Genomic DNA, 112,708 nt, shown 5'->3' with positions numbered 1-112,708 from the left:
TCCTGGGTCGACATGAACGATGCCCGCGCCAGCCGCGCGCCGTTTGCCGTCACCCCGCCCCTGGCGCGGGTATTTGCCAAGGAACAACAACTGCTGCGAATCCTGTACGAAGGCACCGGCATGCCCACGGACCGCGAGTCGGTGGTGTGGCTCAACGTGCAGGAAATCCCCAAGGCCAGCGAAGCCGAGAACACTTTGCAGTTGGCTATACGCCAACGCATCAAGATTTTTTACCGCCCTGCAGGCCTCACCGGCAGTGCGCTGCAAGCCCCTGCGCAGCTTGAATGGACGCTGGTCAAACACGGCAGCCAAACCCTGTTGCAGGTGAAAAACCCGACGCTGTACCACGTGTCCATGGCCGACATCAAAGTGCAGGCGGTATTTGCCAGCGACTCCACCATGATTGCGCCAGGCGAACAAAAACAGTTTGCGCTCAGTGCTCCAGTTGCCAGCGGGCCGGTGCAGTTGTCGTTTTCCAGCATCAATGACTACGGCGCGCAGAATCACTACAGCGCGCCGCTGTCCAGCGGCACTGCGCTACCGGCGCATGCGACTGAATCGCGCCTCAACCCCTAAGCACTTTCGCTAACCCACAGGCTCACTTCGCGTGCGTGTTTGCGTGCCCGGCTGTCCGTCAATCAGGGATGTCATAGGTCTTCGCATGTCCTTTCTTTCCAGCAACAGGCCCGCACGTGGCGTACTGAAGTTGAAGACGCTGTCGCTGGCGATCGCTGCCAGCTTGCCCAGCCTGGCCATGGCCGATGACGCTGCGGAAACCTTCAACACCACCTTCCTGCAAGGCTCGCAGTCACCAGTGGACCTGCAGCAATTGCTCTCGGCCAACAGCGTGCTGCCGGGCAACTACCGCGTCGACCTGTACAGCAACGAAGTGCTGGTGGGCCGACGCGACATCGACTTCAAGCGCAACCCCAAGAACGACCGCGTCGAAGCCTGCCTGACCCTCGACCTGCTCAAGCAACTGGGTATCGACCTGCACCGTTTGCAGGCCGAGGGCAAGCTCGACCCGCAGCAGCCGCAGGAATGCTACGCCCTTGCCGACATGATCGAAGACGCCAGCGTGCGCTACGACAGCAGCCGTCTGCGCCTGCTCGCGAGTATTCCGCAGGTAGCGATGCAGCGCGGCCTGCGCGGGTATGTCGACCCACAGTTGTGGGACGACGGTGTGCCCGCCGCCTTCATCAATTACCAGCTCAACAGCAGCCGCACCGCTGGCGACTACAAGACCCGCATCGCCAGTAACCTGGGCCTGCGCAACGGCATCAATCTGGGGGCCTGGCGCCTGCGCAACGAGTCGAACCTGAGCGGCGGCACCGATCGCTCGAATACCTTCACCAGCAACCGCACGTACTTGCAGCATGACGTCACCGCGATCAAGGGCCAATTCAGCGCCGGTGAAATTTTCTCCGACACCGACTTGTTCGACAGCGTGCGCTATCGCGGGGTCAAGCTGGCTTCCGACGACGGCATGCGCGCCGACAGCGAGCGCGGCTACGCGCCGGTGATCCGCGGCGTGGCGCAGACCAACGCGACGGTTGAGATCCGCCAGAACGACTACATCCTCTACACCGCCAACGTCGCGCCGGGGCCGTTCGAGATCAACGATATCTACCCCAGCGGCTCCAACGGTGACCTGCAAATCACCGTGATCGAAGCCGACGGCACGCGCCGGGTGACGATGCAGGCGTTCTCCAGCCTGCCGATCATGGTGCGCGAAGGCCAGGTCAAATACAGCGTCTCGGCGGGCACGTTCAAAAGCAATGCCGATGGCCTGGCAAGCCCGCGTTTTTTTAGCGGTACGCTGGCTTACGGCTTGACCAGCAACCTCAGCGGGATTGTCGGTGTGCAAGCCAGTGAGGACTACAGCGCGCTGTCGATCGGCGCCGGCCGGAACACCTCGTTCGGTGCGTTCTCCCTGGATACCACCCATTCGTCCAGCAAGGCCCAGGGGCGAACCTCCCAGGGCAGCAGCGTACGCGCCTTGTACGCCAAGACCTTTGCCGGCACCGATACCAACTTCACCCTGGCCGCCTATCGCTACTCCACCGAGGGCTATCGCACCCTCACCGACCATGTGGAAGACAGCAGCGAAGACCTGCGCGTACGCACCGGCCACTCGAAAACCCGCACCGACCTGACCATCAACCAGAGCATCGGACGCAACAGCGAATTCGGCAGCCTGTATGTGAACGCCAGCGACCAACGCTACTGGAATCGCGGCGGCTCCCAGAGCTTTTCCGCGGGCTACACCGGCAACTGGGGCGACCTGAGCTACAACCTTGGCGTGACCCGCACCAAGCAGATCGTCACCTGGGGCGAGCCGAGCAGCGACACGCAGGTGAACCTGTCGGTGTCTTTCCCGCTGGGCAGCCAGGCCCGCGCGCCACGAGCGTTTGTCACCACCAGCCACCAACGTGGCGACACCACCACCCAAGCGGGCATCAACGGCTACGTGGCCGACACCAGCGACACCTTCTATTCGGTGCAGGCGGGCCACAGTGACACCAGCGGCGACTCAGGCTCGGTGAACATCAACAGCCGCACCGCCGTGGCAGACGTCAGCCTCGGTTACAGCCAGGGCCAGGGCTACAACTCACAAAACTTCAACCTTGCCGGTTCTGTGGTGGCCCATGCTGGCGGCGTCAACCTGGGGCAAACCGTCAGCGAGACCTTCGCCCTGGCCGAGGTGCCTGGCGTCGCTGGAGCCAAGATCAGCAGCTACAGCGGGGTGGAAACCGGTTACAACGGCTATGCGGTGGTGCCCACTGCGCAACCCTACCGGGTCAACTGGATCAGCCTGGACACCCGCGACCTGGGTGGCGACGTGGAAATCACCAACGCCACCCAGCAACTGGTGCCGCGCCGTGGCGCCATCGTGGTGGCGCATTACAGTGGTACTACCGGACGGCGGGTGTTGTTTGAGTTGTTTGATGCACAGCATCAACCGCTGTCGTTTGGTGCCTCACTGGAAGACGCCAATGGCAAGCAGTTGGCGATTGCCGACCCCAATGGTAATGCCCTGGCGCTGGTGGAAGAGGATCAGGGCACGCTGATCATCAAGTGGGGGGAACAGCGTTGTCGGGCCACCTATGCGTTGCCACCGCCGAACAAGGCGCTGAACTATGAGCGCCAGTCACTGGTGTGCACGCCTTGATTGTGCGGGTGATTGCGCTACTGTGCCGACCACGCACCCATCCTCTGCGAGATTTGCCCATGCGTAACCTGTTCCTTGCCAGTGCCTGCCTGCTGACCACCGCCCTGGCAGGCTGCCAGCAAACACCCCCGGCCAACGACCAACTCGACGCCGTGCTCTGGACCCAGACGTCCATCGAGCACGAGATGATCTACCGCCAGCTCTTCGCCAACGCCACCCGCCAACTCGATGTAGCGCTGGCCGACCCCAACTGGGACGCACTGCCTTTACCTGCGCGCAAGCTGACCGGTTTGCCGCCGGCGGTGATTGTGGATATCGACGAGACGCTGTTGGACAACGTGCCGCTCAACGCTCGCGACATCATCAACAATCAGGTCTATTCCTACGATCGCTGGAATACCTGGGTCGAGCAGGCCAAGGCCGAGGCACTGCCGGGTTCCGTGGCGTTCCTGCAAGCGGCCAGGCAAAAAGGCATCAAGGTGTATTACCTCACCAACCGCGAGCACAGCCAGGTCGCGGCCACCGCCAAAAACCTGCGTTTGCGCGGCTTTCCGATAGAGAGCGACGCACAGGTCCTGGCGGCCAGCACGCCTACCGGCCACTGTGAAAGCGCTGGCTATGGCAAGAACTGCCGTCGCCAGTGGGTCGCCAGCCAAGCCCGCGTGTTGTTGATGGCCGGTGACTCGCTGGGAGATTTCGTGCAGGCCGAACACAACACCCTGGCTGCGCAGCGCAAGGCCGTCGAACCCTATATGAACTGGCTGGGGCAGCGCTGGTTCCTGCTGCCCAACCCGAGCTACGGCAATTGGTACAGCGCGCCGTATGGGGATGATGAAACCTTACCGTTTGTCCAGAAGCGCAAGCTCAAGCAGCAGGCTTTGTTGTTGCAGCAATAAAGAGTAGCCATGTGGAAGGGGGCTTGCTCCCGATAGCAGTGGTTCAGTCAACACATGCAGTGACTGACAATCCGCTATCGGGAGCAAGCCCCCTCCCACATTGGATCTGCGTATCAGGAGCGATCAACACTTCAGCCCTGAGGCTTGGTGTGCCAACCCGAGGGCCGTTCATCCCACTCATTTGCACCGCTGCCCTCTTGTCATCACACTCGTCATCCACCCGTCGACTCAGGAATCGCAGATGCCTCACTCCTTGCTCAAGCCTGCCTTGCCCGGCGTTGCGCTGCGGCGATGGCGTTTGCTGCACCGCATCAAGCAAAGTCATGCAGCGCAGTTGTTCAACGTCACGCAATCGACTATTTCGCGCTGGGAAAGTGGCGTACAAGCGATGGATCCGGCTGCGCACCAACAGCTTGAGCAGTTGTTGGCAGCCCGACTTGATGCAGCCGCCGATCAGGCATTGGCCCGGCTGGTCAGCGAGAGTTCGCAAGCGATGCACTTGGTGTGCGACCTGACGCACCGCCTGCTCGCGTGCTCGCCTTCCCGCGCACGCCAGTTCAGCAGCCCGCTCGCCGAGCTTATGGGCCAGTCGTTGTGGCGCTTCGCAACGCCGCAAATCCAGCTGATCGAAGCCAGCCTGGAGCATACCGGCTGGCGTGAAACCCAGGCACCACCGGCCCTTGAATTCACCACTGGAAGCAACGACTCCAATCTCGTGCCCATACGCCCAAGCCTGTGTCGCTGGACACGCATGACCCTGAGCGATGGCAGCGCAGCACGCCTGGTCGAGACACTCTGAAAGCCCACCGCGCATATTATATGCGTGGACGATCTGCGCTCGCGCACCTAGGCTTACCTGCACAACCGACCTTGCGAGGCAGCATCATGGACATGGAAAAAATCAAAGGCCGTCTCGATTTTCTGCGCGAAGCGGAAAAACTCAAGGATGTGCTCAGAAGCGCCCACACGGCTTCGGGCCGCACTGAAAGCACGGCCGAACACAGTTGGCGCCTGTGTCTGATGGCGATGGTGTTCGCCGATCAATTGCCCGGCCTGGACCTGCTGAAAATCCTCAAAATGTGCGTTATCCATGATTTGGGCGAAGCCATCCACGGCGATATCCCGGCGGTCAGCCAGGCGGCCTTTCCCAACAAGGGTGAACAGGAGCGACTCGACCTGCTGCTGTTGGCGCAGTCCCTGGACAGCCCCCTGAAAGCCGAGATCCTGACGTTATGGGATGACTACGAGAACGCACGCTCGCCGGAAGCAAAAGCCGTCAAGGCCATGGACAAACTGGAGACCCTGCTGCAGCACACCCAAGGGCTGAACCCGCCCGATTTCGATTACGCCTTCAACCTGGCCTACGGCAAAAAACACACAGATGCAGCCCCTTTGTTCGAAGCGCTGCGGGCATTGATCGATCGGGCGACAGAGCAAAGGCTCCACGCCGCAGAGTGACGGGCGGCATCACACCGCCCGGGCAGCAATCGCCTCCACTTCCACCAACGCCCCCGGCAACGGCAGCGCCACCACTTGCAACGCGGTCCGCGCCGGTTTGTTCGGCTGCTCGGGCGAACCGAAGAACTGCGTATACCCCCGCTGCAACCCGGCAAAATCCAGCTTGCCGTCGGTTTCTTCCGCGCCGACCAGAAATACCCGCAACTGCACGATATCGCCCAGGTCCAGATCCTGCTGCTGGAGGATTTTGCGCAGCTTGTTAAACACTGAAACAGTCTGTACTTCGGTGTCGCCATAAGCCCCAGGCACATTTGGGTCGGCGAGGTCGGGCAGCGTGCCGCTGACGAATATCAGACTGGCCGAGGCCGGCACGGTGACGGTTTGCGAGATGGGAAAATCGCCCACGCTGGTGCGTTGAATGCTGTCGCTCATGGTATTGCTCCTCAAGAGGCGGCCACAGCCGCGATCTGTCGTTGTTGGGTGATGTGCTCGGCCAGTTGCGCCACCACATGGCGCGCGGAGTTGGCCGCCGACTCCTGCCAGATGCCCACGCCACTTTGCACCAGGCCGTCGCCGGCGAAGTACACCCGGCCATGGGGCCGTTCCAGCAAGGCGTGGGCCTGGGCGGGGAAGTGTTCGCGTTGCAGCCACGGGCCTTCGCTGTAGGGGATCTGTTCCCAGGACACCGCCAGTGGATGACGCAAATGTTTGGAATAACCTGGATGCAACAGCTCTACGGCCTGCCGGGAGGCGGCGTACTGCTGTTCGAGTGGCTGCGCGCCGAACACGTCGGCGCCCTCCCCAGTCACGTAACCCGCCACCAGCACGCCTTCGCGGGTGTTGAGGTCGTTGCTGGGGTACCACAGCAAGCGCGCCGGGTGCTCGACCCATGACAGGCCGCCATAGGTGCGGTAATCGGTTTCCCAGAAACGTGGGGATTGCCACGCCACCTTGGTCGCCTGATCGCTGCGAGTGCTGAGCAAGGCGGCCTTGACCGGGTCGCTGAAGTCACTGTCGAGCCTGGCCAAAAGGGGCAGCGGCAAGGTTGAGACCAGGTAATCGGCGCGCACCACCTGTTCGCGGCCGCTGTGCTGGTCGTGATAGGTCACCGCCACGCCGTCCTCCAACTGACGGATCTGTCGCACCTGGGCGCCCAGTTGCACCTGCTCATGCACGCGTCGGTAGAGGGCGTCGGTGATGCGGTCCATGCCGCCCACCGGCTGGAACATGGTGGCTGAAAATTCCGGGAATTCGGTGTGCAACAAAGCGCCCCAGAGTTCCGGGTGCAGCAAGCGCTCCAACCCCAGCGGCTTGTGGCGGGCGGGCAAGGCGCCAGGGTGGGCGGCGGATTCAAGGTGCCCGGAACGCAGGGTGCCCTCGAAGGCCAGCTCCTGGGACAGGTCGCCGTACACCTGCAAAAAACCCAGCAGGCGCGTGCGCTCTTCACCACTCAACACATCGTCAAGGGCGTCACGTTGCACCGCCCTGGCCAGCAACCCGGACAGGTGCCCACGGGTATCGTTGAGCGCCTGGCCGACGCTGAACGCCGGCTGGCTCAGGTCCGGCCGCACCTGGGCGCCATGGCTGCTGTTGACCAGCACTTCCAACGGCACGCCCAGCTCACTGCAATAGTCGAGGATCGTGCGGTGCTGGCTGGGAATGCGCGCCGGGCCGGCATTGAAATACTGGCCCGGATCAAACCCCACGGTTTGCAAGCGACCATCCTTGTAGTCCACGCGGTCGCCGTTGCGCAGGGTCCAGGTGCGACCACCCACGCGCTCACGGGCTTCCAGCACCTGCACGCTGAAGCCAGCGCGGCTCAGCTCCAGGGCCGTGACCAATCCTGCAATCCCGGCGCCCAGCACCAGCACGCGGGTGCCCTGCCCCAGGCCATCCTTGAGTTTCAGCGGTTGCGGTCGGCGGTGTGACGATGGGCCCAGCCCCAACACCGCCAGTGCATCCTTGACCGCCTTCTCACCGCCCACTGCGGCAATGCTCGACAGCGCTTCACGTCGTGTCAGTCCCATGTCGATGCTCCTAGTCCGGCAGGCCCGGTGGATTGATCAGCGACTTGTCGACGCGTTCGACATCCAGGCCCCAACGTTGCAGCACCTGCTCGTATTGCCCTCCGGCAATCGCGCCTTCCAAGGCAGTGTGGATCGGCTGGACCAGGCCGTTGTCCTTGCGCGTGGTCACGGCGATATCGGCCTGCAACGGCCACCCACCGTTGACAGTGCCGACGCGCTTGATGCCGCCGGTGATCGCCGCCGAATAGGCGTACACCGAGTTCGGCCCGAACAGCGCATCGCTGCGCCCTGACTGCACCGCCAGTTGCGCGGCGGCCTGGTCGTCGAAGTATTGCAACAGCGCAGGCTTGAGGCCGGCTTTTTCATTGGCCTCGTTCCAGGCCAGCAGGACCTTTTCCTGGTTGGTGCCGGAGCCGACGATGATCTTCAGCCCGGCAATGTCCGCCGCTTGCTGGATCGCGTTGATCTTGCTGGTGCTCTTGACGTAAAAGCCGAGCACGTCCTGGCGGTAGGTGGCGAAGTCAAAACGCTTCTTGCGTGCCTCGGTGACGGTGACGTTGCTGATCACCGCATCGTATTTGCCCGAACTGACACCCAGGGGCCAGTCTTCCCAGCTGGTCTGCACCACGTTGAGTTGCAGGCCGAGGCTGTCGGCGACCAATTGCGCGGTGTCGGCTTCGCTGCCGATGGTGGTCTTGTCGTCACTGGCAAGCAGCGCCAGAGGTGGCCCTGCTACGCCGGACACCGCCACAGTGAACTTGCCCGGCTGGGCGAACTTGAAGCCCGGCGGGATCTGCGCGATGGCCGCTTCATTGCGCGGCACATGGATGCGCGGGCGGTCGGGGCTGAGATCGACCTGTTGCACAGCGAAGGCGTATTGCGCGGTGCTGACGGCAAGCGCCAGCAAGGTCACGCGGGTGGTGTTGATGAACATGGGCACTCACTCCTTGAACTAAAGCACCTTGCCGAGAAAGGCCTGGGTGCGGGGATGGTGGGGTTGGCGCAGGATCTGTTCGGGCGGGCCTTCTTCGATCAGTTGACCGTCGCAAAGAAACACCACGTGGTCGGCCACTTCACGGGCAAAGCCGATCTCGTGGGTGACGATTACGAGGGTCACGCCCAGTCGGGTCAGGCCCTTGATCACGTCCAGCACCTCGCCTACCAGCTCAGGGTCGAGGGCCGAGGTGGGCTCGTCGAACAGCAGAACCTTCGGGTCCAGGGCCAGGGCCCGGGCGATGGCGACGCGTTGTTGCTGACCACCGGAGAGCTGGCGCGGATAGGCGTCGGCCTTGTCCGCCAGGCCGACCTTGGCCAGCAACTCGGCAGCCTTGAAGTGCGCTTGGGCCTTGCTCCAGCGCTTGTGGGCCAACGGCGCTTCGGCGATGTTTTCCCACGCGGTGAGGTGCGGGAACAGGTTGAAGTTCTGGAATACAAAACCGACGTCGATGCGACGCTTGAGGATCTCGCGCTCCTTGAGTTCGAACAGCAGGTCGCCCTTGCGTCGATAGCCGACATATTCACCGTCGATGGTGATATGCCCGCTGTCGATTTTCTCTAGGTGGTTGATGGTGCGCAGCAGGGTGGACTTGCCCGAGCCGGACGGCCCGAGGATCACCGTGACCTTGCCGGGGTCGATGGTCAGGTCGATGTTATCGAGCACCTGCTGGTTGCCAAAGCGCTTGCCCACGCCCTGGATCTGGATGCGCCCGGCGCGTGCTTCAGCCATGGGACTTCTCCTTGAGCCACAGGCGCAGGCGCTGCAACGGCGTCGGCGGCAGCACCCGCGCGGTGCCGCGGGCAAAGTGACGCTCGACGTAGTACTGGGCGCTGGTGAGCACGGTGGTGATGATCAGGTACCAGACCGTGGCGACGATCAGCAGCGGAATTACCGCCTGGGTACGGTTGTAGATGACTTGCACGGTGTAGAACAGCTCGGGCAAGGCCAGCACGTAGACGATGGAGGTGCCCTTGACCAGGCCGATGATTTCATTGAACCCTGATGGCAAAATCGAGCGCAGCGCTTGGGGCAGGATGATGCGGAAGATGCGCCGCGAGGCCGGCAACCCCAGGGCCGCCGCCGCTTCATGCTGGCCGGCCTCCACACCGATCAGGCCACCGCGGATGATCTCTGCCGCGTAGGCGGCCTGCATCAGGCTCAAGCCCAAAACCGCCACGGTGAATTGACTGAGCACATCCACCGTCGACCACTCGGCGAACACCAGATCGGTGAACGGCACACCGAGCACGATGTGGTCGTACAGGTAGGCAAAGTTGTAGAGGATGATCAGCACCAGCAGCGCCGGCATCGAGCGGAAAAACCAGATATAGCCCCAGGCCAATGCGGCCAGCAACGGCGAACCCGACAGCCGCGCCAACGCTAGCGCCGTGCCAAGGATGATGCTGAACACAGTGCTCAGCAGCGTCAGCAACAGCGTCTGCCCCAAGCCGCGCAGCACCGAGGGCGAGAAGAACCACTGGCCAAACACCCCCCACTCCCAGCGCGGGTTGGTGGCCAGGGAATGCACGATGGCCAGCAGCACCAGCGCGGCGAAGATCGACCCGGCCCAGCGCCAGGGATGCCGGGCGGGCACCACTTGCAGAGCCTTTATCGGCGTCGAGATACGGCGCTGACGCAGCGGTTGTACGCTGACCTCATCAAGCAGGTCGTAGGGTTTGGCGACAATGGGCATGTGCTATTCCTCGCAGGCCTTAGAAGGCGTAAGTCAGCCGGGTGTAGTAGTACCCACCGGTAAAACCGTAGGGCGAATAAGTGCCGTAGCTGGCAACCATGGTGCTGCTCGGCACCCCTTGTTTCTTGGGGTATTGGTCGAACAGGTTCTTGGCGCCGATGGCGATGTTCAGGTCTTTGGTGAGGTTGTAGCCAAGGTCGAGGTCGGTGATCCATTTGGCGCTGTAGACCCGGTCCAGGTCGCGGTTGGCCGATGAGTTGACCTCCTTGTAGGAACCGTAGCGAGTCAGGGCCAGGCTGAGATTGAAGCGTTCGATGCTCCAGTCGCCACCAAGGATCAGCTTGGTATTGGGCTGCACGCCGGTGATCAGGTTGCGGGCCTCGCGATCCATCAGGTCATAAGGCCGGCCAAGGATGCTGGTGGACGCCTTGTAGTTCTGGATTCTGGTCTGGTTCCAGTTGAACGCAGCGGTCCACTTCAGCGCGCCGAACGCGCCCAGGTCCTGGTTGTAGCTGCTGACCAGGTCCAGGCCCTTGGTGCGGGTGTCGGCGCCATTGATAAAGTACTGGCCGCCGGAGGTGGAGTTGATGCCGTTGTTCTGCAGTACCTGGGTGACTTCAGGACCCAGCAAGGTGCCGGTCAGGGTGATGCGGTCTCGTAGATTGATCACGTAGGCATCGGCGGTGAAGCTCAGGCGGTCGGTGGGTGTAAGGGTGAAACCGAGGCTGAAATTGGTGGAGCGTTCGGGCTTCAACTCTTCGGCGCCCAGCGCCTTGGCCGCCGCCGACCCCACCGGCAGCACGCCGTAATTGATCGACTGGTACACGCCGTCCACCACGCCATAGGTGGTGGAGCGCGCACTGAACAAACTGTTGGCCAGGGACGGCGCCCGAAAGCCATTGCTCACCGTGGCACGCACCGCGAACTGCGGCGTGAAGTCGTAGCGGGTGGTCAGCTTGCCGCTGCGGGTGGCACCCACGCCTTCGTTGTAATGCTCATAGCGCAAAGCGGTGCCGACGTACCAATCCGGCAAGGGGTTGAAGCCCACGTCCACATAACTGGCCAGGCTATTGCGAGAAGCGCTGCTTTCTTCCTGCGGGGAAATACCGTTGGTGACCTGAGCCCCTGACGACGCGCAGTTACCCGGCGCCACGCAGTAGCCGCCGTTGGCATAAGACCCGTAGTCACCGGCCTGTACCTCGTAGGTATCGCGCCGATGCTCGAAGCCATAAGACAGGTCCAAGGGTTTTTGCAGGCCGATATCAAAGCCGCGTTTGAAGTCCAGGTTGGTGGTCAACTCGGTGGAAATCCAGGTGCCGGACGTGAAGCTGTTCGGCGTGGCTTCGCCCAGGGACGGGTTCTGGTTGTGGGTGGTGCCCTGCTCCGCTTCATTGCGCCCGTAAGTGGTGGACAGGTCCCAGTCCCACTCACCCAGGGTGCCCTTGCCGCCGAAGGCCGCCTGGAAATCGTCCTCGTCGATGTACCAGGTCGGGGTGTACCCGGCCGGGTAGCCGTTGGGCCCGGTAGTGATGGTGTTGGTGATGGTCGGCAAGCGGAAGTTCTGGCCCTGCTCTGCTTTGCGTCGCGAGTAGGTGGTGAAGGAGTACAGGCTGAGGCTGTCATCGATCGGCAGCTCGGCGTTGTAGCCCAGGGTCAGCAGGTTGGTCTTGGGCGTGCCGTAGCCGCCATAGGTGGACTTGCCTGCCAGGCCATACGCCTGCTCGTAGGTGTAGCCATTGGCGCTGGCCTTGTTGTCATCGTTCTGGCTACGCGCATCCAGAGCCAACTGCACGATGCCGCCGTTACCGATTTCGAAGCCCTTGTTGAGGCTTTGCTGCACCGTCTGTTTCTTACCGTCGTAGCCAAGGCCGGCATTGGTCACCGAAGTGCCGCTGGTGTCGGCCTTGAGGATCACGTTGATCACCCCGGCGATGGCGTCGGAACCGTATTGAGCTGCGGCGCCATCGCGCAGGACTTCCACATGGTCGATGGCACTGATGGGGATCAGGTCCAGATCCGCCGGCGCCGCGCCAGTGTTGATGCCGTTGATATTCAAGGTGGCGCTGGTGTGGCGGCGCTTGCCGTTGACCAGCACCAGTACTTCGGCGGCGCTCAGGCCCCGCAGGTTCGGCGCCCGGGCAATGCCGCTGGCGTCCCAGCCGGTTTTTTCCGGCAAGGTCAGCGACGGGATCACTGCGCTCAACGCCTCCATCAACCCGGGCTTGCCGGTGCTTTGCAGTTGCTTGGCGCTGACCACATCAATCGGCACCGGGCTGCTGGTGACCGTGCGCTGCTCGGCGCCACGGTTGCCGGTGACCACGACGGTAGACAGGGTGCTGTCGTCCTGGGCTTGCGTCGCTGCAGCCAGCAAGGACAACGTCAGGGCGGCGGTGGGTTGTAGAACGTGCTTCATATCCATTCCCGGCTTTTTCCAAATCGCGAAATCGAGCAGGCACGCGCCTGACGCGGCGTGACCGGTGTTCAAAAGGCGTTTCGGCTTGGGCTAGGTGTGGGGCAAGCGAGGGGTTTGAAGTGGCAACATACGTTGAGCTCCCGTCCAACGACTCTGCTGCGGGGGATAGTCACCCGGTCAGGCGCGCAGAATCTGAATCACGCTGGGTACCATCCGAGGTCAGGGGTAGGCTGTTGAGCTCAAACATAACGGAATGAATTTCAAAAATATAATGCTGTTTTGGCATAAGCTAATATTCTCTACTTTCATTATTATTTAATATTTTTATTCATAACGGTAATGTTTAACCCATCAGCAGAAGAGAGATTCTGGGCTAGGGAGGTTGCCCTCGATAGCATAGGTATCTACACAACTTTGCAGCCGCCAACCGTAACCACGATGCGAAGCGAGCCGCTCGTGATCTTGATCTGCTTTTGATCCTAGGCGCCCCGTTAAACCACGCTGGCCGGAATTCGACAGGGATTTGGGGGGTAAACCGGCAGGGATGCCGGTTTAGCCGCCCCGCGCCATGGATGGCGCGTGGCGGCGGCCCCCCAAATCACTGTCGGATTACGGGCACACCGAGCCTAAGCGAGGTGCCGAGTGGTGGGGCAAGAGCCCTTTTGGTTACTTTTGGGGCTCTTTTCCAAAAGTGACCCGCTGTAAAAGCGGAACCAATATCAGCCGTTACCACAGGAATGGATATGTACTCGGTATAACTGTGTTGGCTGTCAGGCCGTCATCGCAGGCAAGCCAGCTCCCACATTTGGATCGCGTCGCATCATTTAGGTAGTCGCTGGCAGTCAAGCCGCCATCGGGAGCAAGCCCCCTCCCACATTGGTACTCGGAGCAGCCAGGATTATTGAGCCGGCCGCAACAGTTGCATCTGCTGGCGATAATCATCAGTCACCTGCCGTGCCTGGCTGCTGCTGGTAATGACTCTTGGCGTAATGAGCACTATCAACTCTGTACGGTCCTTGGACTTGCCAGTATTGCCAAACAACCACCGCAACCCCGGTATCTTCCCCAGATAAGGCACGGCACTGACACTCTCGGCGTTGTCCTGTTTGATCAACCCACCAAGCAATACCGTCTGCCCACTCTGCACCGCCACCTGAGTCGACACCGAGCGTGTGGAAATGCGCGGGTTCACCGGCGTCTCACTGCTGCCCGCCGGGTTCTGGGCATCACTGACCTGCTGCTGGATATCCATGTACACCAGCCCGCCCGGATTGATGCGCGGCACCACATCCAGGATCACCCCGGTCTGTACATATTCGACACTGCTCAAGGTGGTGTCGGCGTCACCGGTGTTGACGGTGGTCTGGCTGATGGGAATGTTATCGCCCACCTGAATCTGAGCCGGCTGATTGTTCATCACCACCAGCGACGGCGCCGACAGCACCTGGGTGCGGCCGTTGGTTTCCAGGGCGTGCAAAGCCACTTGCAGGTTGGAGCTGACAAAGGAGTAGAACAACGAATCCGCCGCCCCCAGCCCCGCCCCGCCACCGCCCAGGGCGCCTTGGCTGCCGGAGGCGTTGGCCACCGTGGTGCTGGTGGAATTGCCCGCCAGGCGGCCCAGATACCACTGCACACCCAGGTCCAGTTCACCGGTGAGTTTGACCTCCAGGATGCGGGTCTCGATCTGCACTTGCAGCGGTGGGTTGTCCAGGCGCTTGATCGCCGCTTCGATCTCTTTCCATTGCGCCGGACGGGTGCGCACCAGCAGCTGGTTGCTGCTCTTTTGCGCGGTGATGCGGGTGCCGGCTTCGAGGTCGCTGGTGGGGGGCGCCTGGGTATTTTCGGCAGGTTCGGATTCGGGTTCGTCGGGTGCAGGCGCTGGGACATTGGCCTGCAGCCCAGCGCTGGTTGACGAGGACAACGTGGTGGTACGCAACCCCGGCGCGACCTTGGCCGGTGCGTCGTCCTTGATCGCGCCATTGCCGTAGATCTGCCGCAAATATTTGGCCAGGTCGGCGGCCTTCATATTGCGCACGTCGTACACATACATCTGCGGCTCGTTGCCGCCGCCCTCGTCGATTGTGCGAATCCAGTCACCCACCTCGCTGAGGTACTCGGGCTGAGACGAAATCGCCACCACCGAGTTGGTGCGCTCGACCGGCAAAAATCGCAACATACCCGCCAGGGGCGTGCCGCTGTCGGCGCCGAACATGGCTTGCAGCTCAGGCATCAGTTCGGCCACCGAGGCGCGTTGCAGGCCGAAGACCGCCACGGACATTCCCTTGAGCCAGTCCACATCGAAAGTGTCGATGGTGTCCTGGTAGTTGGCCAGCTCTTCCGGGGTGCCGGCCAGGCTCAGGACGTTGCGCGCCGGGTCGACCAGCAGAAACGCATTCTCTCGGGCGAAGGGCTTGAGCAGTTTCTGCATCTCGGTGGCGGAGATGTAGCGCAGCGGGAAGAGTCGCGCCGAGAGCCCGCTGGAGGGCTGCGTCACGCGCATCTGCGGCACCAGCTTGCCCGCCACCGCCTGGCTGGCCGGCAGGATCACGTAGCGGCTGCCCTGCTTGATCATGGCGTTGTCGGTCCAGGACAGCAGGGTTTCGAGGATCGACAGGGCCTGCTGCTTGTCCACCGGTTTTGACGTGGAGAAGCTGACATTGCCCTTCACGCCCTCGGCGATGCTGTAGTTCTCGTGCAGCAAGTCGCCCATTACGCTGTTGATCACCGCTTCGATGGGCTGGCCCTGAAAGTTGAAGACGATGTCGCCGCCCTCCTCCTGGGCTTTTACCGGCGCAGTGGGTTTACGCACAAACGTCTGATTGCCACGAATCAGCTGGCGCTGCGGCGGCGACTTCGCCTCGGGCAGAGCGCTTTGCATCGCAGGCGCTGCATTCGGCGGGCGTTGCGAACCGGTGCCTTGCAGCGCCTCGTTCAGCAGCTGGTCGTCCGGATCAAGGCGGTCGGATAAGGATCCACAACCGCCCAAGGAGACGGCAGTGGCCAGGCAAAACAGCGAAGTGCGCATATCGATCAAGGGAGGGGCTCGCGGGGATGGGAAATCAGGGGTAACCGCTTGCCGTAGAGGCTCAGGGTCTGGGTGCGCCCGTTGAGGGCGAAACGGGCGTATTGCGGGGTCAGGTGTTCCAGGCGCCAGCCGTTGGGCAGCGTCTGGCCCAGGCGCACCGTCAGGGGTGGGCCGCCGGCTTGCTTGAGCATGGCCATTTGCAGGTTGCCGGTGATCATGATGCCGCTGAGGGTCAGGTTGGCCAGGCTCGCCACCTGGGTCTTGCCGACCACGCTGTCCGGACGTCGATCGGGGCTGAACAGCGGCGTCTGCCAGGTGCTCGCGAGCTCTTGCAACGCCGGCGCCGGTGCGGCCTGCACAGTGACGGAGGGCTGAGCAGGTGCAGGCGCCTGCGGCAACCATCGCGGTTGATCACCGATGCTGCTGAGGATCACCGCCATCAGCACGCCCAATAGCCCGGCCAAGCCGAGCAAGCCCCACTCCAGGGGGCGCAGTGCACCGATCATGGCGCCACCTGCGCCGGTTGCAGGTAGCCACGCACCAGCAGTTGCACCGCCAGCTTGCCCGCCCCGCCAGTGGCCGGTGCCTGTTTGCTGCGGCGAATGCGCAACTCATCGACAAACAGAAACGGCGGCTGGTATTCCAGCGCGTGCAGGATCGCGGTCAGCGGTTCGATGGCGCAGTTGAGCGTGAGGCTGACCTTGACCTGCCGATAGGGCTCGCTGCTGTCCTGTTCGGTGGTGATGGGTTTGCGCTGGGTGAGGTTGCAGCCGCCGCCAAGGTTGGCGTGGCTGTTGATCAGGTCGGCCAGACGCTGCATCAGGTCGGCGGCGACCACATCGGGGTCATCGCCTGGCAACAGGCTGGCGCTGCTGGCCGGGTCTTGCCGCGCCAGCTCAAGCTGCTCGCGCAATGCATCGCCCTGGTGCAACACGGCGGCGTAGCGTTGCTGCTGTTCACGCAACTGCTGGGCTTGCTCGCCCATGGTGCGCAACGGGCCGGCGAACCAGCTGTCGATCAGCAACCAATAGGCCGCACCGAGTACCACGGCCAGGAGCAACAAGGCCCCGCCACGACGTTCACGGGGTGTGAGGGGTCGGCGCATCGGCGGCCTCCGGGCGTAAGTGGGCGCGCAAGGCAAACTGGTCCTTGCCGGTGCGCGCATCGGGTTGAATCACCCCTTCGAACTGGGCGTTGTCCAACCGCCAGCAGCCTTTGATGCGGGTGATCAGGCCACTGGCCTTGGCGCTTTGCCCGGAGAAGGTCACCTCAGCGTCCTTGACGTCCAATTGGTCGAGCCAAGTGTCGGCGGGCAGGCAAGTGGTCAAGTCATTGAGCAGCGCAGCCAGCGGCGGTTGCGCCAGTTTTCGCTGGGTGAGGTACTGCGCTGCGCCGCGGGTATTGAGCAGTTGCTGGCGCAGGGCGTGCACCTGGGCGACCTGGGCTTTTTGCTGCTGCACGGTGGCGTGCATGGCGTCGAGTACACGCTGGCGGTCGTTGAGCCACAGCAACATGGCGGCGATCAGCAAGGCACCACACAGCCATGGCAGGCTGCGCTGCAAATCCTTGCCCCTTCGGCGTTGGCGCGAGCGTAACGGTGCCGGCAGCAGGTCAATGCCCAGGCCCGCCACATCGACGCGATGGGGATGCAGACCGAGGGCAGCGCAGTCGCTGAGAATCCGGTCCAGACGCTCGCGCAGGATCGCCACCAGCGTGACCTCAAGGTGGGTGGGTGTGCGCTGCTCCTGACGCGCCACGAAGTACAACTGCTCGGCGTCGAACGGGGTGTAGCGGTCCAGTTCATAGCCGACCACCGCCGTGAGGTTGCGCGCGGCCGCCAGGGGCAATTGCAGGCGTTGCTGCAGCACCACCTCAGGGTCGAGCATCAGCACCTGGCAGGCGTTGCCGGGGATAACCGGCGCCGTCAGCGGCCAGTGATGGACCTGTTCAGGCGGCTCTTGCGGGGCCAGCCAGCTCGGCACACAGCCGCGCAGCTCGGTGAGCCACAGGTGCCAGCCTTGTTGCAACAGGCTGCCGCGCCACTGGCGGGCGATAGGTTCAAGTCGATTCATTCTTGCCACCGCACCACCCGATAGGGTTGTGCACGGTCCTCCGCGGGGCTCAATAAGACGGTGAGTTGCAGGCGTGCCTGATAGCCGCCGGGGCGCTCGGCACGGCTGTCGATTTCCAGCACCTGGCCGGGGTCGGCGCCCTCGGCGTTTTGGCGTGGCAGGTTCAATGCCTTGCGCATCAAGGGGCTGGCAAATGCCGGATCGGGTCGATCCAGGTCGCTCCACAAAGTAATTTCCGGCACTAATTGGCTGTACAGCGCCTGGATCATACCGGGCAGTTGCCGCACTTCTTCCAGCACCCGAAACGGCGCCAGGCCCTGATGGCGCCGAGCCTCAAGCGCCTGGACCAACTGATGGGCCTGGGCCGGGGTAGCGTCGCAAGCCAGGGCCAGGTGCAGCAAGTCATCGGGGTCGGCGTTGACCAGGTACAGCTTGCCGCGCTCACTGCGCAGGCGGACCTGTAGGCGGGCGTCGTCGAAGGTCAGCGCGATGGCACGCCCGTCCGCCACCCAGTGCCGATCAGCCATGACCTGGGCAATACCGGCTTCGGCGGCCAACAGCGTCTGGGTGTGCTGGCGGTACCACAGCGCCTGGCGACTTTGCAGTTGCACCCAGGCAGCCAAACCGCCGAGCAATAGGCTGAGTAAAGCCAGCACCCACAGCACCAGCAGCAACGCCGCTCCGCGTTGGCGCTTCATTGTTCACTGCTCGCGCTGCCGAGGTTCAGGCGCAGGGCAATCACTTGCGTCAGCCACGGCACCGGCCCGTTGACGCTGGCGTCGATGCGTACTGCGACGGGCAAGCGCCGGGGCCAGGGCCACGCGTTCAACCAGCCGGTGGGCTGGCCCAAGGGCGATACGCCGCGATAACTCAATTGCAGCGCCTCGACGTTATGCAGCAGCACTTGCGGTTCAGCGCGCTGGGCGTTGGCAGCGGATTGCAACTGCGAAAACGCCACCTGAAAATCCTGTTCTACCCGTTGCAAGGTAAAGCGCTGGATGCCCCCGCCGAGCACGCCGGGCAAGGTCGCCACAAACTGCAAGCGCTCTGCCGTACCGATAAAAAAACCGTCGGCCTGGCTGTCGTCTTCAATGATATTCAAGGGCAACGCCTCGCTGATCGCGGTGCGTAGAAACTGTTGGGCGGTGCGCATTTCATCCAGGCTCACGGTGTAACTTTGGGCCTTGGCCACCGCCCGATTGGCGCCCAGCAACGCAGCGCCCACCAGCAATAACAATATCGAAAGCAGGCTGAGCACCACCAGGATCTCCAGCAAGGTGAAGCCCTGCTCGCGGCGCTTCACAGGCGGGCCTTCAAGGTGCTGAAGCGGGCCTGATGCGCGCCTTCGCGCAGGTTCAGGTCGAGACGAAAGAGATGGGGCTGTTGCCGGGTACTGGTCAAGTGCCAATGGATGCCATCAAGTTCGCCTTGCAAGGTGCCCTCGCTCAGCGGGCCGGCCGCTTCCTGGTCCAGCAGCGTGAGCGCGGCCTGGGTTAGCCGGTCGCTGTGGGCAACCTGGGCCAACGAGCGCGCACTCTGGCCGAAGGCAACCAGCAACACACTGCTGCACACCGCCATCAACGTCAGGGCCGCGAGCATTTCCAGCAGGGTAAAACCGGCCTGATGCTTCATGGCAGCGCCCTGGACTGCACGCTGCCGGTGAGCCAGCCAACGTCGATACGCCAACGCCGGGCGCCGCTGGCCAGCAGCAGGTTGCCGCCGGTGGAACTGCCATCGGGGTAGAACACCACGGCGGCGCCCGCCTGCTCGGCACTGTGCAGCGTCACCTGCAACGGTGCCTGCCACTGTTGCGCAGCACGCCCTGGAGCCCGGAACGTCAGGCGTTGCAGGTCGAATTCGGTGCGCGCCGCCCGGCCGCTGACGATCGCCCCCGCCCGCGTGGCGCGCAGTGCCTCGACCATCTGCCCCACCACCCGCCGCTCCTGAGCCACTTGCAGCCCCTGGCGCACACCCAGCCCCAACAACCCGGCGGCGATGCCGATCAATACAATGACCACCAGCATCTCCAGCAAGGTAAAGCCGCGCTGGGCCATGGGCGGGTTACTCCCAGTTACCCAAATCGGCACTGTAGCCCTCGCCGCCCGGTTGACCGTCCTGGCCGTAGAAGATCAGGTCGAAGGCGCCGTGCTGCCCGGGGAAGCGATAACCGAACCCGTGGCCGAACGGGTCCTTCAACTCCGAAGGCTTGGCATAGGGGCCCGCCCAGCTGGAGGCATTGGCGGGCTTGTCGAGCAGCTGTTGCAGGGTGTTGGGCGGCGCCCCCACATCCAGGGCGTAGCTGTCGATCTTCATGCTCAAGCTCGCCAACTGCGCCTTGCCTGCGCCGTATTTGCCCTTGTCCACATTGCCGCCGACCTGGCGCACGACAATGGTTGCGACGATGCCCAGCAGCACGATCACCGCGAGCATTTCCAGCAGGGTGAAGCCGTTTTGGCGGTGCCGGGTTCTCATTGATTCCACTCCATGAAGGTTCATATATGGCTGGTGAGGCTCATCAGCGGCAGCATGATCGCGAGCATGATTGCCGCCACCAGCACCGCCATGATCACGGTCAGCGAGGGCACCAGCGCAGCGAGCAGGCGGTCGATCGCACGCTTGGCCTCGACGTCGAAGATGTCGGCGACCTTGAGCAACATGCCGGGCAGTTCACCGGCGTGTTCGCCCACCTCGATCATTTGCAGGGCCAACTGCGGCAACAGCGGTTGACTGCCAAACGCCTCGGCCAGGGTGCCGCCGCCTTTGACCTGTTGCGCCGCCCGCGCCACTTGCACCTGCAATGCACGGTTGCTGCAGACCTGCCGGGCGATAACCAATGCGGGCAGCAACGCCACGCCATTGCTGAGCAAGGTGCCGAGGGTGCGGGTCAGGCGTGCGGCTTGCACCCGCTGCAGCAGCGGGCCGACCACACGGATGCCCAGCAGGTGACGGTCGTAGCGTTCGCGGCGGCTGGGGTCGCGCAGGCGCGTCACCAGGAGCCCGGCACTGATCGCCACCCCGGCCAACAGCACCAGGCCATAGGCCGACAAAAACTCGCCAAGCCCCAGGATCACTTGGGTGATCAACGGAATCGGCACGCCCAGATCCTGAAAAATCGGCACGAATTGCGGCACCACATAGGCCAGCAACAGCGCCAGGGAACCCAGTACGCCCACCACCAGGAACGCCGGGTAGATCAGCGCGTTGATCACCTCGCCACGCAGTCGCTGGCTGCGCTCCAGGTAGTCGCTGAGCTGGCGCAGGGTGTCTTCCAGCGCACCACCGGCTTCGCCCGCGCGCACCATGCTCAGGTACAGCGCAGAAAACGTATCGCCCTCTTCCTCAAGCGCAGCCGACAGCGGCTTGCCGGCCTTGACCTGGTCACGGATGCGCTCGATCAAGGCCCGCACCTGGGGTTGGCCGGGTTGCTTGAGCAGCAGGTTCAACGAGCGTTCAAGGGGCTGACCGGCGCCGAGCAGCGTCGCCAGTTGCTGGGTGAAACTCACCAGCGCTGCCCCCTTCAACGGCCCGCGTACACGACGTAACGAGACACTGCCCGTCGTTTCAATATGCAGCAGCAACCAGCCACGCTTGTGCAAGATGGCGACGGCGGCGGCCTGGTCGGCAGCTTGCAGCGTGCCTCTCTGGGCGGCGCCCTGGCTGTCCAGGGCACGGAACTTGAACAGGCTCACGCATCCTCTCCACGGGTGACGCGCAGCACTTCTTCCAGGGACGTGACGCCCGCCAGTGCCTGACGCAGGCCATCTTCATACAAGGTGCGCAAACCGCCGCGACGGGCGGCTTGCTCAAGGGTGGCGGCGTCGGCGTGGGCCATCAGCAGGCCACGCAACTCATCGTTCATCACCAGCAATTCGGTGAGGGCGCTGCGGCCGTGGTAGTCGCCGTGATACAGCAGAATCGGGCGCTGCTCGGTGAGGCGATCCAGGCCGTGTTCCTTGATCAACGCCGGCGGCGCCTGGAACGCGACCCGTGTGGCCGGGTCCAGGCGCCGCACCAGGCGTTGGGCGAGAATGCCGCTGACGGTGGAGGCGATCAGGTAGCTTTCCACGCCCATGTCCAGCAAGCGTGTGATGCTGGCGGCGGCGCTGTTGGTGTGCAGGGTTGAGAGCACCAGATGGCCGGTGAGTGAAGATTGGACGGCGATGCGGCACGTTTCCAGGTCGCGGATTTCACCGATCATGATCACGTCCGGGTCCTGGCGCACGATGGCGCGCAACGCTCCGGCAAAGTCCAGGCCGATGGCGGGCTTGACCTGGATCTGGTTGATGCCTTCAAGCTGGTACTCCACCGGGTCTTCCACGGTGATGATCTTGCGTTCGGCGGTGTTGAGCCGCGCCAAGGCGGTGTACAGCGTGGTGGTTTTACCCGAGCCTGTGGGCCCGGTGACCAGCAGGATGCCGTGGGGCCGCTCAAGCAAATCAAGGAAGGCTGCCAGGCGCTGGCCATCAAAACCCAGGCTTGGAAAGTCGAACTGCACGGTTTGCCGGTCCAACAGGCGCATCACCACCGACTCGCCGAAGCTGGTGGGCACCGTGGACACGCGCAAATCCAACGCCTTGCCCTGGATGCGCAGCATGATGCGCCCATCCTGGGGCAGGCGCCGCTCGGCGATGTCCAGGCGCGCCATGATCTTGACCCGCGAGATCACCGCCGCCGACGAACTGGCGGGCGGCGCTTCGGCGTCGTGCAGCACGCCATCGATGCGGTAGCGCACCTTGAGCTGGTTTTCGAAGGGTTCGATATGGATATCCGACGCCCGTTGTTCCACGGCGCGTTGCAGGATCAGGTTGACCAGGCGAATCACCGGCGCTTCGGAAGCCATGTCCTTGAGATGCTCGATATCTTCGAGGGCACCACCCTGCTCATCGAGGTTTTCGATCAGCGTGCCCATGGCCGAACGGCCCTGGCCGTAGTACCGCTCGATCAGGCCCTCTACGTCGGTATGTGCACCGATGGCCAGCCAGACAGGAACTTGGCAGGCATACGCCAGGGCTTGGAACGGGTACAGCTGCGTCGGGTTGGCGGCCAGCACGCGCAGGCCGCCCTCGTCCCAACCCATGGGCACCAGGTGGTAGTGACGCAGGAAACGCTCGGTCACGGCAGGTAATGGGTCGAGCAACGGCGGCGCAGCGTCGGCCGCCAGCAATGGTGCAACCAGCAGATCGGCCCAGGCGCGGGCCAGTTCGATTTCGGACACCAGGCCCAGGCGCGTGAGTAAACCCAGCAGGTCGCGAGGGTCATCGGATAAGCGCCGGGCGCGTTCCAGATCCAGCGTTTTAAGCCCGGCGTGCTGCATCAGCCACGCACACACCTGGTCGGTGTGCGGGATGTGCATCTTGCAAGCATCGATGAGGGCTGAAGACATCATTGAGGAATATCTAACGTTGCGAAAAGTATGGCTATTTGGAACTACCGAACAATGCCATTAGTTCGCCACAGCCGATGCAGGAGTTAGCCGGGGGTATCGACTGGAAGTTATAGCTCTAGTTCCGGCTGGCGGAAAATTAAATATAAAACATTGCCAAATGCACTGATTTAGAGCGTTAGCAGCCAATAGCCACTAGTTACACTTAGCCATACCCCGTAATGACTAGGTACTTTCCCTTTCAATTAACTGACAGTGCAAAAGATTCAAGCGTGCAACTTCACCCTCGATCGGTAATACACCCAGACTTTGCAGAACGCGGGTGGCGGCTAATACACCAATCTGCAGGGCCGGTGGCTGGATCGTGCTGAGGCTGGGCAGCAACATCTGTGCGAAGGGGTAATCACCAAAGCCCAAGACGGCACAGTCCTGCGGGATGTTCAGCCCCGCTCGTTGACCGGCGAGCAAACCACCGGCAGCCAGGTTGTCGTTGGCAAAGAAAATCGCGTCGGGCCTGGTCACCGCCCCCATCAGCGCCTCCATGGCCTGCTTGCCCGCCTCGAAAGGCGCACGGTCGGCGTCGGGGACGAAGACCCACGGCTGCACACCCAGCTCGCTGAGGGTCGCAGTAAAACCATCACGGCGCTCCGGCACGTAGTCCCAGGTTTCCACCACCGGGATGTCCACCTCGGCGATCATCTTTTCGATGCCTGGGCTATGGAAGCGACTGGTCAGCACCAGCGCGGCCGCCAGTAACTGCTGAGCAAACTGGCCCAGCGCGAACAGCTGACACTGGCGCAACTGGGCCGACGCATTGCCGGCGGACGCGGTCATTACAGCTTGATCGGCACGCCTACGCAGATCGCCGATGAGCTGCAGCGCTGGTTCGAAGAAGGCGCGGCGGATGGCTTCAATATTCTGGTGCCACACCTGCCGGGCGGGCTGGAGGATTTCGCCCGCCTGGTCGTTCCCGAGTTACAGCGGCGTGGCTTGTTTCGGCGCGAATACACCGGCACCACACTGCGTGAAAACCTTGGTTTGGCGCGCCCGGCCAACCATTTCAAGGAGACCCGAGCATGAAAATCCCCACCCTGCTGCTGGCCCTGCTGCTGACCCAGACAGCCTGGGCGGCCGATCTATTAACCTTGCGCATCGACTACCAGAAAGGCTCCATCGCCCAATCGCCCTGCAACAACGCCACACCAGTACTGCGCGCCGGATTAACCGATGTATTGCTCACGGGAATACTGATCAGGTGTGGGAAATTTCCTTAGCGCGTAACTAATGAGCAGGTGTGATTCACGATGAAGATGGTTCACGCGGGAAGGCATTTATTCCCGGCATGAAAGAGCCCAACCTATTCAGGTTGGGCTTGATCAGAAATAGAGTGGGACGCAGGGATTCGAACACTCGACGCCTGGCCCCCATACAGGCGGACGTTGTGAAAGCCATAATCAGCAACAACAGTGGCGCATCAAGACAAAGCCGGCCTCTTGCTGCTCAGCGTGGCCCCCCTCTGGATACCCTCACCGTAGCGCGCCCGCCTTGGCGATCAACTCACGCAATCGGGAATCCTTAGGCTCAAACACGTCGAGGAGCCCGATCGCCTTAAGAGCGGGCAGAGATTGAATAATTTCTCGCTCAGCCAGCAGTTGATCATCCATGCTCGCGCCTGGATTACTCCAAACTCGTACGTTTGCCAAAAAGGCACCCACCGTCCCTTTACGTACGGTCACTCCCTCAAATGTTGCTTCGTTTGTGTCGTCGGCAAGAACGTCTTCGGCACGCATATCCGTCTCCGCAGTTGGGTTGCTTTAACTTCTCGGCCTTTCGGAAAAGGGCATCACGCCGACAATAACGTAATTATCTTGCGCTGACATTTAAATGAAAACCCGGCGCTTGGCCGGGTCCGTTGATGCTCAGTTGTCAGGATGCTCACTGGCTACTGAATCGGCAGCGTCCACGTCCGACATATCTTCCTCGAGGGGTGCCTCGTCGTCCGGTGGCAGCGGGATATGATCCTCATCGCGCTTTGGATCATGACCGGCCTCATTGTCCGTTCCACGCGTTACTGCCTGCTGTGAAATATTGCCTGGGGCGTTCTCGTTGATTTCCATGCTGTCTCTCCGCTCTAAAGCGCGACAAATACGCACTTAAACATTGGAGCAGGCGTGTAACAGGGAGTGCCGAACTTTGGACGAACGGAAAATCCCGAGACGGTGTTGGGCGTAAGGACGCCAGCACCAGCAGCCATAACGGCGACTGAGGATCCCGCCAAGGGCTCACGCAGTAGCCCTGTATGTCATCCGCCTTGGCCTGATTGAGTAGTTTCAGCCAATCAATGACTTCCTTGTCGAGGCCCCTTATGGCACTTCCTCACACCGCCTGCATCTTCCTGTATTTCCTGTTGCTCAGCACTGTCTGGCCGAGCCATGCCAGAGATCTGGCCGAGGGCCTTACCGAGCAGTCACCGTCTGTGGCCCTTGAAAATAAAAACCACCGTTATCCGCAATGGACCGGCATCGGTTCACTGGAAAACGCCTTAGGCCAGACCTGCAATGCCGTTCTGCTCGACACGCGCAATCGCCAAGGTAAGGCCATCGGGCCGGCTTATGTGCTGACCGCCGGGCATTGTGTGTTCTACAGCTACGGTACAGCGCGCGTCCACCAGGCGCTCACCGCCGACGTGACCTTCAACTACTTTCATGACACACCCGAACGGCGTATCACCTACGCCGTCAAGACGGCGCATTGGAGCAGCATGGCGGGCACTGACCTGGCCGTGCTCGAACTGGATACGTCACTGGCGGTGCTGGTGGCCAAGGCGATCATGCCACTCAAGCTGGCCTCCCAGCGTCAGACATCGGATCGAGAGGTGATCAACGTGGGAGCGCCGACCGGCTTTCTGAAAAAGGGCCTACGCATGAGCGCCTGCGTGGAATCGACCCTCAACAGTTTTGCCGAACATCCCGGCGTGTTCCCCAGCGCCTTGCGCAACCGCTGCAACGGTCTGCGCCCAGGCAGCTCCGGCAGTCCGATGCTGGACCGGAACACCAATGAAATCACCAGCATCATCAGCAAGGTCGCGTCTGCCATTCAGAAAGACATTCTCAATAGCTGCCAGAACAACTCGGCGTGCGAAGCCGCCAAATTCAACTACAGCTACCCCGTCAACGACTTGTACTACTGCTTTGTAGACGGTGTTTTCCGTAACGACACCCCCACCTGTCAGCTCAAGGCGGTTGAAATCACGCTGGATGAGCCGTGGAACCTGAAGCCCTATGTGCATTTAAAACGTGACGCCACCGACCAAATTACCCGTCCGACTTGGAACCTGAGGTTCTCGATCCGGGAACCGTTCTACCGATTCAAAGCCGTGAATCACATCAGCGATTGCGCACGCACACACGGCTACCAAGTCGCTGCCGCTTCTGACGAGGCCTACATCAACCAGCCCATCGGTCCAGTGCTGGGGCCGCATGTGTTATGCATACTCGGGGTGCAAACGGCCGAACAGCCGCTGACCGAAGCGCTGCTGCGCAATGCGTTCACCCATTCGGTATTCCTGACCAACCCGGCACCGGCACCGCAGCTCAAGCACCGCTATCACATCGCCTGGGAAAACCAGCAGGACGGTTTTAGCCAGCATTATTACTACAGCGTGAACTCGGCGATCAGCACCATCTGTGGCGATATTGACGACGATCGCTACACCTTGGCCATGGACGGCATACTCCTTGATATAACAGAGCTGCCGGTCACGTTATGCAGTTATGCACGCAACAACGCCGGGCAACCGTCGGCCATTCGCACAGACATGATCACAGGCGCAACGGTTCGCTCGCAGCGTCAGGCCAGGTGAGGCAGCGAGCTGTTTTAAGCAAATGTTGATGAGTCAAGTCAGCGCAATCGAGGGCAATGCCCGAAAGGCACGACTTGAGCGGGATCACTGGGGCTCTCCCCCGCCGAACCGCAGCGGGGGCGACCCGATTACCATTGACCAGAGAGCAAACAGGTTGCTGCCTCAATCATGCTGAAGTGGTACCACGGCTGAGAATCCTGGCAACTGGTGGCGAAAGACGCATGCGCACTTGAGGTCGCTAACAGGCAGGCTGCAGCCGTCATATAGACGTATTTTTTTATAGTCATCTTCACTCCCCTTCCCATCGTTAATACATTGGCTTGCGCTTCAAACTCTACTGCCGGGTTCGTGCAAGGATCAATTAGGGCAGGTGTGCTAGTGGCGTATCGACATGCGCGCGACAACGCCTATCGACGTCACGCCAGTTATTTCAGGGGAGTGTCGTAGCGATTGCATGTTCGCTGTACCCCACCGGCAGATCACAGAGGTGAAACAGGCTCTCGGGCCCATAACAGCCCACGGCGCGGTAGGGGGTAGGGGGTATTTTTCAGACATGAAAAAGCCCAATCTTTTCAGATTGGGCCAAGTCATTGAACAATATGGTCGGGACGGAGTGATTCGAACACTCGACCCCTAGCACCCCATGCTAGTGCGCTACCGGACTGCGCTACGCCCCGACTAGGCGTGTTACTGGGTTCGCTTCTTAACGAAGCGAACCGGAATATACCGCAAGCTTTTGAAATGTGGAAGTATTTTTAAAGCTTGAATCATTTCTTCAGCACCACCAGCACATCTTCCAGTTCGGAGATCATCTGGCGGATCAGTTGCTTGTATTGGGTGGTGTCGTCTTTGGCTTCATCACCGGACATACGCTGGCGTGCGCCGCTGATAGTGAACCCCTGGTCGTACAGCAATGCACGGATCTGTCGGATCATCAGCACGTCCTGGCGCTGATAATACCGACGGTTCCCGGTGCGTTTGACGGGGTTGAGTTGAGGAAACTCCTGCTCCCAATAGCGCAGCACGTGCGGTTTTACCGCACACAGCTCGCTGACTTCACCAATGGTGAAGTAGCGTTTGCCTGGGATGACGGGTAGTTCGTCGTTATGACTTGGTTCCAGCATAAGCCTCAACTCGGGCCTTCAACTTCTGCCCTGGACGAAAGGTGACCACACGGCGAGCCGTGATCGGGATTTCTTCTCCCGTTTTTGGATTGCGGCCAGGCCGCTGGCGTTTGTCCCGCAGGTCAAAATTGCCGAAACCGGACAATTTGACCTGTTCGTTGTCTTCCAGAGCGTGGCGGATCTCTTCAAAAAACAGCTCGACCAATTCCTTGGCCTCGCGCTTGTTCAGACCCAACTCTTCGTACAGACGTTCCGCCATCTCAGCTTTCGTCAAAGCCCCCATACGTCACTTCCTTAACGTGGCGTTCAACCTTTGTTCGAGCGAGGTGAGGATATTTTGTGTCGTGGTATTCACCTCATCGTCATTAAGAGTGCGCGATGGATGCTGCCAGGTCAAGCCGACTGCGAGGCTTTTTCTATGCGGATCAATGCCTTTACCCTGATAGACGTCAAATAGCCTGAGGTCTGTCAGCCATTCCCCTGCATTTTCACGGATTACATCCAGAACGGCAGTGGCGGCGACATCACGGTCGGCGATCAGCGCCAGGTCGCGACGCACTTCAGGAAAGCGCGACAACTCGCTGAATTTAGGCATCTTGCCCGACGCCACTTCAGCCAAGACTAGCTCAAACACGAAGACTGGACGGTCCAGCCCCAACGTTTTCGACAGTTCCGGGTGAATGGCGCCCACAAAACCTACCAGGCGACCTTCGCGCTCGATACGCGCAGTCTGGCCCGGATGCAAGGCTGGGTGGCTGCCTGACACAAAGGTGAAGGCATCCAGCGCACCGGCAAAGCCCAGCACCGCTTCCACGTCAGCCTTGACGTCGAAGAAGTCTACGACGTCGCGGCCCTGCGCCCAGCCTTCCGGCAGGCGGCTACCGCAGACCACGCCAGCCAGCATCGGCTCTTGCTTGAGGCCATCGAGCTGACCCACGAAACGCAGGCCGCTTTCGAACAGGCGCACGCGGTCTTGCTGGCGGTTCAGGTTGTGGGAAAGCGCCTTCACCAGGCCCGGCCACAACGACGAACGCATGGCGGCCATGTCGTTGGAGATCGGGTTGGCCAACAACAGCGGCTCAACACCCGGGTTGAACAGCTCAAATTGTTTTGGATCGATGAAGCTATACGTCACGGCTTCCTGGTAACCACGAGCAACCAGCAGGCGGCGCAGCTCAGGCAGGTGCGCGCGCGCTTCGGCTTTGGGTTGCGGCGCGAGGCGCGCTTGCGGGTAGCGAACCGGCAGGCGGTTGTAGCCATACAGACGTGCCAGCTCTTCGATCAGGTCAACTTCCAGGCTGATGTCGAAGCGATGGCTAGGTACTGCAACCTGCCACTGCCCTTCCCCATTCGAGGAAATACCCAAGCCGAGGGCGGACAGCAGTTGCTCGATTTCAGCCGGCTCAATGACCAGCCCGAGCATTTGCTCAACGCTTTTGGCACGCAGGGTGATCGGCGCAATCGACGGCAGGTGCTGCTCGCTGACGGTTTCGGTGATCGGACCCGCTTCGCCACCGGTGATTTCCAGCAGCAGGCCGGTGGCGCGCTCCATGGCTTCACGGGCGAGATTCCAGTCCACGCCACGCTCATAGCGGTGCGAAGCATCGGTGTGCAGGCCATAGGAGCGGGCCTTGCCTGCGATGGCGATCTGGTCAAAGAACGCGCTTTCAAGGAAGACGTCACGCGTCGTCGCGGATACACCGCTGTGCTCGCCACCCATCACGCCGGCAATTGCCAGGGCGCGAGAGTGGTCGGCGATAACCAGGGTGTCGGCACGCAGGCTGACTTCCTGACCGTCGAGCAGCACCAGCTTTTCGCCTTCCTCGGCCATGCGCACGCGGATGCCACCGTTGATTTCGGCGAGATCGAAGGCGTGCAGCGGCTGACCCAGCTCCAACATCACATAGTTGGTGATGTCGACGGCGGCGTCGATGCTGCGCACGTCGGCGCGACGCAGGCGCTCGACCATCCACAGCGGGGTCGGCTTGGACAGGTCGACGTTACGGACCACACGCCCCAGGTAACGTGGGCAGGCGTTCGGCGCGAGCACTTCGATGGAGCGAACTTCGTCATGCACCGGCGGCACAACAGCAACCGCCGGACGGGTGACAGGAGCGTTGTACAGCGCGCCCACTTCACGGGCCAGACCGGCCAGGGACAGGCAGTCGCCGCGGTTCGGGGTCAGGTCGACCTCGATGCTGGCGTCTTCCAGTTCCAGGTAAACCCGGATGTCCTGACCCACAGGCGCGTCGGCCGGCAGCTCCATCAGGCCATCATTGCCCTCGCCTACCTGCAACTCAGCCTGAGAGCACAACATGCCGTTGGACTCGACACCACGCAGCTTGGCCTTCTTGATCTTGAAGTCGCCGGGCAGTTGGGCACCGATCATGGCAAACGGGATCTTCAGGCCCGGGCGCACATTAGGCGCTCCGCACACGACCTGAAAGGTTTCCGAACCGTTGCTGACCTGGCACACACGCAATTTATCGGCATCAGGGTGTTGCTCGGTGCTCAGCACTTCGCCCACTACCACGCCACTGAAAACACCGGCGGCCGGCGTAACGCTATCGACCTCAAGACCGGCCATCGACAGACGCGCAACCAGCGCGTCGCGATCTACCTGCGGGCTTACCCAGCCACGCAGCCATTGTTCACTGAATTTCATCCTGCTCTCCTAAAGATTCGTTACGACTAGCGAAATTGCGCGAGGAACCGCAAGTCGTTGTCGAAGAACAGACGCAAGTCGTTCACGCCGTAACGCAGCATGGCCAGACGCTCAACGCCCATGCCGAAGGCAAAGCCCGAGAACTCTTCCGGATCGATCCCGGACATGCGCAGCACGTTAGGGTGGACCATGCCGCAACCCATGACTTCCAGCCAACCGGTCTGCTTGCAGACGCGGCAACCTTTACCGCTACACATCACGCATTCCATGTCGACTTCAGCGGACGGCTCGGTGAACGGGAAGAACGATGGACGGAAACGCACCGCCAGCTCTTTCTCGAAGAACACCCGCAGGAATTCTTCGATGGTGCCCTTGAGGTCGGCGAAGTTGATATCGCGATCCACCAGCAGGCCTTCGACCTGGTGGAACATCGGCGAGTGGGTGATATCCGAGTCGCTACGGTACACACGGCCTGGGCAGACAATGCGGATCGGCGGCTTGTTCGCTTCCATGGTGCGGACCTGTACCGGCGAGGTATGGGTGCGCAACAGCATGTTCGCGTTGAAATAGAAGGTGTCGTGCATCGACCGGGCCGGATGATGGCCTGGGATGTTGAGCGCCTCGAAGTTGTGATAATCGTCTTCTACCTCAGGGCCTTCGGCAATGCCGTAGCCGATATGGGTGAAGAACTGCTCGATACGTTCCAGAGTCCGGGTAATCGGATGCAGGCCGCCCGAGGCCTGACCACGGCCAGGCAAGGTCACGTCAATGGACTCGGCGGCGAGCTTGGCCGCTAGATCGGCCTCCTCGAGCGACGCCTTGCGCGCATTGAGCACCTCTGTGACACGTTCCTTGGCAACGTTGATCAACGCACCGACTTGCGGACGTTCTTCAGCCGGCAAATTTCCCAGGGTCTTCATCACCTGAGTCAATTCACCTTTCTTGCCAAGGTAGTGAACCCGGATTTGCTCCAGGGCATTTACATCTTCAGCGCTTTGCACGGCCTCAAGGGCTTGGGCAACGAGCGCGTCCAGGTTTTCCATGTACAGACTCCAGATACAAAATAGGGGAAGAGCTTGAAGGCTCTTCCCCTATTTATGACGTTTACCACCTTGGGCTACAGGAGTAACCCAGGATGACTGTCGGGGGTACTTAAGCCAAGGAGGCTTTAGCTTTCTCGACAATCGCAGCAAACACCGCTTTTTCGTTCACGGCCAGTTCAGCCAGAACCTTACGGTCGATTTCGATGGACGCTTTCTTCAGGCCAGCGATGAAACGGCTGTAGGACAGACCGTTAACACGTGCACCAGCGTTGATACGAGCGATCCACAGAGCGCGGAACTGACGTTTTTTCTGACGACGGTCACGGTAGGCGTACTGGCCTGCCTTGATTACCGCTTGCTTGGCAACACGGAATACGCGTGAACGCGCGCCGTAGTAGCCTTTAGCAAGTTTCAGAATTTTTTTGTGACGTTTACGGGCAATGACGCCACGCTTTACACGAGCCATGAGTTACTTCCTCTAGTCTTGATCCAAAAATTAACGAAGGCGCAGCATGCGCTCGACTTTTGCCACGTCAGACGGATGCAGCAAGCTGCTACCGCGCAGTTGACGCTTACGCTTGGTCGACATTTTGGTCAGGATGTGGCTCTTGAAAGCGTGCTTGTGCTTGATACCGTTAGCAGTTTTCAGAAACCGCTTAGCAGCACCACTTTTAGTCTTCATCTTTGGCATGTTCGGATACTCCGCATTCAGTTGATAAACATAATCAGAAGGCCTGCCGTGCCCTGTTGATTACTTCTTCTTTTTCGGGGCGATGACCATGATCAGTTGGCGTCCTTCCATCTTAGGATGCTGTTCGACCGAACCGTACTCGAGCAGGTCAGCTTCAACCCGCTTGAGGAGTTCCATCCCCAGCTCCTGGTGGGCCATCTCACGGCCGCGGAATCGCAAGGATACCTTGGCCCTGTCCCCATCACTCAGGAAACGTACCAGGTTGCGCAGTTTTACCTGGTAATCCCCTTCCTCCGTCCCTGGACGAAACTTGATTTCTTTAACCTGGATCTGCTTCTGGTTTTTCTTGGCTGCGGCAATCTGCTTCTTCTTCTCGAAGATCGATTTGCCGTAGTCCATCAGCTTGCAGACAGGTGGTACAGCATCGGCGGAAATTTCCACCAAATCGAGCTTGGCTTCTTCAGCCTTAAGAAGCGCGTCTTCAATTGACACAATCCCAAGCTGCTCACCCTCAGCCCCAATTAACCGAACCTCGCGTGCCGAGATATTCTCGTTGATCGGGGCTTTCGGTGCAGCTCGTTTATCTTGTCTCATTTCACGCTTAATAATAATTACTCCGAATCTGGGCGACCACGCCGGGAAACCGCTTGCGCGAGGAACTCAGCGAACTGGGCGACGGGCATCGAGCCCAGGTCAGCACCTTCACGAGTACGCACAGCGACAGTCTGCATCTCGACTTCCCGATCTCCGATAACCAAAAGATAGGGAACCTTGAGCAAAGTATGCTCGCGGATTTTAAAGCCGATCTTTTCATTTCTCAAGTCGGACTTGGCACGAAATCCGCTTTCGTTGAGAGTTTTTTCAACTTCGGCGGCAAAATCTGCCTGTTTATCAGTGATATTCATGATCACTGCCTGGGTCGGAGCCAGCCACGCAGGGAACGCGCCCTCGTAGTGCTCGATCAGGATACCGACGAACCGCTCGAACGAACCGAGGATCGCCCGGTGCAACATAACCGGGTGCTTACGGCTGTTATCTTCGGAGACGTATTCGGCTCCCAGACGGATCGGCAGGTTAAAATCGAGCTGCAGGGTACCACACTGCCAGACACGGCCAAGGCAATCTTTGAGCGAGAACTCGATCTTCGGACCGTAGAACGCGCCCTCCCCCGGCTGCAGGTCGTACGCAAGGCCCGCACTGTCGAGTGCTGCGGCCAGTGCCGCTTCGGCGCGATCCCACAGCTCGTCGGAACCAACGCGTTTTTCCGGACGAGTGGACAGCTTCATTTCAACTTCGGTAAACCCGAAATCGCGATAAACGTCCATGGTCAGCTTGATGAACGCGGCGGATTCAGCCTGCATCTGCTCTTCGGTGCAGAAGATGTGGGCGTCGTCCTGAGTAAAACCGCGCACACGCATGATGCCGTGCAGTGCACCGGATGGCTCGTTGCGGTGGCAGGCACCGAACTCGGCCAGGCGCATCGGCAACTCGCGGTAGCTCTTCAGGCCTTGATTGAACACCTGCACGTGGCATGGGCAGTTCATCGGCTTGATGGCGTAGTCGCGGTTTTCCGACTGGGTGGTGAACATGTTGTCGGCGTAGTTGGCCCAGTGCCCGGATTTCTCCCACAGGCTGCGATCAACGACCTGCGGGGTCTTGATCTCCAGGTAACCGTTGTCGCGCTGAACCTTGCGCATGTACTGCTCAAGCACCTGGTACAGGGTCCAGCCATTCGGGTGCCAGAACACCATGCCCGGCGCTTCTTCCTGAAGGTGGAACAGGTTCAGGCGCTTGCCGATCTTGCGGTGGTCGCGCTTTTCAGCTTCTTCAATGCGCTGGATGTAGGCGGCCAGCTGTTTCTTGTCAGCCCAGGCCGTGCCGTAGATCCGTTGCAGCTGTTCGTTCTTGGCATCACCGCGCCAGTAGGCACCGGACAGCTTTGTCAGCTTGAACGACTTGAGGAAACGCGTGTTCGGCACGTGTGGGCCACGGCACATGTCGACGTATTCTTCGTGGTAGTACAGGCCCATGGCCTGCTCGTCCGGCATGTCTTCCACCAGGCGCAGCTTGTAATCTTCACCACGCGCGGTAAACACGTCGATCACTTCGGCACGCGGGGTGACTTTCTTGATGACGTCGTAATCTTTTTCAATCAGCGCGTGCATGCGCTGCTCGATGGCCGCCAAGTCGTCCGGTGTAAAAGGACGTTCATAGGCGATGTCGTAATAGAAGCCTTCTTCGATTACCGGGCCGATCACCATCTTGGCGGTTGGGTACAGCTGCTTGACCGCATGGCCAATCAGGTGCGCGCAAGAGTGGCGAATGATCTCCAGCCCCTCTTGATCCTTGGGCGTGATGATTTGCAGGCTGGCATCGCAAGTGATCAGGTCACTGGCGTCGACCAGTTTGCCGTCGACCTTGCCGGCCACGGTGGCCTTGGCCAAGCCTGCACCAATGGATGCGGCGACTTCGGCTACGGAAACCGAATGATCGAATGAACGTTGACTGCCGTCGGGTAGAGTAATAGTTGGCATGGCGCCTCCTCTCCTAGTGGTGACCCCTACCAAAGGTCACGTGGGTTGGGATGAGCCAGTACAAGATCCAACACCAGGCCGTTCAGTGATGAACGCCTGCCTTACAGCGGCAGGAGCCTTTCGGCCAACCGATAATCGAACCAGAGTGACTGGATTGAGCTAAAAAGAAACATGGCAAGGCGGTAATTGACGCGCCTGAAACTAGCCAAGCCCACGATGCTAGCACAGATGAACGGTCATCGCGCCGACGAAGCTTTGTGTATAGCGCAATTCAAGGCTTTATAGCTGCAAAGTGAACTTGAGCTGTACGTCGGGCCTCCAACCCACTGAGAATCGCCGTTCGTCCTCGACCCAAAGGAGCATCCCATGATGCGTTTCACCTCTACCCTCGCTGTCGCCGCTACCCTGAGCCTCCTTTCCCTTGGCGCGCAGGCTGCAGCCCCTTCCAACTGGCCAGCCGGTGCCCGTGACAGCTTTGTGAGCGACTGCAGTGCCGCCGCGAGTCAGAACGTAGACGCCAAAACTGCCAAAGCTCACTGCGAATGTGGTGCTGACAAGATCAATGCCGAATTGAGCACTGCCGAGATCAAGGAACTGATGACCAATCAGAACGCCAGCCCTGAGCTTAAGAACAAAGCGGTAGCGGCTATTTCGTCCTGCAAAGTCGTGAAGAAAAAGTAAGATTGACCACTGATCTGACGACCATATCGCTGGAAAAATGGCCTGAAAACTGCCATTTCACACAAATTATGCAGGTTTTACGGCTTTTTTTAACAGTTGATATTTCAGCGCAAAGCCCCGTAGATCGGGGCTTTGCGCCGAGCCAGGGATCAGATACAACGCGATTGATTAGCAAACAATGCCTTGGGGGGGCTCCCAAGTCGAACATTTCGACTATGATAGCCCAGTGTGCCCAGTTGGCCTGAGCAGCACAGCACTACTGAAAATATATGTTTCTTGGAGATACACCATGTCTAATCGCCAAACCGGCACCGTTAAATGGTTCAACGATGAAAAAGGCTTCGGCTTCATCACTCCTCAAGGTGGCGGTGACGACCTGTTCGTACACTTCAAAGCTATCGAAAGCGACGGTTTCAAAAGCCTGAAAGAAGGCCAAACCGTTTCCTTCGTGGCTGAGAAAGGCCAAAAGGGTATGCAAGCTGCACAGGTTCGCGGCGAGTAATTCTCCGCTGAGCTAAAAAAAACCCCGTCCATGTGACGGGGTTTTTTATGGGCGATGCAAAAGCCGAAGCTGTCAGCCGCAATTGACCCGCGTGATCACCAGGTTGTTGTCAGTGTTGAGGTTCAGGCGGTCAGAACGATATTCCAGGGTAATCATATCGTTGGGCTTGAGGATGCGTGCATTCTGCGCGCCAGCACGGGTACGAGCCTGCTCCAGCAACTGCGGCGAGGCTTTCTGGCCGATTGCGAACTCGGCGGCCTTCGACTCACAGCGGCTATGACCGGCATCGGTCACGGTGGCGTCTTTGCCTGGCTCAGAGGCACCCGGGGTGCTGCAACCCGCCAATGCGAGTGCTGCCAACAAAGTACCGAATGAAGCGAGCTTCCAAGGCATGAAGCCTCCTATGATAAAAAATGGACAGAGATCGTGCGACAGCAGTCAAAGCGATTGGTTTCAAGACGTTAACCGCCTGCGCGCAAGTCTGCCTCACTCACAGCAGTCAAGCGCCCTGTCAATCGTGACTAGATATGAACATACCTAGTAGATATCAATGTAGTCAGAAGAAGGTGTAGGCCAATTCTCCTTCAGCGCGTTAAAAATCTGCATAACCCAGACTTCGTCGCTTGCAGCGACGATGCCGACATACCCGGAGCTCTTTGACCAGGTCTCCAGGCGAAAGAGCAGGCCGTCGATATCAACGCCTCCCACAATCCCTGAAGAAATATAGGCAATACCCTCCTTGGTAACCCGCAGTTGGGTATGTTCATCGTCACTGGCACTGGCAAGCAGTTCGCGCACGGCCGCCTGGGTCAGGTCCTCTGGGTTGTTCAAATTGATCTGCACGCGTTGTTTCCCGGCTATTGGACAGGCTGGCAGTGTCGCATACCCCCTCCTTCATGCCTAAGTAGCAGTGCCAAAAGCCGCGCAAAATGGTTAACTGCGCCGCTGGAACCGCGTTCCAGCGCATTGCCCAGTACTTCAGCCGTGAGATTTCCATGACCACCGTAACGCTCCAAGCCGATATCAAAGCCAAGTGGCCCCAGGGGCAAAGCTCCTATAGCCCCGGCAGCCCCGAAGAACTGGCGATCATTGGTATCGATCTGTTGGTCAAGGAACTGGGAACCCAGGCGGCACAAGCGTTCATCGGCCAGGTATTCGAGAAATACCCGGCCGACTACATGGGCGCACAAGAATAAGAACCGGCCGACGAACGCCGACCGGTAAAACGTATTACTTCAAACGCGCCAGACGCTCGGTCAGCAGATCGAAGAAGCCCTGGGCGTCGCCGTTCTCGACCCAGTACACATTCTTCTCCTGCTTGAGGCCGTCGTACCAATCGACGATGGTCTGGCCAAAGGTTGGGCCTTCGCGGCTGTCGACGACCATATTGGCCTGACGACCGCTGAACAGCGATGGTTTGAGCAGGTAGGCAACCACGGTAGCGTCGTGGACCGGGCCACCCGGAATGCCGTAATGCTCCATGTCGCCTTTGACGTACTCATTCAGAATACTGCTGACGACCTTGCTCGCGTTGTTGTTCAGGTCCGCAATCTTCTTCAGGCGGGCGTCGCTGGTGAGGACTTTATGGGTCACGTCCAACGGCAGGTAGGTCAACTTCACTCCACTTTTGAGCACGATCTCAGCGGCCACCGGATCGGCGAACAGGTTGAACTCGGCCACGGGCGTGATATTACCGCCATTGAAGTGCGCACCCCCCATCACCACCACTTCCTTGATGCCCTGGGTGATTTCCGGCGCCTGGGTCAGTGCCAGCGCGAGGTTGGTCTGCGGACCGAGCATGGCGATGGTGATGCTGTGCGGTTTGGCGGTGCTCAGCGTCTTGATCAGGTAGTCAACGGCATTACCTTCGGCCAGGCCTTTTTTCGGCTCGTGCACGGTGACGCCGGAGATGCCCTCTTTGCCATGGATATTCTCGGCGTAGATCGGCTTGCGCAACAGAGGCGCCGGCGCACCTGCGTACACCGGAATGTCCTCACGCCCTGCCCACTCGCGCGCCAGACGCGCATTGCGGGAGGTCTTGTCCAGGCGCACATTACCGGCGACGGTGGTCAGCGCACGAATGCTCAGCTCCTCCGGCGAGGCCATGGCAAACAGCAGCGCCACCACGTCATCGGCCCCAGGGTCGGTATCGATGATCAGGTCGATTTTTTCCGCCGCCTGGGCGCTTGCAGCTGTGAGTGCGGACAAAAGCAGAACACTCCGGAACAGGTTTTTCAGGATGGGTAGACCACGTTGCATAAAGCACTCCTTGTCATTGGGGGACACTAAAACGTTACGCCGGATACCAGCGCGATATTGCAGTAAGGCTGGCACTCGCCGGTACGCACAACCGCGCGTGCTGTACGGCTCAGTTGCTTGAATTCTTCATGGCTGAGCAGCCGCCGCTCGCCCAGCGCTGCCTGCTCTGTCAGCGCATTGAGCGCGCTCAGCGCCGGCGGTTGCTTGAGCAGGATTTCTTCCGCGAGCACGTGGCTTTCAACCTGCATCTCACTGAGCACAATGCGCAACGTGCTGATGAAATCCGGAATGCCCTGGGTCAGTGCCAGGTCGATCAATTCCACGCCGGGCGGCACCGGCAAGCCGGCATCGCCGATGACCAGCACATCACCATGGCCCAGGGACGCGATCACGCGTGACAGGGCGATATTGAGCAAAGGTGTCTTTTTCATGAGGGCACAAAACCTTGTACGTCGTGCAGCGTAGGAATGGAAGGCTGAGCGCCGGCGCGGGTCACAGACAACGCCGCCGCTACCTGGCCAAAACGGATCGCCTCGGCTTCGCTCTTGCCCGCGGCCAGTGCAGCGGCAAAGCCACCGACGAAGGTATCGCCAGCGGCTGTGGTGTCCACCGCCTTGACCTTCGGCGCCAACAGATGCTCGAAGCTGCTACCGTCGGCAAACAGTGCCCCCTGGGCGCCAAGCGTAATGATGACTTTACCCGCCCCCGCCTTGATCAGCGCTGTCGCGGCGACCTTGGCGCTGTCGAGCGAGTCGACGGTGACGCCGCTCAGGGCGGTGGCTTCACTTTCATTGGGGATCAGGTAATCGATCGAGGCATACCACTGAGCGGGCAAAGGCCCACTCGCGGGCGCCGGATTGAGGATGACTGTCTTGCCCAGTTCGCGGCCGCGCTTGAGCGCATGACCAACGGTGTCCATCGGCACTTCAAGCTGGCAGATGATCACGTCTGCCGCCTGCAGCACAGCGTCGCACGCTTGCAGAGACGCGGGCGTCAACTCACCGTTGCTGCCGGCCACAATGACAATCGCATTCTGGCTGCTGTCATCCACCACGATCAATGCCACACCACTGGAGCCCTCTACGGTGCTGACCGCCTGGCAATCGATCCCTTCCACCAGCAGTGCATCACGCAATTGACTGCCATAGGCATCGGTGCCCACGCATCCGATCATCGCAACACTGGCCCCCAGCCGCGCCGATGCCACCGCCTGGTTGGCGCCCTTGCCACCCGCAACGGTGGAAAAGCTCTGGCCGATCAAGGTCTCACCGGCACGCGGCAAGCGACTGGCCCGGGTGACCAGGTCCATGTTCAAGCTGCCTACTACCACTACTTTTGCTGGCATACATCAGTACTCATCAATTCGGTTCAGCGGTATTGGGCGAACACACCGGCCAATGGCGCCGTCGACTCACGCAAAACGATACTTGGCGTCACGATGCGTTGATCGATCGACCGTTGGGGTGTTGCTATTCGTTGCAATAATAATTCGGCCGCCGTCTCGCCCAATTGCAGGATCGACTGCCCAACCGTGGTCAGCGCAGGATAGACGTAGCGTCCCATCTGAATGTCATCGAAACCGATCACCGACAACTCGGCCGGCACGCGGATGCTGCGTTCTGCGGCTGCGCGCAGCACGCCGAAACCAATCATATCGTTGCTGGCGAAAATCGCGCTGGGCGGGTTTTGCGCTAACAATTGCACGGCTGCGGCATACCCCCCCGTGCTGGTGAAATCGCTTTCCAGGATCCGGCTGGCCAACACCTCGACACCCGCCTCGCGCAATGCACGCTGGTAACCCGCCAGGCGCATTTGTGCCACGCGGGTATGCCCCGGGCCGCCGATACAGGCGATATCCCGATGGCCCAACTCCAGCAAGTGCCGGGTCGCGAGGTAAGCGCCCTGTTCGTGGTCGATGCGCACCAGGTCGACATCGATTCCATCCAGGGCCCTGTCGACAATCACCATGGGCGTGCGCACTGCACTCAAGCCCGCCGCCAAGCCGCTGTCATCGCCGCCCACCGACGTCACGATCAAGCCGTCGACGCGTTTTTCGAGCAACACGCGCAAATAACTGCGCTGTTTTTCCGCGTCGTCGTCGGAGTTGCAGAGGATCACGCAGTAGCCATTACGCTCGCAATAATCCTCGATGCCCCGCGCAAGCTCGGCAAAATACGGGTTGAGGCTATTGGGCACCAACAGGCCAATGGTGGCCGTGGTCTTGGCCTTGAGCGAACGTGCCACGGCGCTGGGCACGTAGTCCAGCTGTTTGATCGCCGCCTCGACCTTGATGCGGACCGGCTCGCTGACCGGACGCGTCTTGTTCACCACATGGGACACGGTGGTGTAGGAAATACCTGCAAGCGCTGCCACATCCTTGATCGTTGCCATGACTCAGCCCCGCCGACTGGCGCGCTGGCTGCGGTAAGTATCGAGGACCACGGCGATCACGATCACAGCACCGGTAATGATGCGTTTGGTGGGTTCCGTAGCGCCGATCTGCGCAAGCCCCGCCGCCAATACCGAAATGATCAATACACCGAAGAACGTACTGATGACCGAACCGCGCCCGCCCATCAGGCTGGTGCCGCCGATTACCACCGCGGCGATTACCTGCAGCTCCAGGCCTGAACCAGCATTCGGGTCTGCCGCCTCCAGGCGCGAGATCTGGAACAGCGCAGCTACACCGGCCAACAGGCCCATCAGGCTGAACACCAGAATCTTGTATGGCTTGGGATTAATGCCAGCCAGGCGCACTGCTTCTTCGTTAGTGCCGATGCCGATCAGGTAGCGCCCGAAGACAGTGCGGGTCAGCACCAACTGAGCCGCAATGATCACCAGCAGCGCAATGATGAACGACGGGGAAATACCGAAAGCAATCGGGTTGGACAGCCAGGCAAACGAGTCACCGATATAAGCGGTGCGCGAGCCCGTCATTTGATAGGCCACGCCCCGGGCCATCTCCAGCACACCCAAAGACACGATAAATGACGGGATACGCCAGGCCACAGTGATGGAGCCGGTGATGGTCCCGGCCAATGCAGCGCAGCCCATGCCCAGTAGCGCAGCCGGCAACACGCTCCAGCCCCAGCCCAGGATTGCCACGCTGACCGCCGATGCCGCCAATGCCAGCACCGAACCTACCGACAGGTCGATGCCGCCGATGATCAGGATGAAGGTCATGCCCACCGCCAGCACCATCAGGTCCGGAATCTGGTTGGCCAGGGTGCTGAAGGTGTCGTAGGACAGGAAGTGGTCGCTGAGTACCGAGAACAGCGCAATCATCGCCAGCAAGGCACCCGCCAGCCCCAGGTAAGTACCCAGGCCATAGAAGTTGCCGCCAGTTTTACCGGGGGAAATGCTTGTTTTCATGGGGTATTCCTAGGCGCTGCCTCATTGAGCAGCGCATCACGTTTCTGATAGCCGGCAAAGGCGGCGGCGAGCAATTCGTCCTGGGTCCAGCTGTCACGCTCGAAGGTCTCGATCAGGCGCCCCGCGGACAACACCCCGATGCGATCACAGATCAGCATCAGTTCACGCAGGTCGCTGGAGACCACCACCAAGGCTTTGCCCTGGCGAGTCAGTTCGCCAAGCAACGCATAGATGTCGAACTTGGCGCCGACGTCGATGCCTCGAGTGGGCTCATCGAACAGCATTACTGCGCAATCGCGCTCCAGCCAGCGGCCAATCACTACTTTTTGCTGGTTGCCGCCCGACAACTCGGACACCAATTGCCCCGGGCTGGAACTGCGGATACGCATGGCGTCGATCTGGCGTTTGGCCAGGGCGGTTTCGTTGCGGCTATTGACGACGCCACCACCGGAAATTTCCGGCATATTGCCCAAGGCTATATTGGCGCTGATCGATTGGGTCAGCAGCAGGCCCTCGCCCTTGCGGTCTTCGGTGATCAGGGCGATACCATGACCAACCGCATCCACTGGCGAGCGAATACTGACCACCCTGGCCGGCGATCCCAGGGCCACGGTGCCGCTGTCGGCCTGGTCGGCACCGAAGATCAGGCGCAGCAACTCAGTGCGGCCGGCGCCGATCAGTCCGGAAATACCGTAGATCTCACCGGCGCGCACTTCAAAGGACACATCATGCACCTTGTCCGAACGGCTCAGGCCCGTCACCGTCAAGGCCGGTTCACCGATGGTGCGCGGGCCCAGGTCAATGTGTTCGCCCAGCTCGCGACCGACCATCAAGGTCACCAGTTGCTCACTGTTGTAATTGGCCATCGGCTCGACGCAGACCAGCTTGCCGTCGCGCAGTACCGCAATGCGCTGGGCGACACGGGCCAGCTCTTCCAGCCGGTGTGAAATATAAATGATCGCCACGCCCCGGGCCTGCAGACGGGTGATTTGCTCAAACAGCATCTCGACTTCACGGGCGGTGAGCATGGCCGTGGGTTCGTCGAGAATCAGGACGTGGCAGTCGCCGATCAGGTTGCGCGCAATCTCGACCATTTGCTGGTGGCCAATGCCCAGGCTGCCAACCAACGTATCGGGGTCGATCGCATCCAGGCCAACTTGAGCCATGGCCTCGATCGCGGATTTGCGCAGTTGCTTGCGGCTGATCCAGCCACAGTTGCTCGGCAGGTTATCCAGAAACAGGTTTTCAGCCACCGTCAGGGTCGGCAGCAGGTTGAGTTCCTGCATGACCATGCGCACGCCCAAGGCTTCGGCCTGGGTGCGGCTGGCGGGGCAGTATTCCTGACCGTTGAACTGCATGTGCCCGGTAGTCGGTGTGACCAGGCCGCCGATGATCTTCGACAAGGTACTTTTGCCTGCGCCGTTCTCACCGGTCAGCGCGAGCACTTCCCCGCGATTGAGCGTCAGGGTGATGTCGGACAGAACCGGCTGGGCATAGGTCTTGCCGATACCGCTGACCGAGAGGACAGCGTTCGGGGCGGAAGATGACATAGGAAAATCTCCAGGCGCCCGCTCAGGACGAGCGAGCGCTGTTGGGTACTGCCGGGATTACTGCTTGATGACGAGTTCGACCGGGGTTTCAATCACGCCATCTTTGGCATCGACCTTCTCACCCTTGACCAGCTTCAGTGCGTTCTGGATACCGAATACCGCTTGTTGCGCGGCAGCCTGGTCAGCGGTGGCCAACACACGACCATCCTTGAGCATTGGCTTGATCGCATCAATGTTGTCGTAGCCCACCACCAATACCTTGCCGGCCTTGCCTGCCGCACGCACGGCGGAGACAGCGCCCAGGGCCATGTTGTCGTTACCGGCCAACAGTGCCTTGATATCCGGCGTTTCGCTCAGCATCGCTGCAGCAATCTTGTTGCCCTGGTCGATTTCCCAGTTGCCGGATTGGGTGGAAACAATCTTCATGCCTGCAGCGTCCATCGCATCCTTGAAGCCTGCGGTGCGCTGCTGGGCGTTAGTCGTGGTGGGTACGCCTTCGATGATGCCAACCTTGTCACCCGCGGCCAGTTGCTTGGCCAGGTAGTCGCCCACCAGCTTGGAGCCTTTGCGGTTGTCCGGACCTACGAACGGGATATCGAGGTTTTTGCTTTTGAGTACCTCCGGGTCCAGGCGATTGTCGATGTTGACGACCTTGATACCGGCATCAGAAGCCTTCTTCAGCACACTGGCGAGTGCCTTGGAGTCGGCGGGAGCAATGACGAGCGCGTCTACCTTGGAGTTGATCATCTCGTTGACGATGGCGATCTGCGCACTGGTGTCTGTTTCGTTCTTGATCCCGTTGGAGATCAGCTTGAACTCTGCTGGGTGCGCTTTCTGGTAGTCCTTGGCACCGTCGGTCATGGTGACGAAGAACTCATTGGCCAGGGACTTCATGACCAAACCAACAGTAGGTGTTTTGGCAGCGTCATCAGCAAGTGCAGAAGAGAGAGGCAATGCAGCGGATGCGGCAAGCACAGCGACAGCAAGAAGACGTCCAGCGAATGGCAGCTTCATGGGTTCACTCCGATCTTATGATTATTGTGAGCAACGCTTGCACCGAAGACCTCTTCGGCGGCCCTCCCACCCGGGCGGCTGATGCGAGCTGTCACGATACTCCTGGAGCGCTCGTGAAACATCTCGCAAACGTTTGCGTTGAGCAAACTATGAGAACCTTGTCGGGATTTGTCAACGGTAGAAACTGGCCTTTCAATCCCGTGCCCGCGGCCTGGTCCAACCAACCTTGGGGACTGAAACGTTTAAGGCCACCTCGTTCTCGCACTCTCTAAAACGACAGGTGTTGACGCTAATCGCACTCGAATTGTGTGACAGGGCTGTCGGACAACCGAACATACTACCCCTCAACCGTTCGGAAAGCCGGACGCCACTCACTCAAAACAAGCTTAAAAATTCTCATAAGTTGTTTTAAATCAATACGTTAATTTAAGAAGAACCACACACTCGGCTTGGTACAAATCCTGCTTTTCCCCTGCACCTCGCGGCGTTCAGAACCGCCCGGGTGTTCTAGATGAACCTGCTACAGCACTCATCAAAAACCAGAGAGAAAAATAATGAAATCTGCATTGAAGAACTTTGTCCCGGGCGCCATGGCCCTGCTGCTGCTGTTCCCCCTTGCCGCACAGGCAAAAGAAGTCGAAAACAAAACCAAACTGTCCAACGTAGTGATCCTTGCCACAGGCGGCACCATTGCTGGCGCCGGTGCCAGTGCGGCCAACAGTGCTACGTACCAGGCAGCCAAAGTCGGCATCGAACAACTGATCGCCGGCGTTCCTGAGCTTAGCCAGATCGCCAACGTACGCGGCGAACAAGTGATGCAAATTGCTTCGGAAAGCATCAACAACGAAAACCTGCTGCAACTGGGTCGCCGCGTCGCAGAACTGGCTGACAGCAAGGACGTGGATGGCATCGTGATCACTCACGGCACCGACACCCTTGAAGAAACTGCCTACTTCCTGAACCTGGTAGAAAAAACCGACAAGCCTATCGTCGTGGTCGGCTCCATGCGTCCAGGTACCGCCATGTCGGCTGACGGTATGCTCAACCTGTATAACGCAGTCGCTGTCGCAGGTAGCAAGGATGCACGGGGCAAAGGCGTGCTGGTGACCATGAACGACGAAATTCAATCGGGTCGCGACGTCAGCAAGATGATCAACATCAAGACCGAGGCATTCAAGAGCCCGTGGGGCCCGCTGGGCATGGTCGTTGAAGGCAAATCCTACTGGTTCCGCCTGCCGGCCAAGCGTCACACTATGGATTCGGAATTCGACATCAAGACCATCAAGAGCCTGCCTGACGTTGAAATTGCCTACGGCTATGGCAACGTGAGCGACACTGCCTACAAAGCACTGGCCCAAGCTGGCGCCAAGGCCATCATCCACGCCGGTACCGGTAACGGTTCGGTATCCTCGAAAGTCGTTCCCGCGCTGGTCGAATTGCGCAAGCAAGGCGTACAGATCATTCGCTCCTCCCACGTCAACGCCGGCGGTATGGTTCTGCGTAACGCTGAACAACCAGACGACAAATACGACTGGGTTGCGGCTCTGGACCTGAACCCGCAGAAAGCTCGCATCCTGGCCATGGTAGCCCTGACCAAGACCCAGGACAGCAAAGAGCTGCAACGCATGTTCTGGGAATACTGATTACTGCTGATCGACCTGTGGGAGCGAGCTTGCTCGCTCCCACTATTGCTCCCCCCTTCTCAACAAACTTCCCGAATCGCTGTCAGACGAACTTCTTGAAATTTAAGCAGTTGCGAAATCGCCTACAGTTAAATACTGTATGTGCGTACAGCAAATTAAGGAATGCTCCGTGGCAAAGCCCTCTTCCGCAGCACCTGCGGCGCCTGACGCCTATCAGCGCCTGGCTATTCGCGTGCAAAAGATCATCAATTCGACCAACGCACAGAAAGCCAAGGCAGCCTTGCTCTTCCGTTTACCCGATGAGCCGGAAGACGTGTGGCAACGTCTACTGGAAGAAATTGCAGAAAACGACAACGTCACCCTCGCCTATCGGGATGACGGTGGCGTGCAGATTTTTTGGGTTGTGCCGAAGGAAGATTGATTGTGAGTGCCCGTTTTATTGCTGTGTGCTGTCTGTTTTTAAGCGTAACCGCCAACGCCCAAGCCCCTCGCACCTTTAGCGAAGCCAAGAAAATCGCCTGGAAACTTTACGCACCCCAATCGACCGAATTCTATTGCGGCTGCAAATACACCGGTAACCGCGTGAATTTGAAAGCCTGCGGTTACATCCCGCGCAAAAACGCCAATCGCGCCGCGCGCATCGAGTGGGAACACATCGTGCCGGCCTGGCAAATCGGGCATCAGCGCCAATGCTGGCAAAACGGCGGGCGAAAGAACTGCACGCGCCACGACGATGTGTTCAAGCGCGCCGAGGCGGACCTGCACAATCTGGTGCCGAGCATCGGCGAAGTGAATGGCGACCGTAACAACTTCAGCTTTGGCTGGCTGCCCGTGCAAAGTGGGCAGTACGGCTCGTGCCTGACCCAAGTGGATTTCAAGGCCAAGAAGGTCATGCCACGCCCGTCCATTCGCGGCATGATCGCACGCACGTATTTTTATATGAGCAAGCAATACGGCCTGCGCCTGTCGAAGCAGGATCGACAGCTGTATGAAGCCTGGAACAAGACTTACCCGGTGCAAATCTGGGAGCGCCAGCGCAACCAGACCGTGGCTTGCGTGATGGGACGGGGCAACGAGTTTGTCGGCTCGGTGAATCTCAAGGCCTGCGGTTGAACGTGGGCGGGGTTGCCGCCCACTTGGCACGTCACTGCGCGGCGTTGTGTTCGATAATTTCAGACACGGTGTCGGTTTTCTTCGCGCGGGCCATCTTTTCGTTGAGCAAGGCTTGTTTGGCCTCGGCCTCGGCCTTGGTTGCGAACGGACCCAACAGCACCTCATCCTTGCCGTCGACCTTCACGATATAAAAATTGAAACCATGCTCCAGCAACCAGGCGGTCAGGTCGGTGATCGCCTGCAGCTTGTGGTCTGGCGGGCCGACGCGCACATCCCATTCCTGAGCGGCAATCGCGCCGGTTTGTGGCAGGCTTTCGGTCACGGCAGGTTTGGCCTTGGGCGCATCGACCGATTTACCTTCACCGCATCCGGCCAACGCCAACACCACAATTGCCATCGCTACTTTACGCACTGCCCTGCTCCTTTGAGGATAAAGAGGCGACTTTACCATTCACTGTCTATTCTGGCCGTCATAAACGTTGGCTTAAACAATGCGAATGATGTATCGCGACCTGTATGATGCCGCCATGGGAATTAATGTCGCCTCTATGCGTCCTAAAAGAGGCAGCCACAGGGAAGCGCTTCGCAGTAAGCTACACACATCCGACACCTGCCCTGTCTGACACATGTGTCCTTAAAAGTAATCAAGGAGAAGTCCATGCTTATACTCACCCGCAAAGTTGGTGAAAGCATAAACATCGGTGATGACATTACGATCACCATTCTGGGCGTTAGCGGCCAGCAAGTACGAATCGGCATCAACGCACCCAAGGACGTTGCCGTGCATCGCGAGGAGATTTACCAGCGCATCCAGGCCGGCCTGACTGCACCCGACAAAAACCAGACGCCTTGAAACGCCTCCAGTAGCCAGCCCTTTCGTTCACTGTAATGGCTGGCGAAAACCCAATCGGCCTGCTCGCGTCTTCCAGCCTGACCAGTGCGCTTTGAGCATGCCCCTTCGCTGCAAGATGAAACTGTCTGGGCATCTGGAACTTGTTGAAGTATTCGCAGCCCAATTTCTGACACTTTATCCTGCCATCCGTGTGCATTCAGGAATACGTCGATGAGGCCAGTCGCGACGCCACCTCTTGTTTCCAGATCCTGGATGATCGCCCTGCTGATCGGGGTGGCCTTCCTGGCGCTTGGGTATGGGCTGAGAGTCGAAGTCGAGGGCGCCGATCCCGACGCCCATTCCTGGCTGGACCTGGCGCTCCTTCTCTGCGGCTACCTGCTGGTGTTCTGCCTCAAACCCATCCAAAAAGTTATCTTGCGCAAGCTATGCCAGCGCGCAGCGCATCGTGCCCATCAGAAAACCACACGCTGAGGACCTGCTGCGTATCACGGCGCCAGCTTGCGCAAAGACAACAAGCCATCAGCGCCATGCTCGGTGCATAAATCGCCGTAGTCGTTGATGCAAGCGTGTGCAGTCACCATGGGCTCCAAGTGTGCCGAGGTGACAACCACAACATCCGCCCCCGCTGCTTCACCCGCTCGAATGCCCACCGTGGCGTCTTCGAACACCAGGCTGTCCTCAACCGACACCCCCAGGCGTTTCGCGCCCAATAAATAGCACGCAGGGTCGGGTTTACCGTTGGCCACATCTTCGGCCGTCACCCACACGGCCGGCACGGGAATGCCTGCCGCTTGCAGTCGACGTAACGCCAGCGCCTTGGGGGCAGACGTGACCAGTGCCCATTGATCCGCGGGCAAGCCTTTCAAAAACGCCACTGCGCCGGGAATCGCTACAACGCCGTCGACATCGTTGAGCTCCGCGTCGGTAATCCACTGGGCTTCAACTTCTGGATCGACACCCGGCAACGCCTGGCGGGTGATCGTATCAATCGCGCGCGCGCCATGAATGGTAGGCAGAAACGCTTCCACATCCAGACCATGGCGCTCGGCCCAGATGCTCCATACACGTTCGGCCGCAGCGATGGAGTTGAGCAGGGTCCCATCCATATCGAACAGGAAAGCGCGGTAACGCCGGTTGAACACGGATGAAGTTGAGATGGACACTGCGCGGCTTCCTCATGAGCTGGACCCCTGCAATCTACGGATCACCTCGGCGCTTGTAAACGTAGAGCCTCCTCGACCGGACACTCATTGCCCACGCGCCAGGCTCGAGCCAAGAATGACGAACTTGTCATGATCCTGTTGGTTGGCTGTTGGGGTCGCCTGGTTACTGTGAACTCACTGCCAACCCGGCAGCCCCCAGCCACGAGAGAGACCGCCATGAAACTGTTCGCCCTGGGCTTTGCCGCCTTGTTCGCCACCGGTACTGCCTTCGCTGCCGACGTAACGTCTGCCAGCGATGTCATCCACGACAAAACCGGCTTCTTCCTACACCTGGATGTCTACAAGGTGCTATCGAGCACCGACATCTCTGGCCAATGCGGGATTGTCCCGGCGCACTTGCGCTACCTGGATCATCAGGGCCGCGAACACCTACTCGATTACCAGGTCCAGGGCGTCGGTTGCGCCAGTGACAATTGATCGGGCTACACTTGCGCCACTTATTGAAGCAGGACACTTTCCATGAACATCCTCGTAGTCGAAGACGAACCCAAGGCCGGCAATTACCTGCTCAATGGCTTGCAGGAGCTGGGCCACTCGGTGAGCCTGGCGCGCGACGGCGTAGAGGGTTTGCACTTGGCCCTGGAAACACCATTCGACGTGATCGTGCTGGACGTGATGATGCCGAAAATGGATGGTTGGGAAGTGCTGCGTCGCCTGCGCAAAGAGGCCGATACACCGGTGCTGTTCCTCACCGCTCGCGATGACATCGCCGACCGCATCAAGGGCCTTGAACTGGGTGCCGACGACTACCTGATCAAACCCTTCTCCTTCGCCGAACTGGTTGCACGCCTGCGCACCCTCAACCGCCGTGGCCCGAGCCGCGAAGAAGAACAGCTGCACATCGCCGACCTGCACATTGACGTGCTCAAGCGCCGTGTGACCCGCGCCGGTACGCGCATTACCCTGACCAACAAGGAGTTCGCCTTGCTGCACCTGTTCGCCACCCACCAGGACCAGGTGCTGTCCCGCTCGCTGATCGCTTCACGCGTATGGGACATGAACTTCGACAGCGACACCAATGTGGTCGATGTTGCCGTACGCCGCCTGCGCCTGAAGATCGATGACCCGTTCCAGCTCAAACTGATCCACAGCGTGCGGGGCATTGGCTACCGCTTCGATACCCAACCATGAAGCTCGATCGCCATTATTCCCTGACCCTGCGCCTGGCATTGATCTTTGCCCTGCTCGCCTTCGCCCTGCTGGCCACCCTGGGCGTGACGCTATACCACGAGCTGGAGCGTGAGCTGATCAAGCGTGACGACGCCGCGCTGATCTCGCGCGCCAACCAACTGCGCAACGTGCTCAATGACGGCAATACCCGCGAGCTGATCAAGACCAAGCCCCAGCTGTTCCAGAACATGCTGGGCAACAGTGAGTCGGTACTGAGCATCGCTGCACCTGGGCAGACTCCGTTATTGCTCGTCAACCCGGGCAACATTCAAATACCGGCCGTGCCGGCCGTGGCAAAAGACCACGCCCTTGGACTCGCCGACGTACACCATTTGCCCGGCGTAGATGGCGTGCCCTTCGCCACCGTGGCGGCTTTCATCGACACCGGTGACCTGGGGAGCCTGCAAGTCACCGTCGGGCGCCTGATGGCTGAACGCACAGCCATGCTTGCCAGTTATCGCTTGAGTGTTTTTATCCTGGCCAGCATCGCGGCGGTCATTCTCGCCTTGGTTGGTTATGTGCTGGTACACCGTGGGCTGGTGCCCTTGCGGCGCCTGGCCGGACACGCACAGGGCATCGGCGTGAACAACCTGGCCGAGCGCCTGGGCAGCCAAGGCGCGCCCAAGGAGCTGCTGCCGATGATTGACGCCTTCAACACCATGCTTGAACGGCTGGCCAAAGGTTTTATTCAACTGGGCCAGGTGTCCACCGATATGGCCCATGAACTGCGCACCCCCATCAATAACTTGCTCGGTGAAACCCAGGTCGCGCTGCAACAGAGCCGCACTATTGAAGACTATCAGCAACTGCTGGCCTCAAACGTTGAAGAGCTTGAACGCCTGGCACGGATGCTCGACAACATGCTGTTCCTGGCCCGTACCGACCCTGCCAGCGCCTTGCGCCAACGTCAGGCGCTGGACGCAGCCGATGAAGTGGAGCGCATCGCCGATTATTTCGAGGGCTTGGCCGGTGATGTGGGTATGCACATCGTTGGCGTGGGCGAAGGTGTGATCTGGGCGGAACCGATGCTGCTGCGCCGGGCCCTGGCGAACCTGTGCGCCAATGCCATCAAGTATGGCGCGCCGAACACCGAGCTGAGCATCCGGGCCGTCCCGACAGTCGAGGGCACTTGCATCAAGGTCAGCAACCAGGGTGCAACCATTGCCGCGGAGCATTTGCCCAGGCTGTTCGAACGCTTTTACCGGGTGGATGAATCCCGTGAATGTTCATCCCAGTCCAATGGACTGGGATTGTCGATTGTGGCGACCATCATGCAGCTGCATAACGGTCGGTATGGCGTCAGCAGTGAAGACGGCATGACCTGCTTTGAATTGTTTTTCCCCGCACAGGAGGCGTGAGGGTTATCCCGCTCAATCAAAGGCGCCATTGAGTACTTCGTAGATGATGCCGCTGGCGATGGCGACCAGAATCAAATCGGTTCCCGCTTGCTGCCATTCATAACCGTCGTAGTGAGGCAGCCGCCCCAGCAGGCGACCATCGAGTTTCTTGGCGATACCGGGTGGCAGCGGCTTGCCGCGCGCCAGGTTCTTCTGGATCCCCGGCGGCAATGCAGGCCCTGGGCTCCAGTAATCGCGATAACCGCCGAGCACATTCAATACGCTCCCTCGGTCAACGCTGGGGCCGTGACCACCTGAGCCGCCCTTGCCCTTGGGCTTGTCGTAGGCCTGCCCTGCGGGGTTATTGCCTTTGTTATTGCCCTGCCCCTGACCGCCCTTGTTACCCTGGCCCTGCCCCCCTTGGTTATTACCCTGCCCCTTGCCATTACCGGGATCGGCCAAGGCAAGACCGCTACCCGCAAACAGCGCGAGGGACAACACGACAGACACGAACTTCGGGTACTTGATCATGATGGTTTTCCAAGGTGGATACACCTGTGAACTATAGTCGAAGTTGCCCCACGAATGACTCCATTCACAGCCCGACCGTCAGCTCACCTGCCCGCCTGTTTCCCGTACATCCGCTTGGGTGAGCCAGGCCGTCGAGACCGCCAGTCGCAAGGCCTCAACCAAAGGCGGCTGGTCGGCCGGCGGCGCGCTCGGCACATGGATAAACCCACTGCGCACCCCGGCCTCGACCAGCCGGTGCTGCAAAAGGTAGAACACCTGATTGCACACGAACGTGCCCGCCGTTTGCGAAACAGCAGCCGCCACCCCCGCGTCACGCAGCGCCTTGACCATGGCCTTGATCGGCAATGTCGAGAAGTATGCAGCCGGGCCACCGGCTACCACTGGCGTATCAATCGGTTGCTGCCCGAGGTTGTCGGGGATGCGTGCGTCATTGATATTGATCGCTACCCGCTCGATAGACATCTCGCTGCGCCCGGGCGCCAGGCCGGTGGCAATCACCATTGCCGGGTTCAACTCGCTGATCAATCGGGTCAGGTGTTCACCCGCCGTGGCAAATGCACAGGGCAGGCAATGCGCGACAATGCGTGCACCTTCGCCCAGTTGCACGCCATCCAACTGGCGCGCAGCCTCCCATGACGGGTTCACCAGGTCGTTATCAAAGGGCTCGAACCCCGTCAGCAGTACAGTTTGCATAGTGACCTCACATCAACAGGTAAAGCAGCACGATATTGACCACCAGCATCATCAGCGCCGTGGGGATCTGCGCCTTGATCACCGCGTTCTTGTCGGGCAACTCCAGCAACGCCGCTGGCACGATATTGAAGTTGGCCGCCATCGGCGTCATCAACGTGCCGCAGTAACCGGAAAACATACCGATCGCCGCCATCACCGCAGGGTTGCCGCCATAAATCCCTACCAGCACCGGCACGCCGACGCCGCCAGTCATCACAGGGAAAGCCGCAAAACCATTGCCCATGATCACCGTAAACAGGGCCATGCCCAGTACATAGACCATCACCGCCACCAGCTTGTAGTCCAGGTTGATGTAGGTGGTGGTGACGTGGGCGACTGCCGTGCCCACCCCGGCCTCGTTGAACAACAATCCAAGCATCGCCAGCATCTGCGGCAACACCATGGCCCAGCCCAGGGCTTCGGTCAGACGACGAGATTCGCGCAGGGCTTGTACCGGTGTATCGCGGGTCAGCCAGCAGGCCAGGCCCAGCGCAATCAGGCAGCCGATGCCGAGCGAGACGAAGGTGGTGTTCTTCGGGTCCAGCAACGGTACACCGCCAATTTCGGTGTGCTTGAGCAATACCGAGCCAATCACCGTAGTCAACGGAATCGCCAAGGCCGGGATAAACAACTTGTGGCCCAGGCGCCCGGCGCTGGCGCGGGACGCCTTGACGTGCAATTCGGCGTGCTGGCCGCGACCAACGCCACCCAAGCCGGCGATCAACGCCATCACCACCACACCGATGCCGATGGCCACCGAGGGCAGACGCTCCCCCACCAGGAACGGTATGGCGAACAACAACCAGAACAGCGCGCTGGACCAGCGTTTGGGATGGGTGCGATCGAGCAGGATCATGCCCGCAGTGATCAGCAACAGAACACCGGCGAGCCAATAAAGGTATTGAATGGAAATAATCATTGAGCAGCCTCCACGGACGTGGTGGCCGGGCTCATTTCGCGGGTCAATCGTCGATCAAAGCGATGCAGCCGGATCGCATGAATGATGAACGCACAAATCGCCGTCGGAATGCCCCACACCGCGATGTGCAGCGGCTCCACGTCAATCCCCGAGCCCAACAGGAAGGTGTGCATCAACGCAATTGCACCGAAGGCGACAAAAATATCCTCACCAAAAAACAGCCCGACGTTATCGGTGGCCGCACACATGGCCAAGACCTTGTGGCGCAGCTTGTCTGGCAGCTTGCCGTAGCGTTTTTCCGCGGCACCTTCGGCCATCGGCGCCAACAGTGGCCGCACCATTTGCGGATGCCCACCCAGGCTGGTCAGCCCCATGGCCGCCGTGGACTCACGCACAAACAGATAAATGATCAACAAGCGCCCGACCGTTGCCCGCTCAAAGCGCGCGATCCAGTTCTGCGCATGCAGGCGCAAGCCATGACGCTCCAACAGGCCAATCACCGCCAGCGGCAATAAAAGAATCAATTGCAGGGCACGAGTCTGAAGGAAACCATCGCCCATGGTGGCGAGAATTTTTTCCAGCGGGAACTGGGCGGCAAGCCCGGTGGCGATGGCGGCGGCGGTGACCACCAACAGCGGATTGAAGCGCAATACAAAGCCGACCACGATGACAAGCACGCCGATCAGCGGCCATAGGTTCACAACTGTTTGCATGGCACAGAGGTCCTTTAGTGCGCGCTGCGGCGCCATAACAGCAGGATGTGGGCAAAGGGCTCACAGCTTGGAAGTGGCGTGCAGTCGGCTCGGTTTTTTTATTGTTGACCCGGAAGGTCGAGCGTCAGTGGCGGCAACTTTGCTGTCTGGAGACCGGGAGTGTCCAACAAGAAAAATTGTTGCTGCACACCAATAAATTTTGTGGGGGGATGGCGCCGACGGTCGGGCGCTATCAGGAGAAAGCGTCCAGGCCTCAAGGGGAAAGTCGCGCAGCCAACCTGATGAGGAGCTCAAAATCGTTCAACCGTGTAGATTCTCAATCAGAACCTATACTCCATCATGCAGCTGTGTGTACCTGCAGTTCGTTCACGGTGTTATACCGACAATGAGGGCTCGCGCTATGTATGCCGGACAAATGAGTGATATGGCGACCACGTTTGGCGAAATACGCTGCCAGGTGTTCGTCCAGATAATTTGCCTGCTGTCGGTGGCTACGCTGTTCTGCTGATCGAGCGTTCAAACCCCTGAATACACGCCTTGAGCCGTGTAGGGATGGCTATTGCCCAAATTCCAGACAACAAAAAAGGGCCCACCTTTCGGTGAGCCCTTCCAGACCGCCCAGCAGAGCGGATTTTGTTTGGTAGGCGCGATTGGACTCGAACCAACGACCCCCACCATGTCAAGGTGGTGCTCTAACCAACTGAGCTACGTGCCTGCTGTGAGGCGGCATTCTACGGAATTCCGGAGGGGTGTCAACATCTTTTTTGCAGCTAAGCCTATGAATATGCGAATTTTTTATTTATGCCGGGTACACCTGGGATTTCCGGGTGGCTGGCAGGCAATTTTCAACTCAGGTAGGATCGCCGCACTCGTAAAAAATATAAAACAGAGGTTCCAGGATGGCGAACACCCCCTACCCCCAGTCCTATTACGCCGCTTCCGCGAATGCAGCCCCACCTCGCCCGACGCTGCAAGGTGAGGTCGAAACCGATGTCTGTGTGATTGGTGCTGGCTATACCGGGCTTTGCAGCGCGCTGTTTTTGCTGGAGAACGGCTTTCGCGTCACGGTACTGGAAGCCGCCAAGGTGGGTTTTGGTGCCTCGGGTCGTAATGGCGGGCAGATCGTCAATAGCTACAGCCGTGATATCGATGTGATCGAGCGCAGTGTCGGGCCCAGACAGGCTCAGTTGCTGGGGCAGATGGCCTTTGAAGGCGGCAAGATCATTCGTGAGCGCGTGGCTAAATACCAGATCCAGTGCGACTTGAAGGACGGCGGTGTATTTGCCGCACTCAACAGCAAGCACATGGGTCATCTGGAATCGCAGAAGCGCCTGTGGGAGCGCTACGGCCATACGCAGCTGGAATTGCTCGACGAACGCCGCATCCGCGAAGTGGTGGCCTGTGACAACTATGTGGGCGGTTTGCTGGACATGAGCGGCGGGCATATCCACCCGCTCAACCTGGCACTGGGCGAAGCGGCGGCCGTGGAATCCCTGGGCGGTACGATTTATGAGCAATCGGCAGCGGTGCGCATCGAGCGCGGCGCCAACCCTGTGGTACACACCGCCGAAGGCAGGGTCCGGGCCAAATTCATTATCGTTGCCGGTAACGCTTACCTGGGCAACCTGGTGCCGGAGCTGGCGGCCAAGTCGATGCCATGCGGTACCCAAGTGATCACCACCGCACCCCTTGGCGATGAATTGGCCAAGACGCTGTTGCCGCAGGATTACTGTGTCGAAGACTGCAACTACCTGCTCGACTACTACCGCCTCACCAGTGACAAGCGCCTGATCTTCGGCGGCGGCGTGGTGTATGGCGCGCGGGACCCGGCGAATATCGAGGCAATCATCCGGCCAAAAATGCTCAAGGCATTCCCGCAACTCAAAGACGTGAAGATCGACTACGCCTGGACCGGCAATTTCCTGCTGACCCTGTCGCGCCTGCCCCAGGTCGGCCGTCTTGGCGACAACATCTATTACTCACAAGGCTGTAGCGGCCATGGCGTGACGTACACGCACCTGGCAGGCAAAGTACTGGCTGAGGCATTGCGCGGGCAGGCTGAGCGTTTTGATGCGTTTGCGGATTTGCCGCACTACCCGTTCCCGGGCGGGCAGATGTTGCGTACGCCGTTTGCGGCGCTGGGGGCTTGGTACTACGGGCTGCGCGATAAATTCGGAATGTAAACACAACCCGTGTGGGGCGACTTGCTCGCTCCCACACCAGTTATGCGCTTCACACGCTGCCGTCAATGCGCCTTGTGTTCGACGGAAGGCGCCTCGGCTTGCAGCTTCTGCACATCGCTCACGGCCAGCTCAGCCGATTGGCCGCCCCAGCCTTGACGCAGGTAATTGAGCAGATCAGTCAGCTGTTGCGTACTGAGCTTCTCGGAAAACCCCGGCATCGGTTGCATGTGCTCGAACCCGGAAAATTTCTGCTCGCCAATACCGTCCTCGATCACACGCAGCAGGTTGCGCGGGTCTTCCAGTCGCAACGTGGTGTTGCCGCGCATGGCCACCGCGATGTGCGGCTTGCCTTCGCCACCTGCGGCGTGGCATCCGGCGCAGACGTTCAGGTATTCCTGGCGGCCGCGCTGAGCGCTCTGGCTGAGTTTATCCACCGGCACGTCGACCAGCGCTTTGGCGGCTGGCGGGTTATCGCCCAGCAGGAACGTGGCCATCGCGGCCAGATCCTGATCGCTCAGGCCCTGGGTGCTGTTGTGGAACACCGGGAACATCTCGTTGAACATCGTGCCCTGGGCGCTCATGCCGTGCTTGAGGAATGTGGCCAGGTCCTGTTCATTCCAACCGCGCGCAGCCAGGTCAGTGGCGAGCAGGCTGGGCGCCAGGTAACCATTGAGGATGCCGCCGGTCAGGCGCTTGTCCAGCTCCATCGCGCCCGGCAGGCCGCGTGGCGTGTGGCATTCGCCGCAGTGACCAAGCACTTCGACCATGTACTGGCCGCGTTTCCAGGCTTCGCTTTTACCTTCGGCAGGCTCCAGTTTCAGCGCTTTGCCGTACAGCACATTCCAGCCCATCAGACCCAGGCGCACGTTGAACGGAAAGCTCAGGCTCGTCACCGGCGCTGCACGTTCGATCGGCTCGATGGTTTTGAGGTACGCATGAATCGCATCCGAATCTTCGCGCGGCATCAGGTGGTAGGAGGTGTACGGCATCGCCGGGTACAGATTCGCTCCGTCGCGACGCTTGCCTTGCGTCAGCGCAGCGAAGAACTCGTCATCGTTGTACAAGCCGATGCCGTGCTCTTTGCTCGGCGTGATGTTGGTGCCGTAGATCGTGCCGAACGGCGAGACGATCGGCAACCCGCCCGCAAACGGCGCGCCGCCCGCGGCAGTGTGGCACGCCATGCAGTCGGCGGCGCGGGCGAGGTATTCGCCGCGCTTGGCCTGATCATCGGCATGGGCAAACAGCATCGGCGCAGCCAGGCCGACCGCCAGGGTCATTCGGGTCAGAAAAAGCTTCATGCTCAACCCTCCTTGACCAGGCCGAGATCGGTCAGCACGTTGCGGGTAGCGTTGTAATAACGCACGTACCCAGTGCAACGGCAGACGTGATGCCCAAGGCTGTCCTCGATGACTTGTTCCAGTTTGCTGTGTACGGTCGGCTGGCGCTGCAGCTTTTCCACCAGCACGGTCGCTGCGTTGACGAAGCCCGGCGCGCAGTAGCTGCACTGGAACGCAAACTCATCCACGAAGCGCTGCTGGATCGGGTTCAGTTCGATAACCTGCCCCGACTCATCGCGCTTGGCGTGGGATTCGATGGTGCGCACTCGCTTGCCTTCAAAGTAATGCGCGCCGGTGATGCACGTGCGCACTTCTTCGCTGGTGCCGTCCGGGTTGTCGACGATGACCACGCAAGCGTGGCAAATACCCTGGCCGCAGCCAAGACGCGAGCCAGTGAGGTTTTTGTATTCGTGCAGGTAGTCGATCATCGGCAGGTCATCAGGGATGTCCACTGGGCCGACGGATTGACCATTGAGGGTCAGTTGAAGCGGACGGTTAGGCATTGAGGGCTTCCTTGATGCGCGCAGCAGTGATTGGCAGGTCGCGAACACGTTTACCGATGGCGTGCGCCACGGCATTACCGATGGCCCCGACGATCGGGATCATCACCACTTCAGCGATACCCTTGGATGGATCGCTCGGCGACAGCGCCGGCAAAATCTCCGACGTCTGTTTCCACACGGCAACGTGACGCGCCATCGGCAGACGGTAACGGTTGAAGTTCCAGTCACCCTCCCCCGGCCCGCCTTCATACAGCGGCATTTCCTCCATCAATGCGTGGCCGATGCCCATGGCGACACCGCCCTCAAGCTGACCTTTGACTAACTCCTCAACCAACACGCGACCGCACTCGATCCACGAATGGTGATTGAGCACCTCCACCTGCGCCGAGCCCTTGTTGACCTTCAGCTCGACCAATGTGGCGACCGGGCTGTAGTAAGTCACAGCAGCGTTGTTCAACTGCGTCGCGGGGTAGCTGATGTTCTGGCGATCCAGCAGATGGAAGCCGGCAGTGCTCATCAGCGCCTGCTTGGCTTTTGGCGCGCCGTCGCCGTACTTCACGGCCAGGCCGTCGAGCGGCAGGCGCTCACGCACGCCGTCGATGCTGTATTCAGCCTCGGCCCAACTCCAGCGGTTGAAACCGTGCACAGTGGCCGCGGTGACCAGGCCGCGCTCGTGGGCACGCTTGGCCAATTCTTCAAAACTGAGCGGCTGCATGCCGTTGGCGGTGAGCTTGCCGTCGACCCAATGCGCATCTTCGCGGCGCACCACATACGGGTTGGCCTGACCGCCGAACGGGCCCTGACGCCAGATCTCCAGCGCCGCCGGCCACAAACCATGGTTGAACAGCACGCGCGCCGCTTCACGGGTGGCGTGGCTGAAGTAGTACGCCGAGTTGGTGGCCGAAGATGCCGAAGCGAGCTTGCCCACCCAGCGCGGGTTGCGCAGCAGGTTGTCCTGCTCGGCCTGGCTCATGATGTAAGGGTTGCCGCTGGTGATCAGCTGCATTTCCTTCCACTCTGTTTCGCCGGTCTTCACTTCGTGTGCCGGGCTGCCAAGGAAATCGGCAACGACCAGCGATTGCGAGGTAGACATACCGGTGCCGATTTCGATACCGATATGACGCAGGCTGATGCGACCGTCAGCGCTGAATTCGATACTGGCCATCGGTGCTTCGGAACCAGTGCCAAAGTCTTTCTGGCAGATAGCGAAACCCACGCCGTACCAGTTATCCGGGTCCGCGGCTTCGCGTTGTTGCTTGATCGCGTCGCGGTTTTTCCAGACCTCGTGCACAGAGGCTTTGTCGAGGATTTCGTGCAGGCGCAACGCACCGGCAGGAATGGCGCCCTGGGTGTTTTTCATGCCCGAACGCAGTGCGTTCTTGCGGCGCAACTCGATAGCATCCACACCGAGACGACCGGCGATTTCGTCGACCATCATTTCCGTCGCGGCCATGCTTTGCAGGGTGCCGTACCCACGCATCGAACCGGCTTCAACGCCCCGCGAGTGATACGCGGTGACTTGCAGGTCGTTCTGCGGCATGTAGTAGATCGACTGTGCGGCCGTGGCGCCTACTGCTGCGACCGAGGGGCTGTAGTTGATCCGGCCACCGCCGTCGACGCTCATGTCGGCGAGGAAGATCTTGAAGCTGTGATCGTTCTTGTCGACAGCCAATTGATAACGAATATCGAACGGATGACGCTTGATGCCGCTCTGGAACTGCTCGTAACGGTCATTGGCCAGACGCACCGGCACGCCGGCGCCGTACAACGCCGCGAGGGCGGCGTAGTAGACAAAGATGTTGTGGTCTTTGGAGCCGTACCCCACGGTGTAACCGGGGTGCATGTTCAGGTTGGCCAGGCCGAAGCGCGACGGCGAGATCATTTTCGCAGTCTCGGTGGCCACCTCCAACGGGCACTGGGTGGCCACCACGAAGTGCAGGGTCTTGGTTGCCGGATCGTACCAACCGTTGCCGTTGTCCGGCTCCATGGCAGCCGGCTCGATTGACGGGGTCTTGTAGCGTTCGTCGAACACCAGCCAGTTGTCTGGCGGCGTGTTGATCTGACTCTTCATGCGGTCGGCGTAGAACAGACCGCGCTCGGTCAGGTTGCCGTGCAGATTCGGTTGTGAATTCCATACCGGGCGACGGTTTTTCAGCATCGGAAACAGAATCGAATCCTTGAGGCTGGCAAATTCGTCTTCATCGGCCGAGGTGGGGCCGCCAACGCGCACATAGCGGAAGCTACCGTAAGGGTCGCCTTCGTAGTACGGCACTTTGGCGCCGTAACGAATCGCCTTGTCGTTGAATTTGAGTTTGTTCTTGGCCTGGCGGAAACGCTCGAAATCGTTCCAGATCAGGATCGCCACCGGGTGACCGATAAACATCGGCACCTTGCCTTCAGGCAGCAGCGGATCCGGAGCATGTTCCTCGGGGAAAACAATACCGTCCTTGTCCAGATCGGCAGCGGTGACAATACGATCCGGCTGCAGATCGGCGCCGAGCCACGCCAAGTCGTAGCCCGCATAAATATGGTCGGCCTTGATGGTTTTCAGCAGCATGGCGTGACCTTGCTGCACGGGCCAGCCGGGCATGTCCTTGGAGCGGATATCGCGGGCGAAGACTTTGCTGCCGCACACTTTGGACAACGCATCGTTACGCTGGCGCGCCTTGCCGTTATTGCCCAGCCATTTTTCGGACGGCACGGTAACGCTGTTTTCCATCAGGGCAGCCAGCGCCTGGGTGCTCAGCGGTGTCAGCGTGACGCTCACACCCGCCACCAGGCCGCCCTGGAGGAACGAGCGCCGGGTTATTTCACGGTTGGACATGGATCATCCTCTGAGCGGTTATAAATCCGCCCTTATGGTTAAGTACGCCGAATATCGAGACTTGCAGAAGCCTTTTTACGACGAATCAAAAGGCCATGATGACAGTGCAAAGTTGACCGAAGGGTTAACTTTAAAGGTTTCTGCGCCTGCGGCAAATAACCACATTGAAATTTTTTGACACAACAACGCAAAACGGCCGACAAGATCGAGACGATCTGTCAGCCGCTTGCCTATAAATGAGGACGATGTCACAAACACCATGACGTTTTTTCAAACGCCAGACACAAAAAACCCCGGTCTTTCGACCAGGGTCTTTGCTATCGGATCAAGTCAGCCAGTGGCTTTCTTGTGCTTCAAGGCGTTCAGTGGGCCTTGAGGCAGATATGGCGCAGCGGACGGGACTCGAACCCGCGACCCCCGGCGTGACAGGCCGGTATTCTAACCGACTGAACTACCGCTGCGTATCGCTTGGCTGATTGAGCGTAAACCCTCAACCACCTTTAAACATCTGATCAATCAACCTGGGTTGTTCAATCTCAAGCTCGACACATCGAACCTGGAAAATATGGCGCAGCGGACGGGACTCGAACCCGCGACCCCCGGCGTGACAGGCCGGTATTCTAACCGACTGAACTACCGCTGCGCGTCGGTGCAACCTTTAACGTTGCGTCTTGCCACAAGTGCAAGACTCTCAAGAAGTGGTGGGTGATGACGGGATCGAACCGCCGACCCTCTGCTTGTAAGGCAGATGCTCTCCCAGCTGAGCTAATCACCCTTTGCTTCGTTGAGGCCGCGAAATTTACGCAGGTAGCGGACCTAAGTCAATAGCCTGCTTGAAGTTTTTCTGAAAAAGACAAAATCACTTCAAGACGGCTAACCGCCCTACTCGCTGTAAATCATCTTCTTGCTCATGCCACCGTCCACTACAAACTCTTGCCCGGTGACAAACCCGGCCTGGCGCGACAGCAACCAGGCCACCATCGCCGCCACGTCCTCTACCGTCCCCACCCTGCCCGCCGGATGCTGGGCATGATCGGCATCGGTGAGCGGCTCGGCACGCCGTGCAGCAGGATCACGCGCATCAATCCAGCCAGGGCTGACCGCATTGACCCGAACCTCTGGCCCCAGGCTCATGGCCAAGGCGTGAGTCAGGGCCAGCAAGCCACCCTTGCTCGCCGCGTAAGCTTCGGTATCCGGCTCCGATTGACGGGCCCGGGTCGAGGCCAGGTTGACGATCGCACCGCCGTGGGCGCGCAGGTACGGCGCGCAATGCTTGGCCAACAGCATCGGCCCGCCGAGGTTCACCGCCAGCACGCGATTCCAGTACGCCAGATCGAGGCTTTCCAGGGTGATATTGCGCGGGTCAGCCACGGCGGCATTGCAGACCAGCGCGTCGAGTCGCCCGAACTGCCCCAACACCTCGGCAACCCCCTGGGCCACTTGCTTCTCGTCGGCCACGTCCATGGTGATGAACCAGGCGTTATCACCCAGCACCTTGGACACTTTGGCGCCGCGCTCGCGGTCAAGGTCGGTCAACACCACCTGCCAGCCTTCGCTGATCAGCCACGCGGCAATCCCCAGGCCAATGCCCCGCGCCGCGCCCGTTACCAGCGCAACGCGCCCGTTACTGGCCGCTGCGGCCTCCATGGACCACTCGATCACAAGGCCGCCAGCCCGCGGGCCAGGTCTGCCTGCAAGTCTGCTACATCTTCCAGGCCCACCGCGATACGGATCAGGCTGTCACGGATACCGGCCGCTTCACGCTCCTGCGGCGCCAGGCGCCCATGAGAGGTGGTGCTCGGGTGAGTGATGGTGGTCTTGCTGTCACCCAGGTTGGCGGTAATGGAGATCAAGCGCGTCGCATCGATAAAGCGCCAGGCGCCGTCTTTGCCGCCCTTGACTTCGAAACTCACCACCGCACCAAAACCACGCTGCTGGCGCTGGGCCAAGGCGTGTTGCGGGTGGCTCTTGAGGCCAGCGTAGTGCACCTTCTCGATACCATCCTGCTGCTCCAGCCACTCGGCCAGGGCCTGGGCGTTGGCGCAATGGGCTTTCATGCGCAGGCTGAGGGTTTCCAGGCCCTTGAGGAAGATCCAGGCGTTGAACGGGCTCAGGGTCGGGCCGGCGGTACGCAGGAAGCCCACCACTTCCTTCATCTGCTCGCTGCGCCCAGCCACCACGCCGCCCATGCAACGGCCCTGGCCGTCGATGAACTTGGTTGCCGAGTGCACCACGATGTCTGCACCCAGCTTCAGCGGTTGCTGCAAGGCCGGGGTACAGAAGCAGTTATCCACCACCAGCATCGCACCCTTGGCGTGGGCGACTTCGGACAGCGCAGCGATGTCGACCAACTCGGCCAGCGGGTTCGACGGCGATTCGACGAACAGCAGCTTGGTATTGGCCTTGATCGCCGCATCCCAGCCGGACAAATCCGCCAGGGGCACGTAATCCACTTCGATACCGAAGCGCTTGAAGTACTTCTCGAACAGGCTGATGGTCGAGCCGAACACGCTGCGCGACACCAGCACATGGTCGCCAGCGCTGCACAGGCTCATCACCACCGCCAGGATGGCCGCCATGCCGGTCGCGGTCGCCACAGCCTGCTCAGCGCCCTCCAGGGCCGCGATACGCTCTTCGAACGCGCGCACGGTCGGGTTGGTGTAGCGCGAGTACACGTTGCCCGGCACCTCACCGGAAAAACGCGCCGCAGCGTCGGCCGCCGTGCGGAACACGTAGCTTGAGGTGAAGAACATCGGGTCACCGTGCTCCCCTTCCGGGGTGCGGTGCTGGCCGGCGCGCACAGCCAGGGTATCGAAAGCTACGCCATCGAGGTCGCTGTCCAACCGACCGGCATCCCATTCCTGACTCATGCTGCGACTCCTTACTCAATACGTTATTTAAGATACAAAACCGGCCCCTCAGGGCCGGTGTCTACTCAGTTGTTGTACAGGTCGATGATCGCGCTGACCGCCTGGGTCTTGATCTTGGACGAGTCGTTACGCGCCTGCTCGATCTTGTTCAGATAAGCCTCGTCGACATCTCCGGTCACGTACTTGCCGTCGAACACGGCGCAGTCGAACTGCTCGATCTTGATCTTGCCCCCGCCAACCGCTTCGATCAGGTCCGGCAGGTCCTGGTAGATCAGCCAGTCGGCACCGATCAGGTCGGCCACGTCCTGGGTCGAACGATTATGCGCAATCAGCTCATGGGCGCTCGGCATGTCGATACCGTACACGTTCGGGTAACGCACCGCAGGCGCCGCAGAACAGAAGTACACGTTCTTCGCCCCGGCTTCGCGGGCCATCTGGATGATCTGCTTGCAGGTGGTGCCGCGTACGATGGAGTCGTCCACCAGCATCACGTTCTTGCCGCGGAACTCAAGCTCGATGGCGTTGAGCTTCTGACGCACCGATTTCTTGCGCGCAGCCTGGCCGGGCATGATGAACGTACGGCCGATGTAGCGGTTCTTGACGAAGCCTTCGCGGAACTTGACGCCCAGGTGGTTGGCCAGCTCCAGCGCAGCGGTACGACTGGTGTCCGGAATCGGGATAACCACATCGATGTCGTGCTCTGGACGCTCGCGCAGGATCTTCTCGGCCAGCTTCTCGCCCATGCGCAGACGCGCCTTGTAGACCGACACACCGTCGATGATCGAGTCCGGACGCGCCAGGTAGACGTGTTCGAAGATGCACGGGGTCAGCTTCGGCGCAACGGCGCACTGGCGGGTGTGCAGCTTGCCGTCTTCGGTGATGTAGACAGCCTCGCCCGGCGCCAGGTCGCGGATCAGGGTGAAGCCCAGTACATCCAGGGACACGCTTTCGGACGCGATCATGTACTCGACACCTTCGTCGGTGTGACGCTGGCCGAACACGATCGGGCGGATGCCGTGGGGGTCGCGGAAACCGACGATGCCGTACCCGGTGATCATCGCCACCACGGCATAACCACCGACGCAACGGTTGTGCACGTCGATCACGGCAGCAAACACGTCTTCTTCGGTCGGCTGCAGCTTGCCGCGCTGGGCCAGTTCGTGGGCGAACACGTTGAGCAGCACTTCCGAGTCGGAACTGGTGTTGACGTGGCGCAGGTCAGATTCGTAGATCTCCTTGGCCAGCTGTTCAACGTTGGTCAGGTTACCGTTGTGCGCCAGGGTGATGCCGTAAGGCGAGTTGACGTAGAACGGTTGAGCTTCGGCCGAAGTCGAACTACCGGCAGTCGGGTAGCGCACATGGCCAATGCCCATGTGCCCGACGAGGCGCTGCATGTGACGCTGATGGAACACGTCACGCACCAGGCCATTGTCCTTGCGCAGGAATAACCGGCCGTCGTGGCTGGTCACAATACCGGCAGCGTCCTGGCCGCGGTGCTGGAGGACGGTTAGCGCGTCATACAGCGCCTGATTGACGTTCGACTTACCGACGATACCGACGATGCCACACATGCGACGCAACCCCTACTTAATGAATCTTGACTGAACACAGCTTACTGAGGCGTTTGCGCCGGCAAGAGGTGTTCCTTGAACGGAAGATCAGCGGGTACGCTGATTCCGCTGGCCAGCCACTGACTGCTCCACCCCAATATGAGGTTCTTGGACCAATCTGCAACCAATAGAAATTTTGGCACGAGTACAGACTCCTGCCACCACGAATCCTGCTGTACCGGCCCCAGGCTCAACAGCCCGACCGCCACAACCACCAGCAACGCGCCACGCGCGGCGCCGAAGGCCATGCCGAGAAATCGATCGGTCCCGGAGAGGCCGGTGACACGTATCAACTCGCCAATAAGATAATTGACCATTGCCCCCACCAGCAGCGTGGCGATGAACATGATGGCGCAGCCCGCGATGACGCGAGCCGAAGGTGTCTCTATGTACCCGGCCAGGTAGACCGACAGTGAACCACCGAACATCCAGGCTACGACTCCTGCGATGATCCAGGTCAGCAACGACAGTGCTTCTTTTACAAAGCCGCGGCTCAGACTGATCAAAGCGGAGATGGCGACGATTGCAACGATCGCCCAATCAACCCAGGTAAATGGCACAGTGCAGCCTACGTACGGATAAGGCGGCGCATTTTAGCAGAGCGCCGGGCTATCGGTAAGCGGTGATTGCGGCTGCTTTGCAAATCAATAGATTGGGCAGTGTGAACGCCATTTCAAGCCCACCATAAACCAATGTGGGAGGGGGCTTGCTCCCGATTGAAGTGTGTCAGCATCAGATGTACTGACTGACCCACCGCTATCGGGAGCAAGCCCCCTCCCACACTTAGATTGCGTTAATGCCTGCTTGAATCAGCCGCGCTCCGGCTGGAAGCGCACCACAAACCCATTGAGGTTCTGCTGGCGACCCAGCAAATCGCGCAGGCGATCAGCCTCGGCGCGCTCGATCAGCGGCCCGACAAACACACGATTCTTGCCATCGGCGCTGCGGATGTAAGCGTTATAACCCTGGGCACGCAGCTTTTTCTGCAAGGCGTCGGCACTTTCGCGATTGGCCAGGCTGGCGAGCTGGATCGACCAACTGATCGGCAGGCCATTGGGATCAATGCGGCTCTGGCCCACATCCGGTTTACCCGGCGCAGCAGGCTGCGGCGCCACAGGCTTGGGCGTTGGCGCCGGTGCAGGCGGTTTGGCAGCGACAGCCGGTGCCGGCGTCGGCTTGACCACCGGCACACTTGGCTGCACCGGCATCGAAGGAGCCGGTTGCGTGGCGACCTCCTCCTCGACAGGTACAGGTTCTTCCGGCAACGCCTGAGGCTCGGGCACCACCACCGGCTCGACCTGAACCTGGGGCACCACCGGCGCCTGGGGCGCAGCGGGGGCTTCAACCACCACCTGGCGCTGCTCGTCCTGACGGGAAAACAGCATCGGCAGGAAGATGACTGCCAACGCCACCAACACCAGGGCTCCAACCATTCGCTGCTTGTATGCGCTATCCAGTAATGCCATGTGCAGCTTCCTCCGTGGAGCGCCGGGCCAGCCATTCGAGCGCCTCGGCAACACAATAAAATGATCCGAACAACAGGATTTCGTCCTCGGCCGTAGCCACCGCACACTGCGCTTCCAGGGCGGCAGTGATGCTTGCATACGACGTCACGGGCGCGCCAAGGTTCTGCAAGGCGGTTTGCAGCTCAGCCGCCGGCCGGCTACGCGGTGTATCCAGCGGCGCAACGGCCCAAGACTGAACACTGCCAAGCAACGGCGCAACCACGCCTTCCAGATCCTTGTCGGCCAACAGCCCGAACACCGCCAGTCGACGGCCGGCCGGTGGCGTGCGTGCCAGGCGCTGCGCCAAATAGTGAGCCGCATGGGGGTTGTGCCCCACATCCAACAACAGGTTCAGGCGCTTGCCTTGCCAGTCGAGCACCCGACGATCCAGGCGCCCCACCACTTTCGTCGCCCGCAGGGTTGCGCCGATCTGCTCGGCATCCCACGGCAGATCCAGCAGCAAATAGGCTTGCAGCGCGAGCGCAGCGTTTTCCATCGGCAGGTTCAGCAGCGGCAAATCAAGCAGCTCGACCACCTTGCCACGGGCATCACGCCCGCGCCATTGCCAATGGGTCGCACCGATATCGAGATTGAATTCACGGCCGCGCAGGTAGAACGGGCAATCCAGCTCGCGCACCTTGTCCAGCAAAGGCTGCGGCGGATCCAGGTCGCCGCACAGCGCCGGCCTGCCCTGGCGGAAAATCCCGGCCTTTTCATAGGACACGGACTCCCGGGTATTGCCCAGGTAGTCGGCATGATCAACACCGATGCTGGTGACCAGCGCAAGGTCGGCATCCACCACATTGACCGTATCCAGGCGCCCGCCGAGGCCGACTTCCAGTACGACCACATCCAGTTGCGCACGCTCGAACAGCCAGAACGCCGCCAGGGTGCCCATCTCGAAATAGGTCAGGGAAATATCGCCACGCCCGGCATCCAGGGCAGCGAAGGCTGCGCACAACTGCTCGTCCGTGGCTTCGACGCCATTGAGCTGTACCCGTTCGTTGTAGCGCAGCAGGTGCGGCGAGCTGTACACACCGACCTTCAGGCCCTGGGCCTGCAACAGCGCCGCGACAAAGGCACAGGTGGAGCCCTTGCCATTGGTGCCGGTCACCGTGATCACACGCGGTGCCGGCTGGCCCAACCCGAGGCGGGCCGCTACCTGTTGCGAGCGCTCCAGGCCCATGTCGATGGCGGACGGATGCAACTGCTCAAGGTAGGCGAGCCATTCGCCCAGGGTACGTTGGGTCATAGGTTTGCAGGCACCGGCGGCACGACGATTGGCTCGACTTTAGGCGCGACGTACACAGGCGTCGGCAGGCCCATCATTTGCGCCAGCAGGTTACCCAGACGTGGACGCAGTTCGCCACGCGGGATGATCAGGTCGATAGCACCGTGCTCCAGCAGGAACTCGCTGCGCTGGAAGCCTTCCGGCAGCTTCTCGCGCACGGTTTGCTCGATCACACGCGGGCCGGCAAAACCGATCAGCGCCTTGGGCTCGCCGACGATCACATCGCCGAGCATCGCCAGGCTGGCGGAAACGCCGCCGTAGACCGGGTCGGTCAGTACCGAGATGAACGGAATGCCTTCTTCGCGCAGACGCGCCAGTACCGCCGAGGTCTTGGCCATTTGCATCAGGGAGATCAGCGCTTCCTGCATACGCGCACCACCGGAGGCGGCGAAGCAGATCATCGGGCAACGGTTTTCCAGGGCGTAGTTGGCAGCACGCACAAAGCGCTCACCGACGATGGCGCCCATGGAACCGCCCATGAAGGAAAACTCGAAGGCCGAGACCACCACGGGCATGCCCAGCAGCTTGCCGCTGACCGAGATCAGCGCGTCCTTCTCGCCGGTCTGCTTCTGCGCACCGACCAGACGATCCTTGTACTTCTTGCTGTCGCGGAACTTGAGACGGTCGACCGGCTCCAGGTCAGCGCCCAGTTCGTTGCGGCCATCGGCATCCAGGAAGATGTCGATGCGCGCGCGCGCGCCGATACGCATGTGGTGATTGCACTTGGGGCAAACATCCAGGGTCTTTTCCAGCTCCGGGCGGTACAGCACCGCGTCGCAGGACGGGCACTTGTGCCACAGACCTTCAGGAACCGAGCTTTTCTTCACCTCGGAACGCATGATCGAAGGGATCAGTTTGTCTACTAACCAGTTGCTCATGCTTTCTTTCTCCAGTACCGGTGGCTTGAACACAGCCCCGCGTATGCCCTTGAGCTAAATTCATATGTGGCGATGATGCCTGCGGGACGGGGTCAGACGTTGGACCTGCCATTTCCCGCCTGCATCCTCAGCCTTCCAGACAACCTGCCAGCGCAGGGTTGCCACTTCATTTCCGGGCCACCCACAGGCGGCGCCGGGCTGTTTTACACAGTGGTAGTTATGGACGGCGGCAGACTGCCAGCCGTCACATCCCGCCACTGCTGTTGCGCACGGCCTGCATGAATGCGCGAATCCTGTTGTGATCCTTGATGCCCTTGCCCTGCTCCACCCCACCGCTGACGTCCACGGCATACGGCCGCACCTGCTCGATGGCAGCCCCGACGTTCGCAGGGTTGAGCCCACCGGCCAGGATGATCGGCTTGCTCAACCCTTCGGGAATCAGCGACCAATCGAACGCCTCACCCGTACCACCCGGTACGCCTTCGACGTAGGTGTCGAGCAGGATCCCGCGAGCGCCGATATACGCGGCACACGCCGCGGCGATATCGTCGCCCGTCTTGACCCGCAACGCCTTGATGTACGGGCGCTGATAACTCTCACACTCATCAGGCGTTTCATCGCCATGGAACTGCAGCATGTCCAGCGGCACTGCATCCAGGGTTTCATTGAGTTCGCAGCGACTGGCGTTGACGAACAAGCCCACGGTGGTCACGAAAGGCGGCAGCGCCGCAATGATGGCCCGCGCCTGCAGCACATTCACCGCGCGCGGGCTTTTGGCATAAAACACCAGACCGATGGCATCGGCCCCTGCCTCGACTGCCGCCAGCGCGTCTTCTATGCGGGTAATCCCGCAAATCTTGCTGCGAACGGCTGACATGTCGTAGGAACCTCAGGGTTGGACCGAGAAAGTCCCGGATGTTAACAAAAGCTTTTCCGGGCGTCAGCCGCCAAGTTCACTGAAACCTGTGAGGAAGTGTGGCCCGATAAAGCGTTCCGGCAACTGAAACTCGTCGCGGTACTCCACATCCACCAAATACAGGCCAAACGGGTGCGCCGTGACGCCGCCCGTGCGACGGATGCGGCTTTCCAGCACTTCCCTGGCCCACTCCACCGGGCGCTCGCCGGCGCCGATGGTCATCAGCACGCCGGCAATGTTGCGCACCATGTGATGCAGGAATGCTCCGGCGCGAATATCCAGCACGATCATCTTGCCGTGGCGGGTGACCCGCAGGTGGTGAACTTCCTTGATGGGCGACTTGGCCTGACACTGACCGGCGCGGAAGGCGCTGAAGTCATGCACGCCCACCAGGTGCTGCGCGGCCTCGGCCATGCGCTCGGCATCCAGTGGGCGGTGGTTCCAGGTAATTTCTTCATTGAGATGCGCGGGGCGGATCTGATCGTTGTAGATCACGTAGCGATAACGCCGAGCGATGGCCTTGAAACGCGCATGAAAATGCGCCGGCATGACCTTGGCCCAGCTCACACTCACGTCGTGGGGCAAATTGATATTCGCCCCCATCACCCACGCCTTCATCGACCGCTCGGCCTGGGTGTCGAAGTGCACCACCTGGCCACACGCGTGTACGCCAGCGTCGGTACGCCCGGCACACATCAGCGACACCGGCGAGTCCGCCACTTTGGACAGGGCATTTTCGAGGGTTTCCTGCACCGTCAGCACGCCGGAGGCCTGACGCTGCCAGCCGCGATAACGCGAGCCTTTGTATTCCACGCCCAGGGCGATGCGGTAAAAGCCGGCGGCCGCCATTTCGGCGGCCGCGTTATCTATATTTGCCAAGAACTGAGAGCCTGATGAGTTGCGCAAAGGCGGGCATTATAAAGGCGTCGGATGCCTGACGGGCGTTTTGTTATGGATCGATGCCAAACAAATGCGGGAGGGAGCAAGTCGAATCGTCGCACCGCCCCTCCCACACTGTTACAGCGCCTGACTTTAGATTCGGCCGAGCATTTCCTTGGCTTCGCCACGCTGGCCTTCATCGCCCTCGGTCAAAACCTCGGACAGAATATCCCGCGCGCCGTCCGCATCACCCATGTCGATGTAAGCCTGGGCCAGGTCGAGTTTGGTGGCGACTTCATCAGTGCCCGAGAGGAAATCGAAGTCCGGCTCATCATCACCGCCCAACGCGGCATCCTCAGCCGTGAAGGTCGGCGCTATCGGCGGATGCTCCAGGCTCTGGGACAAACGGTCCAACTCGGCGTTGACGTCGTCCAGCTCCGAGGCAAACGCATCGGGCTTGGCTGCCGGAGGCTCATCAGCCAGGGACAGGTCAAAGTCTTCCGGCAACTCGAATTCGTCCAGCGCGGCAGGTGTCAGGGTGGGCGGCTCGACAGGCGGCACGTCCTTCATCTGCTCCTCAAGTCCCGAGAGGAAGTCGTCATCGGATTTCGACGCTGGCGGATCCAGTTGCAGGTCCAGGTCAAAGTCCGAGAGATCCTGCGCATCGGCCTTGGCCTCAGTCTGTTGTTGCAGCAGCGCTTCAAAGGTTTGCTGGTCCTGGGCAATCTCCGCCGGCGAGGCAGCTTCCAGCTCATCGAGGCTAAGGTCAAAATCGTTGTCGAAAGTATCCGCCGGCTCAGCCGCGGCCGGCTTGTCATCGAGCAAATCCTTGACGTACTGCGCATCGAGAGCCGCAGCAGCCACGGCGGCACTGACGCCCGCTGCCAGTACGGCCATGGCCGGGAAACGGCTCTTGAGCTGCTCGACCTGGGCGTGGTTCTCACCGTTGGCGACCAATTGGCGCTCCTGGGTGACGAAGCCGTCCTTGTCGTTCTGCAGGCCGTAGACTTCCATCAGCTTCAAACGCAGGTCGCTGCGCTTGGGCTCATGCTTGATGGCTTGTTCAAGCACATCAGCCGCCTGGTTCAGGTGGCCGCGATCAATATGGGACTGGGCCTGAGCCAATGCATCGCTGGAGTTCTCCTGGGCAACAGCGACGGCCAGGGGGGCGAGCACGGAGGCGACAGTCGGCACGACAACCGGCTCAGCCACCGGGGCAGGCGTCGGTGCGGCGCCCAGCTTGACGCTCGGCGGCGGCACTTCAAGGCCTTCAAAACTGTCGGGCGGCAGGTCCTGGTCAATATTGGGCGTGAACTCAGGCTCTTCGGCCAGCGCCCGCGCCATGCGCAGATGCTTTTCCTCTTCGCGGCGGGCATTGCGATGGCGTGCCCACAGCAGCAGAAGCAGCAGCACCACCAGGATGCCCGCCCCGCCGATGATGCCGAGGATAATAGGGTTGGTCAGCAAGTCATTGAACTTGCCTTCGGTGGCAGCAGGTGCCGCGACCGGCTTGGGCGGTTCAGCGGCGGGTGCAGGGGTTGCAACAGGCGCCGCAGGCTCTGCTGCGGGCTCACCTGCCGGCTGCGCAGGGATTGCAGCCGTAGCCGGCTCACCGTTTTGCGCCTGCAAGCGAGCCAACTGGTCATTCTTCAACTGGATCAGCTTTTGCAACTTGTCCAACTGGCTTTGCAAGTCGGCGGCGCGGCTCTTCAGTTCTTCGTTATCGCGGCGGGTGGTGTCCAGCTCTTCCTGGGTCATCGCCAGCTTGTCGCTCAACGCGCGGTTATCACCGACCTTGCCCTTCGTGCCTTGCTTGGCGGCCTCGGCCGAGACCAGGCTCAAGTTGTCCTTGGCCTGGGTGCTCGTCGGCGCATTGCCGGCCTGGGTACGCTTGGTCGCATCCAACTGCGCCTTGCCGGCCACTTGACCCTTGGGGGTACGACGGCCCTGACGCCAGGCGGCGTTCTGCGCGCTGACTTCGGCGATCGCTTGAGGCTGCGCCAGCGCCGTACTTTGCGTGGCATCCGGCAGGCGCAGGACCTGGCCGGTTTTCAGGCGGTTGATATTGCCATCGATAAAAGCGTCAGGGTTGAGCGCCTGGATCGCCAGCATCGTCTGCTGGACCGAGGCGCCGTTACGATTCTTCGCGGCGATTTCCCACAAGGTGTCGCGGGACGTGGTGGTGTGCTGGGCGGGCGTGCCGGCAGCAGGTGCGGCACTGGCAGGCGCGCCGGCAGTCGGTGCCGGCTGGTCGAACTTGGCCGGGTCGAGCAGCACGCTGTAGTCACGCATCAAACGGCCATTGGGCCATTGCACCTGCAGCAGGAAGCGCACATAGGAATCGGGCAGCGGCTTGCTGGAGGTCACGCGCACCACGCTGCGACCTTCGGGGTTGATCACCGGGGTGAACGTCAGGTCATCGAGAAACGCCTGGCGGTCAACGCCCGCATCCACAAAGGCCTGGGCAGAAGCCAGGCTCGGGGTGATCTCGGCCGCCGTGAGGCCGCCCACATCACGCAATTCGATTTCCACCGACAGCGGCTGGTTCAACTTCGACTTGAGGGTCATCTCCCCAAGTTGCAGCGCCTGCGCCATACCGGAGGACAGCGCCGAGGCGGCCGCTATTGCTAACACCAGTTTGCGAACTTGAACCATAGCCTCATCCTTTGTCTGAACGCTCCCCGCCCTGCGAGAAGGTTGGTAACCGCTGCCATAAGGCATGGCGAGCCGATAGGTCACCGACGCGCTTGTGTTTCACTTGGGACCAAGCATAGCGCCTGGCTAGAATCAATCTACAAATTGCCGCCAAGTATCTTTTACACAAGGCCTTTTATCAACAACTGCGCCAGTTCCACAGCGTTCAGGGCCGAGCCCTTGCGTACGTTATCTGACGTCAACCACAGATTTAGTTCCGCGGGGTCGTCGACACCTGCACGTACGCGCCCTACATAAACCACGTCCTGGCCGACCGCATCGCCTACAGCCGTTGGGTAATCGCCCTCCTCAACCAGCTCGATACCCGGCGCAGCATCGAGTGCACGGTTGACTGCGGCCAGATCGACCGGCGCGGCCAATTGCAACGACACTGTCAGGCTATCGCCGAAAAACACCGGGGCTTGAACGCAGGTTGCGGAAATCTTTAGCAAAGGTGTTTCCAGCACGGCACGCAGCTCGTGTACGAGGCGTTTCTCCAAGGCTGTATGACCTTGGGCGTCTGGCGTACCGACTTGAGCCAGCAGGTTGAACGCCATTTGCCGATCGAAGAACTTCGGCTCCAGTGGACGCACGTTCAATAACTCAGCGGTCTGCCGCGCCAACTCGCTGACGGCCTCCCGGCCCTGGGCAGAGACCGCCAGGTTGGCGGTGACATTCACGCGCTGGATGTCCACCAAACTCCGCAACGGCGCGAGCACTACCGCCAGGTAGGTGGCAGACGGGCTTGGGCTGCCGAGCTGGAACGGCTTTTTCAAACCGTTCAACACCTGGGTGTTGGCCTGCGGCAACACTGGCGGCGCCTGTTCGGCAGGCAATGCACCGGACAAGTCGATCACCGAACAGCCAGCGGCTGTGGCGCGCGGGGCGAAACTCAGGGTCACCGCCGGGCCTGCTGCGAAGAACGCCAACTGCGCCTTGCTGAAATCGAACTCGTCGACCTCTTTGACCCGCACGTTCTTGCCACGAAACGGCACCGAAGCCCCCGCCGAGTTGCTGCCCGCCAGCAAATACAGGGTGCCTACCGGGAAATCCAGTTCTTCGAGGATCTGCACCAGTGTTTCACCCACGGTGCCGGTGGCACCGATTACGGCGATTTCAAAGGTCTGGGTCATGGGGGCTGCCTCGGGCATTGCAGGGGGGAGCGGCACTTTACCGGGTGGCTGGGGGTGAGGCAATTAGCCTGGGCCTTGTGGTGTGGCTGATGGCGCTATCGGGAGCAAACCCCCTCCCACACTTGCCCTCCATTTCAAGGTTGGAACTGGGTCGAATGTGGGAGGGGGCTTGCTCCCGATAGCGCCCGACAGAACAATAAAAAACCCCGCGCCTGTCACCAGAGCGCGGGGTTCTTCAATGCAAGAAAGCGATCAACGCTCCAGCAAAATCCGCAACATGCGACGCAGCGGTTCAGCCGCGCCCCACAGCAGCTGGTCGCCGACGGTGAACGCACCGAGGAACTGGCTACCCATGTTCAGCTTGCGCAGACGGCCCACCGGTACATTCAGGGTACCGGTGACCTTGGTCGGGCTCAGCTCCTGCATGCTGATATCGCGGTTGTTCGGCACCAGCTTGACCCAAGGGTTGTGCTGGCTGATCAAGCCTTCGATATCGGCGATCGGCACGTCTTTGTTCAGCTTGATGGTCAACGCCTGGCTGTGGCAACGCATGGCGCCAATGCGCACGCAGATGCCGTCCACCGGAATCGGGTTCTTGAAGCGACCGAGGATCTTGTTGGTCTCGGCCTGGGCCTTCCACTCCTCGCGGCTCTGACCGTTGGGCAGTTCCTTGTCGATCCACGGGATCAAGCTACCAGCCAATGGCACGCCGAAGTTCTCGGTCGGGTAGGCGTCGCTGCGCATGGCTTCGGCCACACGACGGTCGATGTCGAGAATCGCGCTGGCCGGGTCGGCCAGTTGATCGGCGACAGCGGCATGGGTCGCGCCCATCTGTTTGATCAGCTCGCGCATGTTCTGCGCACCGGCACCGGAAGCAGCCTGATAGGTCATGGCACTCATCCACTCGACCAGGCCGGCTTCGAACAGGCCACCCAGCCCCATCAGCATCAGGCTGACGGTGCAGTTGCCGCCCACGTAGTTCTTGGTGCCGGCATCCAGTTGCTGGTCGATGACCTTACGGTTGACCGGATCAAGGATGATCACCGCGTCATCCTGCATACGCAGGCTGGAAGCGGCATCGATCCAGTAACCCTGCCAGCCGGCTTCGCGCAGCTTGGGGAAGACTTCGCTGGTGTAGTCGCCACCCTGGCACGTCAGGATCACGTCGAGGGTCTTCAACTCTTCAATGCTGTAGGCGTCCTTGAGCGGGGCAATATCCTTGCCCACGGACGGCCCTTGGCCACCTACGTTCGAAGTGGTGAAAAACACCGGCTCAATAAGATCGAAATCCTGCTCTTCCAGCATCCGCTGCATGAGCACGGAACCGACCATACCGCGCCAACCGATCAGACCTACACGTTTCATCGCAACTACACCTTGTTAAAAAGTGGGCCGCCTTGCAGCAACAACTGCAAGCGGGCCCGAGAGATTACAGATTCCGCAGCGCGGCGACTACTGCGTCGCCCATTTCTTGCGTTCCGACCCTGGTGCAGCCCTGGGACCAGATGTCCCCGGTGCGCAGGCCCTGGTCCAGTACCAGGCTGACGGCTTTCTCGATCGCGTCGGCCGCTTCACTCAGGTTGAAGGTGTAACGCAGCATCATCGACACCGACAAAATGGTCGCCAGCGGGTTGGCAATGCCCTGGCCTGCGATGTCCGGCGCCGAACCGTGACACGGCTCGTACATGCCCTTGTTGTTGGTGTCCAGGGACGCCGACGGCAACATGCCGATGGAACCTGTGAGCATGGACGCCTGGTCGGACAGGATGTCGCCGAACAGGTTGTCGGTGACGATCACGTCGAACTGCTTGGGCGCACGCACCAGTTGCATCGCGGCGTTGTCGACGTACATGTGGCTCAGTTCGACGTCCGGGTAGTCCTTGGCCACTTCCTCAACGATTTCGCGCCACAGTTGGCTGGAGGCCAGCACGTTGGCTTTATCCACCGAGCACACCTTTTTGCCACGCACACGGGCCATATCGAAACCGACCCGGGCAATACGGCGGATTTCGCTCTCGCTGTACGGCAGGGTGTCGTAGGCCTGGCGCTCGCCATTTTCCAACTCGCGCACGCCCCGTGGCGAGCCGAAGTAGATACCGCCGGTCAGCTCACGCACGATCAGGATATCCAGGCCCGCCACCACTTCCGGCTTGAGGCTTGAGGCATCGGCGAGTTGCGGGTAGAGGATCGCCGGGCGCAGGTTGCCGAACAGGCCCAGTTGCGCGCGGATTTTCAACAGGCCGCGCTCAGGGCGAATGTCACGCTCGATCTTGTCCCATTTCGGGCCGCCCACGGCGCCGAGCAACACGGCGTCGGCCGCACGGGCACGGTTCAGGGTTTCGTCAGCCAGGGGCACGCCGTGTTTGTCGATAGCGGCGCCGCCGATCACGTCGTGGCTCAGCTCGAAGCCCAGGCTGTACTTGGCGTTTGCAAGCTCCAGCACCTTGACCGCTTCGGCCATGATTTCCGGACCAATACCGTCGCCAGGGAGAATCAGAATCTGCTTGCTCATGGGTTCCTCATTTCATCAAGCGACCCGCCCGTGGGCAGGTCGGGAAAAATCAATCAACGTTGGGCAAAGACCACCAGCACGTCGGTGCTGAAGGTGCCGTCGGCTTGAATTTCGTAATAATCGCGCACTTCCTGGCCCATCGCCTTTTGCAGCTCAAGGATTGCCGCACGCAGCACCTCTGGCGTGCGCATGCGCTCGACCCACGAGGTGTATTCCAGGCGCAGGCGCTGACGCAGGCTGTTACGCACATGCAGACCGGACTCGCTGAGTTGCTGCATCCACTCGGCGGCGGCGTAATCTCGCACGTGGCTGGTGTCGCGCAGCACTTCGACGGTTTGCAGGTAAGTGTCCAGCAATGGGCTACCCGGTGACAAGACATCCACAAACGCCGCCACCCCGCCCGGCTTGAGCACGCGGCGCACTTCACGCAGGGCCAGGCCCAGGTCACTCCAGTGGTGGGCCGAATAACGGCTGAACACGAAGTCGAACTCGCCATCGGCGAACGGCAGACGCTCGGCGGCGCCGTGGACGGTGCGGATATTGTGCAGGCCGCGATCTTTCGCGGCGGCGGTGACCACGTCGAGCATCTGCCGGGACAGGTCATAGGCCACCACTTCTTTAACCAGAGGCGCCACCTGGAAACTCACATGACCCGCCCCACAGCCCAGGTCCAGCAGCCGTGCAGCGCCCTGCCCGGCCAGCTCGGCCTGCAGCAGTGCGAATTCGGTGCCCTGGGCGTGCACGGCACTGCTCAGGTAGGCCGAGGCTTGCTCGCCGAATTGCTTTTGCACGACTTGGGTGTGGGCGGTGGTAGTCATGGGCTTTCCTCAATAGACCTTGTGGTGTTTGTTCTGGCCCTATCGGGAGCAAGCCCCCTCCCACATGTTGATATGCGAACGCATTCAAATGTGGGAGGGGGCTTGCTCCCGATGGCGGCGGTCCTGCCTACCGCAAATCAGGCATCGCGAAACAACCAAGGCTGACTCGCCCGGTGCCTGGCTTCAAACGCGGCAATCGCATCGCCGTCCTGCAAGGTCAGGCCGATATCGTCCAGGCCGTTGATCAGGCAGTGCTTGCGAAACGCATCCACCTCGAAGTGATACACCTTGCCATCCGGACGGGTGACGGTCTGCGCGGCCAGGTCCACGGTCAACTGATAGCCCACATTCGCTTCCACTTGCTGGAACAGCTCATCCACTTCGGCATCGCTCAAGATGATCGGCAACAGGCCGTTCTTGAAGCTGTTGTTGAAGAAGATGTCGGCATAGCTGGGCGCGATGATGCTGCGAAAGCCGTACTCTTCCAGGGCCCACGGCGCGTGTTCACGGCTGGAGCCGCAACCGAAGTTTTCCCGGGCCAGCAACACACTGGCGCCCTGATAGCGCTCGGCATTGAGCACAAAGTCTTTGTTCAACGGGCGCTTGGAGTTGTCCTGGTAGGCGTAGCCCACGTCCAGATAGCGCCACTCATCGAACAGGTTGGGGCCAAAACCGGTGCGCTTGATCGACTTCAAGAACTGCTTGGGGATGATCTGGTCAGTGTCCACGTTGGCACGGTCCAACGGCGCTACAAGACCTGTGTGCTGGGTAAAAGCTCTCATCGGGTATTCCTCAGATCAATTCGCGAACGTCGATGAAACGACCGTTGACGGCAGCGGCGGCGGCCATGGCCGGGCTGACCAGGTGGGTGCGGCCACCGGCGCCCTGACGCCCTTCAAAGTTACGGTTGGAGGTGGACGCGCAATGCTCGCCCGACTCCAAACGGTCCGGGTTCATCGCCAGGCACATCGAACAGCCTGGTTCACGCCATTCAAAACCGGCTTCGAGGAAGATCTTGTCCAGGCCTTCAGCTTCGGCTTGCGCCTTCACCAGGCCGGAACCCGGTACCACAATGGCTTGCTTGATGGTCGAGGCAACCTTGCGGCCCTTGGCGATCACCGCCGCAGCGCGCAGGTCTTCGATCCGCGAGTTGGTGCAGGAGCCAATGAACACGCGATCCAACTGGATGTCGGTGATCGCCTGGTTGGCTTTCAAGCCCATGTACTTCAAGGCGCGTTCGATGGAGCCGCGCTTGACCAGGTCGGCTTCTTTGGCCGGGTCCGGCACGTTCTGGTCGACGGCCAGGACCATTTCCGGCGAAGTGCCCCAGCTGACTTGCGGCTTGATCTGCGCAGCGTCGAGTTCGACCACGGTGTCAAACACCGCATCGGCGTCGGACACCAGGTCTTTCCAGGCTTCGACGGCGGCGTCCCAATCGTCGCCTTGCGGGGCAAACGGGCGACCTTTGACGTACTCCACGGTTTTCTCATCCGCCGCCACCATGCCCACACGGGCACCGGCTTCGATGGACATGTTGCAGATGGTCATGCGGCCTTCGATGGACAAGTCGCGAATGGCGCTGCCGGCGAACTCGATGGCATGGCCGTTACCGCCGGCGGTGCCGATCTTGCCGATCACGGCGAGCACGATGTCTTTGGCGGTCACGCCAAACGGCAATTGGCCTTCGACGCGTACCAGCATGTTCTTCATTTTCTTGGCGACCAGGCACTGGGTGGCGAACACATGTTCCACCTCGGAGGTGCCGATGCCATGGGCCAGGGCGCCGAACGCACCGTGGGTGGAGGTGTGGGAGTCGCCGCAGACCACGGTCATGCCCGGCAAGGTCGCCCCCTGCTCCGGCCCGATCACATGGACGATACCCTGGCGCACGTCATTCATCTTGAATTCGGTGATGCCGTATTCGTCGCAATAGTCGTCGAGGGTTTGCACCTGCAAACGCGAAACCTGGTCGGCAATGGCCTCGATACCGCCCTTGCGCTCAGGAGTGGTCGGCACGTTGTGGTCCGGCGTGGCGATGATGGAGTCGACGCGCCATGGCTTGCGCCCGGCCAGTCGCAGGCCTTCGAACGCTTGGGGCGAGGTCACTTCATGGATGATGTGACGGTCGATATAGATCAGCGACGATCCATCATCGCGACGTTTCACTTCATGGGAATCCCAAAGCTTGTCGTAAAGCGTTTTGCCGGCCATCAGTCGGTCCTCATCAGCGGTGTTTCTATACGCCGGGCTTTTCAATAACCCTTTGGCTTGTGAGGCTGATGGTATGGCGCTACATTAAATAACTCAAATTCATATTTTTTATGCTTTGGATTACCAACTGGAATAGCACCATGGATCTGGCCAACCTCAATGCTTTTATCGCCATCGCCGAGACCGGCAGCTTCTCGGGGGCCGGCGAACGCCTGCACCTGACGCAGCCCGCCATCAGCAAACGCATCGCGGGCCTGGAGCAGCAATTGAAAGTGCGTTTGTTTGATCGCTTGGGCCGTGAAGTCGGCTTGACCGAAGCCGGCAGGGCCTTGCTGCCGCGCGCTTATCAAATCCTCAACGTGCTGGACGACACCCGCCGCGCCCTGACCAACCTTACAGGGGAAGTCAGCGGGCGCCTCACTCTGGCCACCAGCCACCATATAGGCCTGCACCGCCTGCCACCGATCCTGCGCACCTTCACACGGCAATACCCAAACGTGGCACTGGATATTCAGTTTTTGGATTCAGAAGTGGCCTACGAAGAAATACTCCATGGTCGCGCCGAAGTGGCGGTAATCACCCTGGCGCCCGAGCCCCACCATCTGGTGCGCGCCTCGCCGGTATGGGATGACCCGCTGGACTTTGTGGTAGCGCCGGAACACAGCCTGATCAGCAACGGCTCCATCAGCCTGGCCGATATCGCCAGGCACCCGGCGGTGTTTCCCGGCGGCAACACCTTTACGCACCATATTGTCAGCCGCCTGTTCGAAGCCCAGGGGCTTGCGCCAAATATTGCGATGAGCACCAACTACCTGGAAACCATCAAGATGATGGTGTCCATCGGCCTGGCCTGGAGCGTGTTGCCGCGCACCATGCTCGATGATCAAGTGGCAAGTATCGCTTTGCCGGGCATACAACTCAGTCGCCAGCTAGGCTATATCGTGCATACAGAAAGGACGCTATCGAACGCTGCGCGGGCTTTCATGAGCCTGCTGGATGCACAGGTCGATCTGCCAGGGTTACCGGCATGACACTGTGCGGCCTCGGGTTTCAAGAAAAAAACCGCGCTGTCTTCTCACCGAGCCAAGGCCCATTGACAATGCGCAACCCCGGCGACCCCGTACCTCCCCTGCCCCGCATCTACGCCCTGGACCCCCAAGCGGCGGAGCAAAGCTGGGACAGTGCCCCGCAATTGCTGGCAGCCCTGAATGCCGCCCGGCTGGGCGCCTGGTGCTGGGAAATCGACACGGGAAGAATCAGTTGGTCACGGGGTACTCAAGCGTTATTCGGCTTTGACCCGCATCAACCCTTGCCCAAGGACCTCGACTACCTTGACTTGCTGGCCCCGCAAGACAGCGCACGGGTGGTGCGTGGTTTTCACGCGGTCCTGGCAGGAGAGCCGTTCGAACGCGCCATGCACCATCGCATCCAGTGGCCCGATGGCAGCCTGCACTGGCTGGAAATCAGCGGCAGCCTCGCGCCTGAAAAAGCCGGACGGCGCCGCATGATCGGAGTGATCCGCGAGATCACCCATCAGCGCGACCGCGAACACGCCCTCAGCCACTCCGAAAAGCGCTTCGCCACATTGTTCCATTTATGCCCGAACATGGTGCTACTGACCCGCCAGGCCGATGGCTTGATCAGCGAAGCCAACCAGTATTTCGAAATGCTGTTCGGCTGGCCGGTGGCCGATGCCATCGGCCGTACCACCCTGGAACTGGGCCTGTGGCGCCATCCGGAGCAGCGTGCACTGCTGGTCAAGGCCACCCAGCGCAAAGGCGAACCCATCACCATGGAGGTGCAGTTCTGCGCCAGCAACGGCCAGATCCACGACGGCACGCTCAGCGCCCAGAAGGTGGAACTGGACGGTGAGGCTTACCTGATCAGCACGTTCCTGGACACCACCGAACGCAAAAACGCAGAGCAAGCGCTCAAAGACAGCCAGGAGCGCCTCGACCTGGCCCTGGATTCCGCGCAACTGGGCACCTGGGATTGGCACATCCCCAGCGGTATGCTCTACGGCTCGGCCCGCGCCGCCCAACTGCACGGGCTCGAACCGGCGCCCTTTCATGAATCCTTCGATGCGTTTTTCGAAGGGATGTCCGACCAGGATCGCGAGGGTATGCGCAATGCCTACCGCAGCTTGCGTGAAGGCCCGGACGGCAACTACCAATTGACCTACCGCGTGCAGTTGGAGGACGGCAGCCCACGCTATCTGGAAAGCCGTGCGCGCCTGTACCGCGATGAAGCAGGCAAACCCCTGCGCATGGCGGGCACCTTGCTGGATATCACCGACCAGGTCGAACGCGAGCAACGCCTCACCGCCTCCGAGGAAAAATTTGCCAGCCTGTTCCAGGCCAGCCCCGACCCTATCTGCGTGACCTGCCTGGAAAGCGGCGCCTTTATCGAGATCAACCCGGCGTTTACCCAGACCTTTGGCTGGACAGCCGCCGAAGTACTGGACAAAAGCGCCGAACAAATCGGCCTGTGGGACGACTCCAGCAAGCGCCTGCAACGCATCGAGCGGGTGATTCGCGAACAGGCCCTGAGCAATGTGGCCATCGTGGTGCATCACAAGGACGGCCAAAGCCTGACCTGCGTCATCTCCAGCCGCTTGATCAAGGTCAGCGACCAACCCTGCATCGTCACCACCCTTCGGGATATCACCCAGCAGCAACGCTCGGAAGCCGCCCTCAAGGCCAGTGAAGAGAAGTTCGCCAAGGCGTTTCACTCCAGCCCCGACGCGATTTCAATCACCGAACGCGACACCGGCCGTTATGTGGAGGTCAATGACGGTTTTTGCCGCCTGACCGGCTACCGCACCGAAGAAGCCATCGGCCTGACCCTGTACCAGATCGGCATCTGGGCCGATGAGAACCAGCGCGCGGCATTATTGGCCGAGTTGCAGATCAAGGGCCGCATCCATCATCTGGAAATGCTCTGGCACAACAAACGAGGCGAGGTGCTGGCGGTGGAGGTCTCGGTCGAGCCGATCACCCTGAACGAAACCCCCTGCCTGCTGCTGACCGCACGAGACGTCAGCCTGCTGAAAAACGCCCAGGCGCAGATCCGCCACCTGGCCTATCACGACCCGCTCACCAACCTGCCCAATCGCGCACTGCTGATGGACCGCCTGAGCCAGCAGATCGCCCTGCTCAAGCGCCACAACCTGCGCGGCGCCCTGCTGTTCCTCGACCTCGACCACTTCAAGCACATCAACGATTCCCTCGGCCACCCGGTGGGCGATACCGTGTTGAAAATCGTCACCGCACGCCTGGAAGCCAGCGTGCGCATGGAGGACACCGTGGCACGCCTGGGCGGCGATGAGTTTGTGGTGCTGCTCAGCGGTCTTGAGGGTAAGCGCCAGGAGGTCAGCGACCAGGTGCAAAGCGTGGCCGATACATTGCGTGAGTTGCTGTCGGAGCCAATGTTCCTTGACGGCCATCGTTTGCAGGTCACGCCCAGCATCGGCGTAGCGCTGATTCCCGACCACGGCACCACGCCAGCCGATTTGCTCAAGCGTGCCGACATCGCCCTGTATCGCGCCAAGGATTCAGGGCGCAATACCACACAGATGTTCCACAACAGCATGCAAAAAACCGCCAGCGAGCGACTGCGCATGGAGACCGACCTGCGCCTGGCCCTGTCACGCGGCGAGTTCAGCGTGCATTACCAGCCCCAGGTGGATGCGCATGGCAACCGGATTGTGGGGGCCGAGGCCCTGGTGCGCTGGCAACATCCGCAACTGGGCGCGCAGTCGCCGACGGAATTTATCAAGGTATTGGAAGACAGCGGCCTGATCCTGGAAGTCGGCACCTGGATTCTCGATGAAGCCTGCGGCGCCTTTGCCCAGTTGATTGCCGACGGTCTGGTAGACCCGCTCAATTTCAGCCTGTGCGTGAATATCAGCCCGCGGCAGTTTCGCCAGAACGACTTTGTGGAACGGGTAGAACACAGCCTCAAGCAGCATCAACTGCCCTCCAGCCTGCTGAAACTGGAGATCACCGAAGGCATCGTGATCCAGAACCTGGACGATACCGTGGCGAAGATGCGTCGCTTGAAAAAGCTCGGCGTGAGCTTCGCAATGGATGACTTCGGCACCGGCTACTCATCCCTGACCTACCTCAAGCGCCTGCCGGTGGACGCATTGAAAATCGATCAGTCATTCGTACGCGATGCCACCCACGACCCTAATGACGCCGAGATCATCCGCGCCATCGTAGCCATGGCGCGCAGCTTGAACCTTGGCGTGATCGCCGAGGGCGTGGAAACCCCGGAGCAACTGGCGTTCCTGCAAAAGCTGGGCTGCCATTTATTCCAGGGTTATTTGCACAGCCGACCGTTGCCGATAGAAGGCTTCAGGCGGTTGCTGGAACAGGGTCGAGCGGGACCGGATGCTGCATGCCCAGCAGACGGCTGACGCATTGCAGGTCGGTCTCGCGGCGCAGCGCGGTGAACAGCTCCACCGCCTGCGGGTAGTTGCGCGTCAGCATCGCCAGCCATTGCTTCAAGCGGCCGGGTGCCTGTTTTTCAGTCAGTTGCGCCACCGACTGGCGCCAGAACTCCTGAAGCATCGGCTGCATCTGCGCCCAGGTCATCTCGACCACTTCCTCACCGGCCTTGGCCGCCACAATCTGCCTTGCCAGGTCAGGACGCGCCACCAGGCCACGGCCGAGCATGATGTCTTCGGCGCCACTGATTTCACGGCAACGCTTCCAATCTTCGACGCTCCAGATATCACCATTGGCAAATACTGGCACCTTGACCACGTCCTGCACCCGCGGGATCCACTCCCAGTGGGCCGGCGGCTTGTAGCCATCGGCTTTGGTGCGCGCATGGACGACGATATGTGCAGCACCGCCCTCGGCCAACGCGGTGGCGCATACCAGCGCGCCATCCGGGCTGTCGAAGCCCAGGCGCATTTTGGCGGTTACGGGAATGTGGGCGGGCACGGCACGGCGCACGTGCTCGACGATCTGGTTGAGCAGCTCCGGCTCCTTGAGCAGCACCGCGCCACCCCGGGACTTGTTGACGGTCTTGGCCGGGCAACCAAAGTTCAGGTCAATCACCTCAGACCCCAGCTCGCAGGCCAGGGCAGCGTTTTCGGCCAGGCACACCGGGTCGGAGCCGAGCAGTTGCACACGCAGCGGCACACCCGCTGCGGTATGGGCACCGTGCAGCAGTTCCGGAGCGAGCTTATGGAAATACGCAGGGGTGAGCAGGCGGTCGTTGACGCGAATAAATTCGGTCACACACCAATCGATACCGCCCACGTGGGTCAACACGTCCCGCAGGATGTTGTCGACCAACCCCTCCATGGGCGCCAAAGCAATTTGCATGGAAAACACTCAACAAAAATCGTGGCGCAGTTTACTGGGTTTCCGGCGAGGACCGTTAACCCCCTGTCAGGGCGGGACCGTAACCTTCAATAAACTCGGCAGGCATACGCTTGGGTTTGCCGCTGGACAACTCGATGCACACAAAGGTGGTTTGCGCGCGCAGCAGCGTCGCGCCGTCGCGGGGGCGTACCAGTTGGAAACGACGGGTCATTTTCAGGCGCTGATCCCAGTCGACGATCCAGGTGGCCAGTTGCAGCTCATCGCCTTCATAGCCTGCCGCCAGATAATCGATCTCATGGCGTACCACCGCCATGGCGCGGTCCAGGCGGCGATACTCGGTGAGGTCCAGCCCCAGGCGCTGGGAATGGCGCCAGGCGCAACGCTCCAGCCAGGACACGTACACCGCGTTGTTGGCGTGCCCGAGGCCGTCGATGTCTTCAGGCGCAACCTGCAGATCGATGATAAACGGCGTTGCCAAATCCCAGCCCATGCCTTGCTCCAGTCGATTGATGTCGGCGGGGCAGTGTATCAGGCGGTTTGCCGCTGCTGTAGACGGCGGCAGTCGAGGCGCGCCTCTTCAGCGCACTGCCGACTTGGCCGCTCGGATTACGCGGTCCGACAACTCACCCGGCCCCAGTGCGCGAGCCAATGTCAGGCCACCCACCATCAAGGCCATGTCCGCCAGCGCCTTGTCGATGTCTTCAGGGCTGTCGGCCAGTTGCGCAGTCATCAGCTCCACGTGCTCGCTCAAGACCTCGCGAAATGCGTCGGGCAAGCGACCCATCTCGCCAACTGTGGCCGGCAAGGGGCAGGCCTGGGAGGTTGAATCACGATGCTTGCGTGACAGATAGAAGGCCGCCACCAGCGCCCGACGCTCTTCGCCGGTGAGCTGCGTGTCCAGATCGTCGATAGAGGCCCGGCGCTGCGCCAGCAACTGGCTGAACGCCTCCAGCATCAACGCGTCCTTGCTTTCAAAGTGCGCGTAGAAACCACCGACGGTCAGCCCTGCCGCCCCCATGACCTCCCCCACACTCGGCTCAGCCGGGCCGCGCTGGATCAATGCCGCGCTGGCAGCCTGCAAAATACGTTCGCGGGTTTGCGCTTTTTTATCGCTCATCAAGGCCTCCGACTTTCATGGGTTGGATATTATTACCATAATAATATTGCGCAAGCGAAAGGTACGACCGCCGGTCAGAACAAAAAAATGGAATCAATCAAGAAAATGGACAAACGCCAGACAAACAAAAGGGCCATTCAATAATTGAATGACCCTTAAAAATCCCGCAAAGCGGGTAATCGTGGCGTCCCCTAGGGGACTCGAACCCCTGTTACCGCCGTGAAAGGGCGGTGTCCTAGGCCACTAGACGAAGGGGACACAAACCTTCTATACACTGATCAGCGCTGAGAACTGATCGATTCAAGGACGGTGTGGCCGGAACCTTGAACCTGTAAAATTGGTGGAGCTAAACGGGATCGAACCGTTGACCTCTTGCATGCCATGCAAGCGCTCTCCCAGCTGAGCTATAGCCCCGGATTTTTCGTCTCGCGACGCAGCAGACCTTTCGAGCTGCTTGTTGAAAATGGCGTCCCCTAGGGGACTCGAACCCCTGTTACCGCCGTGAAAGGGCGGTGTCCTAGGCCACTAGACGAAGGGGACAAAACCTTCTGTACATCTGATCAGAGCTGAGACCTGATCAATTCAAGGACGGTGTGGCCGGAACCTTGAACCTGTAAATTGGTGGAGCTAAACGGGATCGAACCGTTGACCTCTTGCATGCCATGCAAGCGCTCTCCCAGCTGAGCTATAGCCCCTCATCGGTGAGGACGGGGCGAATCTTAATGGCGGTTTGGAAACGTGTCAAATTTATTTTCAACAATTTTCAAAATTTTTTGCCGGGATAACAATCACTTACCGACGAAACCCCGGAAAACCGGGGTTTCGTCACTGCAACGGCCTGCTTAAGCGATGGCGCCCAGCAGCTTTTCCCATTCCTTGTTTTCTTTCTTCGACACACCACCAAGCAAATCAAGGGCTTGGCGCAGGCGGAAACGGGTCAGGTCCGGGCCGAGGATTTCCATCGCATCGAGCACCGACACCGAACTCGCTTGCCCGGTGATCGCGGCAAACATCAGCGGCATGGCATCGCGCAGTTTCAGCTCAAGGGATTCCACCACCGCCTGGATCGTGGCCGTGATCGCATCTTTTTCCCACTGGCGCAGGCTTTCGAGCTTCCACAGGATCAACTGCATCAGTTGGCGAACCTGGTCGCCGGAGAGCTTTTTGGATTCAAACAGCTTGGCATCCGGGTTCACGCCGCCGGCAAAGAAGAAACTGGCCAAGGGCGCGACCTGGCTGAATGTCTCTACCCTGCCCTGCACCAACGGCGCAATCTTCATCATGTACTCGGGGTTCAACGCCCATTGCTGCACGCGGCTGGCAAACTCTTCCACGGGCAAGTCACGCAGCCACTGGCCGTTGAGCCACGACAGCTTCTCGATATCGAAGATCGGCCCGCCGAGGGAGACACGGGAGAGATCGAAGTTGTCGACCATTTCCTGCAACGAGAATTTCTCGCGCTCGTCCGGCATCGACCAGCCCATGCGGCCCAGATAGTTGAGCATCGCCTCAGGCATAAAGCCCATGCGCTCGTAGAACGTTACCGACGTTGGGTTCTTGCGCTTGGACAGCTTGCTCTTGTCCGGGTTACGCAGCAGCGGCATGTAGCACAGCTGCGGTTGCTCCCAGCCGAAGTATTCATACAACAGGATCAGTTTCGGCGCCGATGGCAGCCACTCTTCGCCGCGCAGCACATGGGTGATGCCCATCAGGTGATCGTCGACCACGTTGGCCAAGAAGTACGTCGGCAAGCCGTCGGTCTTCATCAACACTTGCATGTCCATGCGGTCCCACGGGATTTCGACGTCACCGCGCAGCATGTCCGGCACCACGCACACGCCTTCGCTCGGCACTTTCATGCGGATAACGTGGGGTTCGCCAGCCGCCAGGCGTGCGGCCACTTCTTCTTTGGACAGCAGCAGCGCGCGACCATCGTAGCGCGGGGTCTCGCCACGGGCCTGTTGCTCGGCGCGCATCTGGTCCAGCTCTTCGGCGGTGCAGAAGCACGGGAAGGCGTGGCCCATGTCGACCAGTTGCTGGGTGTATTGCTTGTAGATGTCGCTGCGCTCGCTCTGGCGATACGGGCCATGCGGGCCGCCGACGTCCGGACCTTCAGCCCAGGTAATGCCCAGCCAGCGCAAGGCATCGAAAATCTGCTGTTCCGACTCACGGGTGGAGCGCAGTTGGTCGGTATCTTCGATCCGCAGGATGAATTCACCACCATGCTGCTTGGCAAAGCAGTAGTTGAACAAGGCGATGTAAGCAGTACCGACGTGGGGATCCCCAGTAGGCGATGGCGCAATGCGCGTGCGGACGGTGGTCATGGCAGGTCTCGAATGGGCGATAAAACTGAAAATTGAAACAAGGGGCGAATGGTAACAGCCTGGGTGATTTCTGGAAAACCGCGGCACGGCTATCGGGAGCAAGCCCCCTCCCACATTTGACTGTATTCACAAATCAACATGTGGGAGGGGGCTTGCTCCCGATGAGGCCAGTAAAGCCAGTGCAAATCAGACAGTCAGCAACCGCTCGCGCAACTTGCCAATCTCATCCCGCGTCTGCGCCGCCGCCTCAAACTCCAGGTCCCGAGCCAGCTGGTACATCTTCTCTTCCAACTGCCGAATCCGCTTGGTGATCTCACTCGGCGAGCGCAGTTCGTTCTCGTACTTGGCACTTTCCTCGGCAGCCTTGGCCATGCCCTTGCGCTTCTTGCTGCGCGAGCCGGGCACGGTAGCGCCTTCCATGATGTCGGCAACATCCTTGAACACGCCTTTGGGGGTGATGCCGTGCTCCAGGTTGAACGCGATCTGTTTGTCGCGACGCCGCTGGGTCTCGCCAATCGCACGCTCCATGGAGCCGGTAATGCGGTCCGCGTAAAGAATCGCCCGGCCATTGAGGTTACGCGCCGCCCGGCCGATGGTCTGGATCAACGAGCGCTCGGAGCGCAGGAAGCCCTCCTTGTCCGCATCCAGAATCGCCACCAGCGACACTTCGGGCATGTCCAGCCCCTCACGCAGCAGGTTGATCCCCACCAGCACATCGAAGGTCCCCAGGCGCAGGTCGCGGATGATCTCTACCCGCTCCACGGTGTCGATGTCCGAGTGCAGGTAACGTACGCGCACGCCGTGGTCGGCCAGGTAGTCGGTCAAGTCTTCGGACATGCGCTTGGTCAATGTGGTAACCAGCACCCGCTCTTCCAGGGCTACACGCTTGTTGATCTCCGACAGCAGATCGTCGACCTGGGTCAACGCCGGGCGGATTTCAATCTCCGGGTCCACCAGGCCAGTAGGTCGCACCAACTGCTCGATCACGCGACCAGCGTGCTCGGCTTCATAGTTGCCGGGCGTCGCCGACACAAAGATGGTCTGCGGGCTGATGGCCTCCCACTCGTCAAAGCGCATTGGCCGGTTGTCCAGCGCCGACGGCAGGCGGAAGCCGTACTCCACCAGGGTTTCCTTACGCGAGCGGTCGCCCTTATACATGGCCCCCACCTGCGGCACGCTGACGTGGGATTCGTCGATCACCAGCAAGGCGTCCGGCGGCAGGTAATCATAGAGGGTCGGCGGCGGCGCCCCGGATTCGCGACCCGACAGGTAGCGCGAGTAGTTTTCGATGCCGTTGCAGTAGCCCAGCTCCAGGATCATTTCCAGGTCAAAACGGGTGCGCTGCTCAAGGCGCTGGGCTTCCACCAGCTTGTTGTTGGAACGCAGGTACTCCAGGCGCTCGGCCAACTCGACCTTGATACCCTCTATGGCGCCCATCAGGGTTTCACGCGGGGTCACGTAGTGGCTTTTCGGGTAGAAGGTAAAGCGTGGCAGCTTGCGGATCACCTCGCCGGTCAACGGGTCGAAGGCCGACAGGCTTTCGACTTCGTCATCGAACAGCTCGATGCGGATCGCTTCCAGGTCGGATTCGGCCGGGTAGATGTCAATCACATCGCCGCGCACCCGGAAGGTGGCGCGGGCGAAGTCCATGTCGTTACGGGTGTACTGCAGGCTCGCCAGGCGGCGCAGCAGTTCGCGCTGGTCGAGTTTGTCGCCTCGGTCAACGTGCAGCACCATCTTCAAGTAGGTTTCGGGGCTGCCCAGACCGTAGATGCACGACACCGTGGTGACGATGATGGCGTCCTTGCGCTCCAGCAACGCCTTGGTCGCCGACAGCCGCATCTGTTCGATATGGTCGTTGATCGATGCATCCTTCTCGATAAAGGTATCGGAGGACGGCACGTAGGCTTCGGGCTGGTAGTAGTCGTAGTAGGAAACGAAGTACTCAACCGCGTTGTTGGGGAAGAACGCCTTGAACTCGCCGTAAAGCTGCGCGGCCAGGGTCTTGTTCGGCGCCAGCACCAGGGTCGGGCGGTTGGTCTGGGCGATCACGTTGGCGATGCTGAAGGTCTTGCCGGAACCGGTCACCCCAAGCAGCGTCTGGTGCGCCAGGCCGGCCTCGATGCCTTCGACCATCTGGCGAATGGCTTCCGGTTGATCGCCGGCGGGTTCAAAACGGGTAACGAGCTGGAAATCCGACATAACGTACCTCGTGAAGTCACCCCAGACTCGACACCGCCAGGGACGAAATAGCTCAGCAACCCGCGAATAATCATCGCAGGTTGCAGGAAAAAACCATGATAGCTGTAGAAGTGGTGGCGAATGTGACGGGTTTCAAGGCTGACGTCCTACATGTCCTTTCCCTTCAAGGTTGCAATAAGACTAACGGTCAGCAAATAAACCGAAAAACTTGGCCGAAAAGCCATTTCGGCTGTCGCCCTGCGCGGTGATGGCCTCTATACTAGCTCCCCGTTTGTGCACCGCTCTAGTGCATTCGGCTGGAGCGCGACACGTCCCTCCCTTCCCCCATAGAGCTGCCGCAAAAATGAGCCTGTTCTCCGCTGTCGAAATGGCACCACGCGATCCTATCCTGGGCCTCAACGAAGCATTCAACGCCGATACACGAACCACCAAGGTCAACCTTGGCGTGGGCGTTTACTGCAACGAGGAGGGGAAAATTCCACTCTTGCGTGCCGTTGCCGAAGCGGAAGCCATTCGCGTGGCGCAACACGCCGCCCGTGGCTACTTGCCGATCGACGGTATCGTGGCCTACGACCAGGCCGTGCAGAAGCTGCTGTTTGGTGCGCAGTCGCCCCTGCTGAGTGCCGGCCGTGTGATTACCGCCCAGGCCGTCGGCGGTACTGGCGCGCTGAAAATCGGCGCCGACTTCCTCAAGCAACTGCTGCCCGACGCCGTTGTTGCCATCAGCGACCCAAGCTGGGAAAACCACCAGGCGCTGTTCGAAAAAGCCGGTTTCCCGGTGCAGACCTACCGCTACTACGACGCGGCCACCCACGACGTGAACCGTGCCGGCCTGCTCGAAGACCTCAACGCCCTGCCACCACAGTCCATCGTGGTGCTGCACGCCTGCTGCCACAACCCGACCGGCGTCGACCTGAGCCCGGCCGACTGGCAAAACGTGCTGGAGGTGGTCAAGGCCAAGAACCTGGTGCCGTTCCTCGACATGGCCTACCAGGGCTTTGGCGATGGCATCGACGAAGACGCCGCCGCAGTGCGCCTGTTCGCTGAGTCGGGCCTGACCTTCTTTGTGTCCAGCTCGTTCTCCAAGTCGTTCTCGCTGTATGGCGAGCGCGTAGGCGCGCTGTCGATCGTCAGCGAGTCCAAGGAAGAAAGCGCGCGCATCCTGTCCCAGGTCAAGCGCGTGATCCGCACCAACTACTCCAACCCGCCGACCCACGGCGCGGCCATCGTTGCAGCTGTGCTGAACAACCCTGAACTGCGTGCCCAGTGGGAAGCCGAGCTGGCTGAAATGCGCTTGCGCATCCGCGGCATGCGCGAACAGATGGTGGCCGAGCTGGCCAAGGCTGCGCCAGGTCACGACTTCAGCTTCGTCGGTCGCCAGCGCGGGATGTTCTCCTACTCCGGCCTGACCGTTGAGCAAGTCACACGCCTGCGTACCGAGTTTGGCATCTATGCATTGGACACCGGGCGTATCTGTGTGGCGGCGCTGAACCAGTCGAACATTGGTGCGGTGACCAAGGCGATTGTCGAGGTGCTGTAAGCCGGCAAGCGTTAGACGAAGGGGGAAGCCATTGGCTTCCCCCTTTTTATTGGCGAACACACTAGACTGAACGCCGACTGCCTCCTTGCTGCGAGAACCCTATGAGAAACGATGACCTGGACCTGCGCGCCGACCGCGACGAATTGCACGACTATGCCCCACGCGCACCGCAAGCCAAGCGCCAGAAGAGTTTGGTTCTGCAAGTGGCGTTAGGTGTATTTCTTGGAGGGTTGGCTTTATGGCTGGTGCAACTGGGTGCAACGGCGATCATGGCCAAACTGGCGATGGGCACCCTGCAATTTGGCGGCTGATGTAAGACACCTGTGGGAGCTGGTTTGCCTGCGATAGCGGTGTGTCATTCAATGAATCTTTAACTGAACCGCCGCTATCGCAGGCAAGCCAGCTCCCACATTTGATCTACGGTGCTGGTAGATTGCGTTCTTCCAGCAGTTTTACAAAGCTGTTCAAACTCTGCGATACCGTGCCCCGCCGCCAGATCAGCCAGGTATTCAAGATACGGAATGTGTCGGGCAGCGGCCACACGCTCACCGCCGCACACCCCGGCATACTCTCCAGCATACTGCGCGGCATCAGCGCCAGCCCGGCCCCGGCGCTGACACAAGCCAACATGCCATGGTACGACTCGATCTCGAAGATCTTGCCCGGCACCGCGCCATCCTGTGAAAACCAGCGTTCAAAGTGATGCCGGTACGAGCAGTTCGAGCGAAACGTATAAATGTTCTCGCCATTCACATCCTGCCCCCGGCTGATCGGCGCGTGATGCAGCGGCGCGATCACCACCATCTCCTCCTCAAACACCGCCACACCCTCCAGCGTGGAGTGCAGCACCGGGCCATCGACAAAGGCCGCCGTCAGCCGGCCCGACAGTACGCCTTCGATCATGGTGCCCGAGGGGCCCGTACTCAGGTCCAACTCCACCTTGGTGTATTGCTGGTTATACGCCGCTAGTAACGCAGGGATACGCACGGCCGCCGTGCTCTCCAGCGAGCCCAGGGCAAAGGCGCCCTGGGGCTCCTCCCCCGCCACCGTGGCGCGGGCTTCTTGCACCAGGTCGAGAATGCGCCGCGTATAGCCGAGGAAATTCCACCCGGCGGGGGACAAACGTAAGCGACTCTTCTCACGGATGAATAACTCCACGCCCAAATCCTGCTCCAGTTGCTTGATGCGCGTGGTGAGGTTCGACGGCACCCGATGAATCAACTGCGCGGCGGCGCTGATGCTGCCTTGTTCGGCAACGGCCTTGAAGATTTCCAGCTGCACCAGATCCAAGTCATTCTCCATTCATGAACGTATTGCTTAATATTATTCAGTTTCCAGAAAAGATACAGCCCCGTACGCTGGCCATCATTCACTCTTTCAGCCGGACGGTGCCATGAACAACGCTATTTCCCATCAGACCCACGCCTTGTCGATCAACCCCGCCAACGGTGAAACCGTTGCCAGCTACCCCTATGAAAGCGCAGCACAACTGGATGCCGCCCTCACCCGCGCGACCGATGCCTTCCGTACCTGGCGCCACACCCCGGTGAACCAGCGTGCCGACTATCTGCTGGCCCTGGCTGCCGCCCTGCGTGAGCAAGCTGAAGACATGGCGCAGATGATCACCCTGGAAATGGGCAAGCCTATCGCCCAGGCCCGCGCCGAGATTGAAAAATGCGCCCAGCTCAGCGAGTGGTACGCCGCCCACGGACCGGCCATGCTCGCCCCGGAACCTACCTTGGTGGACAACGGCAGCGCCCGGATCGAATACCGCCCACTGGGCCCGATTCTCGCGGTGATGCCGTGGAACTTCCCGGTGTGGCAAGTGCTGCGCGGCGCCGTGCCGACCCTGCTCGCCGGCAACACCTATGTACTCAAACATGCGCCCAACGTAATGGGCAGCGCCTACCTGATCCAGCAAGCGCTGCGCAAAGCCGGTTTTGCCGAAGGCGTGTTTGAAGTGATCAACGTGACCCAGGACGGCGTGTCCACCGCCATCGCCGACCCGCGCATCGCCGCCGTGAAGCTCACTGGCAGCGTGCGCGCCGGTATCGCCATCGGCTCACAGGCCGGGGCCGCGTTGAAAAAATGCGTGCTGGAACTGGGTGGCTCCGACCCGTTTATCGTGCTCAACGACGCCGACCTCGACGCCGCCGTACAAGCCGCCGTCATCGGCCGCTTTCAGAACAGCGGCCAGGTCTGCGCCGCCGCCAAGCGCTTGATCATCGAAGCCGGCGTGGTTGAAGCCTTCACTGCCAAATTCCTGGAAGCCAGCCGCGCCCTGGTGATGGGCGAACCCACCTCGACCGCCACCTATATTGGCCCCATGGCGCGTTTTGATCTGCGTGACGAACTGCACGGCCAGGTCCAGGCGACCCTGGAAGAAGGCGCCACGCTGCTGTTGGGTGGCCATAAAGTCGCGGGCGCGGGCAATTACTACGAACCGACCGTCCTGGCCGACGTCACCGACCAAATGACGTCGTTCAAACAGGAACTGTTCGGCCCCGTGGCGTCGATCATCACCGCCCGCGACGCCGAGCACGCCGTGGCCCTGGCCAACGACAGCGAGTTCGGCCTGACGGCCAGCATCTTCACGGCCGACGCGGCAAAGGCGCGAGCGATTGCCGACCAGCTGGAAACCGGCGGGGTCTTCGTCAACGCGTTCAGCGTGTCGGACCCTCGGGTGGCGTTTGGCGGCGTGAAGAAAAGCGGGTTCGGCCGCGAGCTGTCGCACTTCGGTGTACGCGAGTTCTGCAATGCGCAGACGGTGTGGCTGGATCGTAAGTAGCCTTGGCGCTTCAACAATTGATATGTCGCCGCACGCACTGCACCAAACCATCCAGGGCCTGGGGTTTTACCGGCGCGAGCACACAGACCGTGTGCTCGCGCGCTCCCTCCGTCACTGTCAGGGTGTAATGCACCTGGCCGGGGTTGCCTGGTTCAGGGCGAGTGCTTTGCGGCAACCGAAAGAAACCCGAGTCTTCGATCAGTTGCCGTAACTCTTGCTGGTCCTGCTCGGGCAGCGCGTCCAGTTCGACGCTGCGCGGTTTGGCCAACCCTGGAAAAAACGCCGCCCCGCCGCTTTCCTTGATTGAAATTCGCATGGCTGTTCCTCGCCGCACAGGCGGCTTCGTCAAACGTTAATGCCCACCGCTTTCCAGCCTGCCTTGACCGCCTTCTGCTCATCCTTGTTTACGCCATAAAGCTGACCGGCAATATCATGGGTGATACGCGCAAAACGCAAAAAGCCGGAATTGGGCCGCAGCCGCGAATCGCGCAGTGCGTCATACCAGATCCGCCCTGCACGCTCCCAGGCGAACCCGCCAATCTTGGTGGCCACCTGATAGAACGCGTGGTTGGGAATGCCGGAATTGATATGCACGCCACCATTGTCCTCGTAGGTTTGCACAAAATCATCCATATGCCCCGGCTGCGGGTCTTTGCCCAGCAGCTTGTCATCAAAGGCGGTGCCCGGGGCTTTCATCGAACGCAGAGCGGTGCCTTTGATCTTTTTGGTAAACAGCCCCTTGCCGATCAACCAGTCGGCGTCCTCGGCCGTTTGCTTCAGCGCGTACTGCTTGATCAACGAACCGAATACATCCGACAGCGACTCGTTCAGCGCGCCGGACTGGTTGAAGTACATCAGCTTGGCCTCATCCTCGGTCACGCCATGAGCCAACTCATGGCCAATGACGTCGAGTGCCACGGTGAAGCGATTGAACAACTGCTGGTCGCCATCGCCGAACACCATCTGGGTCGAATTCCAGAACGCGTTGTTGTAGTCCTGGCCGAAGTGCACCGTGGCGTCCAGCGCCATGCCCGCATCGTCGATGGAGTTGCGGTCGAATACCTGGTCAAAAAAATCGAAGGTCGCGCCCAGGCCATCATAGGCTTCGTCCACCGCGGCATCGCCACTGGCGGGCTGCCCTTCACCGCGAACCAGCTTGCCGGGCAGGCTATCGGTGTTTCCGGCGCTGTAGATCGAGCGCTGTTTCTCGGCGCCCACGGCCAGCGCCATGCGGGCCGGGCCCTTGGCGGGTACCGCGACCATACGCAACGACCGGAACGTGCTGTCCTTGGCGCGCGTGCGTAATGCGACCTCCCGCTGGGCTTTATCCCCGTGGCGGGCGATCTGGTCGAGCATGTACGGCGGGATCAGGCAGAAAATCGGGTTGCGCAGTTGGCGAACACACATGAGCTGGCTCCTTTTTGGCGTGTGATGAACGTCCGGGTAACGGTTTTCAGGATAGCCCTGTGTTCGCCCCCTGGGCCAAATTGTCATGAGTTTGTGTTTCAGTGGTGTTTATCCGAGGCCCATAAGGAACATGCCCATGCCCGCCCGCACAGCCAAAATCGACCTTTCCCACCGCCCAAGGCTCGCCGACCTGCGTCCATTGGTCGCGGCCAGCCCCACCCTGCTGGAAACCAGAGCCGCGACGCCGCGTGTCACAGCGGCCAAGGACTTCAAAAACCGCGCGGGCTATGCCGACGATTTCCTCAGCGATTTCGTGGTGCCATGGCCCACGGTTGGCGAGCCACTGGCGGGCGACGTGCAACCCAAGCGCCTGGACTACACGCATTTCTCCATCACCATGTCGCGCTCCCGAAGATTGGCGCTCTACGTGGGGGTCAATATCGACGGCGCCAAGCATGTGGACATCACGCGCAGCAACGACACCTGGGCCTACGATGGCCGCCTGCCCCTGGACGCCCAAGTAGGTGAAGACCTCTATGCCGGCAATGGCCTGGACCGCGGCCACCTGGTACGGCGCCAGGACCCCAACTGGGGCGACGAGGCGAACACCGCCAACTTCGACACCTTTCACTTCACCAACTGCTCCCCTCAAATGAGCGGCTTCAACCAGAAAACCTGGCTGGAGCTCGAAGACTACATCCTCGACAACACCCAGCGCTGGAAAGCCCGGGCCACGGTGTTTACCGGGCCAGTGTTCGCCGATGACGACCGGCTTTACCGTGGCGTGAAAATCCCCAAGGCGTTCTGGAAAGTGGTGGCTTACCTCAGCGACGATGGCAAGCCCTCGGCCAGTGCCTACACCATTGACCAAAGCCGCGAACTGGGCCAACTCGACCTGGTATTCGGCCCGCTTCGAACCTACCAGCGCAGTGTGATCCAGATCGAACAACTGACCGGCATCCGCTTCGCCAACCTGGCCGACTACGACGGGTTCAGCAACGAAGAACGCGCCACAGGTACGCGGATCGAAGCGCTGATCCGCGGGCCGCAAGATATTCGACTCTGATTCGCTCCTACAGGGCGCGATCGCTTACCATACCGCCGCCGGTTCCCGTATGGGACTAACAGGGAATTCGAAACGCCGCACGCGACGTGAACCGAAACTGCCCCCGCAACTGTAGATGCCGAGCCTGCTCCCCACTGCCACTGGACCGCGTCCGGGAAGGCGGGAGCAAGGCGACGACGCATCAGTCAGGAGACCTGCCGGCCCAGCTAATTCACTAACCGGCGGGGTGTCCGGGAAGGACATCCTGGCCCTGCCCATCAGCAGCGTCCATGGGCGTATTTCCGAGCCGTACCTCCCCTGCTGCATCTACGGTTCACAAGGAGATCGCCTCATGCTGCCACGCGTTACCGCCCTGATCGCAGGCTTGGGTATGTGTGCCCTGGCGCAAGCCGCGCCCACTCAGTACCCGTTGACCGTGCAAAACTGCGGCAGCACCCTGACCTTCCAGCACGCCCCCGCCCGCAGCGTGACCATCGGCCAAGCCGCCACCGAGATGCTCTACGCCCTGGGCGTGGGCGACAAGGTGGTCGGCACTTCGCTGTGGTTCAACAACGTGGCGGCGCAGTACAAGGCCCAGGACGACCGCGTCGAGCGCCTGGCCAACAACGAGCCAAGCTTCGAAGCCGTACTCGCCAAGCGCCCGCAACTGGTGGCCGCCGAGCTGGAATGGGTGGTAGGGCCCCAAGGCGTGGTCGGCACCCGTGAGCAGTTTCATGAACTGAAGATCCCCACCTACCTGTTGCCGTCCGACTGCGAAGGCAAGGACAACCTGGTGGGCGCCGATGGCACCCGGTTGGAGCCCTTTCGCATCGAGACGATCTACCAGAGCCTCCAGCAACTGGCGCAGATTTTCGACGTACAGGATCGCGGCCAGCAACTGACCGACGAACTCAAGGCGCGCCTGGCCAAATCCGTCGCTACGGCGCAGGGCAAAGGCTTGAAGCAGGCCAGCGCACTGGTGTGGTTCTCCAGCGCCGAAATGGCCAGCGACCCTTACGTAGCCGGCCATAAGGGCGTGCCGCAATTCATGCTGCAAACCCTAGGCCTGCGTAACGTCGTGCAGTCCGATGAAGAGTGGCCCGCCGTCGGCTGGGAAACCATCGCCAAGGCCAACCCCACCTTCCTGGTGATCGCACGCATGGACCGCCGCCGCTACCCGGCCGACGACCATGAAAAGAAACTCGCCTTCCTGCGCAGCGACCCCGTGACCCGTAACATGGACGCGGTCAAGAACAACCGCATCATCATCCTCGACGCCCTGGCGTTGCAGGCGAGCCTGCGCACCTTCGAAGGCCTTGAACAACTGGCCGCCGCCATCGACGGCTATAACCTGGGCCAATGATGCGCACCCTACTCGCCCTGGCGTTGCTGCTGCTCGCCCTACTCGCTGGCGTCGCCATCGGTGAAACTGCCATCGAACCGCAGGTGGTGCTGCAGGTGCTCGCCAATAAACTCTGGGGCGCAGGCTTCGTGCTGGACCCCATCGACGAAGGTGTGGTGTGGAACTATCGGCTCACCCGTGCCCTGGTGGCCGCAGCCTGCGGCGCAGGGTTGGCAACATGCGGCGTGATCCTGCAATCACTGCTGCGTAACCCGCTGGCCGATCCGTACCTGCTGGGCATCAGCGCCGGCGCGTCAACCGGCGCGGTACTCGTTGCCTTGATTGGCGTGGGCGGTGGCCTGGTGTCGTTATCGGCCGGCGCGTTTGTGGGGGCGATGGCGGCGTTTGCGCTGGTGACGCTGCTGGCGCGGGCCAGCGGTTCGTCCAGCGGCACCGGGCAAATCATCCTCGCAGGCATCGCCGGCTCGCAGTTGTTCAATGCCCTGACCGCGTTCCTGATCACCAAGTCCGCCAGCTCCGAACAAGCCCGCGGCATTATGTTCTGGCTGCTGGGCAACCTCAGCGGCGTGCGCTGGCCGTCGGTGTGGTTGGCGGTGCCGGTGGCGGTCGTGGGGCTCGCGGTGTGCCTGTGGCACCGTCGCGCACTGGATGCGTTTACCTTCGGCAGCGACTCGGCGGCCTCCCTCGGCATCCCCGTACGCCGAGTGCAATTTGTGCTGGTGGCCTGCGCTGCGCTGGTGACGGCGGTGATGGTGTCCATCGTCGGCTCCATCGGGTTTGTCGGTTTGGTGATTCCCCACGCGGTGCGCCTGTTGCTCGGCACCGGGCATTCGCGCTTGTTGCCGGCCAGCGCCTTGGGTGGCGCGCTGTTTTTGATCGCTGCGGACGTGCTGTCGCGCACCTTGATCAAGGGCCAGGTGATTCCGGTGGGTGTGGTGACCGCATTGGTGGGCGCGCCGGTGTTTGCGCTGATCCTGATTGGCCGGAGGAATGCGCGATGAGCGTGCTCAGTTGCAGCGGCCTGGGCTTCAAAGTGCGTGAGGCGCAGTTGCTGCGTGACGTTGACCTGGACGTGCAGTTGGGTGAAACCCTCGGCATCGTCGGGCCCAATGGTTCAGGCAAATCCACCCTGCTCAAATTGCTGGCTGGATTACGTGTGCCGGCCAGCGGCGATGTTCGCCTGGGTGGCAAGCCGCTGGGTGAGTTGCCGCGCCGCACCATCGCGCAACAATTGGCGGTCGTGGAGCAACAGGCCGACACCGACGACGCCATTCGCGTGTTCGATGCCGTGGCCCTGGGCCGCACGCCGTGGCTGTCGGCGCTGAGCCCGTGGTCGCGCGAAGACGATGCCATCGTGCATCAGGCCCTGCACGACGTAGACGCCACCCACCTGAGCCAACGCGCCTGGCGCAGCCTCTCCGGTGGCGAGCGTCAGCGCGTGCATATCGCCCGCGCCCTGGCGCAACGGCCGCAGATTTTATTGCTGGACGAGCCGACCAATCACCTGGATATCCAGCATCAACTGGCGATCCTCAAAGGCGTGCAAGGCTTGCCGGTGACGACCTTGATTGCGCTGCATGATCTGAATCAGGCGTTGACCTGTGATCGCCTGGCCGTACTGGATCGCGGGCAACTGGTGGCGCTGGGCGCGCCGCTGCAAGTGCTGACGCCGCAGCGTTTGCAAGAGACATTCGGGGTACAGGGGCATTACCTGACAGACCCGTTCGACGGTGCGCAAATCCTGCGTCTGCGCTCCAACTGAACCGTAGGTTGGAGCAGCTTGTTCTGGTGACAGCCTGACAGCCAACTGTGATCAAAATGTGGGAGGGGGCTTGCTCCCGATGTCGGTGGGTCAGTCATAGATGTGTTTGCTGACACTCCCTCATCGGGAGCAAGCCCCCTCCCACATTGGTTCTACAGAGGCAGGTGCATATGGGTTGTTTGCCAGATCGGGTCGGCCTCGACATCCACCACTTCGAACCCCTGCCGCCGCCAGAAATCAATCGCGCCGGGCAGAAACGGATGGGTGTGCAAGTACATCACCTCCACGCCATCCGCCCGCGCCAGCGCCTCCAGCGAGCGGTACAACTGGCGCGCCAGGCCCAAGCGTCGCACTGCCGGGAGCACATACAGGCGCACCACTTCCACCGTCTTGCGCCCCTGATAGTTCAACTGCGGGAAGCGGCCGTCGTAGGGCCGATAAGCCACTGCGGCAACGATCCGGCCTTCGGCACGGGCAATCAAAAACCGCCCGCCGCCCTCAAGGTAGATGGCTTCAAACTGCGCCAGATCGTGAGGAACACCGGTGGCACTGAGCGTAGGAAACAGTTCATCACGCGCCTGCAAAGCGAAGCTCAGCACCTGGGGAATGTCAGCGGCCTGCACCGCCTCGATACTAACGCTCATCGCCAAGGATCCGACCCGCTATCCACTGGCGAGCGTAAGCCAACACGCGATCGGCCATCGCCACCTGAAAATGAATAAACCCATGGGCCGCTTCCGGCAGTAGATGGGCCTCAACCGCCGCCCATCGCTCGGCGATAAGCAGGGTGTCATCCTTGAGCGGGTCCAATTCGCCCACGAACATCAGCGCTGGCGGCAGCCCCTCAAAGTCCCCATACAAAGGGGACAACGGCGGCTGCCGGCGCGTCTGGTCGCTGATCCCCGGCGTTAGAAGGCGCAGCGCCTGGACCATGCCCGGACCGTCCAGCAACAAGGTGCCCGGACCGGCCGTGCGCACACTGGGCGTGCCGGTCAAATCGTAGACGCCGTAATACAACACCGCGCCGCTTACCCGCTGGAGCAACTCGGGCCATTGTTTGAGCGCCAACAAAGTCGCCGCCGCCAGGTGCCCGCCGGCCGATTCACCGACGAAAAACACCGGCAGGCCGGCAAACTCCGGGCAATCCGCCAGGAGCCAGCGCGCAGCCGTCAGGCAATCGTCCAGCAACCCTTCGATCGGCGTATCTACCGCCAGCCGGTAATCCACCGACACCACCGCCACATCGCACGCGTTGACCATGCCGAGGTTAAGGTCGTCATTCATTTGCGCATTGCCGATCACCCAGCCACCGCCGTGGATATCCAGCACCACGCCTTTGAGCTTGCCACTGGGGCGCAAGATGCGCACGGGCACCGTGCCCAGCCTTTTCAGCTCAACCACGGGCGCCTTCTTGAACGTCTGGCTGGCGCGTAGCAGTGCCTGGATCATGCGCGGCGTCACGCGGTTGCGGACTTTAAAGCGCGGCATCCACGCCAGTTTCTGATTGAAGCGGCGCATCTGGGCCAGTTCGGGCTCGCTGGCGGGCCAATGCTGGTAAGCCATCAGCGATTATTACGCAGGATCGAGAAGTTCAACGCCGCGGCCACGCACAGCCACGCCAGATACGGGAACAGGATCAGTCCGGTAATCAAATCCAGGCGCACGGCCAGCACCACCATCGCTGCCACGGTGAGCCACAAGAGCACGATAATCAGCATCCCGACGAACAACCGATGGGCACCGAAGAACACCGGCGTCCACAGCGTGTTCAATGCAATCTGCGCCGCCCACAAGGCCAACACCATTTCGCTGCCGGGGATCAGGGTCAAGCGGTAACCGGCCCAGGCCAACAGCAGGTAGATGATCGTCCATGCCACCGGGAACAGCCAATTGGGCGGGGTAAAGCTGGGCTTGACCAGGGATTCGTACCAGGCACCGGGTTTGAAGATCACACCGGTACTGGCGGCGGCGGCGCAGGCGAGCAGGAAGATGAAAAAGGTCATGGTCGGTCCTTGAGGTCCTGTGGATGGAAAAACAATGCACTGCTTTGAGTGACTCAAGCAACCGCGGATAAATTCAATGGGAGCAGCAAAATACCCGCTCTTCTGCGCGTCATGAAAATTGGTTATGGTCGGCAACATCCAGCACCGTTGCCCGAGACGTCCCCTTGCCCAAGCTTGCCGATCACCGCAGCAGCCCCTGGTCAGTGTTCCTGATCTTCCTGCGCCTGGGCCTCACCTCCTTCGGCGGGCCGATTGCGCACCTGGGCTATTTTCGCCAAGAGTTCGTCACCCGCCGCCGCTGGCTCAGCGAGCGCAGCTATGCCGAACTGGTCGCCCTCTGCCAATTCCTGCCCGGCCCGGCCAGCAGCCAGGTCGGTATCGCGTTGGGCCTGTCCCGCGCGGGTTACCGGGGCGCGGCGGCAGCCTGGGCCGGGTTCACCTTGCCGTCGGCCATCGCCCTGATCCTGTTTGCCCTGGGGCTGGCCCACTACGGCGGCGCCCTCCCCCATGGCGCGCTGCACGGCCTCAAGGTCGTCGCCGTAGCGGTGGTGGCCCAGGCCGTATGGGGCATGGCACGCAACCTGTGCCGAGGCGTTTTACGGGTGGCGTTGATGTTGATCGCCGCCTGCGTGGTGCTGCTGCAACCCTCCGCCTGGGCTCAAGTCGGGGTCATGGTGGTCGCAGGCGTGGCCGGCTTGTTGCTGTTCAAGCCCGAGAGCAGTGCCGAGCCCGACGCGCTGCCCATCGCCATCAGCCGCCGTGCCGGAGCCCTGTGGTTGATGCTGTTTTTGCTGCTGCTTATAGGCTTGCCACTCCTCTCCGCATGGGCGCTCAACCCCACGCTGGCGCTGGTGGACGCCTTCTACCGCACCGGCGCGCTGGTATTCGGCGGCGGCCACGTAGTGTTGCCGCTACTGCAAGCCGAAGTGGTGCCCAGCCACTGGGTCAGCAACGATGTATTCCTCGCCGGTTACGGCGCCACCCAGGCCGTGCCCGGCCCGCTGTTCACCTTCGCCGCCTTCCTCGGCGCCTCCATGACCCATGCCCCGAGCGGCTGGCTTGGCGGCGTGATCGCCCTGCTGGCGATCTTCGCACCGTCGTTCCTGCTGATCTTCGGCGCCTTGCCCTTCTGGGCCAACCTGCGCAGCAGCCCGCGCACCCAGGCGGCGCTGGCCGGGGTGAACGCGGCGGTGGTTGGCCTGTTGTTGGCGGCGCTGTACCAGCCGGTGTGGACCAGCGCGATTTTCAATGTGTATGACGTGGCGTTGGCGCTACTCGCACTGGTCGCGTTGATGGTGTGGAAGCTGCCGCCATGGCTGGTAGTAATAGGTTGCGGCGTACTCGGGGGGTTACTGTAGGAGCGAGCTTGCTCGCGAAAAACTCACAGGCGCCGCGTTTAATCTGAAGGCACGCGTTATCGTTAACGATTTTCGCGAGCAAGCTCGCTCCTACAGCATTGGGGCTCAGCCAGGCTCGACAATCTTGAGCCACGGCCAACGCGCCTGATAACTCCTGGCCTTGTGCAAAAACAGCTCCGGCTCCGGATGCAAAGGGTTGATGCGCAAGACACCCTGCTCCGCATCCTCCAGGCCATAAGGCGCATACACCTCGCCCGAGGCAATATCCAGCGCAATGCACGTGCCCGCCACCAGGTAACGGTCAATCCCCTGCCGAGCCGAATGCAACTGCGGATAAGGCCGGCCAAACCGCTGCCCATACCAAAGGTGCACCCGCGCCTGATTCTTGACCTCTACATTCACGCCCAGGTCCTCAAATAGCGCCTGTGCTCGGCGAATCACCGCGTCCTCCGCCTCGTAGGACACATCCTCATCAAAGTAAAAAACGTCGTAATCCTTCACGCCCTGATCGGCCGGCAGATTCGCCTGATGATTCCACACCGCCTGGAACAGGCAGCCCGCCGTGAGCATGCACTGCTGCACACCCAGATCCGGCAGGCGCGCGGTGATTTGCGCATTGATCGGGTTAGCCATGGCCAATTCGAGCAAGGTGTCGACAGTCAATGTCATGTTCAGTCCTCCATCGTCGGCCGCAACAATACCACCCCAACATGTCACTTCTGTAGGAGCGAGCTTGCTCGCGAAAACCCCAAACGATAACGCAGCGCCTGAAGGCAAAATCCGATTCCCCTGCCGCACCTTGCTCCATCGCCTGCGCGTGCATCTGCCGCCGTGCGACGATCCTGCTTATCCCTACCTTTAGTCGGATATTCCTGAGGGGCCTGACGCAACGGCTAGCCTTCAGCCTAGCGTCAGGGATAACGCTGAATATTCGGTCCATGAAGGGCCAGTACGCCTCATCGTCCCGACGCGTTACCTGCTGAGGAGACGATAATGAAAATAACCCTGAAACGGTTGGCGTGCCTGGGTGCAAGCTTCACCAGCGCGCTCGCCATGGCCGATGCGGCCACACCCCCCGTGCTGTCACCTGCGATTCCCTTCGACGTCACCGCCAACTCCCCCACCACCCTGGACAGCCTGCAACACGATTTCGACATGCTGTCGTGGCAGACCTTCGTCGCCCTGAACTGGCCCGCCAACGCAGACGGCAGCGCCAACACCTCGGCGAAAATCGGCGCGCCGGGGCAGACGGTTTGGGAGTCGTGGAAAGAGAGCTACGCGATTTTCCTGCCCCAAGGCCAGAAGCCGCTCGCCTGGGACCAGCACACGCCGCCACCCGCCGCCTGCCAAGGCAAGGGGAACCTGCCCGTGCTGCAACAGATGGGCAAGGTCGCCGGTGTGCTCGACGAATTCATCCAGCCGTTCAAAACCGGCCCGCTGGTGGACCAGAACGGCACCTACACGCGCAACGCGATCATGGTCAACCAGCCGATGTTCGACGACATCGTCAACAAGGGTCTCTACAGCAAGGAAGGTCAGCAAGCGTTTCTGAGCAAGGCCGACAACCGCATCGCCTTCTCCTGCGGCTCGCAGGAGCACAAGGAGGTCGGCGCGATCATGGTCAAGTCGGCCTGGAAGGTACTCGGCGGCAACGACAACCCACAGGAATTCCACGCCGTGGACGCCCTGGTTTACACCCCCGGCAACACCGACCCGAACACAGGCGCGGTGATTCCCGAGTCGTGCAGCGCGCAGAAGGTCGGGCTGGTCGGCCTGCACATCGTGCACAAGACCAAAGAAGCCCCGCAGTGGGTGTGGTCGAGCTTCGAGCACGTGCGTAACGTGCCGGAAGAGACCACACCGATGAACGAGCGCAAGGGCCCCTACCTGTTCTACGACGCCCAGGCCAGCAACCGCCCGGTGAACGAGCCGCCCGAGCAACCGTGGGACCCGTCGAAGAAAGCCACGCCTTCGCAGATCGTACGGGAAATCCCGCTCACCGCCGCGACCCACCAGCTCAACGCGCAGTGGCAAGGCGCGCTCCAGGGTACGGTCTGGGCCAACTACCAGCTGATCAGCACCCAGTGGCCAACCGCCCCCGCCGATGACTGCAAAGTACCGTCGCCGACCAACCCGCTGGGCACGCCTGCGCCGAACTTCCTGGCCAACGCCACCCTGGAAACCTACAACCAGGGCACTACGCCGCAAGCTTCATCCAGTTGCATGGAGTGCCACAACAACGCGACCACCCGGGTGACCCAGTCCCCGCGCACCAGTTTCGCCGATTTCACCTTCCTGCTTGAACGTGCCCAATCCACCGGTGCCAAGGAGTGATGCCATGAGCGACCCGAACCTGCAGAACTTCATCAACCTGTCCGCCGCGCTCACTGGCCTTGCCGCCGACCTGCTCGCGCCGGCACTCGACCCGATCAAACTGCCGCCGCTGTTCTTGGCCACTGCCCAGCAAGGCATGGGTACCGCAGCGTTCAGCAATCTGCTGACGCTGTACGCCAGCGTCAAGGATCAAACGCCTGCGCAAATCGCCAGCGCCGTACTCGGCAGTTCGGACGCGCAGATCGCCCAGGGTGCCCGCTCGATCATGAAGCTGTGGCTGCTTGGCAGCTGGTACCAGCCTTATGACCAGGGCAACGCCCACAAGGGTAACGTCCGCGTGGTCTCTGACCAGGCCTACAAGGAAAGCTGGGCGTGGAAGATCGCCCAATCCCACCCTATGGGCTACAGCCAGTACCACTTCGGCTACTGGAACGAGCAGCCACCGACCCTCAAGCAATTCACCGGTGTCGACGCCAAGGAAGGGCAGCAGCCATGAGCACTCTAAACACCCAGAACATCGAAACCGCCGATGTAATCGTCGTGGGCGCCGGCATGGCCGGCAGCGTCATGGCCTATCAGTTGGGCCTGGCCGGCTTGAAAGTGCTGGTGCTCGAGTCGGGCCCGGCGATACCGCCTAACCGCAGCGAGTACCTGGAGCGCTTCTACACGGCCGTGCTCAAGGCGCCCGAGTCGCCCTACCCACCGGAGCAGTCCGAGCAGACCCCAGCCAAACAGTTCGCCCCGCGAGCGACTATCCAGGACTTGATCACCGCCGGCAGCGACGACCCGAACAAGTTGCAGAAGAGCTACCTGGTACAAACGGGCAAGCAACTGTTCGCCAGCACCTACGAGCGGGTAGGCGGCGGTACCATGTGGCACTGGATGGGCACGGCCCTGCGGCTGTTGCCCAACGACTTTCGTATGCAAAGCAAGTACAAGGTCGGGGTCGACTGGCCGATCAGCTACGACGACCTGCAAACCGCCTACTGCCGCGCCGAGGAAGAGATGGGCGTGTCCGCTGATGTGGCGTCGCAGACCTACCTGGGCGTGACCTTCCCGCAGGGCTATCAATACAGCATGCACGGCATCCCGCCGTCGTTGGTCGACCAGGGCGTGGGCAAAGCCGTCGATGGCACGCAGTACCAGGGCATCACCCTAAAAGTGCGGCAAACTCCAGCCGGGCGTAACTCGCAGAACGACAACGGTCGCCGGGTGTGCGCCGGCAACACCAGTTGCACGCCGATCTGCCCGATCCAGGCCAAGTACGACGCCACCGTGACCATGGCCAAGGCGCTGGATACCGGCAACGTGCGCATCCTCTACCAATGCGTGGCGAGCCAGGTGCAGGTCGATGACAATAATGGGGTCACGGGTATCGATTTCATCCAGTACCAGAACAACGGCACCCGCCAGAACGGCAAGGCCCAGGGCAAGCGCTACGTGATCGCCGCCCATGCGATCGAAACGCCGAAGCTTCTGCTCAACTCGGCCAGCCCGGACAGACCCAACGGCGTGGCCAACAGCAGCGGCCAGGTCGGCAAGTCGTTGGCCGACCACCCGGTGTACTTGGCCTGGGGCCTGATGCCCGAAGGCAAGCCGCTGTTCCCGTTTCGTGGGCCGTTGTCCACCTCGGGGATCGAAGACATGCGCGATGGCCCGTTCCGCAGCCAGCGTGCCGCCTGGCGTATCGAAATCGGCAACGAGGGCTGGAATTGGTCGGCGAATGATCCGTACGCCACGGTCTGCGATTTCATCGACGGCACCAACGAAGGCGGCGCCAACCCTGATAAAAAGACGTTGTCCGGCGTGGAGCTGGTGCGCCAGCTCAACAGCGTGCTGACCCGCCAGTTCCGTCTGGCCTTCTTGATCGAGCAGGTCGAGAAAGACCCCGACAAAGCGCTGTGCCGGGTAGAGAGAGCCAAGGGGTTCACCGACGGCTTGGGCCTGACCAGGCCGCAGATCGCCTACGAACTGTCCGACTACACCAAGGAGGGCTTCAAGCAGGCACGCCTGGCCGCCACGTATATCATCACCAAGCTGATGGGCGCCACCGAACTGACCAACCTGAACCCTGAGCTCAAGCCCGGCTCGCAGACGGTGTTCGAGCACGGCGGCCAGAACTACGCGTTCTACGGTGCTGGCCACCTGATGGGCACCTACCGCATGGGCTCGGACCGCAGATATTCGGTGGTGGACAAGGACCAGCGCAGCTGGGACCACCCCAACCTGTTCCTGGTCGGCGACGGCGTATTCCCCTCCACCGGCACCGCCAACCCGACCTTGACCATCACCGCGCTGACCTTCCAGGCCGCCGACGTGGTCGCCAGCGATCTGCTCAAGCGTACCGTGCAGGTGCAGGCCAACCAGGCCTGGCAGGGCACCGGCGTGCAGGTCAACGGGCATAGCTGGCAACTGGCGGTGTGCACCGGTGGGCAGTGGACGGCCAACCCGGGCACCGGCATGGTCGGCGCGGCGGGCCACCCAGGCCTGACCGCCAAACCCGGCTATACCTTGCCCGGTCAACCGGAAGGCGCGTTGATCGGGCGTATCGGCCCCAGCGGCGCGCCGTTCCTGGTGGGCAACCAGGCGCAATTGCCGCGTGGCCAGCAGGGAGAGCTGCAATTGTGCATCAACGACGATCTGGCCGGGCGCTACGGGGCTGGCCTGAGCGATAACAGAGGCAGCCTGTCGGTGGAGGTGCGTTTCGGGACGGTGTAGGCGTTGGCGTAGCAACCCCGCAGTGCTGCGGCGAGGCCGCAGTGTTGTGGGGTTGCTCTCTCAATCCCGTCACTTACAAGCTATCGGCCACGCCTAACGCAGTGAGCCATTGCCGCTGGTTGTGACAGGCTGAAACCGGCCAATAGCTGCCCGCCTCAGAAACCTCAAAGCCGCATGATATGAGTCGCCTGAGCCTCATCTGTTCGCATGAAGCCACAGCGCTCATAAAAGGCGCTTCCTTCAGCCGTATCCGTGAAAAGACGCACGACCTGAAACCTGAGAGCGGCACGTTCAACAAGCGCCTTTACCAGCGCCTGCCCGACGTGTTGCCCCCTTGACGAAGCTGCGACATACACCCGTCGCAGTCTGGCCACATTATTGTCAGCATAGGGATCAACTGAAAGACCGCCGATGCCTATCAGTTGCTGGTTCAAATAGGCCGCCATCAGACACTCGCCGGGTGCATCAAAGCGGTTTGCTCCAGAGTGCCATTCGTTAATCAGACGGCTGAGGAACCTGAAACCTTCGCCAACGGCTTCCTTTTCCAGCGCCTGTATCTGGCGCGGAAGGTGTGTGATCGGTTGAACCTCATATCGTTTCATCCATCCCTGCCTCCAATATGAAACTCGTTCAATGCTAACAATTTCGTTTGAGGTGATGAACACTGCAAGGTCACTCCTGTAGGAGCGAGCTTGCTCGCGAAAAACCCAAACGATCACGCAGCGCCTGAAGGCAAAATCCGATTCCCCTGCCGCACCTTGCTACATTGCCTACGCCTGCGTCAGAATCCGCCGGCTTGTGCGCTGAGGTGGCCGTCTCTAAGGTGGCTCGGTCGCTGAATTGTTCAGTGATCGGGTTTAGTAGCCCACCTTAGACCTAACAAGTGCACACGCTTCATCCATCAGACGCTCCCGTCTGTGCTTGATGGTGGCTGTGCGTAGGGCGTCCTCGGACGCGCCGGTTTTGTTAGGTTCCACCGGTCTACTAACCTGCGTACAGCTACCGCCCTTATTGTTTAGTAGCGATGGGGAAGTGGCCCAAGCAAGGAACTTAACCATGGTTAACGATTCAATCACCCTCTTCACCGTCGCTCCCAACGCCAGCAACGAAACCCTCATCACCAACAGCTACGAAACCTTCACCAGCGTCAGCACCCTGCTGCTCGACCTGTCCGAAGACCTCAACGGCAAACACCGCGACATCGCCCTCGCCATACACCAATTGAGCGAACTGGGCGTACTCCTCACCGCCAGACTCCTTGACCGCGAAGCGCCCTGCCCTGGCTGATGATCAGTTCTTCAACTCATTAGCCCGATGACTCGCCGCGTCGTTGTAGACCACATACAACGACTCGGCGAGTTGGCGCTTGATGGCTTTGGTGGATTCAGCCTCGGCACAAAGCCATCTGCGATGACGAGAGCGGCGACTGCTTTCGGCCCAGAGTGTGTAAATACTTAGCAGAAACGTGCGGCACTGAGGTAAAGCTAGTCTGTAGGGCTCAAACCGAAGGGATGCCGTCGAATGACGGGATATTCTAGAACCAGTGTGCGTGCATTTTCGAAAGAAATTCAGGGGTAATCGGCAGACTGGATGCTGAACCGATGACCGAGTCGATCCCGCACTTCGGACACAGAGCGGTGCTATCTAGATCAACCCACTCAGTGATTTCTGAGGGCGAAAACACACCTAAGCAGTAAAAACAGCCACAGTGATCGCTTCCTTCAATTTGAGTACGGTGATTTGTAGAAAATAGGTGCGCTGAAATCACATCCATGGGCAGGTCCTTAAGCTCCAAATTTACTAGCATTACTTTCTTGCATCAGAGTACATCAAGAGTCTTCCAACGTTGCTACGATTGCCCAAAGTGATAACGCAGGATTGCCTATGAAACGTTTCATCCAAGGTGACTATCGCGGACAAAGCACCCTGCTTCCCGAAGCCTTCATCAGTATCAGGCTCTCTATACTGGGCCCCCAGGATGGTAGTTGGAGCACACAATATGCCCGTCGCACCCAATCAAAATTCCCCGATCATTTTGGTCCCGGTTCAACAAAGCGACTTGGATAATCTGGTAGCCATTCGAATCGAGGCCATGCGCGAAAGTCTGGAGCGTGTTGGGCGGTTTGATCCGGTCCGTGCGCGGGAGCGGTTTCTTGGCGGCTTTGAAGCTCGCAATACACGCTACATCGAGGCAGCTGGAGAGCGGGTGGGTTTCGTAGTGGTCAAACATCACCCCAATGAACTCTTGCTCGACCACTTGTATGTAAGGCCGAGCGCGCAAGGGTCAGGGGTAGGATCTGCTGTTCTCACTCAGGTTTTCAAAGAGGCGGATGCGGCGGCGCTTCCTTTAAAAGTGGGTGCTCTCAAAGAAAGCGCTTCGAATCGCTTTTATACCCGCCATGGCTTCCAGTTCATCGAAAGCAGTGAATTCGACAATTATTATGTTCGTCAGCCTATTCCGGCGATTGGCGCTCATTCCGGAACCATGGGCTGACTTGCACTAGCCCTTCAGTTCACCTGCCCGATTGCTCGCCGCGTCGTCATACGCCACGTACAGCGACTCTGCAATTTGGCTTT

The 112,708-nt window shown here is 60.7% G+C and carries 109 protein-coding genes, 9 tRNA genes, 3 pseudogenes and 1 riboswitch (2 of these 122 cut by a window edge); of the genes and pseudogenes, 35 read left to right on the top strand and 86 right to left on the bottom strand.

Annotated features, from left to right (window positions below; translation table 11 throughout):
- The 5 genes from FW800_RS11025 to FW800_RS11005 all read left to right on the top strand — a co-directional run.
- Positions 1-576, top strand: partial view of a fimbrial biogenesis chaperone gene (locus FW800_RS11025; RefSeq protein WP_446437606.1) — the 3' portion only. 165 nt of this gene lie to the left of the window's left edge; the window shows 576 of its 741 coding nt (coding positions 166-741); its start codon lies off the left edge, out of view; the stop codon is at positions 574-576.
- 85 nt (positions 577-661) lie between these two features.
- Entirely contained in the window at positions 662-3,172 is a 2,511-nt protein-coding gene (locus FW800_RS11020; protein WP_446437605.1) for a fimbria/pilus outer membrane usher protein, read from the top strand.
- Between the two features lie 59 nt (positions 3,173-3,231).
- The gene (locus tag FW800_RS11015; RefSeq protein WP_446437604.1) at positions 3,232-4,068 is read left to right on the top strand and encodes a 5'-nucleotidase, lipoprotein e(P4) family; all 837 of its coding nucleotides are present in this window, start codon (positions 3,232-3,234) and stop codon (positions 4,066-4,068) included.
- Positions 4,069-4,309: 241 nt separating this feature from the next.
- A complete protein-coding gene (locus FW800_RS11010) occupies positions 4,310-4,867 on the top strand; it encodes a helix-turn-helix domain-containing protein (RefSeq protein ID WP_005789603.1) in 558 nt (185 codons plus the stop codon).
- A gap of 86 nt (positions 4,868-4,953) precedes the next feature.
- Positions 4,954-5,526, top strand: a complete 573-nt coding sequence (locus tag FW800_RS11005; RefSeq protein WP_032880322.1) for an HD domain-containing protein — start codon at positions 4,954-4,956, stop codon at positions 5,524-5,526.
- A gap of 9 nt (positions 5,527-5,535) precedes the next feature.
- On the opposite strand, the gene FW800_RS11000 is transcribed toward FW800_RS11005, so the two are convergent.
- From FW800_RS11000 to FW800_RS10915, 18 genes and pseudogenes are all read right to left on the bottom strand, one after another.
- Complete coding sequence (locus FW800_RS11000; protein WP_446437603.1) at positions 5,536-5,958, bottom strand: RidA family protein; 423 nt, start codon at positions 5,956-5,958, stop codon at positions 5,536-5,538.
- Positions 5,959-5,969: 11 nt separating this feature from the next.
- Positions 5,970-7,553: a flavin monoamine oxidase family protein gene (locus FW800_RS10995; protein WP_446437602.1), complete on the bottom strand. Its 1,584-nt coding sequence runs from the start codon at positions 7,551-7,553 to the stop codon at positions 5,970-5,972.
- Positions 7,554-7,563: 10 nt separating this feature from the next.
- Positions 7,564-8,487, bottom strand: a complete 924-nt coding sequence (locus FW800_RS10990; protein ID WP_223019073.1) for an ABC transporter substrate-binding protein — start codon at positions 8,485-8,487, stop codon at positions 7,564-7,566.
- A gap of 18 nt (positions 8,488-8,505) precedes the next feature.
- Positions 8,506-9,279: an amino acid ABC transporter ATP-binding protein gene (locus FW800_RS10985; RefSeq protein WP_216091805.1), complete on the bottom strand. Its 774-nt coding sequence runs from the start codon at positions 9,277-9,279 to the stop codon at positions 8,506-8,508.
- Positions 9,272-10,243: an amino acid ABC transporter permease gene (locus tag FW800_RS10980; RefSeq protein ID WP_446437601.1), complete on the bottom strand. Its 972-nt coding sequence runs from the start codon at positions 10,241-10,243 to the stop codon at positions 9,272-9,274. Before FW800_RS10980 ends, FW800_RS10985 begins: the two co-directional genes overlap by 8 nt.
- A gap of 19 nt (positions 10,244-10,262) precedes the next feature.
- Complete coding sequence (locus tag FW800_RS10975; RefSeq protein WP_248090298.1) at positions 10,263-12,656, bottom strand: TonB-dependent receptor plug domain-containing protein; 2,394 nt, start codon at positions 12,654-12,656, stop codon at positions 10,263-10,265.
- Positions 12,657-13,554: 898 nt separating this feature from the next.
- A complete protein-coding gene (gene gspD / locus FW800_RS10970) occupies positions 13,555-15,681 on the bottom strand; it encodes a type II secretion system secretin GspD (protein ID WP_446437600.1) in 2,127 nt (708 codons plus the stop codon).
- 5 nt (positions 15,682-15,686) lie between these two features.
- Positions 15,687-16,187 carry a general secretion pathway protein GspN gene (locus FW800_RS10965; RefSeq protein ID WP_032880312.1) on the bottom strand — a complete coding sequence of 167 codons (501 nt, stop codon included), beginning with the start codon at positions 16,185-16,187 and terminating at the stop codon, positions 15,687-15,689.
- Positions 16,184-16,786 (bottom strand): type II secretion system protein GspM, encoded by a 603-nt coding sequence (gene gspM, locus FW800_RS10960; protein ID WP_078821829.1) that lies wholly within the window; start codon positions 16,784-16,786, stop codon positions 16,184-16,186. The genes FW800_RS10965 and gspM overlap by 4 nt, the downstream gene beginning before the upstream one ends.
- Positions 16,761-17,753: a type II secretion system protein GspL gene (locus FW800_RS10955; protein WP_446437599.1), complete on the bottom strand. Its 993-nt coding sequence runs from the start codon at positions 17,751-17,753 to the stop codon at positions 16,761-16,763. Before FW800_RS10955 ends, gspM begins: the two co-directional genes overlap by 26 nt.
- Positions 17,750-18,451, bottom strand: coding sequence for a type II secretion system minor pseudopilin GspK (locus FW800_RS10950; RefSeq protein ID WP_446437598.1), 702 nt, complete (start codon positions 18,449-18,451; stop codon positions 17,750-17,752). The genes FW800_RS10955 and FW800_RS10950 overlap by 4 nt, the downstream gene beginning before the upstream one ends.
- Positions 18,448-19,056, bottom strand: coding sequence for a prepilin-type N-terminal cleavage/methylation domain-containing protein (locus tag FW800_RS10945; protein WP_446437597.1), 609 nt, complete (start codon positions 19,054-19,056; stop codon positions 18,448-18,450). The genes FW800_RS10950 and FW800_RS10945 overlap by 4 nt, the downstream gene beginning before the upstream one ends.
- On the bottom strand, positions 19,053-19,385 hold the full coding sequence (locus FW800_RS10940) for a type II secretion system protein (protein ID WP_032880303.1): 333 nt from the start codon (positions 19,383-19,385) through the stop codon (positions 19,053-19,055). Before FW800_RS10940 ends, FW800_RS10945 begins: the two co-directional genes overlap by 4 nt.
- Positions 19,382-19,807, bottom strand: a complete 426-nt coding sequence (locus FW800_RS10935) for a type II secretion system protein (RefSeq protein WP_446437596.1) — start codon at positions 19,805-19,807, stop codon at positions 19,382-19,384. Before FW800_RS10935 ends, FW800_RS10940 begins: the two co-directional genes overlap by 4 nt.
- A gap of 7 nt (positions 19,808-19,814) precedes the next feature.
- The gene (gspG, locus tag FW800_RS10930; RefSeq protein WP_087945255.1) at positions 19,815-20,225 is read right to left on the bottom strand and encodes a type II secretion system major pseudopilin GspG; all 411 of its coding nucleotides are present in this window, start codon (positions 20,223-20,225) and stop codon (positions 19,815-19,817) included.
- 20 nt (positions 20,226-20,245) lie between these two features.
- Positions 20,246-21,442 (bottom strand): type II secretion system inner membrane protein GspF, encoded by a 1,197-nt coding sequence (gene gspF / locus FW800_RS10925; protein ID WP_446437595.1) that lies wholly within the window; start codon positions 21,440-21,442, stop codon positions 20,246-20,248.
- On the bottom strand, positions 21,439-23,106 hold the full coding sequence (locus tag FW800_RS10920; protein WP_416309145.1) for a GspE/PulE family protein: 1,668 nt from the start codon (positions 23,104-23,106) through the stop codon (positions 21,439-21,441). Before FW800_RS10920 ends, gspF begins: the two co-directional genes overlap by 4 nt.
- A gap of 255 nt (positions 23,107-23,361) precedes the next feature.
- Positions 23,362-23,883, bottom strand: a pseudogene (locus FW800_RS10915) (substrate-binding domain-containing protein); the annotation flags it as partial.
- Positions 23,884-23,892: 9 nt separating this feature from the next.
- Here FW800_RS10915 and FW800_RS10910 point away from each other — a divergent pair.
- Positions 23,893-24,216: pseudogene (locus FW800_RS10910) on the top strand (nitrilotriacetate monooxygenase); the annotation flags it as partial.
- Between the two features lie 79 nt (positions 24,217-24,295).
- Here FW800_RS10910 and FW800_RS10905 read toward each other — a convergent pair.
- The 3 genes and pseudogenes from FW800_RS10905 to FW800_RS10895 all read right to left on the bottom strand — a co-directional run.
- Positions 24,296-24,394 (bottom strand): annotated as a pseudogene (locus FW800_RS10905) (aquaporin); the annotation flags it as partial.
- 268 nt (positions 24,395-24,662) lie between these two features.
- Positions 24,663-24,926, bottom strand: coding sequence for a hypothetical protein (locus FW800_RS10900; protein ID WP_078821836.1), 264 nt, complete (start codon positions 24,924-24,926; stop codon positions 24,663-24,665).
- A gap of 129 nt (positions 24,927-25,055) precedes the next feature.
- The gene (locus FW800_RS10895) at positions 25,056-25,253 is read right to left on the bottom strand and encodes a hypothetical protein (RefSeq protein ID WP_032880294.1); all 198 of its coding nucleotides are present in this window, start codon (positions 25,251-25,253) and stop codon (positions 25,056-25,058) included.
- Positions 25,254-25,501: 248 nt separating this feature from the next.
- On the opposite strand from FW800_RS10895, the gene FW800_RS10890 reads away from it, so the two are divergent.
- On the top strand, positions 25,502-26,998 hold the full coding sequence (locus tag FW800_RS10890; protein WP_446437594.1) for a trypsin-like serine peptidase: 1,497 nt from the start codon (positions 25,502-25,504) through the stop codon (positions 26,996-26,998).
- A gap of 600 nt (positions 26,999-27,598) precedes the next feature.
- Here the strand turns inward: FW800_RS10890 and FW800_RS10885 are convergent.
- The 9 genes from FW800_RS10885 to thrS form a co-directional block, all read right to left on the bottom strand.
- Positions 27,599-27,675, bottom strand: a tRNA-Pro gene (locus tag FW800_RS10885).
- A gap of 90 nt (positions 27,676-27,765) precedes the next feature.
- Positions 27,766-28,122 (bottom strand): MerR family transcriptional regulator, encoded by a 357-nt coding sequence (locus FW800_RS10880; protein ID WP_003174972.1) that lies wholly within the window; start codon positions 28,120-28,122, stop codon positions 27,766-27,768.
- A complete protein-coding gene (ihfA, locus tag FW800_RS10875) occupies positions 28,103-28,405 on the bottom strand; it encodes an integration host factor subunit alpha (protein ID WP_002553164.1) in 303 nt (100 codons plus the stop codon). Before ihfA ends, FW800_RS10880 begins: the two co-directional genes overlap by 20 nt.
- A 3-nt stretch (positions 28,406-28,408) precedes the next feature.
- On the bottom strand, positions 28,409-30,787 hold the full coding sequence (gene pheT, locus FW800_RS10870; RefSeq protein ID WP_446437593.1) for a phenylalanine--tRNA ligase subunit beta: 2,379 nt from the start codon (positions 30,785-30,787) through the stop codon (positions 28,409-28,411).
- 26 nt (positions 30,788-30,813) lie between these two features.
- The gene (gene pheS, locus FW800_RS10865; RefSeq protein ID WP_003192486.1) at positions 30,814-31,830 is read right to left on the bottom strand and encodes a phenylalanine--tRNA ligase subunit alpha; all 1,017 of its coding nucleotides are present in this window, start codon (positions 31,828-31,830) and stop codon (positions 30,814-30,816) included.
- 109 nt (positions 31,831-31,939) lie between these two features.
- Positions 31,940-32,296 carry a 50S ribosomal protein L20 gene (gene rplT, locus FW800_RS10860; RefSeq protein ID WP_005789679.1) on the bottom strand — a complete coding sequence of 119 codons (357 nt, stop codon included), beginning with the start codon at positions 32,294-32,296 and terminating at the stop codon, positions 31,940-31,942.
- 30 nt (positions 32,297-32,326) lie between these two features.
- On the bottom strand, positions 32,327-32,521 hold the full coding sequence (gene rpmI / locus FW800_RS10855; protein WP_002553160.1) for a 50S ribosomal protein L35: 195 nt from the start codon (positions 32,519-32,521) through the stop codon (positions 32,327-32,329).
- A gap of 60 nt (positions 32,522-32,581) precedes the next feature.
- The gene (gene infC / locus FW800_RS10850; RefSeq protein WP_169851780.1) at positions 32,582-33,133 is read right to left on the bottom strand and encodes a translation initiation factor IF-3; all 552 of its coding nucleotides are present in this window, start codon (positions 33,131-33,133) and stop codon (positions 32,582-32,584) included.
- Complete coding sequence (thrS, locus tag FW800_RS10845) at positions 33,133-35,055, bottom strand: threonine--tRNA ligase (protein WP_005789682.1); 1,923 nt, start codon at positions 35,053-35,055, stop codon at positions 33,133-33,135. Before thrS ends, infC begins: the two co-directional genes overlap by 1 nt.
- 366 nt (positions 35,056-35,421) lie before the next feature.
- Here thrS and FW800_RS10840 point away from each other — a divergent pair, with 366 nt between their 5' ends.
- Both FW800_RS10840 and FW800_RS10835 read left to right on the top strand, forming a co-directional pair.
- Positions 35,422-35,736 (top strand): hypothetical protein, encoded by a 315-nt coding sequence (locus FW800_RS10840; protein ID WP_078821838.1) that lies wholly within the window; start codon positions 35,422-35,424, stop codon positions 35,734-35,736.
- Between the two features lie 289 nt (positions 35,737-36,025).
- Positions 36,026-36,238 (top strand): cold-shock protein, encoded by a 213-nt coding sequence (locus FW800_RS10835; RefSeq protein WP_003234260.1) that lies wholly within the window; start codon positions 36,026-36,028, stop codon positions 36,236-36,238.
- 72 nt (positions 36,239-36,310) lie between these two features.
- Here the strand turns inward: FW800_RS10835 and FW800_RS10830 are convergent, their stop codons facing one another.
- Both FW800_RS10830 and FW800_RS10825 read right to left on the bottom strand, forming a co-directional pair.
- Positions 36,311-36,631 carry an I78 family peptidase inhibitor gene (locus FW800_RS10830; protein ID WP_032880290.1) on the bottom strand — a complete coding sequence of 107 codons (321 nt, stop codon included), beginning with the start codon at positions 36,629-36,631 and terminating at the stop codon, positions 36,311-36,313.
- Between the two features lie 144 nt (positions 36,632-36,775).
- Positions 36,776-37,081, bottom strand: a complete 306-nt coding sequence (locus tag FW800_RS10825; RefSeq protein ID WP_446437592.1) for a hypothetical protein — start codon at positions 37,079-37,081, stop codon at positions 36,776-36,778.
- A 152-nt stretch (positions 37,082-37,233) separates the two neighbouring features.
- On the opposite strand from FW800_RS10825, the gene FW800_RS10820 reads away from it, so the two are divergent.
- Entirely contained in the window at positions 37,234-37,434 is a 201-nt protein-coding gene (locus tag FW800_RS10820) for a hypothetical protein (RefSeq protein WP_032880288.1), read from the top strand.
- Between the two features lie 34 nt (positions 37,435-37,468).
- Here FW800_RS10820 and FW800_RS10815 read toward each other — a convergent pair whose 3' ends face one another.
- From FW800_RS10815 to FW800_RS10785, 7 genes are read right to left on the bottom strand one after another with little or no spacing between them, the layout of a single operon-like run.
- Positions 37,469-38,497, bottom strand: coding sequence for a nucleoside hydrolase (locus FW800_RS10815; RefSeq protein ID WP_148854418.1), 1,029 nt, complete (start codon positions 38,495-38,497; stop codon positions 37,469-37,471).
- 26 nt (positions 38,498-38,523) lie between these two features.
- On the bottom strand, positions 38,524-38,928 hold the full coding sequence (rbsD, locus tag FW800_RS10810) for a D-ribose pyranase (RefSeq protein ID WP_005789692.1): 405 nt from the start codon (positions 38,926-38,928) through the stop codon (positions 38,524-38,526).
- On the bottom strand, positions 38,925-39,842 hold the full coding sequence (gene rbsK, locus FW800_RS10805; RefSeq protein ID WP_005789694.1) for a ribokinase: 918 nt from the start codon (positions 39,840-39,842) through the stop codon (positions 38,925-38,927). Before rbsK ends, rbsD begins: the two co-directional genes overlap by 4 nt.
- Before the next feature lie 23 nt (positions 39,843-39,865).
- Positions 39,866-40,888: a LacI family DNA-binding transcriptional regulator gene (locus tag FW800_RS10800; protein ID WP_005789696.1), complete on the bottom strand. Its 1,023-nt coding sequence runs from the start codon at positions 40,886-40,888 to the stop codon at positions 39,866-39,868.
- Positions 40,889-40,891: 3 nt separating this feature from the next.
- Positions 40,892-41,869 (bottom strand): ABC transporter permease, encoded by a 978-nt coding sequence (locus FW800_RS10795; protein WP_003192502.1) that lies wholly within the window; start codon positions 41,867-41,869, stop codon positions 40,892-40,894.
- Entirely contained in the window at positions 41,866-43,419 is a 1,554-nt protein-coding gene (locus FW800_RS10790; RefSeq protein ID WP_446437591.1) for a sugar ABC transporter ATP-binding protein, read from the bottom strand. The genes FW800_RS10795 and FW800_RS10790 overlap by 4 nt, the downstream gene beginning before the upstream one ends.
- Positions 43,420-43,476: 57 nt before the next feature.
- On the bottom strand, positions 43,477-44,433 hold the full coding sequence (locus FW800_RS10785; RefSeq protein WP_005789700.1) for a sugar ABC transporter substrate-binding protein: 957 nt from the start codon (positions 44,431-44,433) through the stop codon (positions 43,477-43,479).
- 554 nt (positions 44,434-44,987) lie between these two features.
- Here FW800_RS10785 and FW800_RS10780 point away from each other — a divergent pair.
- The 3 genes from FW800_RS10780 (at position 44,988) to FW800_RS10770 (ending at position 47,189) form a co-directional block, all read left to right on the top strand.
- Complete coding sequence (locus tag FW800_RS10780; RefSeq protein WP_005789702.1) at positions 44,988-46,076, top strand: asparaginase; 1,089 nt, start codon at positions 44,988-44,990, stop codon at positions 46,074-46,076.
- Between the two features lie 169 nt (positions 46,077-46,245).
- Positions 46,246-46,497: a DUF1654 domain-containing protein gene (locus tag FW800_RS10775; protein WP_005789704.1), complete on the top strand. Its 252-nt coding sequence runs from the start codon at positions 46,246-46,248 to the stop codon at positions 46,495-46,497.
- 2 nt (positions 46,498-46,499) lie between these two features.
- Entirely contained in the window at positions 46,500-47,189 is a 690-nt protein-coding gene (locus FW800_RS10770) for an endonuclease (protein WP_446437590.1), read from the top strand.
- Between the two features lie 31 nt (positions 47,190-47,220).
- Here FW800_RS10770 and FW800_RS10765 read toward each other — a convergent pair whose 3' ends face one another.
- Positions 47,221-47,586, bottom strand: a complete 366-nt coding sequence (locus tag FW800_RS10765) for an SPOR domain-containing protein (RefSeq protein ID WP_032880279.1) — start codon at positions 47,584-47,586, stop codon at positions 47,221-47,223.
- A gap of 261 nt (positions 47,587-47,847) precedes the next feature.
- Between FW800_RS10765 and csrA the strand changes: the two genes are divergently transcribed.
- Together csrA and FW800_RS10755 are read left to right on the top strand one after the other, a co-directional pair.
- Positions 47,848-48,042, top strand: coding sequence for a carbon storage regulator CsrA (gene csrA, locus FW800_RS10760; protein WP_003192511.1), 195 nt, complete (start codon positions 47,848-47,850; stop codon positions 48,040-48,042).
- Positions 48,043-48,252: 210 nt separating this feature from the next.
- Positions 48,253-48,513 carry a hypothetical protein gene (locus tag FW800_RS10755; protein ID WP_078821843.1) on the top strand — a complete coding sequence of 87 codons (261 nt, stop codon included), beginning with the start codon at positions 48,253-48,255 and terminating at the stop codon, positions 48,511-48,513.
- Between the two features lie 14 nt (positions 48,514-48,527).
- Here FW800_RS10755 and FW800_RS10750 read toward each other — a convergent pair whose 3' ends face one another.
- Positions 48,528-49,205: an HAD-IA family hydrolase gene (locus tag FW800_RS10750; RefSeq protein ID WP_446437589.1), complete on the bottom strand. Its 678-nt coding sequence runs from the start codon at positions 49,203-49,205 to the stop codon at positions 48,528-48,530.
- A gap of 216 nt (positions 49,206-49,421) precedes the next feature.
- Here FW800_RS10750 and FW800_RS10745 point away from each other — a divergent pair, with 216 nt between their 5' ends.
- The 3 genes from FW800_RS10745 to FW800_RS10735 are packed head-to-tail and all read left to right on the top strand — an operon-like array spanning position 49,422 to position 51,793.
- Complete coding sequence (locus FW800_RS10745; RefSeq protein WP_446437588.1) at positions 49,422-49,682, top strand: DUF2790 domain-containing protein; 261 nt, start codon at positions 49,422-49,424, stop codon at positions 49,680-49,682.
- A gap of 42 nt (positions 49,683-49,724) precedes the next feature.
- The gene (locus tag FW800_RS10740) at positions 49,725-50,396 is read left to right on the top strand and encodes a heavy metal response regulator transcription factor (RefSeq protein WP_032880272.1); all 672 of its coding nucleotides are present in this window, start codon (positions 49,725-49,727) and stop codon (positions 50,394-50,396) included.
- Positions 50,393-51,793 (top strand): heavy metal sensor histidine kinase, encoded by a 1,401-nt coding sequence (locus FW800_RS10735; RefSeq protein WP_446437587.1) that lies wholly within the window; start codon positions 50,393-50,395, stop codon positions 51,791-51,793. Before FW800_RS10740 ends, FW800_RS10735 begins: the two co-directional genes overlap by 4 nt.
- A 12-nt stretch (positions 51,794-51,805) precedes the next feature.
- Here the strand turns inward: FW800_RS10735 and FW800_RS10730 are convergent, their stop codons facing one another.
- The 5 genes from FW800_RS10730 to FW800_RS10710 form a co-directional block, all read right to left on the bottom strand.
- Entirely contained in the window at positions 51,806-52,303 is a 498-nt protein-coding gene (locus tag FW800_RS10730) for an anti-virulence regulator CigR family protein (RefSeq protein WP_078821846.1), read from the bottom strand.
- 78 nt (positions 52,304-52,381) lie between these two features.
- A complete protein-coding gene (gene pcp / locus FW800_RS10725; RefSeq protein WP_446437586.1) occupies positions 52,382-52,996 on the bottom strand; it encodes a pyroglutamyl-peptidase I in 615 nt (204 codons plus the stop codon).
- 7 nt (positions 52,997-53,003) lie between these two features.
- On the bottom strand, positions 53,004-53,954 hold the full coding sequence (locus tag FW800_RS10720; protein ID WP_032880266.1) for a DUF979 domain-containing protein: 951 nt from the start codon (positions 53,952-53,954) through the stop codon (positions 53,004-53,006).
- Positions 53,951-54,667: a DUF969 domain-containing protein gene (locus FW800_RS10715; RefSeq protein ID WP_005789724.1), complete on the bottom strand. Its 717-nt coding sequence runs from the start codon at positions 54,665-54,667 to the stop codon at positions 53,951-53,953. The genes FW800_RS10720 and FW800_RS10715 overlap by 4 nt, the downstream gene beginning before the upstream one ends.
- Positions 54,668-55,305: 638 nt before the next feature.
- Positions 55,306-55,382: transfer RNA gene (locus tag FW800_RS10710), tRNA-Val, on the bottom strand.
- Positions 55,383-55,566: 184 nt separating this feature from the next.
- On the opposite strand from FW800_RS10710, the gene FW800_RS10705 reads away from it, so the two are divergent.
- Entirely contained in the window at positions 55,567-56,850 is a 1,284-nt protein-coding gene (locus FW800_RS10705; RefSeq protein ID WP_446437585.1) for an NAD(P)/FAD-dependent oxidoreductase, read from the top strand.
- Positions 56,851-56,912: 62 nt separating this feature from the next.
- On the opposite strand, the gene FW800_RS10700 is transcribed toward FW800_RS10705, so the two are convergent.
- The 3 genes from FW800_RS10700 to FW800_RS10690 are packed head-to-tail and all read right to left on the bottom strand — an operon-like array spanning position 56,913 to position 61,514.
- On the bottom strand, positions 56,913-58,148 hold the full coding sequence (locus tag FW800_RS10700; protein WP_446437584.1) for a c-type cytochrome: 1,236 nt from the start codon (positions 58,146-58,148) through the stop codon (positions 56,913-56,915).
- A gap of 2 nt (positions 58,149-58,150) precedes the next feature.
- On the bottom strand, positions 58,151-58,690 hold the full coding sequence (locus tag FW800_RS10695; protein ID WP_005789732.1) for a (2Fe-2S)-binding protein: 540 nt from the start codon (positions 58,688-58,690) through the stop codon (positions 58,151-58,153).
- Positions 58,683-61,514 (bottom strand): xanthine dehydrogenase family protein molybdopterin-binding subunit, encoded by a 2,832-nt coding sequence (locus FW800_RS10690; RefSeq protein WP_005789746.1) that lies wholly within the window; start codon positions 61,512-61,514, stop codon positions 58,683-58,685. Before FW800_RS10690 ends, FW800_RS10695 begins: the two co-directional genes overlap by 8 nt.
- Here FW800_RS10690 and FW800_RS10685 point away from each other — a divergent pair.
- Positions 61,513-61,692, top strand: coding sequence for a hypothetical protein (locus FW800_RS10685; protein WP_446437583.1), 180 nt, complete (start codon positions 61,513-61,515; stop codon positions 61,690-61,692). The genes FW800_RS10690 and FW800_RS10685 overlap by 2 nt on opposite strands.
- A 206-nt stretch (positions 61,693-61,898) precedes the next feature.
- Here FW800_RS10685 and FW800_RS10680 read toward each other — a convergent pair.
- From FW800_RS10680 to leuC, 19 genes are all read right to left on the bottom strand, one after another.
- A tRNA-Asp gene (locus FW800_RS10680) sits at positions 61,899-61,975 on the bottom strand.
- Positions 61,976-62,080: 105 nt separating this feature from the next.
- Positions 62,081-62,157: transfer RNA gene (locus FW800_RS10675), tRNA-Asp, on the bottom strand.
- Positions 62,158-62,213: 56 nt separating this feature from the next.
- Positions 62,214-62,289 (bottom strand) — tRNA-Val (locus FW800_RS10670).
- Between the two features lie 107 nt (positions 62,290-62,396).
- A complete protein-coding gene (locus tag FW800_RS10665; RefSeq protein ID WP_032880253.1) occupies positions 62,397-63,161 on the bottom strand; it encodes an SDR family oxidoreductase in 765 nt (254 codons plus the stop codon).
- 11 nt (positions 63,162-63,172) lie between these two features.
- Positions 63,173-64,384: an O-succinylhomoserine sulfhydrylase gene (locus FW800_RS10660; protein ID WP_005789748.1), complete on the bottom strand. Its 1,212-nt coding sequence runs from the start codon at positions 64,382-64,384 to the stop codon at positions 63,173-63,175.
- Positions 64,385-64,449: 65 nt separating this feature from the next.
- On the bottom strand, positions 64,450-65,955 hold the full coding sequence (gene purF / locus FW800_RS10655) for an amidophosphoribosyltransferase (protein ID WP_003192537.1): 1,506 nt from the start codon (positions 65,953-65,955) through the stop codon (positions 64,450-64,452).
- A 41-nt stretch (positions 65,956-65,996) separates the two neighbouring features.
- Entirely contained in the window at positions 65,997-66,554 is a 558-nt protein-coding gene (locus tag FW800_RS10650) for a CvpA family protein (RefSeq protein ID WP_005789751.1), read from the bottom strand.
- A 249-nt stretch (positions 66,555-66,803) separates the two neighbouring features.
- A complete protein-coding gene (locus tag FW800_RS10645; protein WP_032880251.1) occupies positions 66,804-67,460 on the bottom strand; it encodes an SPOR domain-containing protein in 657 nt (218 codons plus the stop codon).
- A complete protein-coding gene (gene folC / locus FW800_RS10640; RefSeq protein ID WP_446437582.1) occupies positions 67,444-68,751 on the bottom strand; it encodes a bifunctional tetrahydrofolate synthase/dihydrofolate synthase in 1,308 nt (435 codons plus the stop codon). Before folC ends, FW800_RS10645 begins: the two co-directional genes overlap by 17 nt.
- Positions 68,748-69,668: an acetyl-CoA carboxylase, carboxyltransferase subunit beta gene (accD, locus tag FW800_RS10635; protein WP_005789754.1), complete on the bottom strand. Its 921-nt coding sequence runs from the start codon at positions 69,666-69,668 to the stop codon at positions 68,748-68,750. Before accD ends, folC begins: the two co-directional genes overlap by 4 nt.
- Positions 69,669-69,912: 244 nt before the next feature.
- Positions 69,913-70,545 carry a phosphoribosylanthranilate isomerase gene (locus FW800_RS10630; protein ID WP_005789755.1) on the bottom strand — a complete coding sequence of 211 codons (633 nt, stop codon included), beginning with the start codon at positions 70,543-70,545 and terminating at the stop codon, positions 69,913-69,915.
- 63 nt (positions 70,546-70,608) lie between these two features.
- On the bottom strand, positions 70,609-71,433 hold the full coding sequence (truA, locus tag FW800_RS10625) for a tRNA pseudouridine(38-40) synthase TruA (protein WP_103733785.1): 825 nt from the start codon (positions 71,431-71,433) through the stop codon (positions 70,609-70,611).
- Between the two features lie 183 nt (positions 71,434-71,616).
- Positions 71,617-74,118 carry a FimV/HubP family polar landmark protein gene (locus FW800_RS10620; RefSeq protein WP_446437581.1) on the bottom strand — a complete coding sequence of 834 codons (2,502 nt, stop codon included), beginning with the start codon at positions 74,116-74,118 and terminating at the stop codon, positions 71,617-71,619.
- Positions 74,119-74,279: 161 nt separating this feature from the next.
- Positions 74,280-75,290, bottom strand: a complete 1,011-nt coding sequence (locus FW800_RS10615; RefSeq protein ID WP_446437580.1) for an aspartate-semialdehyde dehydrogenase — start codon at positions 75,288-75,290, stop codon at positions 74,280-74,282.
- Positions 75,291-75,542: 252 nt separating this feature from the next.
- Positions 75,543-76,655 (bottom strand): aspartate-semialdehyde dehydrogenase, encoded by a 1,113-nt coding sequence (gene asd / locus FW800_RS10610; RefSeq protein WP_005789767.1) that lies wholly within the window; start codon positions 76,653-76,655, stop codon positions 75,543-75,545.
- A gap of 64 nt (positions 76,656-76,719) precedes the next feature.
- Positions 76,720-77,802 carry a 3-isopropylmalate dehydrogenase gene (gene leuB / locus FW800_RS10605; RefSeq protein WP_446437579.1) on the bottom strand — a complete coding sequence of 361 codons (1,083 nt, stop codon included), beginning with the start codon at positions 77,800-77,802 and terminating at the stop codon, positions 76,720-76,722.
- A gap of 53 nt (positions 77,803-77,855) precedes the next feature.
- A complete protein-coding gene (locus FW800_RS10600) occupies positions 77,856-78,620 on the bottom strand; it encodes a class I SAM-dependent methyltransferase (protein WP_446437578.1) in 765 nt (254 codons plus the stop codon).
- Between the two features lie 137 nt (positions 78,621-78,757).
- Positions 78,758-79,402: a 3-isopropylmalate dehydratase small subunit gene (gene leuD / locus FW800_RS10595; RefSeq protein ID WP_005789771.1), complete on the bottom strand. Its 645-nt coding sequence runs from the start codon at positions 79,400-79,402 to the stop codon at positions 78,758-78,760.
- A gap of 10 nt (positions 79,403-79,412) precedes the next feature.
- The gene (gene leuC, locus FW800_RS10590; RefSeq protein ID WP_446437577.1) at positions 79,413-80,831 is read right to left on the bottom strand and encodes a 3-isopropylmalate dehydratase large subunit; all 1,419 of its coding nucleotides are present in this window, start codon (positions 80,829-80,831) and stop codon (positions 79,413-79,415) included.
- A gap of 140 nt (positions 80,832-80,971) precedes the next feature.
- Between leuC and FW800_RS10585 the strand changes: the two genes are divergently transcribed.
- Positions 80,972-81,862 (top strand): LysR family transcriptional regulator, encoded by an 891-nt coding sequence (locus FW800_RS10585; RefSeq protein WP_005789775.1) that lies wholly within the window; start codon positions 80,972-80,974, stop codon positions 81,860-81,862.
- A 68-nt stretch (positions 81,863-81,930) separates the two neighbouring features.
- A complete protein-coding gene (locus FW800_RS10580; protein WP_446437576.1) occupies positions 81,931-85,251 on the top strand; it encodes an EAL domain-containing protein in 3,321 nt (1,106 codons plus the stop codon).
- Here the strand turns inward: FW800_RS10580 and FW800_RS10575 are convergent.
- The 9 genes from FW800_RS10575 to uvrB all read right to left on the bottom strand — a co-directional run bounded on the left by FW800_RS10575 (position 85,190) and on the right by uvrB (position 91,813).
- Positions 85,190-86,170, bottom strand: a complete 981-nt coding sequence (locus tag FW800_RS10575) for a tRNA dihydrouridine synthase (protein ID WP_005789777.1) — start codon at positions 86,168-86,170, stop codon at positions 85,190-85,192. The genes FW800_RS10580 and FW800_RS10575 overlap by 62 nt on opposite strands.
- A gap of 55 nt (positions 86,171-86,225) precedes the next feature.
- The gene (locus FW800_RS10570; RefSeq protein WP_005789778.1) at positions 86,226-86,660 is read right to left on the bottom strand and encodes an acyl-CoA thioesterase; all 435 of its coding nucleotides are present in this window, start codon (positions 86,658-86,660) and stop codon (positions 86,226-86,228) included.
- An 87-nt stretch (positions 86,661-86,747) separates the two neighbouring features.
- On the bottom strand, positions 86,748-87,287 hold the full coding sequence (locus FW800_RS10565; protein WP_005789779.1) for a TetR/AcrR family transcriptional regulator: 540 nt from the start codon (positions 87,285-87,287) through the stop codon (positions 86,748-86,750).
- Positions 87,288-87,469: 182 nt separating this feature from the next.
- A tRNA-Glu gene (locus FW800_RS10560) sits at positions 87,470-87,545 on the bottom strand.
- Between the two features lie 80 nt (positions 87,546-87,625).
- Positions 87,626-87,701: transfer RNA gene (locus FW800_RS10555), tRNA-Ala, on the bottom strand.
- A 50-nt stretch (positions 87,702-87,751) separates the two neighbouring features.
- A tRNA-Glu gene (locus FW800_RS10550) sits at positions 87,752-87,827 on the bottom strand.
- 79 nt (positions 87,828-87,906) lie between these two features.
- Positions 87,907-87,982, bottom strand: a tRNA-Ala gene (locus tag FW800_RS10545).
- A 147-nt stretch (positions 87,983-88,129) separates the two neighbouring features.
- Entirely contained in the window at positions 88,130-89,611 is a 1,482-nt protein-coding gene (gene gltX / locus FW800_RS10540) for a glutamate--tRNA ligase (protein ID WP_005789780.1), read from the bottom strand.
- Between the two features lie 186 nt (positions 89,612-89,797).
- Positions 89,798-91,813: an excinuclease ABC subunit UvrB gene (gene uvrB, locus FW800_RS10535; RefSeq protein ID WP_078821857.1), complete on the bottom strand. Its 2,016-nt coding sequence runs from the start codon at positions 91,811-91,813 to the stop codon at positions 89,798-89,800.
- A 343-nt stretch (positions 91,814-92,156) separates the two neighbouring features.
- Between uvrB and FW800_RS10530 the strand changes: the two genes are divergently transcribed.
- Positions 92,157-93,353, top strand: a complete 1,197-nt coding sequence (locus FW800_RS10530; RefSeq protein ID WP_228308725.1) for an amino acid aminotransferase — start codon at positions 92,157-92,159, stop codon at positions 93,351-93,353.
- A 101-nt stretch (positions 93,354-93,454) separates the two neighbouring features.
- Complete coding sequence (locus FW800_RS10525; protein ID WP_005789784.1) at positions 93,455-93,664, top strand: hypothetical protein; 210 nt, start codon at positions 93,455-93,457, stop codon at positions 93,662-93,664.
- A gap of 106 nt (positions 93,665-93,770) precedes the next feature.
- On the opposite strand, the gene ptrR is transcribed toward FW800_RS10525, so the two are convergent.
- A complete protein-coding gene (gene ptrR, locus FW800_RS10520; RefSeq protein ID WP_194438778.1) occupies positions 93,771-94,643 on the bottom strand; it encodes a putrescine utilization regulator PtrR in 873 nt (290 codons plus the stop codon).
- Between the two features lie 103 nt (positions 94,644-94,746).
- Between ptrR and FW800_RS10515 the strand changes: the two genes are divergently transcribed.
- Complete coding sequence (locus tag FW800_RS10515) at positions 94,747-96,141, top strand: aldehyde dehydrogenase family protein (protein ID WP_446437575.1); 1,395 nt, start codon at positions 94,747-94,749, stop codon at positions 96,139-96,141.
- 10 nt (positions 96,142-96,151) lie between these two features.
- Here the strand turns inward: FW800_RS10515 and FW800_RS10510 are convergent, their stop codons facing one another.
- Both FW800_RS10510 and FW800_RS10505 read right to left on the bottom strand, forming a co-directional pair.
- Entirely contained in the window at positions 96,152-96,457 is a 306-nt protein-coding gene (locus FW800_RS10510; RefSeq protein WP_005789790.1) for a protealysin inhibitor emfourin, read from the bottom strand.
- A 29-nt stretch (positions 96,458-96,486) separates the two neighbouring features.
- Positions 96,487-97,548: a M4 family metallopeptidase gene (locus FW800_RS10505; RefSeq protein ID WP_446437574.1), complete on the bottom strand. Its 1,062-nt coding sequence runs from the start codon at positions 97,546-97,548 to the stop codon at positions 96,487-96,489.
- Positions 97,549-97,684: 136 nt separating this feature from the next.
- Here FW800_RS10505 and FW800_RS10500 point away from each other — a divergent pair, with 136 nt between their 5' ends.
- The 4 genes from FW800_RS10500 (at position 97,685) to FW800_RS10485 (ending at position 101,718) form a co-directional block, all read left to right on the top strand.
- The gene (locus tag FW800_RS10500; RefSeq protein WP_446437573.1) at positions 97,685-98,614 is read left to right on the top strand and encodes a DNA/RNA non-specific endonuclease; all 930 of its coding nucleotides are present in this window, start codon (positions 97,685-97,687) and stop codon (positions 98,612-98,614) included.
- Between the two features lie 22 nt (positions 98,615-98,636).
- Positions 98,637-98,830, top strand: a riboswitch (cobalamin riboswitch).
- A gap of 115 nt (positions 98,831-98,945) precedes the next feature.
- Positions 98,946-99,956, top strand: a complete 1,011-nt coding sequence (locus FW800_RS10495) for an ABC transporter substrate-binding protein (RefSeq protein WP_446437572.1) — start codon at positions 98,946-98,948, stop codon at positions 99,954-99,956.
- A complete protein-coding gene (locus tag FW800_RS10490; protein WP_032880229.1) occupies positions 99,953-100,957 on the top strand; it encodes a FecCD family ABC transporter permease in 1,005 nt (334 codons plus the stop codon). The genes FW800_RS10495 and FW800_RS10490 overlap by 4 nt, the downstream gene beginning before the upstream one ends.
- Positions 100,954-101,718, top strand: a complete 765-nt coding sequence (locus tag FW800_RS10485; protein ID WP_228308730.1) for an ABC transporter ATP-binding protein — start codon at positions 100,954-100,956, stop codon at positions 101,716-101,718. The genes FW800_RS10490 and FW800_RS10485 overlap by 4 nt, the downstream gene beginning before the upstream one ends.
- Positions 101,719-101,870: 152 nt before the next feature.
- Here the strand turns inward: FW800_RS10485 and FW800_RS10480 are convergent, their stop codons facing one another.
- Genes FW800_RS10480 through tspO form a run of 3 tightly spaced genes read right to left on the bottom strand, consistent with a single transcriptional unit; the run spans position 101,871 to position 103,721 of the window.
- Positions 101,871-102,362 carry an N-acetyltransferase family protein gene (locus FW800_RS10480; RefSeq protein WP_446437571.1) on the bottom strand — a complete coding sequence of 164 codons (492 nt, stop codon included), beginning with the start codon at positions 102,360-102,362 and terminating at the stop codon, positions 101,871-101,873.
- Entirely contained in the window at positions 102,352-103,281 is a 930-nt protein-coding gene (locus tag FW800_RS10475; protein WP_228308732.1) for an alpha/beta hydrolase, read from the bottom strand. Before FW800_RS10475 ends, FW800_RS10480 begins: the two co-directional genes overlap by 11 nt.
- The gene (tspO, locus tag FW800_RS10470; protein ID WP_446437570.1) at positions 103,281-103,721 is read right to left on the bottom strand and encodes a tryptophan-rich sensory protein TspO; all 441 of its coding nucleotides are present in this window, start codon (positions 103,719-103,721) and stop codon (positions 103,281-103,283) included. Before tspO ends, FW800_RS10475 begins: the two co-directional genes overlap by 1 nt.
- A gap of 164 nt (positions 103,722-103,885) precedes the next feature.
- Between tspO and chrA the strand changes: the two genes are divergently transcribed.
- Positions 103,886-105,079, top strand: a complete 1,194-nt coding sequence (chrA, locus tag FW800_RS10465) for a chromate efflux transporter (RefSeq protein ID WP_446437569.1) — start codon at positions 103,886-103,888, stop codon at positions 105,077-105,079.
- 105 nt (positions 105,080-105,184) lie between these two features.
- On the opposite strand, the gene FW800_RS10460 is transcribed toward chrA, so the two are convergent.
- Positions 105,185-105,748, bottom strand: coding sequence for a nucleotidyltransferase family protein (locus FW800_RS10460; RefSeq protein ID WP_446437568.1), 564 nt, complete (start codon positions 105,746-105,748; stop codon positions 105,185-105,187).
- Positions 105,749-106,072: 324 nt separating this feature from the next.
- Between FW800_RS10460 and FW800_RS10455 the strand changes: the two genes are divergently transcribed.
- From FW800_RS10455 to FW800_RS10445, 3 genes are read left to right on the top strand one after another with little or no spacing between them, the layout of a single operon-like run.
- A complete protein-coding gene (locus FW800_RS10455; RefSeq protein WP_446437567.1) occupies positions 106,073-107,413 on the top strand; it encodes a cytochrome C in 1,341 nt (446 codons plus the stop codon).
- A 4-nt stretch (positions 107,414-107,417) separates the two neighbouring features.
- Positions 107,418-107,909 (top strand): sorbitol dehydrogenase, encoded by a 492-nt coding sequence (locus FW800_RS10450; RefSeq protein ID WP_446437566.1) that lies wholly within the window; start codon positions 107,418-107,420, stop codon positions 107,907-107,909.
- On the top strand, positions 107,906-110,131 hold the full coding sequence (locus FW800_RS10445; protein WP_446437565.1) for a GMC oxidoreductase: 2,226 nt from the start codon (positions 107,906-107,908) through the stop codon (positions 110,129-110,131). Before FW800_RS10450 ends, FW800_RS10445 begins: the two co-directional genes overlap by 4 nt.
- A 164-nt stretch (positions 110,132-110,295) precedes the next feature.
- Here FW800_RS10445 and FW800_RS10440 read toward each other — a convergent pair whose 3' ends face one another.
- Positions 110,296-110,733: a GNAT family N-acetyltransferase gene (locus tag FW800_RS10440; RefSeq protein WP_446437670.1), complete on the bottom strand. Its 438-nt coding sequence runs from the start codon at positions 110,731-110,733 to the stop codon at positions 110,296-110,298.
- Positions 110,734-111,187: 454 nt separating this feature from the next.
- On the opposite strand from FW800_RS10440, the gene FW800_RS10435 reads away from it, so the two are divergent.
- Complete coding sequence (locus FW800_RS10435) at positions 111,188-111,418, top strand: DUF6124 family protein (protein ID WP_216091826.1); 231 nt, start codon at positions 111,188-111,190, stop codon at positions 111,416-111,418.
- Positions 111,419-112,130: 712 nt separating this feature from the next.
- Positions 112,131-112,625, top strand: coding sequence for a GNAT family N-acetyltransferase (locus FW800_RS10430; protein ID WP_005789822.1), 495 nt, complete (start codon positions 112,131-112,133; stop codon positions 112,623-112,625).
- 6 nt (positions 112,626-112,631) lie between these two features.
- On the opposite strand, the gene FW800_RS10425 is transcribed toward FW800_RS10430, so the two are convergent.
- Positions 112,632-112,708, bottom strand: the 3' end of a protein-coding gene (locus FW800_RS10425; protein ID WP_003192651.1) for a hypothetical protein. 157 nt of this gene lie beyond the right edge of the window; the window shows 77 of its 234 coding nt (coding positions 158-234); its start codon lies beyond the right edge, outside the window; its stop codon occupies positions 112,632-112,634.

The sequence above is a fragment of the Pseudomonas sp. 910_23 genome (assembly GCF_052850795.1).
Note: the sequence above shows the minus strand (reverse complement) of the source record. Positions and strands in the feature narration are given on the sequence as shown.

What these genes read in the sequence shown, in the direction of transcription:
- FW800_RS11020 (WP_446437605.1), top strand. Translation starts at nt 662, where the DNA reads ATGTCCTTTCTTTCCAGCAACAGGCCCGCACGTGGCGTACTGAAGTTG.
- FW800_RS11015 (WP_446437604.1), top strand. Translation starts at nt 3,232, where the DNA reads ATGCGTAACCTGTTCCTTGCCAGTGCCTGCCTGCTGACCACCGCCCTG.
- FW800_RS11010 (WP_005789603.1), top strand. Translation starts at nt 4,310, where the DNA reads ATGCCTCACTCCTTGCTCAAGCCTGCCTTGCCCGGCGTTGCGCTGCGG.
- FW800_RS11005 (WP_032880322.1), top strand. Translation starts at nt 4,954, where the DNA reads ATGGACATGGAAAAAATCAAAGGCCGTCTCGATTTTCTGCGCGAAGCG.
- FW800_RS11000 (WP_446437603.1), bottom strand. Translation starts at nt 5,958, where the DNA reads ATGAGCGACAGCATTCAACGCACCAGCGTGGGCGATTTTCCCATCTCG.
- FW800_RS10995 (WP_446437602.1), bottom strand. Translation starts at nt 7,553, where the DNA reads ATGGGACTGACACGACGTGAAGCGCTGTCGAGCATTGCCGCAGTGGGC.
- FW800_RS10990 (WP_223019073.1), bottom strand. Translation starts at nt 8,487, where the DNA reads ATGTTCATCAACACCACCCGCGTGACCTTGCTGGCGCTTGCCGTCAGC.
- FW800_RS10985 (WP_216091805.1), bottom strand. Translation starts at nt 9,279, where the DNA reads ATGGCTGAAGCACGCGCCGGGCGCATCCAGATCCAGGGCGTGGGCAAG.
- FW800_RS10980 (WP_446437601.1), bottom strand. Translation starts at nt 10,243, where the DNA reads ATGCCCATTGTCGCCAAACCCTACGACCTGCTTGATGAGGTCAGCGTA.
- FW800_RS10975 (WP_248090298.1), bottom strand. Translation starts at nt 12,656, where the DNA reads ATGAAGCACGTTCTACAACCCACCGCCGCCCTGACGTTGTCCTTGCTG.
- gspD (WP_446437600.1), bottom strand. Translation starts at nt 15,681, where the DNA reads ATGCGCACTTCGCTGTTTTGCCTGGCCACTGCCGTCTCCTTGGGCGGT.
- FW800_RS10965 (WP_032880312.1), bottom strand. Translation starts at nt 16,187, where the DNA reads ATGATCGGTGCACTGCGCCCCCTGGAGTGGGGCTTGCTCGGCTTGGCC.
- gspM (WP_078821829.1), bottom strand. Translation starts at nt 16,786, where the DNA reads ATGCGCCGACCCCTCACACCCCGTGAACGTCGTGGCGGGGCCTTGTTG.
- FW800_RS10955 (WP_446437599.1), bottom strand. Translation starts at nt 17,753, where the DNA reads ATGAATCGACTTGAACCTATCGCCCGCCAGTGGCGCGGCAGCCTGTTG.
- FW800_RS10950 (WP_446437598.1), bottom strand. Translation starts at nt 18,451, where the DNA reads ATGAAGCGCCAACGCGGAGCGGCGTTGCTGCTGGTGCTGTGGGTGCTG.
- FW800_RS10940 (WP_032880303.1), bottom strand. Translation starts at nt 19,385, where the DNA reads ATGAAGCATCAGGCCGGTTTTACCCTGCTGGAAATGCTCGCGGCCCTG.
- FW800_RS10935 (WP_446437596.1), bottom strand. Translation starts at nt 19,807, where the DNA reads ATGGCCCAGCGCGGCTTTACCTTGCTGGAGATGCTGGTGGTCATTGTA.
- gspG (WP_087945255.1), bottom strand. Translation starts at nt 20,225, where the DNA reads ATGAGAACCCGGCACCGCCAAAACGGCTTCACCCTGCTGGAAATGCTC.
- FW800_RS10920 (WP_416309145.1), bottom strand. Translation starts at nt 23,106, where the DNA reads ATGCACATCCCGCACACCGACCAGGTGTGTGCGTGGCTGATGCAGCAC.
- FW800_RS10900 (WP_078821836.1), bottom strand. Translation starts at nt 24,926, where the DNA reads ATGCGTGCCGAAGACGTTCTTGCCGACGACACAAACGAAGCAACATTT.
- FW800_RS10895 (WP_032880294.1), bottom strand. Translation starts at nt 25,253, where the DNA reads ATGGAAATCAACGAGAACGCCCCAGGCAATATTTCACAGCAGGCAGTA.
- FW800_RS10890 (WP_446437594.1), top strand. Translation starts at nt 25,502, where the DNA reads ATGGCACTTCCTCACACCGCCTGCATCTTCCTGTATTTCCTGTTGCTC.
- FW800_RS10880 (WP_003174972.1), bottom strand. Translation starts at nt 28,122, where the DNA reads ATGCTGGAACCAAGTCATAACGACGAACTACCCGTCATCCCAGGCAAA.
- ihfA (WP_002553164.1), bottom strand. Translation starts at nt 28,405, where the DNA reads ATGGGGGCTTTGACGAAAGCTGAGATGGCGGAACGTCTGTACGAAGAG.
- pheT (WP_446437593.1), bottom strand. Translation starts at nt 30,787, where the DNA reads ATGAAATTCAGTGAACAATGGCTGCGTGGCTGGGTAAGCCCGCAGGTA.
- pheS (WP_003192486.1), bottom strand. Translation starts at nt 31,830, where the DNA reads ATGGAAAACCTGGACGCGCTCGTTGCCCAAGCCCTTGAGGCCGTGCAA.
- rplT (WP_005789679.1), bottom strand. Translation starts at nt 32,296, where the DNA reads ATGGCTCGTGTAAAGCGTGGCGTCATTGCCCGTAAACGTCACAAAAAA.
- rpmI (WP_002553160.1), bottom strand. Translation starts at nt 32,521, where the DNA reads ATGCCAAAGATGAAGACTAAAAGTGGTGCTGCTAAGCGGTTTCTGAAA.
- thrS (WP_005789682.1), bottom strand. Translation starts at nt 35,055, where the DNA reads ATGCCAACTATTACTCTACCCGACGGCAGTCAACGTTCATTCGATCAT.
- FW800_RS10840 (WP_078821838.1), top strand. Translation starts at nt 35,422, where the DNA reads ATGATGCGTTTCACCTCTACCCTCGCTGTCGCCGCTACCCTGAGCCTC.
- FW800_RS10835 (WP_003234260.1), top strand. Translation starts at nt 36,026, where the DNA reads ATGTCTAATCGCCAAACCGGCACCGTTAAATGGTTCAACGATGAAAAA.
- FW800_RS10830 (WP_032880290.1), bottom strand. Translation starts at nt 36,631, where the DNA reads ATGCCTTGGAAGCTCGCTTCATTCGGTACTTTGTTGGCAGCACTCGCA.
- FW800_RS10820 (WP_032880288.1), top strand. Translation starts at nt 37,234, where the DNA reads ATGACCACCGTAACGCTCCAAGCCGATATCAAAGCCAAGTGGCCCCAG.
- FW800_RS10815 (WP_148854418.1), bottom strand. Translation starts at nt 38,497, where the DNA reads ATGCAACGTGGTCTACCCATCCTGAAAAACCTGTTCCGGAGTGTTCTG.
- rbsD (WP_005789692.1), bottom strand. Translation starts at nt 38,928, where the DNA reads ATGAAAAAGACACCTTTGCTCAATATCGCCCTGTCACGCGTGATCGCG.
- rbsK (WP_005789694.1), bottom strand. Translation starts at nt 39,842, where the DNA reads ATGCCAGCAAAAGTAGTGGTAGTAGGCAGCTTGAACATGGACCTGGTC.
- FW800_RS10800 (WP_005789696.1), bottom strand. Translation starts at nt 40,888, where the DNA reads ATGGCAACGATCAAGGATGTGGCAGCGCTTGCAGGTATTTCCTACACC.
- FW800_RS10795 (WP_003192502.1), bottom strand. Translation starts at nt 41,869, where the DNA reads ATGAAAACAAGCATTTCCCCCGGTAAAACTGGCGGCAACTTCTATGGC.
- FW800_RS10790 (WP_446437591.1), bottom strand. Translation starts at nt 43,419, where the DNA reads ATGTCATCTTCCGCCCCGAACGCTGTCCTCTCGGTCAGCGGTATCGGC.
- FW800_RS10785 (WP_005789700.1), bottom strand. Translation starts at nt 44,433, where the DNA reads ATGAAGCTGCCATTCGCTGGACGTCTTCTTGCTGTCGCTGTGCTTGCC.
- FW800_RS10780 (WP_005789702.1), top strand. Translation starts at nt 44,988, where the DNA reads ATGAAATCTGCATTGAAGAACTTTGTCCCGGGCGCCATGGCCCTGCTG.
- FW800_RS10765 (WP_032880279.1), bottom strand. Translation starts at nt 47,586, where the DNA reads ATGGCAATTGTGGTGTTGGCGTTGGCCGGATGCGGTGAAGGTAAATCG.
- csrA (WP_003192511.1), top strand. Translation starts at nt 47,848, where the DNA reads ATGCTTATACTCACCCGCAAAGTTGGTGAAAGCATAAACATCGGTGAT.
- FW800_RS10755 (WP_078821843.1), top strand. Translation starts at nt 48,253, where the DNA reads ATGAGGCCAGTCGCGACGCCACCTCTTGTTTCCAGATCCTGGATGATC.
- FW800_RS10745 (WP_446437588.1), top strand. Translation starts at nt 49,422, where the DNA reads ATGAAACTGTTCGCCCTGGGCTTTGCCGCCTTGTTCGCCACCGGTACT.
- FW800_RS10740 (WP_032880272.1), top strand. Translation starts at nt 49,725, where the DNA reads ATGAACATCCTCGTAGTCGAAGACGAACCCAAGGCCGGCAATTACCTG.
- FW800_RS10735 (WP_446437587.1), top strand. Translation starts at nt 50,393, where the DNA reads ATGAAGCTCGATCGCCATTATTCCCTGACCCTGCGCCTGGCATTGATC.
- FW800_RS10730 (WP_078821846.1), bottom strand. Translation starts at nt 52,303, where the DNA reads ATGATCAAGTACCCGAAGTTCGTGTCTGTCGTGTTGTCCCTCGCGCTG.
- pcp (WP_446437586.1), bottom strand. Translation starts at nt 52,996, where the DNA reads ATGCAAACTGTACTGCTGACGGGGTTCGAGCCCTTTGATAACGACCTG.
- FW800_RS10720 (WP_032880266.1), bottom strand. Translation starts at nt 53,954, where the DNA reads ATGATTATTTCCATTCAATACCTTTATTGGCTCGCCGGTGTTCTGTTG.
- FW800_RS10715 (WP_005789724.1), bottom strand. Translation starts at nt 54,667, where the DNA reads ATGCAAACAGTTGTGAACCTATGGCCGCTGATCGGCGTGCTTGTCATC.
- FW800_RS10705 (WP_446437585.1), top strand. Translation starts at nt 55,567, where the DNA reads ATGGCGAACACCCCCTACCCCCAGTCCTATTACGCCGCTTCCGCGAAT.
- FW800_RS10700 (WP_446437584.1), bottom strand. Translation starts at nt 58,148, where the DNA reads ATGAAGCTTTTTCTGACCCGAATGACCCTGGCGGTCGGCCTGGCTGCG.
- FW800_RS10695 (WP_005789732.1), bottom strand. Translation starts at nt 58,690, where the DNA reads ATGCCTAACCGTCCGCTTCAACTGACCCTCAATGGTCAATCCGTCGGC.
- FW800_RS10685 (WP_446437583.1), top strand. Translation starts at nt 61,513, where the DNA reads ATGGATCATCCTCTGAGCGGTTATAAATCCGCCCTTATGGTTAAGTAC.
- FW800_RS10690 (WP_005789746.1), bottom strand. Translation starts at nt 61,514, where the DNA reads ATGTCCAACCGTGAAATAACCCGGCGCTCGTTCCTCCAGGGCGGCCTG.
- FW800_RS10665 (WP_032880253.1), bottom strand. Translation starts at nt 63,161, where the DNA reads ATGGAGGCCGCAGCGGCCAGTAACGGGCGCGTTGCGCTGGTAACGGGC.
- FW800_RS10660 (WP_005789748.1), bottom strand. Translation starts at nt 64,384, where the DNA reads ATGAGTCAGGAATGGGATGCCGGTCGGTTGGACAGCGACCTCGATGGC.
- purF (WP_003192537.1), bottom strand. Translation starts at nt 65,955, where the DNA reads ATGTGTGGCATCGTCGGTATCGTCGGTAAGTCGAACGTCAATCAGGCG.
- FW800_RS10645 (WP_032880251.1), bottom strand. Translation starts at nt 67,460, where the DNA reads ATGGCATTACTGGATAGCGCATACAAGCAGCGAATGGTTGGAGCCCTG.
- folC (WP_446437582.1), bottom strand. Translation starts at nt 68,751, where the DNA reads ATGACCCAACGTACCCTGGGCGAATGGCTCGCCTACCTTGAGCAGTTG.
- accD (WP_005789754.1), bottom strand. Translation starts at nt 69,668, where the DNA reads ATGAGCAACTGGTTAGTAGACAAACTGATCCCTTCGATCATGCGTTCC.
- FW800_RS10630 (WP_005789755.1), bottom strand. Translation starts at nt 70,545, where the DNA reads ATGTCAGCCGTTCGCAGCAAGATTTGCGGGATTACCCGCATAGAAGAC.
- truA (WP_103733785.1), bottom strand. Translation starts at nt 71,433, where the DNA reads ATGGCGGCCGCCGGCTTTTACCGCATCGCCCTGGGCGTGGAATACAAA.
- FW800_RS10620 (WP_446437581.1), bottom strand. Translation starts at nt 74,118, where the DNA reads ATGGTTCAAGTTCGCAAACTGGTGTTAGCAATAGCGGCCGCCTCGGCG.
- FW800_RS10615 (WP_446437580.1), bottom strand. Translation starts at nt 75,290, where the DNA reads ATGACCCAGACCTTTGAAATCGCCGTAATCGGTGCCACCGGCACCGTG.
- asd (WP_005789767.1), bottom strand. Translation starts at nt 76,655, where the DNA reads ATGAAACGTGTAGGTCTGATCGGTTGGCGCGGTATGGTCGGTTCCGTG.
- leuB (WP_446437579.1), bottom strand. Translation starts at nt 77,802, where the DNA reads ATGAGCAAGCAGATTCTGATTCTCCCTGGCGACGGTATTGGTCCGGAA.
- FW800_RS10600 (WP_446437578.1), bottom strand. Translation starts at nt 78,620, where the DNA reads ATGACTACCACCGCCCACACCCAAGTCGTGCAAAAGCAATTCGGCGAG.
- leuD (WP_005789771.1), bottom strand. Translation starts at nt 79,402, where the DNA reads ATGAGAGCTTTTACCCAGCACACAGGTCTTGTAGCGCCGTTGGACCGT.
- leuC (WP_446437577.1), bottom strand. Translation starts at nt 80,831, where the DNA reads ATGGCCGGCAAAACGCTTTACGACAAGCTTTGGGATTCCCATGAAGTG.
- FW800_RS10585 (WP_005789775.1), top strand. Translation starts at nt 80,972, where the DNA reads ATGGATCTGGCCAACCTCAATGCTTTTATCGCCATCGCCGAGACCGGC.
- FW800_RS10580 (WP_446437576.1), top strand. Translation starts at nt 81,931, where the DNA reads ATGCGCAACCCCGGCGACCCCGTACCTCCCCTGCCCCGCATCTACGCC.
- FW800_RS10575 (WP_005789777.1), bottom strand. Translation starts at nt 86,170, where the DNA reads ATGCAAATTGCTTTGGCGCCCATGGAGGGGTTGGTCGACAACATCCTG.
- FW800_RS10570 (WP_005789778.1), bottom strand. Translation starts at nt 86,660, where the DNA reads ATGGGCTGGGATTTGGCAACGCCGTTTATCATCGATCTGCAGGTTGCG.
- FW800_RS10565 (WP_005789779.1), bottom strand. Translation starts at nt 87,287, where the DNA reads ATGAGCGATAAAAAAGCGCAAACCCGCGAACGTATTTTGCAGGCTGCC.
- gltX (WP_005789780.1), bottom strand. Translation starts at nt 89,611, where the DNA reads ATGACCACCGTCCGCACGCGCATTGCGCCATCGCCTACTGGGGATCCC.
- uvrB (WP_078821857.1), bottom strand. Translation starts at nt 91,813, where the DNA reads ATGTCGGATTTCCAGCTCGTTACCCGTTTTGAACCCGCCGGCGATCAA.
- FW800_RS10530 (WP_228308725.1), top strand. Translation starts at nt 92,157, where the DNA reads ATGAGCCTGTTCTCCGCTGTCGAAATGGCACCACGCGATCCTATCCTG.
- FW800_RS10525 (WP_005789784.1), top strand. Translation starts at nt 93,455, where the DNA reads ATGAGAAACGATGACCTGGACCTGCGCGCCGACCGCGACGAATTGCAC.
- FW800_RS10515 (WP_446437575.1), top strand. Translation starts at nt 94,747, where the DNA reads ATGAACAACGCTATTTCCCATCAGACCCACGCCTTGTCGATCAACCCC.
- FW800_RS10510 (WP_005789790.1), bottom strand. Translation starts at nt 96,457, where the DNA reads ATGCGAATTTCAATCAAGGAAAGCGGCGGGGCGGCGTTTTTTCCAGGG.
- FW800_RS10505 (WP_446437574.1), bottom strand. Translation starts at nt 97,548, where the DNA reads ATGTGTGTTCGCCAACTGCGCAACCCGATTTTCTGCCTGATCCCGCCG.
- FW800_RS10500 (WP_446437573.1), top strand. Translation starts at nt 97,685, where the DNA reads ATGCCCGCCCGCACAGCCAAAATCGACCTTTCCCACCGCCCAAGGCTC.
- FW800_RS10495 (WP_446437572.1), top strand. Translation starts at nt 98,946, where the DNA reads ATGCTGCCACGCGTTACCGCCCTGATCGCAGGCTTGGGTATGTGTGCC.
- FW800_RS10490 (WP_032880229.1), top strand. Translation starts at nt 99,953, where the DNA reads ATGATGCGCACCCTACTCGCCCTGGCGTTGCTGCTGCTCGCCCTACTC.
- FW800_RS10485 (WP_228308730.1), top strand. Translation starts at nt 100,954, where the DNA reads ATGAGCGTGCTCAGTTGCAGCGGCCTGGGCTTCAAAGTGCGTGAGGCG.
- FW800_RS10480 (WP_446437571.1), bottom strand. Translation starts at nt 102,362, where the DNA reads ATGAGCGTTAGTATCGAGGCGGTGCAGGCCGCTGACATTCCCCAGGTG.
- FW800_RS10475 (WP_228308732.1), bottom strand. Translation starts at nt 103,281, where the DNA reads ATGGCTTACCAGCATTGGCCCGCCAGCGAGCCCGAACTGGCCCAGATG.
- tspO (WP_446437570.1), bottom strand. Translation starts at nt 103,721, where the DNA reads ATGACCTTTTTCATCTTCCTGCTCGCCTGCGCCGCCGCCGCCAGTACC.
- FW800_RS10460 (WP_446437568.1), bottom strand. Translation starts at nt 105,748, where the DNA reads ATGACATTGACTGTCGACACCTTGCTCGAATTGGCCATGGCTAACCCG.
- FW800_RS10455 (WP_446437567.1), top strand. Translation starts at nt 106,073, where the DNA reads ATGAAAATAACCCTGAAACGGTTGGCGTGCCTGGGTGCAAGCTTCACC.
- FW800_RS10450 (WP_446437566.1), top strand. Translation starts at nt 107,418, where the DNA reads ATGAGCGACCCGAACCTGCAGAACTTCATCAACCTGTCCGCCGCGCTC.
- FW800_RS10445 (WP_446437565.1), top strand. Translation starts at nt 107,906, where the DNA reads ATGAGCACTCTAAACACCCAGAACATCGAAACCGCCGATGTAATCGTC.
- FW800_RS10440 (WP_446437670.1), bottom strand. Translation starts at nt 110,733, where the DNA reads ATGAAACGATATGAGGTTCAACCGATCACACACCTTCCGCGCCAGATA.
- FW800_RS10435 (WP_216091826.1), top strand. Translation starts at nt 111,188, where the DNA reads ATGGTTAACGATTCAATCACCCTCTTCACCGTCGCTCCCAACGCCAGC.
- FW800_RS10430 (WP_005789822.1), top strand. Translation starts at nt 112,131, where the DNA reads ATGCCCGTCGCACCCAATCAAAATTCCCCGATCATTTTGGTCCCGGTT.